114 protein-coding genes, 4 tRNA genes, 4 pseudogenes and 1 riboswitch (1 of these 123 cut by a window edge) are annotated in these 111552 nt (G+C 69.6%); of the genes and pseudogenes, 27 read left to right on the top strand and 95 right to left on the bottom strand.

The annotated features are described in order from the left end of the window. The 36 genes and pseudogenes from G3I77_RS24000 to G3I77_RS23825 form a co-directional block, all read right to left on the bottom strand. Nucleotides 1-256: pseudogene (locus G3I77_RS24000) on the bottom strand (DNA-directed RNA polymerase subunit alpha); the annotation flags it as partial. A gap of 164 nt (nucleotides 257-420) precedes the next feature. Then, the gene (gene rpsK / locus G3I77_RS23995) at nucleotides 421-825 is read right to left on the bottom strand and encodes a 30S ribosomal protein S11 (protein ID WP_003956432.1); all 405 of its coding nucleotides are present in this window, start codon (nucleotides 823-825) and stop codon (nucleotides 421-423) included. A 64-nt stretch (nucleotides 826-889) separates the two neighbouring features. Then, nucleotides 890-1270 (bottom strand): 30S ribosomal protein S13, encoded by a 381-nt coding sequence (gene rpsM / locus G3I77_RS23990; RefSeq protein WP_003974244.1) that lies wholly within the window; start codon nucleotides 1268-1270, stop codon nucleotides 890-892. 187 nt (nucleotides 1271-1457) lie between these two features. Further along, nucleotides 1458-1571 carry a 50S ribosomal protein L36 gene (gene rpmJ, locus G3I77_RS23985; protein WP_003974245.1) on the bottom strand — a complete coding sequence of 38 codons (114 nt, stop codon included), beginning with the start codon at nucleotides 1569-1571 and terminating at the stop codon, nucleotides 1458-1460. Nucleotides 1572-1627: 56 nt separating this feature from the next. Next, entirely contained in the window at nucleotides 1628-1849 is a 222-nt protein-coding gene (gene infA, locus G3I77_RS23980) for a translation initiation factor IF-1 (protein ID WP_003948620.1), read from the bottom strand. Nucleotides 1850-2084: 235 nt separating this feature from the next. Next, the gene (map, locus tag G3I77_RS23975) at nucleotides 2085-2921 is read right to left on the bottom strand and encodes a type I methionyl aminopeptidase (protein WP_248506994.1); all 837 of its coding nucleotides are present in this window, start codon (nucleotides 2919-2921) and stop codon (nucleotides 2085-2087) included. A gap of 132 nt (nucleotides 2922-3053) precedes the next feature. Continuing rightward, on the bottom strand, nucleotides 3054-3716 hold the full coding sequence (locus tag G3I77_RS23970; RefSeq protein ID WP_248506990.1) for an adenylate kinase: 663 nt from the start codon (nucleotides 3714-3716) through the stop codon (nucleotides 3054-3056). Further along, the gene (secY, locus tag G3I77_RS23965; protein ID WP_248506987.1) at nucleotides 3716-5029 is read right to left on the bottom strand and encodes a preprotein translocase subunit SecY; all 1314 of its coding nucleotides are present in this window, start codon (nucleotides 5027-5029) and stop codon (nucleotides 3716-3718) included. Before secY ends, G3I77_RS23970 begins: the two co-directional genes overlap by 1 nt. Nucleotides 5030-5264: 235 nt before the next feature. Further along, nucleotides 5265-5720 (bottom strand): 50S ribosomal protein L15, encoded by a 456-nt coding sequence (gene rplO, locus G3I77_RS23960; RefSeq protein ID WP_023547373.1) that lies wholly within the window; start codon nucleotides 5718-5720, stop codon nucleotides 5265-5267. Nucleotides 5721-5722: 2 nt separating this feature from the next. Further along, nucleotides 5723-5905 (bottom strand): 50S ribosomal protein L30, encoded by a 183-nt coding sequence (gene rpmD, locus G3I77_RS23955; RefSeq protein ID WP_005481207.1) that lies wholly within the window; start codon nucleotides 5903-5905, stop codon nucleotides 5723-5725. Further along, a complete protein-coding gene (rpsE, locus tag G3I77_RS23950; RefSeq protein ID WP_248506984.1) occupies nucleotides 5905-6513 on the bottom strand; it encodes a 30S ribosomal protein S5 in 609 nt (202 codons plus the stop codon). The genes rpmD and rpsE overlap by 1 nt, the downstream gene beginning before the upstream one ends. A 41-nt stretch (nucleotides 6514-6554) precedes the next feature. After that, nucleotides 6555-6938, bottom strand: a complete 384-nt coding sequence (rplR, locus tag G3I77_RS23945) for a 50S ribosomal protein L18 (RefSeq protein WP_007494754.1) — start codon at nucleotides 6936-6938, stop codon at nucleotides 6555-6557. Nucleotides 6939-6941: 3 nt separating this feature from the next. After that, on the bottom strand, nucleotides 6942-7481 hold the full coding sequence (rplF, locus tag G3I77_RS23940; RefSeq protein ID WP_003992368.1) for a 50S ribosomal protein L6: 540 nt from the start codon (nucleotides 7479-7481) through the stop codon (nucleotides 6942-6944). Nucleotides 7482-7505: 24 nt separating this feature from the next. Next, nucleotides 7506-7904, bottom strand: coding sequence for a 30S ribosomal protein S8 (rpsH, locus tag G3I77_RS23935; protein WP_030839654.1), 399 nt, complete (start codon nucleotides 7902-7904; stop codon nucleotides 7506-7508). A 213-nt stretch (nucleotides 7905-8117) separates the two neighbouring features. Then, nucleotides 8118-8303, bottom strand: coding sequence for a type Z 30S ribosomal protein S14 (locus G3I77_RS23930; RefSeq protein ID WP_003948630.1), 186 nt, complete (start codon nucleotides 8301-8303; stop codon nucleotides 8118-8120). 5 nt (nucleotides 8304-8308) lie between these two features. Beyond that, nucleotides 8309-8866: a 50S ribosomal protein L5 gene (rplE, locus tag G3I77_RS23925; RefSeq protein ID WP_003992366.1), complete on the bottom strand. Its 558-nt coding sequence runs from the start codon at nucleotides 8864-8866 to the stop codon at nucleotides 8309-8311. Next, nucleotides 8866-9189 carry a 50S ribosomal protein L24 gene (gene rplX, locus G3I77_RS23920; RefSeq protein WP_053674523.1) on the bottom strand — a complete coding sequence of 108 codons (324 nt, stop codon included), beginning with the start codon at nucleotides 9187-9189 and terminating at the stop codon, nucleotides 8866-8868. Before rplX ends, rplE begins: the two co-directional genes overlap by 1 nt. Before the next feature lie 2 nt (nucleotides 9190-9191). Beyond that, nucleotides 9192-9560, bottom strand: a complete 369-nt coding sequence (gene rplN, locus G3I77_RS23915) for a 50S ribosomal protein L14 (RefSeq protein ID WP_041985720.1) — start codon at nucleotides 9558-9560, stop codon at nucleotides 9192-9194. Nucleotides 9561-9664: 104 nt separating this feature from the next. Beyond that, on the bottom strand, nucleotides 9665-9952 hold the full coding sequence (gene rpsQ, locus G3I77_RS23910; RefSeq protein WP_030839660.1) for a 30S ribosomal protein S17: 288 nt from the start codon (nucleotides 9950-9952) through the stop codon (nucleotides 9665-9667). Further along, nucleotides 9952-10176 carry a 50S ribosomal protein L29 gene (rpmC, locus tag G3I77_RS23905; protein WP_003974259.1) on the bottom strand — a complete coding sequence of 75 codons (225 nt, stop codon included), beginning with the start codon at nucleotides 10174-10176 and terminating at the stop codon, nucleotides 9952-9954. The genes rpsQ and rpmC overlap by 1 nt, the downstream gene beginning before the upstream one ends. Then, nucleotides 10176-10595, bottom strand: a complete 420-nt coding sequence (rplP, locus tag G3I77_RS23900) for a 50S ribosomal protein L16 (RefSeq protein ID WP_003992362.1) — start codon at nucleotides 10593-10595, stop codon at nucleotides 10176-10178. The genes rpmC and rplP overlap by 1 nt, the downstream gene beginning before the upstream one ends. Nucleotides 10596-10600: 5 nt before the next feature. Further along, nucleotides 10601-11425, bottom strand: coding sequence for a 30S ribosomal protein S3 (gene rpsC, locus G3I77_RS23895; RefSeq protein WP_030233882.1), 825 nt, complete (start codon nucleotides 11423-11425; stop codon nucleotides 10601-10603). Continuing rightward, a complete protein-coding gene (gene rplV, locus G3I77_RS23890; RefSeq protein ID WP_248506981.1) occupies nucleotides 11425-11772 on the bottom strand; it encodes a 50S ribosomal protein L22 in 348 nt (115 codons plus the stop codon). Before rplV ends, rpsC begins: the two co-directional genes overlap by 1 nt. 42 nt (nucleotides 11773-11814) lie before the next feature. Then, nucleotides 11815-12096, bottom strand: coding sequence for a 30S ribosomal protein S19 (gene rpsS / locus G3I77_RS23885; RefSeq protein ID WP_003992359.1), 282 nt, complete (start codon nucleotides 12094-12096; stop codon nucleotides 11815-11817). 12 nt (nucleotides 12097-12108) lie between these two features. Then, entirely contained in the window at nucleotides 12109-12945 is an 837-nt protein-coding gene (rplB, locus tag G3I77_RS23880) for a 50S ribosomal protein L2 (protein WP_010036731.1), read from the bottom strand. 38 nt (nucleotides 12946-12983) lie between these two features. After that, complete coding sequence (gene rplW, locus G3I77_RS23875; RefSeq protein WP_031105224.1) at nucleotides 12984-13403, bottom strand: 50S ribosomal protein L23; 420 nt, start codon at nucleotides 13401-13403, stop codon at nucleotides 12984-12986. Then, the gene (rplD, locus tag G3I77_RS23870; RefSeq protein WP_248506977.1) at nucleotides 13403-14059 is read right to left on the bottom strand and encodes a 50S ribosomal protein L4; all 657 of its coding nucleotides are present in this window, start codon (nucleotides 14057-14059) and stop codon (nucleotides 13403-13405) included. The genes rplW and rplD overlap by 1 nt, the downstream gene beginning before the upstream one ends. An 8-nt stretch (nucleotides 14060-14067) precedes the next feature. Next, entirely contained in the window at nucleotides 14068-14712 is a 645-nt protein-coding gene (gene rplC, locus G3I77_RS23865) for a 50S ribosomal protein L3 (RefSeq protein WP_033308969.1), read from the bottom strand. Nucleotides 14713-14729: 17 nt separating this feature from the next. Beyond that, nucleotides 14730-15038, bottom strand: a complete 309-nt coding sequence (gene rpsJ / locus G3I77_RS23860) for a 30S ribosomal protein S10 (RefSeq protein WP_003948644.1) — start codon at nucleotides 15036-15038, stop codon at nucleotides 14730-14732. Nucleotides 15039-15444: 406 nt separating this feature from the next. Continuing rightward, nucleotides 15445-15903, bottom strand: a complete 459-nt coding sequence (locus G3I77_RS23855; protein WP_248506974.1) for a hypothetical protein — start codon at nucleotides 15901-15903, stop codon at nucleotides 15445-15447. 367 nt (nucleotides 15904-16270) lie between these two features. After that, nucleotides 16271-17236 carry a hypothetical protein gene (locus G3I77_RS23850; protein ID WP_248506972.1) on the bottom strand — a complete coding sequence of 322 codons (966 nt, stop codon included), beginning with the start codon at nucleotides 17234-17236 and terminating at the stop codon, nucleotides 16271-16273. A gap of 63 nt (nucleotides 17237-17299) precedes the next feature. Continuing rightward, nucleotides 17300-21430: a DUF6531 domain-containing protein gene (locus G3I77_RS23845; RefSeq protein WP_248506969.1), complete on the bottom strand. Its 4131-nt coding sequence runs from the start codon at nucleotides 21428-21430 to the stop codon at nucleotides 17300-17302. Between the two features lie 140 nt (nucleotides 21431-21570). After that, nucleotides 21571-22002, bottom strand: coding sequence for an SMI1/KNR4 family protein (locus tag G3I77_RS23840; RefSeq protein ID WP_248506967.1), 432 nt, complete (start codon nucleotides 22000-22002; stop codon nucleotides 21571-21573). A gap of 76 nt (nucleotides 22003-22078) precedes the next feature. Further along, on the bottom strand, nucleotides 22079-22546 hold the full coding sequence (locus G3I77_RS23835) for a hypothetical protein (protein WP_248506964.1): 468 nt from the start codon (nucleotides 22544-22546) through the stop codon (nucleotides 22079-22081). Between the two features lie 7 nt (nucleotides 22547-22553). Next, nucleotides 22554-23201 carry a hypothetical protein gene (locus G3I77_RS23830; RefSeq protein ID WP_248506961.1) on the bottom strand — a complete coding sequence of 216 codons (648 nt, stop codon included), beginning with the start codon at nucleotides 23199-23201 and terminating at the stop codon, nucleotides 22554-22556. 48 nt (nucleotides 23202-23249) lie between these two features. Next, a complete protein-coding gene (locus tag G3I77_RS23825) occupies nucleotides 23250-23759 on the bottom strand; it encodes a hypothetical protein (RefSeq protein WP_248506958.1) in 510 nt (169 codons plus the stop codon). A gap of 262 nt (nucleotides 23760-24021) precedes the next feature. Here G3I77_RS23825 and G3I77_RS23820 point away from each other — a divergent pair. Then, nucleotides 24022-24342 (top strand): annotated as a pseudogene (locus tag G3I77_RS23820) (S41 family peptidase); the annotation flags it as partial. Here the strand turns inward: G3I77_RS23820 and G3I77_RS23815 are convergent. Both G3I77_RS23815 and G3I77_RS23810 read right to left on the bottom strand, forming a co-directional pair. Continuing rightward, nucleotides 24339-24542: a DUF397 domain-containing protein gene (locus G3I77_RS23815; RefSeq protein WP_248506956.1), complete on the bottom strand. Its 204-nt coding sequence runs from the start codon at nucleotides 24540-24542 to the stop codon at nucleotides 24339-24341. The pseudogene G3I77_RS23820 and the gene G3I77_RS23815 sit on opposite strands and share 4 nt — an antisense overlap. After that, nucleotides 24539-25414, bottom strand: a complete 876-nt coding sequence (locus G3I77_RS23810; protein WP_248506954.1) for a helix-turn-helix transcriptional regulator — start codon at nucleotides 25412-25414, stop codon at nucleotides 24539-24541. Before G3I77_RS23810 ends, G3I77_RS23815 begins: the two co-directional genes overlap by 4 nt. A 155-nt stretch (nucleotides 25415-25569) precedes the next feature. On the opposite strand from G3I77_RS23810, the gene G3I77_RS23805 reads away from it, so the two are divergent. Continuing rightward, nucleotides 25570-25980 (top strand): ATP-binding protein, encoded by a 411-nt coding sequence (locus G3I77_RS23805; RefSeq protein ID WP_248506951.1) that lies wholly within the window; start codon nucleotides 25570-25572, stop codon nucleotides 25978-25980. Between the two features lie 40 nt (nucleotides 25981-26020). Here G3I77_RS23805 and G3I77_RS23800 read toward each other — a convergent pair whose 3' ends face one another. The 17 genes from G3I77_RS23800 to G3I77_RS23720 all read right to left on the bottom strand — a co-directional run bounded on the left by G3I77_RS23800 (nucleotide 26021) and on the right by G3I77_RS23720 (nucleotide 45917). Continuing rightward, nucleotides 26021-26725, bottom strand: coding sequence for a cation transporter (locus tag G3I77_RS23800; RefSeq protein ID WP_248506949.1), 705 nt, complete (start codon nucleotides 26723-26725; stop codon nucleotides 26021-26023). Beyond that, on the bottom strand, nucleotides 26725-27060 hold the full coding sequence (locus G3I77_RS23795; RefSeq protein WP_248506945.1) for a helix-turn-helix transcriptional regulator: 336 nt from the start codon (nucleotides 27058-27060) through the stop codon (nucleotides 26725-26727). Before G3I77_RS23795 ends, G3I77_RS23800 begins: the two co-directional genes overlap by 1 nt. 153 nt (nucleotides 27061-27213) lie before the next feature. Next, a complete protein-coding gene (tuf, locus tag G3I77_RS23790) occupies nucleotides 27214-28407 on the bottom strand; it encodes an elongation factor Tu (RefSeq protein WP_030839706.1) in 1194 nt (397 codons plus the stop codon). Nucleotides 28408-28563: 156 nt separating this feature from the next. Beyond that, nucleotides 28564-30690, bottom strand: coding sequence for an elongation factor G (gene fusA, locus G3I77_RS23785; protein WP_248506943.1), 2127 nt, complete (start codon nucleotides 30688-30690; stop codon nucleotides 28564-28566). 39 nt (nucleotides 30691-30729) lie between these two features. Further along, entirely contained in the window at nucleotides 30730-31200 is a 471-nt protein-coding gene (gene rpsG / locus G3I77_RS23780; protein WP_003992340.1) for a 30S ribosomal protein S7, read from the bottom strand. A 2-nt stretch (nucleotides 31201-31202) separates the two neighbouring features. Next, on the bottom strand, nucleotides 31203-31574 hold the full coding sequence (gene rpsL / locus G3I77_RS23775) for a 30S ribosomal protein S12 (RefSeq protein WP_003948652.1): 372 nt from the start codon (nucleotides 31572-31574) through the stop codon (nucleotides 31203-31205). A 321-nt stretch (nucleotides 31575-31895) separates the two neighbouring features. After that, the gene (locus tag G3I77_RS23770; protein WP_248506940.1) at nucleotides 31896-32360 is read right to left on the bottom strand and encodes a DUF1707 and DUF4190 domain-containing protein; all 465 of its coding nucleotides are present in this window, start codon (nucleotides 32358-32360) and stop codon (nucleotides 31896-31898) included. Between the two features lie 331 nt (nucleotides 32361-32691). Beyond that, nucleotides 32692-36591 carry a DNA-directed RNA polymerase subunit beta' gene (locus G3I77_RS23765; protein WP_248506937.1) on the bottom strand — a complete coding sequence of 1300 codons (3900 nt, stop codon included), beginning with the start codon at nucleotides 36589-36591 and terminating at the stop codon, nucleotides 32692-32694. A 94-nt stretch (nucleotides 36592-36685) separates the two neighbouring features. Then, nucleotides 36686-40171 carry a DNA-directed RNA polymerase subunit beta gene (gene rpoB / locus G3I77_RS23760; RefSeq protein WP_248506935.1) on the bottom strand — a complete coding sequence of 1162 codons (3486 nt, stop codon included), beginning with the start codon at nucleotides 40169-40171 and terminating at the stop codon, nucleotides 36686-36688. Between the two features lie 573 nt (nucleotides 40172-40744). Further along, nucleotides 40745-41134, bottom strand: coding sequence for a 50S ribosomal protein L7/L12 (gene rplL, locus G3I77_RS23755; protein WP_033308983.1), 390 nt, complete (start codon nucleotides 41132-41134; stop codon nucleotides 40745-40747). 114 nt (nucleotides 41135-41248) lie between these two features. After that, on the bottom strand, nucleotides 41249-41779 hold the full coding sequence (gene rplJ, locus G3I77_RS23750; RefSeq protein WP_248506934.1) for a 50S ribosomal protein L10: 531 nt from the start codon (nucleotides 41777-41779) through the stop codon (nucleotides 41249-41251). A gap of 378 nt (nucleotides 41780-42157) precedes the next feature. Next, nucleotides 42158-43015, bottom strand: a complete 858-nt coding sequence (locus G3I77_RS23745) for a hypothetical protein (RefSeq protein WP_248506933.1) — start codon at nucleotides 43013-43015, stop codon at nucleotides 42158-42160. A 127-nt stretch (nucleotides 43016-43142) separates the two neighbouring features. Continuing rightward, nucleotides 43143-43868, bottom strand: a complete 726-nt coding sequence (gene rplA / locus G3I77_RS23740) for a 50S ribosomal protein L1 (RefSeq protein WP_248506932.1) — start codon at nucleotides 43866-43868, stop codon at nucleotides 43143-43145. Nucleotides 43869-43945: 77 nt separating this feature from the next. Then, nucleotides 43946-44380, bottom strand: coding sequence for a 50S ribosomal protein L11 (gene rplK / locus G3I77_RS23735; protein ID WP_003992325.1), 435 nt, complete (start codon nucleotides 44378-44380; stop codon nucleotides 43946-43948). 166 nt (nucleotides 44381-44546) lie between these two features. Next, the gene (gene nusG / locus G3I77_RS23730; protein WP_248506931.1) at nucleotides 44547-45371 is read right to left on the bottom strand and encodes a transcription termination/antitermination protein NusG; all 825 of its coding nucleotides are present in this window, start codon (nucleotides 45369-45371) and stop codon (nucleotides 44547-44549) included. 80 nt (nucleotides 45372-45451) lie between these two features. Continuing rightward, nucleotides 45452-45736 (bottom strand): preprotein translocase subunit SecE, encoded by a 285-nt coding sequence (gene secE, locus G3I77_RS23725; RefSeq protein ID WP_104785540.1) that lies wholly within the window; start codon nucleotides 45734-45736, stop codon nucleotides 45452-45454. A 108-nt stretch (nucleotides 45737-45844) separates the two neighbouring features. Continuing rightward, nucleotides 45845-45917: transfer RNA gene (locus G3I77_RS23720), tRNA-Trp, on the bottom strand. Nucleotides 45918-46223: 306 nt separating this feature from the next. On the opposite strand from G3I77_RS23720, the gene G3I77_RS23715 reads away from it, so the two are divergent. Together G3I77_RS23715 and G3I77_RS23710 are read left to right on the top strand one after the other, a co-directional pair. Continuing rightward, nucleotides 46224-47450: a pyridoxal phosphate-dependent aminotransferase gene (locus tag G3I77_RS23715; protein ID WP_248506929.1), complete on the top strand. Its 1227-nt coding sequence runs from the start codon at nucleotides 46224-46226 to the stop codon at nucleotides 47448-47450. A gap of 134 nt (nucleotides 47451-47584) precedes the next feature. Beyond that, complete coding sequence (locus G3I77_RS23710) at nucleotides 47585-48616, top strand: adenosine deaminase (protein WP_248506927.1); 1032 nt, start codon at nucleotides 47585-47587, stop codon at nucleotides 48614-48616. Nucleotides 48617-48890: 274 nt separating this feature from the next. Here the strand turns inward: G3I77_RS23710 and G3I77_RS23705 are convergent, their stop codons facing one another. The 9 genes from G3I77_RS23705 to G3I77_RS23665 all read right to left on the bottom strand — a co-directional run bounded on the left by G3I77_RS23705 (nucleotide 48891) and on the right by G3I77_RS23665 (nucleotide 54097). Further along, nucleotides 48891-49946, bottom strand: a complete 1056-nt coding sequence (locus G3I77_RS23705) for a UDP-N-acetylmuramate dehydrogenase (protein ID WP_248506925.1) — start codon at nucleotides 49944-49946, stop codon at nucleotides 48891-48893. Nucleotides 49947-50040: 94 nt separating this feature from the next. Beyond that, complete coding sequence (locus G3I77_RS23700; RefSeq protein WP_248506922.1) at nucleotides 50041-50421, bottom strand: DUF3291 domain-containing protein; 381 nt, start codon at nucleotides 50419-50421, stop codon at nucleotides 50041-50043. 30 nt (nucleotides 50422-50451) lie between these two features. Continuing rightward, nucleotides 50452-51888, bottom strand: a complete 1437-nt coding sequence (locus tag G3I77_RS23695) for an MFS transporter (RefSeq protein ID WP_248506920.1) — start codon at nucleotides 51886-51888, stop codon at nucleotides 50452-50454. 92 nt (nucleotides 51889-51980) lie between these two features. After that, a complete protein-coding gene (locus G3I77_RS23690; protein ID WP_248506917.1) occupies nucleotides 51981-52550 on the bottom strand; it encodes a TetR/AcrR family transcriptional regulator in 570 nt (189 codons plus the stop codon). A 112-nt stretch (nucleotides 52551-52662) separates the two neighbouring features. Then, a complete protein-coding gene (locus G3I77_RS23685; RefSeq protein WP_248507014.1) occupies nucleotides 52663-53091 on the bottom strand; it encodes a MaoC family dehydratase in 429 nt (142 codons plus the stop codon). Between the two features lie 8 nt (nucleotides 53092-53099). Beyond that, on the bottom strand, nucleotides 53100-53552 hold the full coding sequence (locus G3I77_RS23680) for a MaoC family dehydratase N-terminal domain-containing protein (protein ID WP_248506915.1): 453 nt from the start codon (nucleotides 53550-53552) through the stop codon (nucleotides 53100-53102). Nucleotides 53553-53653: 101 nt separating this feature from the next. Then, the gene (gene rpmG, locus G3I77_RS23675; RefSeq protein ID WP_003948671.1) at nucleotides 53654-53818 is read right to left on the bottom strand and encodes a 50S ribosomal protein L33; all 165 of its coding nucleotides are present in this window, start codon (nucleotides 53816-53818) and stop codon (nucleotides 53654-53656) included. Nucleotides 53819-53906: 88 nt separating this feature from the next. Further along, a tRNA-Met gene (locus G3I77_RS23670) sits at nucleotides 53907-53979 on the bottom strand. A 45-nt stretch (nucleotides 53980-54024) separates the two neighbouring features. Continuing rightward, nucleotides 54025-54097 (bottom strand) — tRNA-Thr (locus G3I77_RS23665). Nucleotides 54098-54332: 235 nt separating this feature from the next. On the opposite strand from G3I77_RS23665, the gene G3I77_RS23660 reads away from it, so the two are divergent. After that, on the top strand, nucleotides 54333-55592 hold the full coding sequence (locus G3I77_RS23660; RefSeq protein ID WP_248506913.1) for an amidohydrolase family protein: 1260 nt from the start codon (nucleotides 54333-54335) through the stop codon (nucleotides 55590-55592). 66 nt (nucleotides 55593-55658) lie between these two features. Further along, a complete protein-coding gene (locus G3I77_RS23655; RefSeq protein ID WP_248506909.1) occupies nucleotides 55659-56315 on the top strand; it encodes an SDR family oxidoreductase in 657 nt (218 codons plus the stop codon). A gap of 40 nt (nucleotides 56316-56355) precedes the next feature. On the opposite strand, the gene G3I77_RS23650 is transcribed toward G3I77_RS23655, so the two are convergent. After that, the gene (locus G3I77_RS23650; protein WP_248506907.1) at nucleotides 56356-56568 is read right to left on the bottom strand and encodes a hypothetical protein; all 213 of its coding nucleotides are present in this window, start codon (nucleotides 56566-56568) and stop codon (nucleotides 56356-56358) included. A 432-nt stretch (nucleotides 56569-57000) separates the two neighbouring features. Here G3I77_RS23650 and G3I77_RS23640 point away from each other — a divergent pair. After that, a pseudogene (locus G3I77_RS23640) lies at nucleotides 57001-57414 on the top strand (collagen binding domain-containing protein); the annotation flags it as partial. Between the two features lie 88 nt (nucleotides 57415-57502). On the opposite strand, the gene rox reads toward G3I77_RS23640, so the two are convergent. The 3 genes from rox to G3I77_RS23625 all read right to left on the bottom strand — a co-directional run bounded on the left by rox (nucleotide 57503) and on the right by G3I77_RS23625 (nucleotide 60233). Then, on the bottom strand, nucleotides 57503-58933 hold the full coding sequence (gene rox, locus G3I77_RS23635; RefSeq protein ID WP_248506905.1) for a rifampin monooxygenase: 1431 nt from the start codon (nucleotides 58931-58933) through the stop codon (nucleotides 57503-57505). A 240-nt stretch (nucleotides 58934-59173) separates the two neighbouring features. After that, nucleotides 59174-59629, bottom strand: a complete 456-nt coding sequence (locus G3I77_RS23630; RefSeq protein WP_248506903.1) for a CAP domain-containing protein — start codon at nucleotides 59627-59629, stop codon at nucleotides 59174-59176. Between the two features lie 522 nt (nucleotides 59630-60151). Next, a tRNA-Tyr gene (locus tag G3I77_RS23625) sits at nucleotides 60152-60233 on the bottom strand. Nucleotides 60234-60453: 220 nt separating this feature from the next. On the opposite strand from G3I77_RS23625, the gene G3I77_RS23620 reads away from it, so the two are divergent. Next, entirely contained in the window at nucleotides 60454-60942 is a 489-nt protein-coding gene (locus G3I77_RS23620) for a YajQ family cyclic di-GMP-binding protein (protein WP_033309004.1), read from the top strand. 99 nt (nucleotides 60943-61041) lie between these two features. Here the strand turns inward: G3I77_RS23620 and G3I77_RS23615 are convergent, their stop codons facing one another. After that, entirely contained in the window at nucleotides 61042-61308 is a 267-nt protein-coding gene (locus tag G3I77_RS23615; protein WP_030839776.1) for a GlsB/YeaQ/YmgE family stress response membrane protein, read from the bottom strand. Nucleotides 61309-61502: 194 nt separating this feature from the next. Between G3I77_RS23615 and G3I77_RS23610 the strand changes: the two genes are divergently transcribed. Continuing rightward, complete coding sequence (locus tag G3I77_RS23610) at nucleotides 61503-62759, top strand: APC family permease (protein WP_248506901.1); 1257 nt, start codon at nucleotides 61503-61505, stop codon at nucleotides 62757-62759. 240 nt (nucleotides 62760-62999) lie between these two features. On the opposite strand, the gene G3I77_RS23605 is transcribed toward G3I77_RS23610, so the two are convergent. From G3I77_RS23605 to G3I77_RS23550, 12 genes are all read right to left on the bottom strand, one after another. Beyond that, on the bottom strand, nucleotides 63000-63392 hold the full coding sequence (locus G3I77_RS23605; protein ID WP_248506900.1) for a YccF domain-containing protein: 393 nt from the start codon (nucleotides 63390-63392) through the stop codon (nucleotides 63000-63002). Further along, the gene (gene htpX, locus G3I77_RS23600; protein WP_248506899.1) at nucleotides 63389-64252 is read right to left on the bottom strand and encodes a zinc metalloprotease HtpX; all 864 of its coding nucleotides are present in this window, start codon (nucleotides 64250-64252) and stop codon (nucleotides 63389-63391) included. Before htpX ends, G3I77_RS23605 begins: the two co-directional genes overlap by 4 nt. Before the next feature lie 252 nt (nucleotides 64253-64504). Next, the gene (locus G3I77_RS23595) at nucleotides 64505-66028 is read right to left on the bottom strand and encodes an NADH-quinone oxidoreductase subunit N (RefSeq protein ID WP_248506898.1); all 1524 of its coding nucleotides are present in this window, start codon (nucleotides 66026-66028) and stop codon (nucleotides 64505-64507) included. Next, nucleotides 66025-67599 carry an NADH-quinone oxidoreductase subunit M gene (locus G3I77_RS23590; RefSeq protein ID WP_248506897.1) on the bottom strand — a complete coding sequence of 525 codons (1575 nt, stop codon included), beginning with the start codon at nucleotides 67597-67599 and terminating at the stop codon, nucleotides 66025-66027. Before G3I77_RS23590 ends, G3I77_RS23595 begins: the two co-directional genes overlap by 4 nt. 6 nt (nucleotides 67600-67605) lie before the next feature. Then, on the bottom strand, nucleotides 67606-69600 hold the full coding sequence (locus G3I77_RS23585) for an NADH-quinone oxidoreductase subunit L (protein WP_248506894.1): 1995 nt from the start codon (nucleotides 69598-69600) through the stop codon (nucleotides 67606-67608). Continuing rightward, entirely contained in the window at nucleotides 69597-69995 is a 399-nt protein-coding gene (gene nuoK / locus G3I77_RS23580; protein WP_248506892.1) for an NADH-quinone oxidoreductase subunit NuoK, read from the bottom strand. Before nuoK ends, G3I77_RS23585 begins: the two co-directional genes overlap by 4 nt. Next, nucleotides 69995-70666 carry an NADH-quinone oxidoreductase subunit J gene (locus G3I77_RS23575; protein WP_248506890.1) on the bottom strand — a complete coding sequence of 224 codons (672 nt, stop codon included), beginning with the start codon at nucleotides 70664-70666 and terminating at the stop codon, nucleotides 69995-69997. The genes nuoK and G3I77_RS23575 overlap by 1 nt, the downstream gene beginning before the upstream one ends. Next, a complete protein-coding gene (locus tag G3I77_RS23570; RefSeq protein ID WP_248506888.1) occupies nucleotides 70663-71358 on the bottom strand; it encodes an NADH-quinone oxidoreductase subunit I in 696 nt (231 codons plus the stop codon). The genes G3I77_RS23575 and G3I77_RS23570 overlap by 4 nt, the downstream gene beginning before the upstream one ends. Nucleotides 71359-71360: 2 nt before the next feature. Further along, nucleotides 71361-72329, bottom strand: coding sequence for a complex I subunit 1 family protein (locus G3I77_RS23565; protein ID WP_248506885.1), 969 nt, complete (start codon nucleotides 72327-72329; stop codon nucleotides 71361-71363). After that, a complete protein-coding gene (locus G3I77_RS23560) occupies nucleotides 72326-73912 on the bottom strand; it encodes an NADH-quinone oxidoreductase subunit C (RefSeq protein WP_248506883.1) in 1587 nt (528 codons plus the stop codon). Before G3I77_RS23560 ends, G3I77_RS23565 begins: the two co-directional genes overlap by 4 nt. Then, entirely contained in the window at nucleotides 73909-74544 is a 636-nt protein-coding gene (locus G3I77_RS23555) for an NADH-quinone oxidoreductase subunit B (protein ID WP_248506881.1), read from the bottom strand. The genes G3I77_RS23560 and G3I77_RS23555 overlap by 4 nt, the downstream gene beginning before the upstream one ends. Then, entirely contained in the window at nucleotides 74535-74942 is a 408-nt protein-coding gene (locus G3I77_RS23550; protein ID WP_248506878.1) for an NADH-quinone oxidoreductase subunit A, read from the bottom strand. Before G3I77_RS23550 ends, G3I77_RS23555 begins: the two co-directional genes overlap by 10 nt. Before the next feature lie 223 nt (nucleotides 74943-75165). Between G3I77_RS23550 and G3I77_RS23545 the strand changes: the two genes are divergently transcribed. The 5 genes from G3I77_RS23545 to G3I77_RS23525 all read left to right on the top strand — a co-directional run bounded on the left by G3I77_RS23545 (nucleotide 75166) and on the right by G3I77_RS23525 (nucleotide 82034). Further along, entirely contained in the window at nucleotides 75166-76389 is a 1224-nt protein-coding gene (locus G3I77_RS23545; RefSeq protein ID WP_248506876.1) for a sensor histidine kinase, read from the top strand. Nucleotides 76390-76625: 236 nt separating this feature from the next. Next, nucleotides 76626-77987, top strand: a complete 1362-nt coding sequence (locus G3I77_RS23540; RefSeq protein ID WP_248506874.1) for a sensor histidine kinase — start codon at nucleotides 76626-76628, stop codon at nucleotides 77985-77987. A 225-nt stretch (nucleotides 77988-78212) separates the two neighbouring features. Continuing rightward, on the top strand, nucleotides 78213-78872 hold the full coding sequence (locus G3I77_RS23535; protein WP_308311412.1) for a response regulator transcription factor: 660 nt from the start codon (nucleotides 78213-78215) through the stop codon (nucleotides 78870-78872). A 161-nt stretch (nucleotides 78873-79033) separates the two neighbouring features. Next, nucleotides 79034-80962 carry a 2-oxoacid:acceptor oxidoreductase subunit alpha gene (locus G3I77_RS23530; protein ID WP_248506871.1) on the top strand — a complete coding sequence of 643 codons (1929 nt, stop codon included), beginning with the start codon at nucleotides 79034-79036 and terminating at the stop codon, nucleotides 80960-80962. After that, nucleotides 80955-82034 carry a 2-oxoacid:ferredoxin oxidoreductase subunit beta gene (locus G3I77_RS23525; protein WP_248506869.1) on the top strand — a complete coding sequence of 360 codons (1080 nt, stop codon included), beginning with the start codon at nucleotides 80955-80957 and terminating at the stop codon, nucleotides 82032-82034. The genes G3I77_RS23530 and G3I77_RS23525 overlap by 8 nt, the downstream gene beginning before the upstream one ends. 34 nt (nucleotides 82035-82068) lie before the next feature. Here the strand turns inward: G3I77_RS23525 and G3I77_RS23520 are convergent, their stop codons facing one another. After that, nucleotides 82069-82446 (bottom strand): helix-turn-helix domain-containing protein, encoded by a 378-nt coding sequence (locus G3I77_RS23520; RefSeq protein ID WP_248506868.1) that lies wholly within the window; start codon nucleotides 82444-82446, stop codon nucleotides 82069-82071. A gap of 91 nt (nucleotides 82447-82537) precedes the next feature. Here G3I77_RS23520 and G3I77_RS23515 point away from each other — a divergent pair, with 91 nt between their 5' ends. Then, on the top strand, nucleotides 82538-83392 hold the full coding sequence (locus G3I77_RS23515) for an SDR family oxidoreductase (RefSeq protein WP_248506867.1): 855 nt from the start codon (nucleotides 82538-82540) through the stop codon (nucleotides 83390-83392). 134 nt (nucleotides 83393-83526) lie between these two features. Beyond that, complete coding sequence (gene rarD / locus G3I77_RS23510) at nucleotides 83527-84540, top strand: EamA family transporter RarD (RefSeq protein ID WP_308311410.1); 1014 nt, start codon at nucleotides 83527-83529, stop codon at nucleotides 84538-84540. 80 nt (nucleotides 84541-84620) lie between these two features. Here the strand turns inward: rarD and G3I77_RS23505 are convergent. Together G3I77_RS23505 and G3I77_RS23500 are read right to left on the bottom strand one after the other, a co-directional pair. Further along, nucleotides 84621-85700: pseudogene (locus G3I77_RS23505) on the bottom strand (MFS transporter); the annotation flags it as partial. A gap of 263 nt (nucleotides 85701-85963) precedes the next feature. Further along, a complete protein-coding gene (locus tag G3I77_RS23500) occupies nucleotides 85964-86539 on the bottom strand; it encodes a CGNR zinc finger domain-containing protein (protein WP_282573832.1) in 576 nt (191 codons plus the stop codon). Nucleotides 86540-86608: 69 nt separating this feature from the next. On the opposite strand from G3I77_RS23500, the gene G3I77_RS23495 reads away from it, so the two are divergent. Both G3I77_RS23495 and G3I77_RS23490 read left to right on the top strand, forming a co-directional pair. Next, nucleotides 86609-87082, top strand: a complete 474-nt coding sequence (locus tag G3I77_RS23495; RefSeq protein WP_248506861.1) for a VOC family protein — start codon at nucleotides 86609-86611, stop codon at nucleotides 87080-87082. Nucleotides 87083-87233: 151 nt separating this feature from the next. Further along, on the top strand, nucleotides 87234-88184 hold the full coding sequence (locus tag G3I77_RS23490; RefSeq protein ID WP_248506859.1) for a M28 family metallopeptidase: 951 nt from the start codon (nucleotides 87234-87236) through the stop codon (nucleotides 88182-88184). A gap of 14 nt (nucleotides 88185-88198) precedes the next feature. On the opposite strand, the gene G3I77_RS23485 is transcribed toward G3I77_RS23490, so the two are convergent. Continuing rightward, a complete protein-coding gene (locus tag G3I77_RS23485) occupies nucleotides 88199-89578 on the bottom strand; it encodes a tetratricopeptide repeat protein (RefSeq protein WP_248506854.1) in 1380 nt (459 codons plus the stop codon). A 159-nt stretch (nucleotides 89579-89737) separates the two neighbouring features. Here G3I77_RS23485 and G3I77_RS23480 point away from each other — a divergent pair, with 159 nt between their 5' ends. The 3 genes from G3I77_RS23480 to G3I77_RS23470 all read left to right on the top strand — a co-directional run bounded on the left by G3I77_RS23480 (nucleotide 89738) and on the right by G3I77_RS23470 (nucleotide 92053). Next, nucleotides 89738-90241 (top strand): DUF6668 family protein, encoded by a 504-nt coding sequence (locus tag G3I77_RS23480; protein ID WP_248506852.1) that lies wholly within the window; start codon nucleotides 89738-89740, stop codon nucleotides 90239-90241. Nucleotides 90242-90246: 5 nt separating this feature from the next. After that, nucleotides 90247-91386: an amidase gene (locus tag G3I77_RS23475; RefSeq protein ID WP_248506850.1), complete on the top strand. Its 1140-nt coding sequence runs from the start codon at nucleotides 90247-90249 to the stop codon at nucleotides 91384-91386. An 85-nt stretch (nucleotides 91387-91471) separates the two neighbouring features. Beyond that, nucleotides 91472-92053 carry a flavodoxin family protein gene (locus tag G3I77_RS23470; RefSeq protein ID WP_248506848.1) on the top strand — a complete coding sequence of 194 codons (582 nt, stop codon included), beginning with the start codon at nucleotides 91472-91474 and terminating at the stop codon, nucleotides 92051-92053. Nucleotides 92054-92056: 3 nt separating this feature from the next. Here the strand turns inward: G3I77_RS23470 and G3I77_RS23465 are convergent, their stop codons facing one another. The 4 genes from G3I77_RS23465 to G3I77_RS23450 all read right to left on the bottom strand — a co-directional run bounded on the left by G3I77_RS23465 (nucleotide 92057) and on the right by G3I77_RS23450 (nucleotide 96430). Further along, the gene (locus G3I77_RS23465; protein WP_248506846.1) at nucleotides 92057-92935 is read right to left on the bottom strand and encodes an ABC transporter permease; all 879 of its coding nucleotides are present in this window, start codon (nucleotides 92933-92935) and stop codon (nucleotides 92057-92059) included. Next, nucleotides 92922-93908: an ABC transporter ATP-binding protein gene (locus G3I77_RS23460; RefSeq protein ID WP_248506844.1), complete on the bottom strand. Its 987-nt coding sequence runs from the start codon at nucleotides 93906-93908 to the stop codon at nucleotides 92922-92924. Before G3I77_RS23460 ends, G3I77_RS23465 begins: the two co-directional genes overlap by 14 nt. 41 nt (nucleotides 93909-93949) lie before the next feature. Further along, the gene (locus G3I77_RS23455) at nucleotides 93950-95188 is read right to left on the bottom strand and encodes a DUF2092 domain-containing protein (RefSeq protein WP_248506842.1); all 1239 of its coding nucleotides are present in this window, start codon (nucleotides 95186-95188) and stop codon (nucleotides 93950-93952) included. Between the two features lie 231 nt (nucleotides 95189-95419). After that, a complete protein-coding gene (locus G3I77_RS23450) occupies nucleotides 95420-96430 on the bottom strand; it encodes a polyprenyl synthetase family protein (RefSeq protein WP_248506840.1) in 1011 nt (336 codons plus the stop codon). A gap of 509 nt (nucleotides 96431-96939) precedes the next feature. Further along, a riboswitch (cyclic di-AMP (ydaO/yuaA leader) is annotated at nucleotides 96940-97109 on the top strand. 3 nt (nucleotides 97110-97112) lie between these two features. Between G3I77_RS23450 and G3I77_RS23445 the strand changes: the two genes are divergently transcribed. Continuing rightward, a complete protein-coding gene (locus G3I77_RS23445) occupies nucleotides 97113-97892 on the top strand; it encodes a LysM peptidoglycan-binding domain-containing protein (RefSeq protein WP_248506837.1) in 780 nt (259 codons plus the stop codon). Here the strand turns inward: G3I77_RS23445 and G3I77_RS23440 are convergent. Next, nucleotides 97856-98704 (bottom strand): HAD family hydrolase, encoded by an 849-nt coding sequence (locus tag G3I77_RS23440; RefSeq protein ID WP_248506832.1) that lies wholly within the window; start codon nucleotides 98702-98704, stop codon nucleotides 97856-97858. The genes G3I77_RS23445 and G3I77_RS23440 overlap by 37 nt on opposite strands. Nucleotides 98705-98875: 171 nt before the next feature. On the opposite strand from G3I77_RS23440, the gene G3I77_RS23435 reads away from it, so the two are divergent. The 3 genes from G3I77_RS23435 to G3I77_RS23425 all read left to right on the top strand — a co-directional run bounded on the left by G3I77_RS23435 (nucleotide 98876) and on the right by G3I77_RS23425 (nucleotide 102137). Continuing rightward, nucleotides 98876-99961, top strand: coding sequence for a GNAT family N-acetyltransferase (locus G3I77_RS23435; RefSeq protein WP_248506831.1), 1086 nt, complete (start codon nucleotides 98876-98878; stop codon nucleotides 99959-99961). A gap of 20 nt (nucleotides 99962-99981) precedes the next feature. Then, the gene (locus G3I77_RS23430; protein WP_248506829.1) at nucleotides 99982-101268 is read left to right on the top strand and encodes a glycosyltransferase family 2 protein; all 1287 of its coding nucleotides are present in this window, start codon (nucleotides 99982-99984) and stop codon (nucleotides 101266-101268) included. A 113-nt stretch (nucleotides 101269-101381) separates the two neighbouring features. After that, complete coding sequence (locus G3I77_RS23425) at nucleotides 101382-102137, top strand: polysaccharide deacetylase family protein (protein WP_248506827.1); 756 nt, start codon at nucleotides 101382-101384, stop codon at nucleotides 102135-102137. A 14-nt stretch (nucleotides 102138-102151) separates the two neighbouring features. On the opposite strand, the gene G3I77_RS23420 is transcribed toward G3I77_RS23425, so the two are convergent. The 5 genes from G3I77_RS23420 to G3I77_RS23400 all read right to left on the bottom strand — a co-directional run bounded on the left by G3I77_RS23420 (nucleotide 102152) and on the right by G3I77_RS23400 (nucleotide 109289). Continuing rightward, nucleotides 102152-103309: a glycosyl hydrolase gene (locus G3I77_RS23420; protein ID WP_248506824.1), complete on the bottom strand. Its 1158-nt coding sequence runs from the start codon at nucleotides 103307-103309 to the stop codon at nucleotides 102152-102154. Beyond that, a complete protein-coding gene (locus G3I77_RS23415) occupies nucleotides 103306-103743 on the bottom strand; it encodes a hypothetical protein (protein WP_248506822.1) in 438 nt (145 codons plus the stop codon). Before G3I77_RS23415 ends, G3I77_RS23420 begins: the two co-directional genes overlap by 4 nt. Then, a complete protein-coding gene (locus G3I77_RS23410; RefSeq protein ID WP_248506819.1) occupies nucleotides 103740-105557 on the bottom strand; it encodes a glycosyltransferase in 1818 nt (605 codons plus the stop codon). Before G3I77_RS23410 ends, G3I77_RS23415 begins: the two co-directional genes overlap by 4 nt. Before the next feature lie 224 nt (nucleotides 105558-105781). After that, nucleotides 105782-108037, bottom strand: coding sequence for a lipopolysaccharide biosynthesis protein (locus G3I77_RS23405; protein ID WP_374386346.1), 2256 nt, complete (start codon nucleotides 108035-108037; stop codon nucleotides 105782-105784). Then, a complete protein-coding gene (locus tag G3I77_RS23400; protein WP_282573786.1) occupies nucleotides 108030-109289 on the bottom strand; it encodes a DegT/DnrJ/EryC1/StrS family aminotransferase in 1260 nt (419 codons plus the stop codon). Before G3I77_RS23400 ends, G3I77_RS23405 begins: the two co-directional genes overlap by 8 nt. Nucleotides 109290-109599: 310 nt before the next feature. Between G3I77_RS23400 and fahA the strand changes: the two genes are divergently transcribed. Both fahA and G3I77_RS23390 read left to right on the top strand, forming a co-directional pair. Further along, nucleotides 109600-110811: a fumarylacetoacetase gene (fahA, locus tag G3I77_RS23395; RefSeq protein ID WP_248506813.1), complete on the top strand. Its 1212-nt coding sequence runs from the start codon at nucleotides 109600-109602 to the stop codon at nucleotides 110809-110811. 218 nt (nucleotides 110812-111029) lie between these two features. Then, on the top strand, nucleotides 111030-111552 hold the 5' portion of the coding sequence (locus G3I77_RS23390) for a M56 family metallopeptidase (protein ID WP_248507010.1). It continues 416 nt past the right edge of the window; only the first 523 of its 939 coding nucleotides appear in the window; its start codon is at nucleotides 111030-111032; its stop codon lies off the right edge, out of view.

Here is a 111552-nt window from a genome sequence, read left to right as displayed (position 1 = left end):
AGACGACCAGCTGCTTGATGTTGAGGATCAGGTCGGTGACGTCCTCCTTGACGCCCGGCACGGTGGTGAACTCGTGCAGCACGCCGTCGATGCGGATGGACGTGACCGCCGCACCCGGGATCGAGGAGAGGAGGGTCCGGCGCAGGGAGTTGCCGAGGGTGTAGCCGAAGCCCGGCTCCAGCGGCTCGATCACGAACCGGGAGCGGAATTCGTCGACGACCTCTTCGGTCAACGAGGGACGCTGAGCGATCAGCATGTGGTGAGTCCTTCAGTCAGGGGCACCCACTATTTGATGCCCTTGCCACCGGGCGGCAGCCCGATCTGTGTTGCAGTTACAAGGGTACGGGCGGTATGGCCCCGAAGAGCCATACCGCCCGAAATCCTCAGACCGACAAGCGGCCGTACACCCGCCCCGAGGGGTCAGACGCGGCGGCGCTTCGGCGGACGGCAGCCGTTGTGCGGGGTCGGCGTGACGTCCTGGATCGAGCCGACCTCGAGGCCGGTGGCCTGGAGGGAGCGGATCGCGGTCTCACGGCCGGAGCCGGGACCCTTGACGAACACGTCCACCTTGCGCATGCCGTGCTCCTGCGCGCGGCGGGCGGCCGACTCGGCGGCCATCTGCGCGGCGAAGGGGGTGGACTTGCGCGAGCCCTTGAAGCCGACGTGGCCGGCGGAGGCCCAGGAGATCACGTTGCCCGAGGGGTCCGTGATCGAGACGATCGTGTTGTTGAACGTGCTCTTGATGTGCGCGTGGCCGTGAGCGACGTTCTTCTTTTCCTTGCGGCGCACCTTCTTGGCAGCGCCCTGACGACCCTTGGGGGGCATCTATAACTCCTACGGGAGGTGGTCGGTCCTACAGCGAAGACCGCTGATAAGCGTCCGCTGAGGACTACTTCTTGCCCGGCTTCTTCTTACCGGCGATGGCGCGACGCGGGCCCTTGCGGGTACGAGCGTTCGTGCTGGTGCGCTGACCGCGGACGGGCAGGCCGCGACGGTGACGCAGACCCTGGTAGGTGCCGATCTCGACCTTGCGGCGGATGTCGGCCTGAACCTCGCGACGGAGGTCACCCTCGGTCTTGATGTTGTTGTCGACGTACTCGCGGATCGCGACGAGCTGCTCCTCGGAGAGGTCGCGAACGCGGGTGTTCGGGTCGACGCCGGTGGCGGCCAGCGTCTGCTGCGAGAGGGTCCGGCCGATGCCGAACACGTAGGTGAGGGCGATCTCCACGCGCTTTTCGCGCGGGATGTCAACACCGGAAACGCGTGCCATTCAATGGCTCCAGTTACTTGACGGAGGTCTTCCACAGAACCGACTCCCAGTCGCCGTACCAGGTACGAACTGGGTCCCCGGCCTCCGACCGGGGGTGTCAGACCCGGGGGTCTGGGTCCTGCGTATGAACATATTCAGCTTGCGTCGCGCGAATCCCTGCGAGGAATGCAGAGGGATCGGTCGTGCGTCAGCCCTGGCGCTGCTTGTGGCGCGGGTTGTCGCAGATGACCATGACCCGGCCGTGACGGCGGATCACCCTGCACTTGTCGCAGATCTTCTTGACGCTCGGCTTGACCTTCATGGGTGAGGTTCTCCGGGTCAGTGCCACCACCCCGGAAGCCGGGGCGCAGGCAAGATCTACTTGTAGCGGTAGACGATCCGGCCACGCGTCAGGTCGTACGGAGACAGCTCCACCACGACCCGGTCGTCAGGGAGGATGCGGATGTAGTGCATGCGCATCTTGCCGCTGATGTGTGCCAGGACCTGGTGGCCGTTCTGGAGCTCGACCTTGAACATGGCGTTCGGAAGAGACTCGACGACAGTGCCCTCGATCTCGATGGCACCTTGCTTCTTGGCCACGCTTCGCCCTTCGAATCGACTACCTTGATCGACCCTGCGCGAGCCGCATGCAGGCATGCGGGTACACAAGAGCCGACGAGTCAGTCTACGACAGGGCCCTCCGAAACACGAATCGGGGAAGTCTGCCCCGGCACGAAGGTCTTTAAGCGCCCCGAAAGGGGCGCGGGGAACTGCGCGACATGCCCCCACGCGCCCCGAGCCGCCGACCGGGAGGACCACTCACCCCGGAAGGCGCTCAGCCCAGCGGATCCGGCGCGGCGACGATCCCCAGCTCGGCGAGCTTCGCCTTGCCCCCGTCGGGAGACGTCAGCACCAGCGGGCCCTGCTCCGTCAGCGCGACCGAGTGCTCCCAGTGGGACGACCAGGTGCCGTCCGTCGTGATGACGGTCCAGTCGTCCTGGAGGACCTCCGTCTTCGGCGTCCCCAGGGAGACCATCGGCTCGATCGCGAGGCAGAAGCCGGGCACCAGCTTCGGGCCCTTGCCGCGCCGCCGGTCGACGTAGTTCAGCAGGTGCGGGTCCATGTGCATCTCGGTGCCGATGCCGTGGCCGCCGTAGTCCTCGATGATCCCGTACTTGCCGCCGCCGGGCTTGGGCTGGCGGCGGATGTACGTCTCGATGGCCCGGGACACGTCGACCAGGCGGTTGCCCTGCTTCATGGCGGCGATGCCGGCCCACATCGACTCCTCGGTCACCCGGGAGAGCTCGACCAGCTCCGGGGCGTGCCCGGAGCCCACGAAGGCCGTGTAGGCGGCGTCGCCGTGCCAGCCGTCGATGATCGCGCCGCAGTCGATGGAGATGACGTCCCCGTCCTTGAGGACGACGTCGTCGGACGGGATGCCGTGGACGACGACCTCGTTCACGGACGTGCAGATCGTCGCCGGGAAGCCGCCGTAGCCGAGGAAGTTCGGCTTGGCGTTGTGCTCGGCGAGCACCTTGCGGGCGACCTGGTCCAGATCCTTCGTCGTGGCCCCGGGTACGGCTGCCTCACGGGTCGCCGCGTGGATGGCTGCGACGACCAGCCCCGCCTCACGCATCTTGGCGATCTGCTCGGGGCTCTTGATCTGCACCATGGGAGCTACGGCCTTTCTGGACCTTCGGCGACTGCGAACGCCTTCAACGATACGGGGCCGCGCGCCGGGCCCCGCCCACACAGCAGCCGCGGCTCCCCGGGGGGAACCGCGGCCGTAGCTGCGTACGGACGACTACTTGCCGTCCTCGCCACGCTTCAGCGCCTCCATGGCGCGCGTCGTGACGTCCTCCACCTTGCCGAGCGCGGAGATCGTGACCACGAGGCCCTGGGCCTTGTAGTAGTCGATGATCGGCTCGGTCTGGGTGTGGTAGACCTCCAGGCGCGTGCGCACCGTCTCCTCGGAGTCGTCGTCGCGCTGGTACAGCTCGCCGCCGCAGACGTCGCAGACGCCTTCCTTGGCCGGCTGCTTGTACGTCACGTGGAAGACGTGCGAGGAGTCGTTGCGGCAGATGCGCCGGCCGGCGATCCGCTTGACGACCTCGTCCTCGGGGACCTCCAGGTCCAGCACCGCGTCGAGCTGCATGCTCTCGGTCTCGAGCAGCTCGTCGAGCGCCTCGGCCTGCGAGACATTGCGGGGGAAGCCGTCGAGCAGGAAACCGTTCTCGGCGTCCGGCTGCTCCATGCGGTCCTTCGCCATCGCGATGGTGACCTCGTCGGGCACGAGATTGCCCGCGTCCATGTAGGACTTCGCCAGTTTGCCGAGTTCCGTCTGCCTGCTGATGTTGGCCCGGAACAGGTCGCCCGTGGAGATGTGCGGGATCGACAGGTTCTTGGCCAGGAACGCGGCCTGCGTTCCCTTACCGGCGCCCGGCGGCCCGACGAGGACGATACGCATCAGCGGAGGAACCCTTCGTAATTGCGCTGCTGGAGCTGGCTCTCGATCTGCTTCACGGTCTCGAGACCGACACCCACGATGATCAGGATGCTGGTCCCGCCGAACGGGAAGTTCTGGTTTGCCCCGAAACCAGCCAACGCCATCGTCGGCACGAGAGCGATCAGTCCCAAGTACAGCGAACCCGGCCAGGTGATCCGGTTGAGTACGTAGCTCAGGTACTCAGCGGTCGGTCGGCCAGCCCGGATGCCCGGGATGAAGCCACCATACTTCTTCATGTTGTCCGCGACTTCCTCGGGGTTGAACGAGATGGCCACGTAGAAGAAGGCGAAGAAGATGATCAGGAAGAAGTAGAGAACCATGTGCATCGGGGCGTCCGGCAGCGCGAGGTTCTTCTCGATCCAGATCTTCCAGCCGGAGTTTCCGCCGGCGAACTGCGCGATCAGCGCCGGGATGTAGAGCAGCGACGAGGCGAAGATCACAGGGATGATGCCGGCCTGGTTGACCTTCAGCGGAATGTACGTCGAGGTACCGCCGTAGGAACGGCGGCCGATCATCCGCTTCGCGTACTGGACCGGAATGCGGCGCTGGGCCTGCTCGACGAAGACCACCAGGCCGATCACGACGAGACCGACCAGGATGACCGTGCCGAACTCGATCCAGCCGTCGGCCAGCGAGCCCTGCTCCTTGATGGCCCACAGGGCGGACGGGAAGGTGGCGGCGATCGAGATGAACATCAGGATCGACATGCCGTTGCCGATGCCACGGTCCGTGATGAGCTCACCGAGCCACATCACGGCCGCCGTACCGGCGGTCATCGTGATGACCATGGTGACGGTGACGAAGATCGACTGGTCCGGGACGATCTGGCTGGCCACCGGGCAGCCCGTGAACAGGGCGCCGCTGCGGGCGGTGGCGACGAGGCCGGTGCCCTGGAGAATGGCGAGGGCGATCGTCAGGTAACGGGTGTACTGCGTGATCTTCGCCGTACCGGCCTGGCCCTCCTTCTTCAGGGCTTCCAGGCGCGGGATCACCACGGTCAGCAGCTGCAGAATGATACTCGCCGTGATGTACGGCATGATGCCCAGCGCGAAGATCGTGATCTGCAGCAGCGCGCCGCCACTGAACATGTTCACCAGACCGAACAGGCCCTGGTTGGCCTCGGCGCTGTCGATACAGGTCTGGACGTTCCGATAGTCGACACCGGGAATCGGGATGTGCGTACCCACCCGGTAGACCACGATGATGCCGAGCGTGAAGAGCAGCTTCTTGCGCAGGTCGGGCGTCTTGAACGCCCGGGCGAACGCGGTGAGCACGGTGCCTCCTGCGACCCCCGCGCAACTGCGTCAAGGGTGACGGTCTTGAGGTTCGACGAATAGGTAACGGTCAACTGCCGCTCAGAGTGCCCGAAGTGAAGCACCCTGTGAAAAGAGGGCAGTGCAAGCCACCTTACCGGCGAGACTGCCGCCCTAGGAACGACCAACCGGGGATACCCCATTTGTGGGGTATCCCCGGTCGGGATCGCTCAGGTCATCGAGACGCCTGTGGTGTTCAGACGAGCTCGGTGACAGTACCGCCGGCGGCGGTGATCTTCTCCTTGGCGGAGCCGGAGACGGCGTCGACCGTCACCTGCAGCGCCACGGAGATCTCGCCCTGGCCGAGGACCTTGACGAGGCTGTTCTTGCGAACGGCACCCTTGGCCACCAGACCCTCGACGGTGACCTCGCCACCCTCGGGGTAGAGCGCGGCCAGCTTGTCGAGGTTCACGACCTGGAACTCGGTCTTGAACGGGTTCTTGAAGCCCTTCAGCTTCGGGAGGCGCATGTGGAGGGGCATCTGCCCACCCTCGAAGCGCTCCGGAACCTGGTAACGGGCCTTCGTGCCCTTGGTACCACGACCGGCCGTCTTACCCTTCGACGCCTCACCACGACCGACACGGGTCTTGGCGGTCTTGGCGCCCGGGGCGGGACGGAGGTTGTGGATCTTGAGCGGGTTCTGCTCCGCCATGATCAGTCGACCTCCTCGACCGTCACGAGGTGGCGGACGGTGTGCACCATGCCGCGGAACTCGGGACGATCCTCCTTGACGACCTGCGTGTTGATGCCCTTGAGACCAAGGGACCGCAGGGTGTCACGGTGGTTCTGCTTGCTGCCGATGTACGACTTCGTCTGCGTGATCTTGAGCTGAGCCATTACGCAGCACCAGCCCCGGCACGCGCACGCAGCAGAGCCGCGGGAGCGACGTCCTCGAGGGGCAGACCACGGCGGGCCGCGATCTCCTCGGGACGCTGCAGGCCCTTCAGGGCCTCCACGGTCGCGTGCACGATGTTGATCGCGTTCGACGAGCCGAGGGACTTCGACAGCACGTCGTGGATACCGGCGCACTCCAGGACGGCACGCACGGGACCACCGGCGATAACACCGGTACCCGGCGAAGCCGGCTTGAGGAGAACGACGCCGGCAGCCTTCTCACCCGTGATCGGGTGCGGGATGGTGCCCTGGATGCGGGGGACCTTGAAGAAGTGCTTCTTGGCCTCCTCAACACCCTTGGCGATGGCGGCCGGCACCTCCTTGGCCTTGCCGTATCCGACACCCACGGTGCCGTCACCGTCGCCCACCACGACCAGCGCGGTGAAGCTGAAGCGACGACCACCCTTCACAACCTTGGCGACGCGGTTGATCGCGACAACGCGCTCAACGTACGCGGTCTTCTCGGCGGCGGCGTTGCCACCGTCGCGACCCTTCCGGTCCCGCCGCTCGCCGCCACCGGCACCGCCACCGCGGCGCTGGGGTCCAGCCATTGGAATTACCTCTCTCTGTTTCCGCTAGCTACGGAACCGACTCAGAACTTGAGTCCGGCCTCGCGGGCGGCGTCCGCCAGGGCGGCGATGCGCCCCGCGTACTGGTTACCACCACGGTCGAACACGACGGCCTCGACACCGGCGGCCTTGGCGCGCTCGGCGACCAGGGCGCCGACCTGCTTGGCCTGCGCGGACTTGTCGCCCTCGCCACCGCGGATCGAGGTGTCCAGGGTGGACGCCGAGGCAAGGGTGTGACCCTTGATGTCGTCGATCACCTGGGCCACGATGTGGCGGTTCGAGCGGGTAACGACCAGACGCGGACGCTCCGCCGTACCGTTGATGTGCTTACGGATCCGGATGTGGCGGCGCTTGATCGCGGCGCGCTTGTAGGCGTCGCCCTTAAGGATCTTCTGTCCGTATGCCATGGCTTACTTACCCGCCTTTCCGACCTTGCGGCGGATGACTTCGCCCTCGTACTTGACGCCCTTGGCCTTGTACGGGTCGGGCTTGCGCAGCTTGCGGATGTTGGCCGCAACCTCGCCGACCTTCTGCTTGTCGATGCCCTCGACCGAGAAACGGGTCGGGGACTCCACCTTGAAGGTGATGCCCTCGGGGGCCTCGACCAGGATCGGGTGGCTGTAGCCCAGGGAGAACTCCAGGTTGGAGCCCTTGGCCACGACACGGTAACCGACACCGCTGATTTCGAGCTTCTTGACGTATCCCTGGGTCACACCGGTGATCATGTTCGCCACCAGCGTGCGGGACAGGCCGTGCAGGGCCTTGCTCTGCCGCTCGTCGTTCGGCCGGAGCACCTGAAGGGTGCCGTCCTCGGCCTTAGCGATGTCGATCGGCGCGATGACGGTGTGGGTCAGTTCGCCCTTGGGGCCCTTGACCGCGACCGTACGGCCGTCGATGGTGACGTCCACGCCGGCGGGAACCGGGATGGGGAGCTTGCCGATACGCGACATTGCTGTCTCTCCTCCGTTCCCGAATTACCAGACGTAGGCGAGGACTTCCCCACCCACGCCCTTCTTCTGCGCCTGCTTGTCGGTCAGGAGCCCGTGCGACGTGGAGATGATGGCCACGCCCAGGCCGCCCAGAACCTTCGGCAGGTTGGTGGACTTCGCGTACACCCGGAGACCGGGCTTGGAGATCCGCTTGATGCCCGCGATGGAGCGCTCACGGTTGGGGCCGAACTTCAGCTCCAGGACGAGGTTCTTGCCGACCTCGGCGTCCTCGACCTTCCAGCCCGTGATGAAGCCCTCCTGCTGGAGGATCTCCGCGATGTGCGACTTGATCTTCGATGCCGGCATCGTCACGGAGTCGTGGTATGCCGAGTTCGCGTTCCGCAGACGGGTCAGCATGTCTGCGATCGGATCAGTCATGGTCATGAATTGGCCTTCGGCCTCTCTCACCGGGGTTTCCTGGTGCGCCATCCCTCTCCCCGATCCGAGACGGGACGGGTGCGGCGCGGTGGACCTACGGCGTAGTAAGTCGTAAGGGCGGCGGCAGACGCCCAACCCCACAAGCCTAAGGCATGTGAGCTGGACGTCCTGCCGCCCCAGATGCTTACCGAGAGCCCTGCGAATCCCTTATTAGGGGGATTACCAGGAGCTCTTGGTCACGCCCGGCAGCTCGCCACGGTGAGCCATCTCACGAAGGCACACGCGGCAGAGGCCGAACTTGCGGTACACGGAGTGCGGGCGGCCGCAGCGCTGGCAGCGGGTGTAGCCACGCACACCGAACTTGGGCTTGCGAGCAGCCTTAGCGATCAGAGCCTTCTTCGCCATCTCGCTCACGCCTCCTTGAAGGGGAAGCCGAGGTGACGAAGGAGCGCGCGGCCCTCAGCGTCGTTGGTCGCCGTGGTCACCACGGTGATGTCCATACCCCGGGTGCGGTCGATCTTGTCCTGGTCGATCTCGTGGAACATGACCTGCTCCGTGAGACCGAAGGTGTAGTTGCCACGGCCGTCGAACTGCTTGGGGGACAGGCCGCGGAAGTCGCGGATGCGCGGCAGCGCGAGCGACAGGGTGCGGTCCAGGAACTCCCACATGCGGTCGCCACGGAGCGTGACGTGGGCACCGATCGGCTGGCCCTCACGCAGCTTGAACTGCGCGATGGACTTGCGGGCCTTGGTGACGGCCGGCTTCTGACCGGTGATCGTGGTGAGGTCCTTGATGGCACCCTCGATCAGCTTGGAGTCGCGGGCGGCGTCGCCCACACCCATGTTGACCACGATCTTGACGAGACCGGGGATCTGCATGACGTTCTCGTACTTGAACTCGTCACGCAGCTTGCCCGTGATCTCCTCACGGTACTTCTGCTTCAGACGCGGGCTGGTGGTGGTCGTCATCAGATGTCCTCACCCGTCCGCTTGGCAACGCGGATCTTGTTGCCTTCGTCGTCGAAGCGGTAACCGACGCGGGTCACGACCTTGTTGCCGTCCTTCTCCACGACCAGCTGGACGTTGGAGACGTGGATCGGCGCCTCGGTGGTGACGATGCCGCCGGCCTGCGAACCGCGAGCCGTCGGACCGGCCTTGGTGTGCTTCTTGACCCGGTTGACACCCTCGACCAGGACGCGCTCGTCGCGCGGGTAAGCGGCAATGACCTTGCCCTGCTTGCCCTTGTCCTTACCGGTGATGACCTGGACCAGGTCGCCCTTCTTGATCTTCATGCTCACAGCACCTCCGGCGCGAGGGAGATGATCTTCATGAACTTCTTCTCGCGCAGCTCACGGCCGACCGGGCCGAAGATACGGGTGCCACGAGGGTCGCCGTCGTTCTTGAGAATGACAGCGGCGTTCTCGTCGAAGCGGATGTACGAGCCGTCCGGACGGCGGCGCTCCTTGACGGTGCGAACGATGACCGCCTTGACGACGTCACCCTTCTTCACGTTGCCACCGGGGATCGCGTCCTTGACGGTGGCGACGATGACGTCACCGACACCCGCGTAGCGGCGACCAGAGCCACCGAGCACACGGATGCAAAGGATCTCCTTAGCACCAGTGTTGTCGGCGACACGCAGTCGCGACTCCTGCTGGATCACGTCTATCTCCTGATTGTCTGCCGGTTCCCGGGGAGAAGCGTGAATGACTCACGCTTCTCCCCGAGCCTGGCGGAACGATGCCTAGGGGGTCCCCCTAGGAGGGATTACTTGGCCTTCTCGAGGATCTCGACGACGCGCCAGCGCTTGGTCGCGGACAGCGGCCGGGTCTCCATGAGGAGGACACGGTCGCCGACACCCGCGGCGTTCTGCTCGTCGTGGGCCTTGAGCTTGCTCGTACGGCGGATGACCTTGCCGTACAGCGCGTGCTTGACGCGGTCCTCGACGGCGACGACGACGGTCTTGTCCATCTTGTCGCTGACGACCAGACCCTCGCGGGTCTTGCGGAAACCGCGGTCCGTCTTGGTCTCTTCAGTCACGTTGCTCTCGCTCATCAGGCGCTCTCCACCGTCTCGATGCCCAGCTCGCGCTCACGCATCAGGGTGTAGATCCGCGCGATGTCCTTGCGGACGGCCTTGAGCCGACCGTGGTTCTCGAGCTGGCCCGTCGCCGCCTGAAAGCGGAGGTTGAACAGCTCTTCCTTGGCCTCGCGGAGCTTCGCGAGAAGCTCCTCGTTGCCCAGCTCGCGCAGCTCCGACGCCTTGGTACCGGCCGACATCACGCTTCACCTGCCTCGCGCTTGACGATCTTGCACTTCATCGGCAGCTTGTGAGCCGCACGGGTCAGGGCCTCGCGCGCGATCTTCTCGTTGGGGTACGACAGCTCGAACATCACACGTCCGGGCTTGACGTTGGCGATCCACCACTCAGGAGAACCCTTACCGGAACCCATGCGGGTCTCGGCGGGCTTCTTGGTGAGGGGGCGGTCCGGGTAGATGTTGATCCAGACCTTGCCGCCACGCTTGATGTGGCGGGTCATGGCGATACGAGCGGCCTCGATCTGACGGTTCGTCACGTACGCCGGGGTCAGCGCCTGGATGCCGTACTCGCCGAACGCGACCTGCGTGCCACCCTTGGACATGCCGTTGCGCTTGGGGTGGTGCTGCTTGCGGTGCTTGACCCTACGGGGGATCAGCATGACGGTCAGGCCTCCGTTCCGGTGCTCTCAGCCGGAGCGGCGGACGCGGGAGCCTCGGCCTTGGGGGCCTCGGAACCAGCGGCCTGCTGCGGCTTGCGACCGCGCCGCTCGCCACCACGGCCACCACGGGCCGGGCGGTCGGCACCACCGCGGGCCGGGCGGTTACCCGCACGGGCCGCAGCGTTCTCGGCGCGGACCTCGGCGATGTTCTTGACGTCGCCCTTGTAGATCCAGACCTTCACGCCGATGCGGCCGAAGGTCGTCTTGGCCTCGAAGAAGCCGTAGTCCACGTTCGCGCGGAGCGTGTGCAGGGGCACACGGCCCTCGCGGTAGAACTCCGAGCGGGACATCTCGGCGCCACCGAGGCGGCCACCGCACTGGATCTTGATGCCCTTGGCGCCGGCCTTCATCGCCGACTGCATGCTCTTACGCATGGCGCGGCGGAAGGAGACGCGGGAGGAGAGCTGCTCGGCGACGGCCTGGGCAACCAGCTGCGCGTCGGTCTCGGGGTTCTTGACCTCGAGGATGTTCAGCTGGACCTGCTTGCCCGTGAGCTTCTCGAGGTCACCGCGGATGCGGTCGGCCTCGGCGCCACGGCGGCCGATGACGATGCCCGGACGAGCGGTGTGGATGTCCACACGCACGCGGTCACGGGTGCGCTCGATCTCGACCTTGGAGATGCCGGCGCGCTCCATGCCGGACGTCATCATCCGACGGATGGCGACGTCTTCCTTGACGTAGTCCTTGTACAGCTTGTCGGCGTACCAGCGCGACTTGAAGTCGGTCGTAACGCCGAGCCGGAACCCGTGCGGGTTTACCTTCTGGCCCATTACCGGGTTCCTTCCTTGCTGCTGACGACCACGGTGATGTGGCTGGTCCGCTTGCGGATCCGGTAGGCACGGCCCTGGGCGCGCGGCCGGAACCGCTTCAGGGTCGGGCCCTCGTCGACGTAGGCCTCGGAAATGAAGAGGCTGTCGACATCGGTGTGGTCGTAGTTGTGCGCGGCGTTGGCGATGGCGCTGTCCAGCACCTTGCCGACCGGCACGCTCGCGGCCTGCGGGGCGAAACGCAGGACCGCCTGAGCCTCCGTGGCGTTGAGGCCACGGATGAGGTCCACCACACGGCGGGCCTTCATGGGCGTGACGCGGATGTACCGCGCCTGGGCCCTGGCTTCCATGGTTGTCCTTCCAGTGTCTGTCATGGTCATTCCACCCCGCGCTTAGCGGCGCTTCGACTTCCGGTCGTCCTTGACGTGACCCCGGAAGGTGCGCGTCGGCGAGAACTCGCCGAGCTTGTGGCCGACCATCGACTCGGTGACGAACACCGGAATGTGGGTCTTGCCGTTGTGCACCGCGAGCGTGTGGCCGAGCATGGCCGGCACGATCATCGAGCGACGGGACCAGGTCTTGATGACGTTCTTGGTACCGGCTTCGTTCTGCGCGTCCACCTTCTTGATCAGGTGGTCGTCGACGAAGGGTCCCTTCTTCAAGCTACGAGGCATCTCAACCCGTCCTTAGCGCTTCTTGTTCGTCTTGCGGCGGCGGACGATGTACTTGTTCGACGCCTTCTTGGGCGAACGAGTACGGCCTTCCTTCTTGCCCCAAGGGGACACCGGGTGGCGACCACCCGAAGTACGGCCTTCGCCACCACCGTGCGGGTGGTCCACCGGGTTCATGACCACACCACGCACGGTCGGGCGAACGCCCAGCCAGCGCTTACGGCCCGCCTTACCCCAGTTGATGTTGCTCTGCTCGGCGTTGCCGACCTCGCCGACGGTGGCGCGGCAGCGCACGTCGACCAGGCGGATCTCACCGGACGGCATGCGGAGGTGGGCCATCGAGCCCTCCTTCGCGAGCAGCTGCACCGAGGCGCCGGCGGAACGGGCGAACTTCGCGCCGCCGCCCGGACGCAGCTCGATGGCGTGCAGCGTGGTACCGACCGGGATGTTGCGCAGGGCAAGGTTGTTGCCCGGCTTGATGTCGGCCCCGGGACCGTTCTCGACGCGGTCGCCCTGGCTCAGGCCACGCGGCGCGAGGATGTAGCGCTTCTCGCCGTCCGCGTAGTGCAGGAGCGCGATGCGCGCGGTGCGGTTGGGGTCGTACTCGATGTGCGCGACCTTCGCCGGCACGCCGTCCTTGTCGTGACGACGGAAGTCGATCACGCGGTAGGCGCGCTTGTGGCCACCACCCTGGTGGCGGACGGTCACACGACCGGAGTTGTTACGGCCACCCTTGCTGTGCAGGGGGCGGACCAACGACTTCTCCGGCGTGGACCGCGTGACCTCGACGAAGTCGGCGACGCTGGAGCCACGACGGCCCGGCGTAGTCGGCTTGTACTTGCGGATTCCCATTTCTCAGTCCTCGTCCGATATCGGACGATCCGACCCGCTTACGCGGTCGGACCGCCGAAGATGTCGATACGGTCGCCCTCAGCGAGGGTCACGATCGCGCGCTTGGTGGACGCGCGCTGGCCGAAGCCGGTGCGGGTCCGCTTGCGCTTGCCCTGGCGGTTGATCGTGTTGACCCCGGTGACCTTGACCGAGAAGACCGCCTGGACGGCCTGCTTGATCTGGGTCTTGTTGGCGCTCGGGTCCACGACGAACGTGTACTTACCCTCGTCGAGGAGCGCGTAGCTCTTCTCGGAGACGACCGGCTTGAGCAGCACGTCACGGGGGTCCGTGAAGGACTTGCTCAGCGGGGTCTCGACGGTGTTCTTGCCCTCGGCGGCGTGGCGGCGCGCCTTGGCGACGCGCGCGGCCTTGGCCTTCTTCGCCGCCTTGGAGGCGATAGCGGGGTGACGGATAGCCATCAGACCTCGCTCCCTTCGGTGTCATTGGCCTTCGGGCCGGACACGAAGGACTCGAAGGCGGCCTGGGTGAAGACCACGTCGTCCGAGACGAGAACGTCGTACGTGTTCAGCTGGCCCGGCTCCAGGATGTGGATCTGGGGCAGGTTGCGGGCGGACAGCCACGCGGCCTCGTCGGCGCGGTCGACGACCAGGAGCAGGTTCTTGCGCTCCGAGATCTTGCCGAACAGCGTCTTGGCGGCCTTCGTCGACGGGCTCTCACCCTCGACGACGCCGGAGACGACGTGGATGCGGTTGTGGCGGGCCCGGTCGGTGAGGGCGTGACGCAGCGCGGCAGCCTTCATCTTCTTGGGCGTCCGCTGCGAGTAGTCACGCGGCTGCGGGCCGTGGACGACGCCACCACCGGCGAACTGCGGCGCGCGGGTCGAACCCTGACGGGCGCGGCCGGTGCCCTTCTGGCGGTACGGCTTCTTGCCGCCACCACGGACTTCACCGCGACGCTTGGTCTTGTGCGTGCCCTGGCGGGCAGCGGCGTTCTGCGCGACGACGACCTGGTGGATCAGCGGAATGCTGATCTTCTCCACGCCGAAGATCTCCGCGGGGAGCTCGACGCTACCGGTCTTCTCGCCTGCAGGCGAAAGGATGTCAACAGTGCTCATCGGTTACCTCAGGCCCCCTTGGCCGCGGTGCGGACCAGGACGAGGCCGCCGTTCGGACCGGGAACCGCGCCCTTGATGAGCAGCAGACCCTTCTCCGCGTCAACGGCGTGGACGGTCAGGTTCTGGGTGGTGACACGCTCGTTGCCCATGCGACCCGCCATGCGGAGGCCCTTGAACACGCGGCCGGGGGTGGCACAGCCACCGATGGAACCGGGGGAGCGGTGCTTGCGCTGGGTGCCGTGTCCGGCGCCGAGGCCCTTGAAGTTGTGACGCTTCATGACACCGGCGAAGCCCTTGCCCTTGCTCTTGCCGGTCACGTCGACCTTGATGCCGGCCTCGAACACCTCAGCGGTGATCTCCTGGCCGAGGGTGTACTCGCTGGCGTCAGCGGTACGGATCTCGACGAGGTGGCGGCGGGGAGTGACGTCGGCCTTGGCGAAGTGGCCCTTGAGGGGCTTGTTCACCTTGCGCGGGTCGATCTCGCCGAACGCGATCTGGACGGACTCGTAGCCGTCGACGTCGTTCGTGCGGACCTGGGTGACGACATTGGGGCCGGCCTTGACGACGGTGACCGGAACAACACGGTTGTTCGCGTCCCACACCTGCGTCATGCCGAGCTTCTCGCCCAGGATGCCCTTGATCTGCTTAGCCATCGTTCAGATCACCGGCCTCAGAGCTTGATCTCGATGTCGACACCGGCCGGGAGGTCGAGTCGCATCAGAGAGTCAACGGTCTTGGGGGTCGGGTCGAGGATGTCGATCAGGCGCTTGTGCGTGCGCATCTCGAAGTGCTCGCGCGAGTCCTTGTACTTGTGCGGCGACTTGATGACGCAGTACACGTTCTTCTCAGTGGGCAGCGGCACCGGGCCTGCGACCGACGCACCAGTACGCGTCACCGTCTCGACGATCTTCTTCGCCGAGCTGTCGATGACCTCGTGGTCGTAGGCCTTGAGCCGGATGCGGATCTTCTGTCCCGCCATGGCTACTAGTAGTCCTGTCTCTCGTAACGCTCTGGAACCCGGTGTTCACTTGCTTCCCTCCGACCCACGCGGTCGGGCGTGTCGCTCTTCCGCTGACACAGATGTCCCTTGTTCGAACATCCCTGCAGGGAATGCGCACGGCCCTTCCGGAACCGCAGGCCGGGACCTAGAAGGCCACCGGGTGCCTGGCCGGTGCCGCACTGACACTTCCCGAAAGATTCCCGTACGTCCGCCCCAGCGCTGCCGTGGTGGCAGTTAGGACGACGAGTACTGTGGGACTCGCTTCCGGTCCTCCCGGCGGGAGGCGCGCAGCATCAACACTCGACCGAGCAACTCGGACAGTCTGCCATACGGGGCATGGCGGACGCCAATCGAGCCGAGGAGAATACCCCGGGGGTGACGTGGGTCAAACACAAGGCCGGACCGCCCCCGGCCCCTCCCCTCGAAGAACCCGCTCCAGCTCTGCGTCGTAGGCCCGGTAGCCGGCCTTCCCCCAGTCGGGTGCGTCGGACGCCGGGCGGAGGATGGCGGGGAGGTGGGCGACGGGCATGCGGTGGACTTCGGCGGGGGTGGTCCGAGCGCGGCCCGGTTCGACGAGGCCGCAGGCGAGGCGGAGGATCTCCGCCATCCCGGCGGCCCCCTCCCCCGGCTCGGTGCCGGCAGCGAGGGCGGCGGTGACGAGGGCCTGAAGCAGCCGGGTCAGCTGAAGATCGGCACCGATACCGCACATGCGCCGCACCAGCGCGGGCTCCTCCAGCCGCTCCACGGGGTCGGGGAGGCCGGCGATCCCTTCGGACCACAGCAGCAGGGAGGCTGCGTGCACCTCGTGGTCCCGGAAATACCCGAGCTCGTCGGCGATGGCCATGATCGCTTCACGGAACCGGCAGACCGAGCGGACAGATCCCATGAGGCACCGCAGGTCGTCCTGACGGGGGCAAGGAAGTCCCCCGCGGAGACGTCGGCGAGCACCCAGGTCCCAGCAGCCCGGACGGCGCCGATCTCCACGACGCCTCCGAGCGCGGCGAAGACCACCCGCGCCATGGGCTCGGCATGAGCTGACGTGACCACGGGTCGGACAGTGATGTCGGGCACTTCGCGCATCCCTCCCAGGAGGCCGCCGCGCTTGTCTGTCGGTACCGAAACGGCCGCGTCGCCAGCCCGTGCCTGACAGCATTTCTTCGGTCGTCAGGGCGGCCCCGCGTGGCCGTCACGGCCGGGACTCGGCGGAAGCGTCACTGCAGGACGACTCGCTGGGCATGCGACCAGTCCGCAGGGCAGACGAAGATCATCAGGCGGCCGTTACGACCCACCACGATCGAGGTGGGGGTGTTGGCCTCCGTGTCCGCAACGTCGCGATCCTCGATGGGGACCCAACTGCGGGTCCCCCTGTCCCATTCCCTGCTGTCGACGGTCAGGAGAAGGTTCATCGACTGTCCGCACTGACACACCACGTCCTGCGGGCCTGTGACGGGCCAAGCCGCGAACCCGCCCACCTTCCAGCCCGGGGGAATCGAGAGGTCGAACTGATAGCTGACCGCGTCCTCGTCGTCCCAGTCCTCCCACTCGTCCAGCCGGGCGCGGAGCGGGAACGGCAGCAAATGCCCCCACTGATGCTCGCGCACCTGTTCAGGATGCAGTACACAGGGATCCGGCACATAACCCGCACGTCCGACGACCACTGGTCCTGGCTGGTCCATCAAGAGTTCGGTGACCTCCGCGGCCCTGCGCCAGAACAGGTGGACCCCGACGTTGCGCTCCTGCCCGTGCGCGTTGAACGGGCACCAGAAGACTTGGAGCAGGTCCGCGTCATCGGGGAGGGCGAGGCCCGGTACGTCACGCGTGTAGAACTGAGCGACCGGCATGAGCGGGATGGGATCCGTGTCCGTCAGCCACGGCGCGTGCTTCCCCCGGCGGAAGGAACGGAGAAGTTCGTACTCCTCCTCCGTCGGTCCGGCAGCCAGAAGCTCCCGCGTCTGACGGACTTCGCTGAGGCGCTCACCGAACCTTTTCTTGTGCGACTCGGTGCACTGCGGCCAAGGCTCATCCGTCGGCCACAGAAACGGACCGCCCACCGAACTTTCCTCCGCGGTCGGTGTCCCTCGCCTCGGATGCAATCGCGTACTGACCTGACGGTATTCGGACAGCTCGGGAATCACTTGCTCGATGTCCACGGGGCGCTCGGGAGTGGTGCGCGTCATGGTGCTCCTCGTCGTAGACATACGGCGCATCGACAGGGAAGGCGTTGGGAGCCGTTACGGTCTTCATGCTGTTCTCACGCCTGCGGCTGGGTTGTCCAGCCAACCACTCAGCGAGAAGCCCTTGTTGCCGAACGCCTCGAATTCCAGCCGAATCGGAACCGGGTTCGTTCCCTCGTAGATGGGTGTCACGTCGTAATGCAGACCGGATTCCGGATCGAAGTACTGCCCCGGAAACCGCAATGGTGTATAGGCGGAGGCTCCCTGGTTCCAGGCCGTAGTTCCCCACAAGGTCGCGCGAGCCTTCCACACCAGTTCTCCGCCCTCGTCGAAGAGTTCAGTCGGTGTTCCGACGAGATCGGTGACGATGGCAAAGAAGCGCGAATCGACCTCTTCCCGGGAAATGGCATCCAGCCGTCGATCCGTCTGCGCCACCGGATGGAGTCCGTCGTACTCCCAAGTCGTCACGACAGGACGGGGCAGGTCCGGCCCGATGATCTCTTGCTCGGCCAGATAAGCCCCGTCCCAGGTGAACCGGACCTCTTCGACCACTGTCATGTGGTCGGCGTCGAGGCGCTCCTTGGCCGTCCGCCGGCCAAGAGGGTCGTATCGATAGCGCCACAACGTACCGTCCGGCGTGATGACGGAAGTCAGCCGGTCTTCTGCGTCCCAGGTGTAGTGCCACACGTCGGCCTTGCGGGAGAGCCTGCTCTTCCGGCGCGTTACGACCCGGCCGGCTGCGTCGTAGACGTATCTGACCGAACCTGCCTGTACGAGTCTGTTGCCCTGGTAATGGCGGTCTCCTCGCGCATCAGCACGGGGATGCCGGTCGGGCCATTCCGCGTACGTCTGGTTGCCGTTGGCGTCGTAGGCGTACCTCTCTCGCCACCCGCGTGCCTCAACACCGATGACTCGTCCAGCCGAATCCAGTTCGAACTGACGCAGGCCGCCCGCTCCTTCGTCGACGGCGACCAGGTGACCGTCCGTGCGGTAGCTGTACTTGCGTCGCAGCAGGGTGCCGGCCGTGCTGGTCACATCTTGTTCGGCTACACGGCCCGCGCCGTCCCATTTCCGAGACACCGACAGCCCCATGGGGGAGAGCGCCCTGGACAGCTCACGACCGGCTGCGTCGTACGAGAATCGCAGGATGCGACCCGCGCTGCTCATCTCGGACAGTTGGCCGACCTCGTCATATCCGTACGACGTGATCGCGCCGCCCGGCGTGACCCGCTGGGTGGGCCGGCCCAGTCGATCGTAGGTCCGCCGCAGCACCCGGCCGTCGACCATCTCGGAGACGGCACGGCCGGCGACGTCTCGCTCATACGAGATTTCACTGTACGGATTCGCCAGGCGCAGGACGCGGCTCATAACATCGCGTTCGTAGTGCGTTGTTGTGCCATCGACCGTCTTGGCCACAGTGCAGTCGAGCGCGTCGTATTGGTACTCGACCCGCTGTCCCTCCGCGTTCTGCCTGGCTAGGAGCCGTCCCGCCAGGTCGTAGGCATAGTCGACCCGGCGTCCGTCGAAGTCGGTCTCCGCTGTCAGCCGACCTGTCGGGTCATACTCGTAATGCCAGGTCAGGCCTTGTGGGTTGACAACCTTGGTCAGTTGCAGCGTCGCGCTGTGCTCGAATACGTACCGCCCGCCATCGGGGCGTATCTCGGCCGCGAGTGCGTCGAAATGCGTGTACTCGTAGCGAGTTGTGCGGCCCTCACTGTCCCGGTGACTCAGGCAGTTCCCCTCGCCGTCGTACGTCCACGACTCCTCGCTCCCCTGTGGCCCCCGTCGGCGCAACAGCTGCCCATCGACCGACCACCACAGGTGCGTCTGACCACCCGTGGGATCCACCACCGTGCGCAGCCGTCCGAACGCGTCGTACCGGTACCTCGTGGCCGCGCCCAGCGGGTCGACCACTTCCACGGGCAACCCTGCCTGGTTGTTCCGAACGCGCAGGGTGTTGCCCAGAACGTCCATCGCGAACACCAGGTGGCCCGTGCCGTCGTAGCCGAAGGTCATCGTGGCGCCCGACTCGTCCGTCACGGACGTGCGGTTACCGCACTCGTCATAGGTGTGACGGATCGTGGTCCCGTCCTCCTGCCGAATCAGGACGGGCAGATGGAGGGCGTTGTACTCGGCGACGGTTTCCAGGCCGTCCGGCCGGGTGACGCGAGTGGGCAGTCCGAATTCGTCGTTGACCATGTGGGTTCGGTTGCCGAGGGGGTCGACACGTGCCGTCACATGGCGGGAGTCGTCGTATTCCGTACGCGTCACAGCGCCGTTCGGGTCGATCTCCGCGATTATCAGACACGCGTCGTTGACGACGTACTTGGAAACGTGCCCTTCGCCCGTAACGGCTGTGGTGACATGCATCCCCGGGAAGGCCGGATCCGTCCCCTCATAGGCAAGTGACAGCGTGTAGTGGCCGGCCACACCGCCCTCGGCAACGCAGCGGTCCACCTCGTCGTACGTGTAGCTGTAACGACTGCCATTCGAGTCGGTCCAAGAGACGACACGCAGTCTGTCGTCGTACTCGAAGCGCAACTGCAGGCCCAGCGGACCATGCACCTCCGTGAGGTTTCCGTCCGTGTAGACGTACCGTCTGATCAGAGCGTCGTCACCGTTCTCGGCTCCACCCACGAGGTACATGGCCGTGACACGGTCGTCGTCGGTGGCAAACCGGAGGTGGTACCCGCCGGAAGAACGGATCGCCGACGGTGCGCCTACCTCGTCGTAGGAGAACTCGACGCGTCTCCTGTTGCGGTCGGTCAGCGCAACCAATGGGGCGGAGCCGTCGCTGCCCGGCCGTCCGAATCGCAGTTCCAGACCGGAGTACGGATCCGTCACCTGGTACCCACCGTCGTCGAGACGAGCGAGCGGCAGATGCGGTCCCACTTCCGGCAGCACCGGTTCGTCGCCGACAGGGTGCGGGTACGACAGCAGTTGACCATCGTCAGTGACGAGAATGACGCCTTGTGCGTCAAATTCAAGGCGTTGGTCGACGGTAGACGTCCATGACGGACCGAACCACCAGCCGGCTCGATAGTCGGACTGCACGCGACGCTGGAATACCAGAGGCAGCGCCCCAGGAAGTTCCACGTCCGTCTGGGGCAGGAACATCATGCCGGTAGCCATGTCGATCGGATCGCTCAGGCCCTTGCGAATCCTCGCCTGCGTTCGGGCGAACGCGTCCTTGGAGCGTCCAAGCATGCTGCGGGCGCTCTTGCCCAAGCCCCTTACACCCTGGGCCATCCCTTTGAGCCCCGTCTTGCCGAGGGCTTTCATCCCCTTGGCCAGTCCGCCGAGCGTCGTCAGCCCCTTCATGCCCGGTATGCAGTCCAGCGCGGCCAGCCCCACATCCCACAGGGATGCCTGCCCCTTGGAGTATTTGTAGAGCGTGTCGGCCAACACGACGGCGGCGGCGATCAGCACGATCACGCCCAGGATCGGACCGCCGATGATCATTGCGACGATGCCGACCACGGCAACGACGACCTTGCACACCGCGACGATGGTGTCCCAGTTGTCGGTGAACCAGTCGCCGACCTCCTCCCACCACGACCGGTTCCGGATACCGGCATCCGACGCCTCGTCGATCTTCGACTTGGCTTCCCGGGCGGCCTCGTCGCGCATCGAGCGGGCGTCCGCGGCCATCTTCTTCGCCGCGGCCAGCGCGTCCTGCGCGTCGGAGACGTCCGACTGGGCCTTGGACTGCGCCGACTTGGCGTGCTGGACGTCCCGGGTCGCCGCCCGCACCTTGGCCTCATCAGGCTTCTCGGCGCCTTTGCTGCCGGTCGGGTCGTCCTTGTACTTGTCCGCCTCCTTGCCGGCCCGTGTCACCCACGAGTCGGCCGAGGTGAGACGGGACTGGGCGGAGGAGAGGCTGTCGCGGGCCTCGCGGCCCTTGCGCAGGGCCTTGTCCGCCAGGGACTGCGCACGCTCCAGCTTCGGCCAGAAGTCCGCCAGCGCATCCCCGCACATCTCATAGGACTTCTTCAGCTTCTTGAGGTTCTTCGGCACATCCGCGAAGTCCTCCTTGAAGACGTCCGCGGACTTGCCCGCCCACTCCAGGAGCGTGCCCTCGCCCGCCATGCCCTTGACCAGACGCAGCGCGTCGGAGACGTCGTCGGCGAAGTCGTGCAGATGCTTCGCGAGTGTGCGCACCCGCTGCGGATCACCAGGCGTCGGATCCTTGTCCAAGTCCAGAACATGCCAGTCCGAAGGCCTGTGCCCCGCCATACCGCAACCCCCGTCACGCGTACACCACCGTCAACAACCGTATGCACACGTGAACTTACGAGGCACAGTCGTTCGACGGAAACCAATCCGCCCACCGCGGACTACCGGTACCAATCCTCGCCATCGCTGCCGAGTGCGTTGCGCAGGTAGGTCAAGAGGTTAGGCGCGACGAGGCTCCTGTCGTCCGTCTCGTGATCCCAGACGAACACCTCGTTGCGCTCCGGCAGCCGAACGAAGGCGAACTGGTCACCCCCGCCGTTGTCGCCGAAGAAGACGAGAGAATCGAAGGGCCTGTACAGCGAACGGAACTGCTCATTCGCACGAAATGAGAGGTTTTCGCTCAGAATGCGCTCCGCAGACCAAACGAGGTCGGTGCCGTGTTCGTCTGAGAGCCCGTCGCTCTCCAGCAGAAACGATCGAAGGTCTCCGGGGAACGACGCCCCAAGAGTTTCCTCGATCCGGAAGAGAGCACCGGTATCCGCAGAGGCGCGGAGTTCCGCGGATGGGAACGCTCCTACAACTTCACGCCACATCTTCCGAACCACTCCCTCAGTACGCGACTACCGGATTCACGGACTGAACCAATGTGCTGACCAGCGGAGACAGGCATCAGGACCTGCGTCCGCGCGCGGCCCTCCAAGCATCCTCTGCGGCGTACACGCATCGCAGCCACCAGGCCTCCAGCCTGTCCCGCGCCGCCACGTACACCCACCGCCGCTTGAACCACGGCGGCAGCTTCCGGAACGGTACGAAGGTCAAGGTGTCCCTGATGGCGTGCTCGGCGGCGCCGCCGTGCCCCTCCGCGCGCAGGGCCGCGTACAGCTCGGGCGTCAACTCCCCGTTCAGGCGGGCCACGTGACCCGCCGCCGTGAAGGCGAACCCCCACTGGGCAGCGTCCGGCAGCCGCATGGCCCGGGCGATCCGCGGAGATGCCTCCGCCGGCGAGCAGTGGTTCGCCAGGCCGATCACCGCCGTCCCGAGATGCGCCTCGCCACGCTCGAAGGCCGAGTCCCACTCCCCCGGGTCGTCCAGCCTCAGCAGGCCCTCACCGCTCTCCCAGTCCCACACACGAGACACCGGCACATCAGCCCGTGAACCGGAACGTCGACGTGATCGCGTCGAAGATGTCGAAGAAGGAGTCCGCGAGGTCGAGGACCTGGCTGCTGCCGGCGACCAGGGCCACCTTGCCCTCCTGGCCCGGCACGGGGATGTACGTCTGCATCAGCACGGCGCGGATCGTGCGGTTGAGCGCGTCGCCCGGCACGGCGATGTCCTCGATGCCGTACGTGCGCGGGGCCGGACCGACGCCCGGGAGGTCGACGGTCGTGACCTTCCGCCACGAGTCGCCCTCCCGCTTCGCCTCCTTGACCGCGAGCTGACTCGCGATGACGGCCGGGTCGTTCGACAGCGGCTCACCCCGCTCGTTGCGGCCGCCGACGAGAGAGACGGTCACCGAACCCGTGATCGGCGTGTCCCCGCCGAAGCTCTCCGCCATGCAGCCGCAGTACATCGCGCCCGACTTCCAGGCATCCGCGGCGGCCTTCTGGAGGAAGTCGACGTACGCGTCCCGGTACTGCTCCAGCTCCGGCCGCTGACGAACGCGCTCGCTCACCATCCGCCGGATCGAGTCGTCCCGCGACTCCGGCCGTACGTCGAACTCCCACCACGACTCCGGCACCTTGATCCGGAAACCGCCCCGCTCGACGGTCAGTGTCTCCATGTAGCGGGCCATGACGCCGGTCTCCCCGTTCGCTCGATCACGTGTGCGCACATCGTGCCACTACTCGTCCAGCGTCCAGTACGGCGAGTCCCGCGGCGGCGCAGGGCGGACGGGGAGCGTGCCGAAGTCGATGTCCGCGTCCACCTGCGGATCTCCAATCGGTAGGCGTTTTTGGTGACCCGGGCTGTAGTACGTCCCGTACGCCCAGTACTCCGGCAGTTCGTGGCCCATCAGCTCCACGCCCCAGGAGGCCGACTCCCGCGTTCCGTACATCGCGTTGATCCTGGCAACCGCCTCCGCGCGGGAGATACCGATCCGCTCCACCAGTACGTCCGTCATCTCGCGGAAGTACGCAAGCATCTCGTCGTCGAGCGGAAGCACGAACTCGGTGCCCGTGGTGCCGGCCGTGGGACATGCCCCGTACTCGACAAGCCACCGCAGGCGCCTGACCTCCGTCACGAGACGCGGCACCGCCTCTCTCGCCATGGCGACGAAGGCGGGGCCCGGCGCCGCGCACGCCTCCTCGATGGCATCCAAGTCGAGGTCTTCGCAAGCGGGTTCGGAAGTCATGCCCCAGTGTTGCAACCCCGTCGGCATACCCGTTTCCGGGGGTTGCCCCCACCCCGGCCCACCAGCCCACCGGATGGTCCGCTCCCCACTCCCCCAGGCACCGTAGGGCACACGACCGAACCACATGCCCGGGGGATTCATCATGCGCGCCGCCACCGCCACCGTCCTCGCCCTGGCCCTCGCCGCAACAGCCGCAGTGCCCGCCACAGCAGCCGCCACCGCCGGCAAACCGAACACCGACGGCCTGTGGCGCATGGACTGCCCGATCGCCGCACTCACCGGAGGCTCCACCGTCAGCGCGGGCGAGACCTTCGCCCAGGCCCTCATCGACCGCCCTGGCGGCACCATCCGCGTCGGTCAGCCCACCCAGGGCGTCTTCTCGGACGTCATGGCACGCAACCTGCCGGGCGGCATGACGGCCTGGCTTCCGAACGAGGAGTTCCTGAACCGCTCGGGCCGGACCTACGACGGCTCCGGCATCCCGCCCCACCTGAGCGAACCGGTCTTCACGAAGGAGGAGTTCGCGAAGAACCGGGACTCGGCGTTCGACCGCGCGGTGAGCGTCCTTCGGAACGAAGACTAGACAGAGGCCACGAACCCGACCCAGGCCTCCGGCGTGAGCGCGAGCCGGGGGCCCTGGGTGGCGTGCTTGGAGTCGCGGACGTGGATGGCGTGGGGCGCTATCGCGATCTCGACGCAGGAGTTGCCATCAGGGCCGTCGCTGTAGCTGCTTTTGAACCAGACCAGTTCAGAGACGTCCTCGGCAGAAGCCTTGCGGATCATGTTTCTCCCAGCACTTGCTCGATGAAGGCCAGCGACTCCCCCGGCGTAAGAGCCTGCGCCCGGATGGTGCCATACCGCAGTTCAAGGATCCGCAGGTGCTTCGGATCAGCTGTTGGCCGACCGCTGAACGCGCCGTCGGAGCGACCCACTGCAGTGCCGTCGGCGAACTTCAGCACCTCGATCCTGCCGTCCAGCCCAGGGTGAGCTCCCGAGCTCAGCCGCATCACCTGAAGCGTGACGTTACGCAAGCGGGCCACCCCCAGCAGGTGTTCGAGCTGCTGACGCCACACCATTGTGCCTCCAACCCGACGGCGCAGCGTCGCCTCTTCCAGGACGAAGCTGAGCGCCGGAGCAGGAGAACGCTCGAAGATGGCCTTCCTGGCCATGCGCGCGGCGACCAGGTGCTCCACCTCTTCCTCCGAGTACGGCGGCTGCCACGCCTCGAACAAGGCTCGGGCATGCTCCGGAGTCTGCAACAGCCCATGGATGCTCAGCCCGACGTACACCCCCAGCTCAACCGCCTTGGCCTCCAGCTGTGCGAGCGCCCGCACGCTCTTCGGGTACCGAACCCTCTTCACGTCCTCCCACGCCGCCGCAATCAGCCCACCCGCCCCCAGCACCTCATCAGCCCTGGCCAGATAGTCCTGCCGAGGGATCCGCTTCCCGCCCTCGATCTTGTAGACCATGTCCTCGCCGTACCCCACCGCCGTCCCGAACTCGCCGGCCCGCATCCCCACCGCCTCCCGCCGCAGCTTCAGCTGCCGCCCGACCGTGGCGATGACCGCGACGCCCCACTCGTCGTCCGGGTCCACCTCCCAACCCGGCTCGTCCGCCTCGCTCTTGAGCCGCCCCGAGTCCGCCTCGACCGCCATCCCGCACCCTTCCGCCGTCGTACGACCGTGCTCAGCGCCCTACCCGTACGCCCGGCCCCGACAGCCCGGACAGCGCCGGACAAGCTCCGGACAGTTACCGTACGCACCCGCTGAGTCACTGTTCACAGTAGGCACTGGCGGCCACGCTGAGTGACGTGAAGCAGAACTCCCCCGAACTCGCCTCCCCCATCCGCAACTTCAGCCTCCAGCTCTCCCCCACCCCACGCGGCGCCCGCCTGGCCCGCCTGCTGGCCACCGAGCAACTGCGTTCCTGGGGCCTGCCGCTGGACCCGGCACGGCAGGTCATCGCGGAGCTGGCGGCCAACGCGGCAGCCCACGGCCGCATCCCCGGCCGCGACTTCCGCCTGCTGCTCCACGTCGTCGCGGACACCCTCCGCATCGAGGTGACGGACACCCGCGGCGACCGCCTGCCGAGTCCGCGACTCCCCGACCCCGACACGGAGTCCGGCCGCGGCCTGCTCCTCGTCGACGCGCTCGCCGACCGCTGGGGCGTCACCCCGGGCCTGCCACCCCGCAAGACCGTCTGGGCCGAACTGGACCTCTGACCGGAGGCACCTGACCCGGCCCCCACACCGCGGACGAGGCTCAGCCGCATCCGTGGCGGCAGCCGCACGCGTCCGCGCCCGCCCCGGCAGGGGCCGTCACCGTCGGGGGCGTCGGTGCGCAGCACCCCTTCCCCTGCCAGGCGTCACGCCCCTCCTTGACGGCGATGGCCGCAATGACGAGCGCGGCGAACGGGTCGGCCCAGGACCAGCCGAGGGTGGCGTTGAGGAGCAGGCCGACCAGGAGCACGGCGGAGAGGTACGTGCACAGCAGGGTCTGCTTGGAGTCCGCCACGGCCGAGGCGGAACCGAGTTCGCGCCCGGCGCGGCGCTGCGCGGCGGACAGGAACGGCATGATCGCGAGCGACAGGGCGGCGAGCACGATGCCGGTGATGGAGCGGTCGGCATCGCCGGCGCCGGCCAGAGCACGGATCGCGTCGACGCTCACGTAGGCGGCGAGGACGAAGAAGGAGACCGCGATGATCCGCAGGGTGGCCTTCTCCCGAGCCTCACGGACCGCGTGGTCGGCCGCGGAGAACTGCCAGGCGACCGCGGCTGCGGAGGAGACCTCGATGACAGAGTCGAGACCGAAGCCGATCAGCGCGGTGGAGGAGGCGACCGTGCCGGCGATGAGGGCGACGATCGCCTCGACGACGTTGTAGGTGATCGTCGCGGCCACCAGCAGCCGTATCCGGCGGGTGAGCGTATCGCGGCGGGCCGGGGACGGCCCCAGGGACAGGGCCACCATCAGCAGCAGCCCTCCGTGGCGGCGTCCGGGCAGGTCTTGCCCTCCTCGACCGCGACCACTACGGCGAGCAGCTGGTCGAGCGCGTGGCCGAGACGTTCGTCGGCGAGCTCGTAGCGGGTGCGCCGCCCGTCCGGAACGGTCACCACGAGGCCGCAGTCCCGCAGACACGCCAGGTGGTTGGAGAGCCGGGTGCGGGAGACGCCGAGTGCGTCGGCGAGGTCGGCGGGGTAGGCCGGGGCTTGGCGCAGCGCAAGGAGGATCCGGCAGCGGATCGGATCGGCGAGCGCGCGGCCGAAGCGCGCCAGCACGTCGATGTCGGAAGCGACGGTCAGCATCCCACCACAGTACAGAGCATCCTGAATTCAGCAAATCCTGAACCGTGCGGGCGGGACCCGTCCTGATCAACAGCAAAGGGGCCCGCACGACCGAAGTCGTACGGGCCCCTTCGAGCCACTCAGGTCAGCAGACCCTCAAGCCAGTCCGAAGACTCACTTGTTGATCTTGGTGACCTGGCCGGCGCCCACGGTCCGGCCACCCTCACGGATGGCGAACTTCAGGCCCTCCTCCATGGCGACGGGCTGGATGAGCTCCACCTTCATCTCGGTGTTGTCACCCGGCATGACCATCTCGGTGCCCTCGGGGAGGGTCACCACGCCGGTCACGTCCGTCGTACGGAAGTAGAACTGCGGGCGGTAGTTGTTGAAGAACGGCGTGTGGCGGCCACCCTCGTCCTTGGACAGGATGTAGGCCTGCGCCTCGAACTCGGTGTGCGGGGTGACCGAGCCCGGCTTGATGATGACCTGGCCGCGCTCGACGTCCTCGCGCTTGATGCCACGAAGCAGCAGACCGACGTTCTCACCGGCCTGGCCCTCGTCGAGCAGCTTGCGGAACATCTCGATGCCGGTGACCGTGGTGGTGGTCTTCTCCTGCTTGATGCCCACGATGTCAACGGTCTCGTTGACCTTGAGGACACCACGCTCGATACGACCGGTGACGACGGTGCCACGACCGGTGATCGTGAAGACGTCCTCGATCGGCATCAGGAACGGCTTGTCGACGTCACGCTCGGGCTGCGGGATGTTCTCGTCCACGGCCTTCATGAGCTCGAGGACGGAGTTGCCCCACTCCTTGTCGCCCTCGAGAGCCTTGAGCGCCGAGACCTTGACGACCGGCAGGTCGTCGCCCGGGAACTCGTACTCGGAGAGGAGCTCACGGACCTCGAGCTCGACGAGCTCCAGGATCTCCTCGTCGTCCACCATGTCGGCCTTGTTCAGCGCGACGACGATGTACGGAACGCCGACCTGGCGGGCCAGGAGCACGTGCTCCTTGGTCTGCGGCATCGGGCCGTCGGTGGCGGCGACCACGAGGATGGCGCCGTCCATCTGCGCCGCACCCGTGATCATGTTCTTGATGTAGTCCGCGTGACCGGGGCAGTCGACGTGGGCGTAGTGACGCGTCTCGGTCTGGTACTCGACGTGCGCGATGGAGATGGTGATACCGCGCTGGCGCTCTTCAGGAGCCTTGTCGATCTGGTCGAAGGCCGAGGCCTCGTTCAGGTCCGGGTACGCGTCGTGCAGCACCTTGGTAATGGCGGCCGTGAGGGTCGTCTTACCGTGGTCAATGTGACCGATGGTGCCGATGTTGACGTGCGGCTTAGTCCGCTCGAACTTCGCCTTCGCCACTGGGGTCCTCCTGGGGAGTGGTTCTGGTACGCCTTACTCATCGGCGCCAGGTGATCTTTGCTGGAAAGCCCGGGCCCCGGGGCACTCTCACCACGATTGCGGCGGAATGCCCCTCAAGGCTCCGGAGTCAAGCCTACGGCGTGCAGACGCTCTGCGTTACTCGCCCTTGGCCTTCGCGATGATCTCCTCGGCGACGTTCCGGGGAACCTCGGCGTAGGAGTCGAACTGCATCGAGTAGCTTGCGCGACCCGACGTCTTGCTGCGGAGGTCTCCGACGTAGCCGAACATCTCCGAGAGGGGCACCAGGCCCTTCACGACGCGGGCACCGGCCCGCTCCTCCATGGCCTGAATCTGACCACGGCGGGAGTTGATGTCGCCGATGACCTCACCCATGTAGTCCTCGGGCGTGGTGACCTCGACGGCCATCATCGGCTCGAGCAGCACGGGGCTGGCCTTGCGCGCGGCCTCCTTGAAGGCCTGCGAACCGGCGATCTTGAACGCCAGCTCGGAGGAGTCGACCTCGTGGTAGCCACCGTCGATCAGGGTGACGCGCACGCCGGTCATCTCGTAGCCGGCGAGGATGCCGAACTGCATGGCCTCCTGCGCACCGGCGTCGACCGAAGGGATGTACTCCTTCGGGATGCGACCACCGGTCACCTTGTTCACGAACTCGTACGAGGCGTCGCCGCCCTCGATCGGCTCGATCGCGATCTGCACCTTGGCGAACTGACCGGTACCACCGGTCTGCTTCTTGTGGGTGTAGTCCACGCGCTCGACGGCCTTGCGGATCGTCTCACGGTAGGCGACCTGCGGCTTACCGACGTTGGCCTCGACCTTGAACTCACGGCGCATACGGTCGACCAGCACCTCGAGGTGCAGCTCGCCCATACCACCGATGATGGTCTGGCCCGTCTCCTCGTCCGAGTGGACCTGGAACGACGGGTCCTCCTCGGCCAGGCGCTGGATCGCGACGCCCAGCTTCTCCTGGTCGCCCTTCGACTTGGGCTCGATGGCGACCTGGATGACCGGCGCCGGGAAGTCCATGGACTCCAGGATGACCGGGTTCTTGTCGTCGGACAGCGTCTCACCCGTGGTGGTCTGCTTGAGACCCATCACGGCGACGATGTCGCCGGCGCCCACCGACTCGATCTCCTCACGCTTGTTCGCGTGCATGCGGTAGATCTTGCCGATGCGCTCCTTCTTGCCCTTCACCGAGTTCAGCACCGCGGTGCCGGAAACAAGGCGGCCGGAGTACACGCGGACGAAGGTGAGCTTGCCGAGGTGCGGGTCGCTCATGATCTTGAACGCCAGCGCGGCGAGGGGCTCGTCCTCCGACGGCTTGCGCGCGACGACCAGCTCCGGGTCCTTGACGTCGTGGCCCTCGATGGCCTCGACGTCGAGCGGGGTGGGCAGGTAGCGCACGACCGCGTCGAGCAGGGGCTGAACGCCCTTGTTCTTGAACGCGGTGCCGCAGAACACGGGAGTGACGGTGGTGCCGCCGCTCTTGCCGGACGCGATGGTGATACGACGGATCGCGGCGTACAGCTGCTCCACGGTGGGCTCGGTGCCCTCCAGGTACAGCTCCATCAGCTCTTCGTCGTTCTCGGCGACGGCCTCGAGCAGCTTGCCGCGGTACTCCTCGGCAGCCTCGGCGTGGGTGTCCGGGATGTCGACGGTGTCGTACATCTCGCCCTTGGTCGCCTCGGCCGACCAGACCAGGGCCTTCATCGTCACGAGGTCGATGACGCCCTTGAAGTCCGCCTCTGCACCGATCGGCAGCTGCATGACCAGCGGCTGCGCGCCCAGGCGGTCCGAGATCATGTCCACGCAGCGGTGGAACTCGGCGCCGGTACGGTCCAGCTTGTTGACGAAGCAGATACGCGGCACGCCGTAACGGTCGGCCTGACGCCACACCGTCTCGGACTGCGGCTCGACACCGGCGACACCGTCGAACACCGTCACGGCACCGTCGAGCACGCGCAGGGAGCGCTCCACCTCGACGGTGAAGTCGACGTGACCCGGGGTGTCGATGATGTTGATGGTGTAGTCGTCGTCCTCGAGCGGCCAGTGACAGGTGGTCGCAGCAGACGTGATCGTGATGCCACGCTCCTGCTCCTGCTCCATCCAGTCCATGGTGGCAGCGCCGTCGTGGACCTCACCGATCTTGTACGACACGCCGGTGTAGAACAGGATCCGCTCGGTGGTGGTCGTCTTGCCCGCGTCGATGTGGGCCATGATCCCGATGTTGCGGACCTTGGCCAGGTCAAGTGAAGTGGTAGCCATAAGGCTTCAGTCTTCTCTCGGTCTCGATGTGGGTAGCGACTACCAGCGGTAGTGCGCGAAGGCCTTGTTGGACTCGGCCATCTTGTGGGTGTCCTCGCGCTTCTTCACAGCGGCACCGAGGCCGTTGGAGGCGTCGAGAAGTTCGTTGAGCAGACGCTCGGTCATGGTCTTCTCGCGACGGGCGCGGGAGTAACCGACCAGCCAGCGCAGCGCGAGCGTGTTGGCGCGACCGGGCTTGACCTCGATCGGAACCTGGTACGTCGCACCACCGACACGGCGGGACTTGACCTCGAGGGTCGGCTTGATGTTCTCCAGCGCGCGCTTCAGCGTGATGATCGGGTCGTTGCCCGTCTTCTCACGCAGACCCTCCATGGCACCGTAGACGATGCGCTCGGCGGTGGAGCGCTTGCCGTTCAGCAGCACCTTGTTGATGAGCGACGTCACCAGAGGAGAACCGTAGACCGGGTCGATGATGACCGGGCGCTTCGGGGCGGGGCCCTTACGAGGCATTCTTACTTCTCCTTCTTGGCGCCGTAGCGGGAACGGGCCTGCTTGCGGTTCTTGACACCCTGGGTGTCGAGGGAGCCACGGATGATCTTGTAGCGAACACCCGGCAGGTCCTTCACACGGCCGCCGCGCACGAGCACGATGGAGTGCTCCTGCAGGTTGTGTCCCTCACCCGGAATGTAAGCGGTGACCTCGATCCCGCTGGTCAGACGCACACGCGCGACCTTACGCAGGGCCGAGTTCGGCTTCTTCGGGGTGGTCGTGAACACACGCGTGCAGACGCCGCGACGCTGGGGCGAACCCTCGAGTGCGGGCGTCTTGTTCTTCTCGACCTTGTCCTGCCGGCCCTTGCGGACCAGCTGCTGGATCGTAGGCACTACTTCTCCGGTTTCTGTGTGCCGAATGGTAAAGCTAACCTGGAACGTCGCCGACCCACGCGGTCGGGTGTGTCGAATCCCGCGGACTCCCGCCGCCAGGCAGAAATAAGCGCAGATTGCGGTGGCCGGTGTCAGCTCGGCGTGCGGTTCATGGCACACACGCGAGCCAGGGCACACCCCAGGCACAAGGTCTGAGCGTACCTACCGCATTCGCTGCGGTCAAAACAAATGGGCCCCGCCCGCATCACCATGCGGGACATGTCAAGCCCCCGAGCCGTTGTCGATCTTCAATTCGGCGGCCAGTGTCCGATATGCACACCTTCACGATGCTACGACGGACACCACCGTGAGCAACACCAGAACGAGTGCCCAGCTTGCCGTGGACAACCACCCGAGCACGAGACCGGTCAGCGCGAGCCCGTCCCCCAGCTCACCACGGCTGCGGATCTCGGCCCGGGCCACATGCCCCAGCACGATGGCCGGGATCCCGGTCAGCCCCATGGTCGGCAGGCACAGCAGTCCGCACACCCCGGCCGCGACGGCCTTCCCGTTGGTCCGCGGCCGCGGCACGGGCATGAACGTCGCCGGCACGGGCACCACCGACGCCGACTGCGGCAGCGGCCCCTGCGGCAGATCCGCGACGAGCAGCGCCAGCTCCCCCACGGTCCGCGCCGCATACGCCCGCCCGACCCGCTGCTCGAACTCGCCCTGCTCCATCCGCCCCTCGCCGTACCCGGCTCTGAGCACATCCACGGCCCGCTCCCGATCGGCATGCGACGCGAGCATCGAAGGGGCACCAGAGCCCTGCCAGGGCTGCCAGGACGGATAAGGCGGCTGCGACACGGAGCACCTCCCCGGGGGCCGGAGTCCTTCCATGATGCGCCGAAGCGGCGCTTCCGGCACCGGTGCGTCGACGGCAAGGCGCCGCATGTCGGCCAGGCGGCCCACAGACGCGCTCCCGCGCGGGGACACACCTCGACCTCGCCGCACTCCCCGGACGCGCCGCGGGCCCGCAGGAGCGGCGTCCTGGCCCGTCCCACCCGGGACGCCGGCTCCCGGGAACGCCGAAGGGCGGCCACCCCGCAGGGTGACCGCCCTTCAGACTCAAGCGACCCGCTTACTGGTTGTACGGACCGTAGTCGTAGTCCTCCAGCGGAACGGCCTGGCCGGAGCCCGTGCCGAACGGCGAGTAGTCGATGTCGTCGTAGCCGACGGCCGAGTACATCGCGGCCTTGGCCTCCTCGGTCGGCTCGACCCGGATGTTGCGGTAGCGGGACAGACCCGTACCGGCCGGGATGAGCTTACCGATGATGACGTTCTCCTTGAGGCCGATGAGGCTGTCGGACTTGGCGTTGATCGCCGCGTCCGTCAGAACTCGGGTCGTCTCCTGGAAGGAGGCGGCCGACAGCCAGGATTCCGTCGCCAGCGAGGCCTTGGTGATACCCATGAGCTGCGGACGACCGGAGGCCGGGTGACCGCCCTCCTGGACCACACGACGGTTCTCGTGCTCGAACTTCGAGCGCTCGACCAGCTCGCCGGGCAGCAGCTCGGCGTCGCCGGACTCGATGATCGTCACGCGGCGCAGCATCTGCCGGATGATGATCTCGATGTGCTTGTCGTGGATCGACACACCCTGCGAGTTGTAGACCTTCTGGACCTCGCCGACCAGGTGGACCTGGACGGCACGCTGACCCAGGATGCGCAGCACGTCGTGCGGGTTGGTGGCACCCACGGTGAGCTTCTGGCCCACCTCGACGTGCTCGCCCTCGCTGACCAGGAGACGGGCACGCTTCGAGATCGGGAACGCCGTCTCGTCGCTGCCGTCGTCCGGGGTGACGACGATCTTCTTGGTCTTCTCGGTCTCCTCGATCCGCACGCGGCCCTGGGCCTCGGAGATCGGGGCGACACCCTTCGGGGTACGGGCCTCGAAGAGCTCGACGACACGCGGCAGACCCTGGGTGATGTCGTCACCGGCCACACCACCGGTGTGGAAGGTACGCATCGTCAGCTGGGTACCGGGCTCACCGATGGACTGGGCGGCGATGATGCCGACCGCCTCACCGATGTCGACCAGCTTGCCGGTGGCCAGCGAACGGCCGTAGCACATCGCGCAGGTGCCGACGGCGGACTCGCAGGTCAGGACCGAGCGGGTCTTGACCTCCTCGACGCCGCGCTTGACGAGCTCCTCGATGAGGACGTCGCCCAGGTCGGTACCGGCCGGGGCCAGCACCTGCCCCTCGACCACGATGTCCTCGGCGAGGCAGCGCGCGTACACGGACGTCTCGACGTCCTCCGTCTTGATCAGCGCGCCCTCGGCGTTGCGGTCGGCGATCTTCAGACGCAGACCGCGCTCGGTGCCGCAGTCCTCCTCGCGAATGATGACGTCCTGGGAGACGTCGACCAGACGACGCGTGAGGTAACCCGAGTCGGCGGTACGCAGAGCGGTGTCCGCCAGACCCTTACGGGCACCGTGCGTGGAGATGAAGTACTCCAGCACGGACAGGCCCTCACGGAAGGAGGCCTTGATGGGACGCGGGATCGTCTCGTTCTTCGCGTTCGACACCAGACCACGCATACCGGCGATCTGACGCATCTGCATCATGTTGCCTCGTGCACCCGAGTTCACCATCATGAAGATCGGGTTGGTCTTCGGGAAGTTGTCGTTCATCGCCTCGGCGACCTCGTTGGTCGCCTTGGTCCAGATCGCGATGAGCTCCTGCGTGCGCTCGTCCTTGGTGATCAGACCGCGCTCGTACTGCTTCTGGACCTTCTCGTCCTGCGCCTCGTAACCCTTGACGATCTCCTTCTTCGCCTCGGGAACGACGACGTCGGAGATGGCCACGGTGACGCCGGAGCGGGTCGCCCAGAAGAAGCCGGCCGCCTTCAGGTTGTCGAGCGTCGCCGCCACGATGACCTTCGGGTAGCGCTCGGCGAGGTCGTTGACGATCTCGGAGAGCTGCTTCTTGCCGACCTCGTAGTCGACGAACGGGTAGTCCTCGGGCAGCAGCTCGTTGAAGAGCGCGCGGCCCAGGGTGGTGTTCAGCCGGAAGGTGTCACCCTGCTGCCACTCGGGCTCGCCCTCCTCACGCGCCGGCGGGGTCCAGCCACGCGGCGGGATGGTGCCGACCGGGAAGCGGACGTCGATCTTCGACTGGAGCGAGAGCTCGCCCGCGTCGAAGGCCATGATCGCCTCGGCGACCGAGGCGAAGGAACGGCCCTCGCCCTTGAGGTCGCGCATCTCGCCGTCGGTGGTGAGGAAGAACAGACCGAGGACCATGTCCTGGGTCGGCATCGTCACCGGGCGGCCGTCGGCCGGCTTGAGGATGTTGTTCGAGGACAGCATCAGGATGCGGGCCTCGGCCTGCGCCTCCGCGGACAGCGGCAGGTGCACGGCCATCTGGTCACCGTCGAAGTCCGCGTTGAACGCGGTGCAGACGAGCGGGTGGATCTGGATGGCCTTGCCCTCGACCAGCTGCGGCTCGAAGGCCTGGATGCCGAGGCGGTGCAGCGTGGGCGCACGGTTCAGCAGAACCGGGTGCTCCGCGATGACCTCTTCCAGCACGTCGTACACGACCGTGCGGCCGCGCTCGACCATGCGCTTGGCGCTCTTGATGTTCTGCGCGTGGTTCAGGTCGACCAGGCGCTTCATCACGAACGGCTTGAAGAGCTCCAGCGCCATCGCCTTCGGCAGACCGCACTGGTGCAGCTTCAGCTGCGGACCGACGACGATCACGGAACGCGCGGAGTAGTCCACACGCTTACCGAGCAGGTTCTGACGGAAGCGGCCCTGCTTGCCCTTCAGCATGTCGCTGAGGGACTTCAGCGGGCGGTTACCGGGACCGGTGACCGGGCGACCACGACGACCGTTGTCGAACAGCGCGTCGACGGCCTCCTGGAGCATGCGCTTCTCGTTGTTCACGATGATCTCGGGCGCACCGAGGTCGAGAAGGCGCTTCAGGCGGTTGTTCCGGTTGATCACACGGCGGTACAGGTCGTTCAGGTCGGAGGTCGCGAAGCGGCCACCGTCCAGCTGCACCATCGGACGCAGGTCCGGCGGGATGACCGGCACGCAGTCGAGCACCATGCCCTTGGGGCTGTTGCTGGTCTGCAGGAACGCGGAGACGACCTTCAGGCGCTTGAGCGCACGGGTCTTCTTCTGGCCCTTGCCGGTACGGATGATCTCGCGGAGGCGCTCGGCCTCCTCGTCGAGGTCGAAGGACTCCAGGCGCTTCTGCAGCGCCGCGGCACCCATCGAGCCGTCGAAGTACGTGCCGAAGCGGTCACGCAGCTCGCGGTAGAGCAGCTCGTCGCCCTCCAGGTCCTGGACCTTGAGGTTCTTGAACCGGTTCCACACCTCGTCGAGACGGTCGATCTCGCGCTGCGCACGGTCCCGCAGCTGCTTCATCTCGCGCTCGGCACCCTCGCGCACCTTGCGGCGCACGTCGGCCTTGGCGCCCTCGGCCTCCAGCTCGGCCAGGTCGGTCTCGAGCTTCTTGGCGCGGGCCTCCAGGTCGGCGTCGCGGCGCTGCTCGATCTGCTGGCGCTCGACGGAGACGTGGGCCTCCAGCGAGGGCAGGTCGCGCGTACGGCGCTCCTCGTCGACGTACGTGATCATGTACGCCGCGAAGTAGATGACCTTCTCGAGGTCCTTGGGAGCCAGGTCGAGCAGGTAGCCCAGCCGGCTCGGGACACCCTTGAAGTACCAGATGTGCGTGACGGGCGCGGCGAGCTCGATGTGGCCCATCCGCTCACGGCGCACCTTGGCGCGGGTGACCTCGACGCCACACCGCTCACAGATGATGCCCTTGAACCGGACACGCTTGTACTTGCCGCAGTAGCACTCCCAGTCCCGGGTCGGACCGAAGATCTTCTCGCAGAAGAGTCCGTCCTTTTCGGGCTTGAGCGTGCGGTAGTTGATCGTCTCGGGCTTCTTGACCTCGCCGTGGCTCCACTGACGGATGTCGTCAGCGGTGGCCAGACCGATCCGGAGCTCGTCGAAGAAGTTGACGTCGAGCACTATGCGTCAATCCCTCTCAGGGTTGTAAGTCATGGGGTCTGATACGGGGGTCCTGGGGCCGGAGGCCTTCATCACGAAGGCCTCCGAACTCCCGTCAGACCTCTTCGACGCTGCTCGGCTCACGCCGGGACAGGTCGATGCCAAGCTCCTCCGCAGCGCGGAAGACGTCCTCGTCGGTGTCGCGCATCTCGATGGACATGCCGTCCGAGGACAGCACCTCCACGTTGAGGCACAGGGACTGCATCTCCTTGATGAGCACCTTGAAGGACTCGGGGATGCCGGGCTCGGGAATGTTCTCGCCCTTGACGATGGCCTCGTAGACCTTCACGCGGCCGGTGACGTCGTCGGACTTGATGGTCAGCAGCTCCTGGAGGGCGTACGCGGCGCCGTAAGCCTCCAGCGCCCACACCTCCATCTCACCGAAGCGCTGGCCACCGAACTGGGCCTTACCACCCAGCGGCTGCTGGGTGATCATCGAGTACGGACCGGTCGACCGGGCGTGCAGCTTGTCGTCGACCAGGTGGTGCAGCTTGAGGATGTACATGTAGCCGACCGAGATCGGCTCCGGGAACGGCTCGCCGGAGCGGCCGTCGAACAGCGGCGCCTTACCGGTCGGGAGCACCATGCGCTCGCCGTCGCGGTTCGGGATGGTGTGGTTCAGCAGACCGGCCAGCTCGTCCTCACGCGCACCGTCGAAGACGGGGGTGGCGACGTTGGTGCCCGGCGCGACCTGGTCGGCCTCGATGGCCTGCAGGCGCTGCGCCCAGTCGTCCGCGAGGCCGGAGACGTCCCAGCCGCGGCTGGCGAGCCAGCCGAGGTGGATCTCCAGGACCTGTCCCGGGTTCATTCGGGACGGGACACCCAGCGGGTTGAGGATGATGTCGACCGGGGTGCCGTCCTCCAGGAACGGCATGTCCTCGATCGGCAGGATCTTCGAGATGACGCCCTTGTTGCCGTGACGGCCGGCGAGCTTGTCACCGTCGGTGATCTTGCGCTTCTGCGCCACGTACACGCGCACCAGCTGGTTCACACCGGGGGGAAGCTCGTCGCCCTCCTCGCGGTCGAAGACGCGGACGCCGATGACCTTGCCGATCTCGCCGTGCGGCACCTTCAGCGAGGTGTCGCGCACCTCGCGCGCCTTCTCACCGAAGATCGCGCGGAGCAGGCGCTCCTCGGGGGTCAGCTCGGTCTCACCCTTGGGCGTGACCTTGCCGACGAGGATGTCGCCGGCGACGACCTCGGCACCGATACGGATGATGCCGCGCTCGTCGAGGTCGGCGAGGACCTCCTCGGAGACGTTCGGGATGTCCCGGGTGATCTCCTCCGGGCCGAGCTTGGTGTCACGGGCGTCGACCTCGTGCTCCTCGATGTGGATCGAGGAGAGGACGTCGTCCTGCACGAGGCGCTGCGACAGGATGATCGCGTCCTCGTAGTTGTGACCCTCCCACGGCATGAACGCGACCAGCAGGTTCTTGCCGAGCGCCATCTCGCCGTTCTGGGTGGCCGGACCGTCGGCGAGGACCTGGCCCTCGATGATCCGGTCGCCCTCGTTGACGATGACCTTCTGGTTGACCGAGGTGCCCTGGTTGGAGCGGGCGAACTTGGCCAGGCGGTACGTGATGTACGTGCCGTCGTCGTTGGCGGTGGTGATGTAGTCCGCGGAGACCTCCTGGACCACACCGGGCTTCTCGGCCTTGACCACGTCGCCGGCGTCGACCGCGGAGCGGTACTCCATGCCGGTGCCGACGAGCGGGGCCTCGGACTTAATCAGCGGCACGGCCTGACGCATCATGTTCGCGCCCATGAGGGCACGGTTGGCGTCGTCGTGCTCGAGGAAGGGGATCATGGCCGTCGCGACCGACACCATCTGGCGCGGCGAGACGTCCATGTAGTCCACGTCCTCGCCGGTGACGTAGTCGACCTCGCCGCCCTTACGGCGGACCAGCACGCGGGCCTCGGCGAAGCGGAGGTCGTCCGTCAGCGGCGCGTTGGCCTGCGCGATGACGAAGCGGTCCTCCTCGTCGGCGGTCAGGTAGTCGACCTCGTCGGTGACCTGGCCCTCGAACACCTTGCGGTACGGGGTCTCGACGAAACCGAACGCGTTGACCCGGCCGTAGGAGGCGAGCGAGCCGATCAGACCGATGTTCGGGCCTTCGGGCGTCTCGATCGGGCACATGCGGCCGTAGTGCGAGGGGTGCACGTCACGGACCTCGAAGCCGGCCCGCTCACGGGAGAGACCACCCGGGCCAAGGGCCGACAGACGGCGCTTGTGGGTGAGACCCGACAGCGGGTTGTTCTGGTCCATGAACTGCGACAGCTGGCTGGTGCCGAAGAACTCCTTGATGGAGGCGACGACCGGCCGGATGTTGATCAGGGTCTGCGGCGTGATCGCCTCGACGTCCTGGGTCGTCATCCGCTCGCGGACGACACGCTCCATACGCGCCAGACCCGTACGGACCTGGTTCTGGATGAGCTCGCCCACGCTGCGCAGGCGGCGGTTGCCGAAGTGGTCGATGTCGTCGGTCTCGACGACGATGTTCGTACCGCTGTCGCCGACCGTCTCGATCTCGCCCGCGTGCAGCTTCACCAGGTACTTGATCGTCGAGATGATGTCCTCGACGGTCAGGATGCCCGCGTCCAGCGGAGCGTCCGCACCCAGCTTCTTGTTGACCTTGTAGCGGCCGACCTTGGCCAGGTCGTAGCGCTTGGGGTTGAAGTAGAGGTTCTCGAGCAGCGTCTGCGCGGCCTCACGCGTGGGGGGCTCGCCCGGACGCAGCTTGCGGTAGATGTCGAGCAGCGCGTCGTCCTGGCCCTGGGTGTGGTCCTTCTCCAGGGTGGCGCGCATGGACTCGTACTCGCCGAACTCCTCGAGGATCTGCTCGGTGGTCCAGCCGAGCGCCTTGAGCAGGACGGTGACGGACTGCTTGCGCTTGCGGTCGATGCGGACACCGACCATGTCGCGCTTGTCGATCTCCATCTCCAGCCAGGCACCCCGGGACGGGATGATCTTGGCGGAGAAGATGTCCTTGTCGGACGTCTTGTCGATGGAGGAGTCGAAGTAGACACCGGGCGAACGGACGAGCTGCGACACCACGACACGCTCGGTGCCGTTGATGACGAAGGTGCCCTTGTTCGTCATGAGCGGGAAGTCGCCCATGAAGACCGTCTGGGACTTGATCTCGCCGGTCTCGTTGTTGGTGAACTCGGCGGTGACGAAGAGCGGGGCCGCGTACGTGAAGTCGCGCTCCTTGCACTCGTCGATGGAGTTCTTCGGCGGCTCGAAGCGGTGGTCGCGGAAGGTCAGCGACATCGACCCGCTGAAGTCCTCGATCGGGGAGATCTCCTCGAAGATCTCCTCGAGCCCGGACTTGGTGGGGACATCCTGACCGTTCTCGAGAGCCTCCTCGACCCGACTCTGCCAGGCCGTGTTGCCGAGCAGCCAGTCGAAGCTCTCGGTCTGCAGCGCGAGCAGGTTCGGAACCTCGAGAGGCTCCTTGATCTTTGCACAAGAGATGCGCAGCGGGGCAGTGCTGGCGGCGTTGTTCGTATTCGCGGTCGAGGCGTTGCGCGAGGCGGCCAAGAGGGGGTCCTTCCGAGGGCTCGGACTCACTACGCGCGTACCGGCCCCTCTCCCGTACACAGAGACAAGCTGTGTCGGTCCAGCCGTATGGCCAGGTCAGACATGTCTTGTCGTCGATGCTCGGGCGAGGGCAGACCCCTGGTGACGGGCAGGGGACAGCTAACAGGCAGCGCAAAGGGTCAGTGTAGCCACTTGGCACACTGATGTCCAGTGCGGGTCGTGAAACCCGTGTTCACCCTCGTTGTTCCACTCCTGCGACAAGGCGCTGCCCTCAACGCACGTTAGTACTGCCCTCTTCGTCGTCGATCCATGCCTCGGATTCGGATCCTTGTGACGACGCGTCCTGAGAATTGCGCGCTGCGTGCGGTTCGTCAAGGCCCCCCTGCCCGATCCGGGGCCGCCCGGAGACACGACGAAGATCACCATACCCCCCGCCACTGAGGGTTCAAGGCAACCGTGGCCGACCCCCGAGAACGCCGAAGAGCGACCACCCGGATGGATGATCGCTCTTCGGCGCTTACGCGTTACACGTCCAGTCGGACGTGTCGTGGATCCTGGCGGATCCGAGAGGTGTTACTTGACCTCGACGGAGGCGCCGGCGCCCTTGAGGGACTCGGCGGCCTTCTCGGCGGCGTCCTTGGCGACCTTCTCGAGAACGGGCTTCGGGGCGCCGTCCACGAGGTCCTTGGCCTCCTTCAGACCCAGGGAGGTCAGCTCACGCACGACCTTGATGACCTGGATCTTCTTGTCTCCGGCACCCGTGAGGATGACGTCGAACTCGTCCTGCTCCTCAGCGGCCTCGGCAGCGGCGCCACCAGCGGCACCACCGGCGACGACGACCGGCGCGGCAGCGGCGGCGGTGACGTCGAACTTCTCCTCGAACGCCTTCACGAACTCGGAGAGCTCGATGAGGGTCATCTCCTCGAACTGCGCGAGCAGGTCTTCCTGGCTGAGCTTCGCCATGATGGCGGTCCTTCCACTAATTCGGCAGGTGCCGGATGTACATGTGAGGCGGGCGTACGTGTGGCCCGCTACGGTCGCCGCATTCAGGCAGCGGCGGCCGGGATGCGAGCCGAGTTACTCGGCACCGCCCTGCTCGTCCTGCTTGGCACGGAGCGCGTCCACGGTGCGGACGAGCTTCGACGGCAGCGCCTGGAAGACAGAGGCAGCCTGGGACTGCTTGCCCTTCATGGCACCGGCCAGCTTGGAGAGCAGAACCTCGCGGGACTCGAGGTCCGCAAGCTTCTTGATCTCATCGGCGGACATCGCCTTGCCGTCAAGGACGCCGCCCTTGATGACGAGACTGGGGTTGTCCTTGGCGAAGTCACGGAGACCCTTCGCCGCCTCGACCGGGTCACCGGTCACGAAGGCGACGGCCGACGAACCCGCAAAGAGGTCGTCCAGCGTCGTGATCCCGGCCTCGTTGGCCGCAATCTTGGTCAGCGTGTTCTTCGCCACACGGTACTGAGCGTTCTCACCGAGTGAACGACGCAGCTTCTGGAGCTGCGCGACGGTGAGACCGGTGTACGCGGTAACGACGGCAGCGTTGGAGTTGCGGAACTTGTCCCGCATCTCCTCGACGGCATCGACCTTGTCTGGCCTCGCCATGAGCCTCGGCCTCCTTCCGGGTGATTCGGACCGCGCGGACCCGAAGGAGGACTGGGGAAAACGAAACGCCCCGGCGCAGGCGCACGGGGCGTAGCTCGACCGGTTTCACGCACGCGCGAGGCGGCGGGTTGCGGGAGCTTCTCCAGTGTCACCTGCGCGGGTCGTCCGCCGTTCAGCGGATCCTTCGGCCACCACGCCCTCTGATGAGCGCGCGGTAACGACCAGCGGTCTTTGGCTTCTGTAGGAGAGTACGGGAACGGATCGCCGTCAAGCAAATCCGCCCCGTACGGCGGAACAGCGCAGGGCCGTTCAGCCCTGCTCCAGCTCCTTGAACATCTCGCGACGGCCGCCGCGGGCGTCATCTCCGGCGACGGGCCCTCAGGGCGTACCGGTCTTCTTCCGCATCAGGTCCTCGAAGTCACCGGTGTCGGACCGCGGGGGCCGCTCGGCCCGGACCGCCACGCCGTAGTCGGCGTAGTGCGCGGTCTGGGTCATCAGGCCCGTGGTCATCCGCGCCTTCTCGACTTTCTTGACCAGCAGGTTCCGCTTGTCGACCCAGATGTCGACGGTCTCGGTGGTGACCCCGGCCGCGGTGAGCTGCTTCCTCAGGCCGGCATCGGCGACGCCGGCCGCCGTCACGGTGCCGGACCAGTGCGTGGTGGGCCGGCCGCGGACGGTCTCCTCGCCGACCTTCCTGACGTCGCCGGAGGACAGCAGGAGTTTCACGGACTGGTTGGGCGTGGTGCTGCGCATCTGGTCGCCGAGGTGAGCACCGGAGCCGCCGGTGAGGGCTTCGAGGTCCTCGTACGCGTACCGGATCCAGTGCCTACCGCCGGCCTGTTCGGCGAACTTCTCGCCCATGCGCGCGTAGTACGCCTCGGGCAGGTAGCGGGCCTCCATCGAGGTGGTGCCGAGCCGGCGCATGGTGTCGGCCACGGTGCCGCCGGTGTACCTGATGGTGAGGGTGCCGGTGATGCCGTCGCTCCAGCCGAGGGTGCCGTCGGCGGTCATGGACATCAGCGAGCCCATGGTCGTCGTGGACTCGACCCGGACGGACTCGGCGTGCTCGGTGGCGCGCTCGGCGGAGCGCAGGGCGGCGAGGGTCCGGCCGCGCGCGGCGCGGTCGTCCTGGCCGGGGCCGTCGGAGGAGTCCTGAGAAGTGCAGGCGGCCACCCCTGTCAGCGCGGTCGCCACCGCGAGCCCCAGGCCCACACGGCGCACGGTCGTGCCCTGCATACGTTCCCCCGATCGCATCCGGTTCCCGCACGTTAACCCAGGCCACCGGCGTACGTACCGGAAAAGGGAACGGGCCCCGCACCTGTAAGAGGTGCGGGGCCCGTGACCGGTTGGGTGAGCCTCAGGCTCAGACCGCAGCCGGGTCCTCCTCGACGAGGAGGTTGCGGGTGCGGTTCGAGTCGACCGGAATGCCGGGGCCCATCGTGGTGCTGATGGCGGCCTTCTTGATGTAGCGACCCTTGGCGGCGGACGGCTTCAGACGGAGGATCTCCTCCAGGGCCGCGCCGTAGTTCTCCACCAGCTTGGTGTCGTCGAACGACGTCTTGCCGATGATGAAGTGCAGGTTCGCGTGCTTGTCGACACGGAACTCGATCTTGCCGCCCTTGATCTCGGTGACGGCCTTGGTCACGTCGGGGGTGACGGTGCCGGTCTTCGGGTTCGGCATCAGACCACGCGGACCGAGCACGCGGCCGAGGCGGCCGACCTTGCCCATGAGGTCCGGGGTGGCGACGACGGCGTCGAAGTCCAGACGGCCCTTCGACACCTCGTCGATCAGCTCGTCGGCGCCGACGATGTCGGCGCCCGCGGCACGCGCGGCCTCGGCACGGTCACCGGTCGCGAAGACCAGGACCCGGGCGGTCTTGCCGGTGCCGTGCGGAAGGTTCACGGTGCCACGGACCATCTGGTCGGCCTTGCGCGGGTCGACACCCAGGCGGAAGGCGACCTCGACGGTGCCGTCGAACTTGGTCGTGGAGGTGTCCTTGGCGAGACGGACGGCCTCGAGCGGGGCGTAGAGCTTCTCCCGGTCGACCTTGGCGTCCGCAGCGCGAAGGGACTTGCTGCGCTTGCTCACTACTGCTCCTGTGGATTCTTAGGAGTCGTGGTCCGGGCCGAGCAGGCCCCGCCACTTCTGCTGATGGAGGTTGGGGCTCAGCCCTCGACCGTGACGCCCATGGAACGGGCGGTGCCGGCGATGATCTTCTCGGCGGCGTCCAGGTCGTTGGCGTTGAGGTCGGGCATCTTCGTGGTGGCGATCTCGCGGACCTGGTCACGCGTGATCTTCGCGACCTTGGTCTTGTGCGGCTCGCCGGAGCCCTTCTCGATGCCCGCGGCCTTCAGGATCATCTTCGCGGCCGGCGGCGTCTTGGTGATGAAGGTGAAGGAACGGTCCTCGTAGACCGTGATCTCCACCGGGATCACCCAGCCACGCTGCGACTCGGTCGCGGCGTTGTAGGCCTTGCAGAACTCCATGATGTTCACGCCGTGCTGACCCAGCGCGGGGCCGACGGGCGGGGCCGGGTTGGCGGCACCGGCCTGGATCTGGAGCTTGATGAGCCCCGTGACCTTCTTCTTCTTGGGAGGCATAGCTCTCCGGGTCCTTTCGATTCGGGTCCTGCCTGCACACGGGGACCACCCGGACGCAGGCATACCGCACAACGATAACGGGTATAGATGCGCGGCCAAAAACCGAGCAGGTCAGACGGACGCCGGAGCGATCGCCTGACCTGCGCGGAAGCAGTGAGTCCGGAAGTTAGTTCTTCTGGATCTGGTCGAAGGAGAGCTCGACCGGCGTCTCGCGGCCGAAGATCTCGACGAGGCCCTTGACCTTCTTCGAGTCCGGGTTGATCTCGTTGATGGTCGCCTGCAGCGTGGCGAACGGGCCGTCGGTGACGGTGACCGAGTCGCCGACCTCGAAGTCCAGCACCTGGACCTCGACCTTGCGCTGCGGAGCCGGCTTGCCCTCGGCCTCGGCGGCCTCGCGGGCGGCCTTCTCCTCGGCCTCGGGGGCGAGCATCTTGACGATCTCGTCCAGGGTCAGCGGGTACGGGTCGTAGGCGTTGCCCACGAAGCCGGTGACGCCGGGGGTGTTGCGGACGACGCCCCAGGACTCGTTCGTCAGGTCCATGCGGACGAGGACGTAGCCCGGAAGCTTGTTCTGCTTGATCGTCTTGCGGTCGCCGTTCTTGATCTGGACGACCTCTTCCTGCGGCACCTCGGCCTGGAAGATGTAGTCCTCGACGTTCAGCGAGACGGCGCGCTGCTCCAGGTTGGTCTTCACGCGGTTCTCGTAGCCGGCGTAGGTGTGGATGACGTACCACTCGCCGGGCAGGACCCGCAGTTCCTCGCGGAGCTTCTCGATCGGGTCGCGGTCGTCCTCGGGCTCTTCCTCGAGTTCTTCCGCGGCCTCTTCGCCGTCCTCGGTCTCCGCCTCGGCGGCGTCGTCCGCGACGGCGTCGGCAGCCTCGACCTCGGCGGAGGCCTCGGTGTCCTCGCTGTCCGCGCCCTCGACGATGTCGAGCTCGTCCTCGACGGACTCGACCGGCTCGATGGCGTCGTTCACGTTCGGGTCAGACACGGTGGCTGCTTCTTCCTGGATACATAGGGGTGGAACATGCGAAAGGAGCGCCGGGTACCTCGGCGCTCTTCGCGGACTGCTCAGCCGAACACGTACTTGGCGGCGTTGCTGAGCCCATAGTCAATCACGGTGACCAGGCCGATCATGATGACGACGAAGATGATCACCACGGTCGTGTAGGTCGTCAGCTGGTTGCGGGTCGGCCAGACGACCTTGCGCAGTTCCGCGACGATCTGGCGGTAGAAGAGGGCAAGCCGCTTCAGCGGGCCCTTCTTGCCGCGCTTGCCGCCCTTGCGGGCCTTCTTGGACTCCGGCGCCTCGTCCTGGGCATCAGGCATGTCGATGGAGCCCACGGCGTCCGTCACTCGTCCTCACCTGATTCCGGGTCGTGGCCGTGCCGCGCCCGGTCTGAGCCGCACGGCGGTGCATTGCTGTACGTACATGCGCACACATCCTGGCGAAGGTGTGTGTAGCAGGGCCGGAGGGACTTGAACCCCCAACCGCTGGTTTTGGAGACCAGTGCTCTACCAATTGAGCTACGACCCTTTGTGTGTCCCCCAACGTACCGCATCCATCCGGATGCGTGGTGTGCACCGAACGGGCGCGGCCTGCTGAAGGCCAACGAGGTGAGAGTGTACGTGCTCTGCGGCCGGTCGTCGAACAGAAAGGGCCCGCGGGAGGGCTCGTTGGCGGAAGATCGCCTCCGGAACGGGGAGCGGACTGACGTGAATCCGCTGAAGATCGCCCAGGCCGGGCGGGCGATCCGCACGGTTGTTCAGGGATTTGCCCGACGTTGTTCAGTCTGTGAAACCCCCGTGCCGCGCGCGTTTCCAGTCTGAAACGATGGGGCCCATGAGCGCTGCAACCCCTCCCACCGAGCGCCGGGTCTCCGCCCGAGTCGGCGCGATCTCCGAGTCCGCCACCCTCGCCGTGGACGCCAAGGCCAAGGCCCTCAAGGCCGCAGGGCGGCCGGTGATCGGCTTCGGCGCCGGTGAGCCCGACTTCCCGACCCCCGACTACATCGTCGAGGCCGCGATCGAGGCCTGCAAGAACCCGAAGTACCACCGCTACACGCCGGCCGGTGGTCTGCCCGAGCTGAAGGCCGCGATCGCCGCGAAGACGCTGCGGGACTCCGGCTACGAGCCCGACGTCTCGGAGATCCTGGTCACCAACGGTGGCAAGCAGGCCATCTACGAGGCCTTCGCCGCGATCCTCGACCCGGGTGACGAGGTCATCGTGCCCGCGCCGTACTGGACGACGTACCCGGAGTCGATCCGGCTGGCCGGGGGTGTCCCGGTGGAGGTCGTCGCCGACGAGACGACCGGCTACCGGGTGAGCGTCGAGCAGCTGGAGGCGGCCCGTACGGAGAAGACGAAGGTCGTCCTCTTCGTCTCGCCGTCGAACCCGACCGGCGCGGTCTACAGCGAGCAGGAGACCGAGGCGATCGGCCGCTGGGCCGTCGAGCACGGCCTGTGGGTGCTGACCGACGAGATCTACGAGCACTTGGTCTACGGCGACGCCTCCGCGGTGTCGCTGCCGGCGGTGCTGCCCGAGCTGCGCGACAAGTGCATCGTGGTCAACGGTGTCGCGAAGACGTACGCGATGACCGGCTGGCGTGTCGGGTGGGTCATCGGCCCGAAGGACGTCGTCAAGGCCGCGACGAACCTGCAGTCGCACGCCACGTCGAACGTGTCCAACGTCGCCCAGGCCGCCGCGCTGGCCGCCGTCTCCGGTGACCTCGACGCCGTGGCGACGATGCGTGAGGCCTTCGACCGGCGCCGCAAGACCATCGTGCGGATGCTGAACGAGATCGACGGCGTGGTGTGCCCGGAGCCGGAAGGGGCGTTCTACGCGTACCCCTCCGTGAAGGCGCTGATCGACAAGGAGATCCGGGGCAAGCGGCCCAAGGACTCGGTCGAGCTGGCCGCGCTGATCCTGGAGGAGTCCGAGGTCGCGGTGGTGCCGGGTGAGGCGTTCGGTACGCCCGGGTACCTGCGGCTGTCGTACGCGCTGGGCGACGAGGATCTGGTCGAGGGTGTGAGCCGGATCCAGAAGCTGCTGGCGGAGGCCAGGGACTGACGCTTCCCACTGAGTGGGGCACATACCGGATTCGGTATGTGCCCCCTTTGTTTGTGCCGGTTTCTTTGTGCGAGCAAGACCACGAAAGGGGAAACAGCTACCGGGACGGCTGGGACGTACGGCAGGATCCTGGGATGGAGCGTGTACGTGATGTCTCTGAGCTGCCGAAAGCCCATCTGCACCTGCACTTCACCGGGTCGATGCGGCCCACGACCGTGCTGGAACTGGCCGACAAGCACGGGGTGCGGTTGCCCGACGCGCTGACCGAGGCGCTGGTCGGCGGGGAACCGCCGAGACTGCGGGCGACGGACGAACGGGGCTGGTTCCGCTTTCAGCGGCTGTACGACGCGGCGCGTTCGTGTCTGCGGGAGCCGGAGGACATCCAGCGGCTGGTGCGGGAGGCCGCGGAGGAGGATCTGCGGGACGGGTCGGGGTGGCTGGAGATCCAGGTCGACCCGACGTCGTACGCGCCGCGGCTGGGCGGGCTGATTCCGGCGCTGGAGATCATCCTGGACGCGGTGGAGACGACGTCGCGCGAGACCGGGCTCGGGATGCGGGTGCTGGTCGCGGCGAACCGGATGAAGCACCCGCTGGACGCGCGGACGCTGGCGCGGCTGGCGGCGCGGTACGCGGACCGGGGCGTGGTCGGCTTCGGGCTGTCGAACGACGAGCGGCGGGGGATGGCGCGGGACTTCGACCGGGCGTTCGGGATCGCGCGTGAGGCCGGGCTGCTGTCGGCGCCGCACGGGGGCGAGCTGTCGGGGCCGTCGTCGGTACGGGACTGTCTGGACGACCTGGGGGCGACCCGGGTGGGGCACGGGGTGCGGGCGGCGGAGGATCCGCGGCTGATGAAGCGGCTGGCGGACCGGCAGGTGACGTGCGAGGTGTGCCCGGCGTCGAACGTGGCGCTGGGGGTGTACGAGAAGCCGGGGGACGTGCCGCTGCGGACGTTGTTCGAGGCGGGGGTTCCGCTGGCGCTGGGCGCGGACGACCCGTTGCTGTTCGGGTCGCGCCTCGCCGCGCAGTACGAGATCGCGCGGCGGCACCACGGGTTCACCGACGCGGAGCTGGCGGAGGTGGCGCGGCAGTCGATCCGGGGGTCTGCGGCGCCGGAGGGCGTGAAGACGAAGCTGCTGGCGGGGGTGGACGACTGGCTGGTGTCTTAGCGCCCTGTCGCCGTGGTGGGTCGGGCCGCGTCGGGGGGTCCGTCCTCGGAACGGCACGAGGGGGTCTCACGCCGACTGACTCTCCGCTGACGCGCCAACCGCTGCGGGCGGACACCCCCCGACACGGCCCCTTCTCGCCGTACGCGGGTGCGGACGCGTCGTGGTCCCGCTCAGCTGCGGGCATGCGTGCCGCTGAGGGCGGCACGGGTGGGCGCGGCGGCACCCGTGCCGCCGGGTTGCGGACCCAGCCGGCCCCAGCACCGGGGCCCGGTGCCTACAGGCTGACCCCGACCGTCACCGGCTCGTTGACCAGGGTGATCCCGAAGGCCTCGCGGACTCCGGCCACGACCTCACGGGCCAGCGCGAGGAGGTCCTCGGTTGTCGCGCTCCCCCGGTTCGTGAGCGCCAGCGTGTGCTTCGTGGAGATGCGGGCCGGACCCTCGCCGTAGCCCTTCGTGAAGCCCGCCTTGTCGATCAGCCAGGCCGCGGAGGTCTTGGTGCGGCCCTCTCCGGCCGGGAACGCGGGGGGCTCCACCCCGTCGCCGAGCCGGTCACGCACGCGTGCGCGGAACGTCGCGAAGTCCGTGTCCGTGAGGATCGGGTTGGTGAAGAAGGAGCCGGCCGACCAGGTGTCGTGGTCCTCGGGGTCCAGAACCATGCCCTTGCCCGCGCGCAGCTTGAGCACCGTCTCGCGGGCCTGCGCGAGCGGGACGCGATCGCCCGGTTCCACACCGAGGGCGCGGGCCGTCTCCGCGTACCGGAGGGGGGCGGAGAGGCCGTCGGCGTCCTCCAGACGGAAGCGGACGCGCAGGACCACGTAACGCTCGGGGGCGGACTTGAAGCGGCTGTGGCGGTAGGAGAAGGCGCAGTCCTCGTTGGCCAGGGTGACCGATTCGCCGGTGGTCCGGTCGTAGGCGACGACCTCGGTGATCGTGGAGGAGACCTCCTGGCCGTACGCCCCGACGTTCTGGATGGGGGTCGCGCCCGCCGAGCCGGGGATGCCGGCCAGGCACTCGACGCCGGCCAGGCCCGCCTCGACCGTGCGGGCGACGGCGTCGGTCCAGACCTCGCCGGCGGCCAGCTCCAGCGTCGTGCCGTCGAGGGAGAAGCCCTTGGTGGCGATGACGAGAGCGGTGCCCTCGAAGCCCTTGTCGCCGATGACCAGGTTCGAGCCGCCGCCGATGAGCAGCAGCGGGGTGCCCGCCTCGTCGGCTTCGCGGACGGCGGCGATCACCTCGTCGTCCGTCGTCGCGGTGACCATCCGGGTCGCGGGGCCGCCCAGCCGGAAGGTCGTCAGCGGGGCGAGGGGGGCGTCGTGGAGTTCCTGCACGGGCTCAAGAGTACGAGACGGTACCGACAGGGTCGGGCACGCGTGCGTGCGGCCCCGTTCGCGGGAACGGGGCCGCACGCGCGCGTGGTGTCCGTCAGGGCAGCCGGCGGAGCGCCTCGGACCAGGAGAGCGGGAGGTCCTCGCTGCTCACCTGCCATGTGGTGAAGGTCGCGTCCTTCATCTGCGGAGCGAGGCCCCGGGAGGCGGGGCCGTGGGCACCCGCGCGGACGAAGGCGTGGAGCGCGTCCTTGGACTCCCAGGCGGACAGGGTCCAGAAGGTCCTTTTCAGAGGCTTCGCCTTCAGGGTCGCTCCGTAGGCGCCGGGGCTCCGGCGGACCTGCCGCCACACGGCGGGCGTCCCGGCGAGGAACTTCAGGGCTCCCCACAGGGTGCGGGTCTCGAAGCGGGAGGCGAAGACGTGCACCTCGGTGTCGCGGGGCGGGGTGTTCGGGACGGTCCAGGGAAGGGTGGGCATGCCGCTTCTCCTTGTCGAGGGCCTTCGGGGTCAGTGGGCGGCCGTCTCCAGTACCGGTGCCGGTTCGGCCGGGGCCGCCTCCGGCTCGGTGCGCCGCCGGGTCGGTATCAGCAGGGCCGCGATGCCCGCGAGGGCGACCACCGCGGAGCCCGTCACCAGGGCGGGCCGCATGCCGTCGACGAAGGTCTGGCCGGTCTCGTAGCCGCCCTGGGCCGCGAAGATCGACGCCATGACGGCGATGCCGAGCGCCCCGCCCACCTCGCGCAGGGCGTTGTTGGCGCCGGAGGCGATGCCCTGCTCCGACGGCCGCACGCTGGACATCACCAGGTGCGCGGCGGGAGCGAAGAACAGCGCCATGCCGATGCCGCTGACGATCAGGGCGGGCAGCTGGGCCGTGTAGGAGGCGTCGGCCGTGGCCACCACCGCCATGTAGCCGAGGCCCAGGGCCTGGAGGAAAAGGCCCGCGGCGACGACCGGGCGGCCGCCGATGCGGTCGGCCAGGATGCCGGCGATCGGGGCCACCAGCATCGGCATTCCGGTCCAGGGCAGCATCCGCAGGCCCGCCTCCGTGGGCGAGTAGCCGAGGACGCCCTGCATGTACTGGCTGAGCAGGAAGATCGAGCCGAACATGCCGAGGAACATCAGCAGGCTCGCCGCGTTGATGCCGGCGAACGCCCGGGAGCGGAACAGCCGCATCGGGAGCATGGGGTTCTTGGCGCGTGTGCTGTAGAGGACGAAGCCGGCGAGCAGCGCGGAGCCCGCGAACAGGCCCGTCAGGACGAGGGAACCGGTCCAGCTGTCGGCGGGGCCGCGGACCAGGCCGTAGACGATGCCGAAGAGGCCGCCGCTGGCGAGCAGGGTGCCGGGGAGGTCGAGCGGGGCTCCGGTGCCGTGGGACTCGGCGAGGCGCAGCCGGGCGAGCGGCAGTAGGGCCAGGCCGAGCGGGACGTTCAGCCAGAAGATCCACTGCCAGGAGATGTGTTCGGTGAGGGTGCCGCCGACCAGCGGCCCGGAGGCGACGGCGAGTCCGTTGACGGCGCCCCAGATGCCGTACGCCATGCCGCGCTTGGCGGCGGGTACGGCGGCGGTCAGCAGGGTGAGCGTCAGCGGCATCATGACCGCCGCCCCCGCGCCCTGGACCGCTCGGGCGGCGATGAGGGAGTCGATGCCGGGCGCCATGGCCGCCGCGGCGGAGGCACCGGTGAAGACGGTGAGTCCCGCGATGAAGAGCCGGCGGCGGCCGAAGCGGTCGCCGAGGGCCGCGCCGAACATCAGCAGGACGGCGAAGGTGAGCGTGTAGGCGCTCACGGTCCATTCCAGGTCGTGCAGTCCTCCCCCGAGGTCCTCGCGGATGGAGGGCAGGGCGGTGGTGACGACGAGGTTGTCGAGAGCCGCCATGAATCCGGCGACGCTGGTGATGACGAGGGCCCAGGCGGCTCCCCCGCGACGTGCGGTCTGCTGTGACATCGCTCCCCCATGGAGTGTCTGCCGTGATCGATTAGTTATTGATTACTAACTTTCGCGGGCATGAGAAGGCGCACTCGTGCGCTCTTCCCCGCTCATCTCCCCAGCCGGCCCTTGAGCCTCGCCGACGGGTACATCCCCTCCCAGACGCGGTGCTCGGGCGGGAAACCCATGGCCGTCAGGCAGTTGATGAGCATCCCGTACGCCATGAAGGTCGTCGTCTCGCCGGCGTCGGCCCCGAGCGGCAGATGGACGGTGTCCCACAACCGCATCCAGCCGGTGCGCACCGACTCGCCGAACTCGTGGTCGCCCTCCTCCTCGGCGGCCTTCACAGCGACGTACATCTGCATCTGCATCATGAGCCGCTCGGGCCGCTCTTCGATGACCTTGGTGTACGCGTTGCCCATGGCATGCAGGGCCTCTTCGCCGTGGAGCCCCTCGGAGGCCTCCGCGAACGTGCGGATGGTGTCCTCCACGCAACGCTCGGCCGCCGCCAGGAAGATCGCTTTCTTGCTCGGGAAGAGCCGGAACAGGTACGGCTGCGAGACGCCGACCCGGCGGGCGATCGCCTCGGTAGAGGTGCCGTGGTAGCCGCCCCGGGCGAACTCGGTCGTCGCCGCCCGGATGACGCTCTCGCGCCGTTCTTCCGCACTCATCCTGACCATGCAAGTGAAGTTAGTGCTTAATCACTAACTCTGTCAAGCGGTGGTCTGCCCGCGCCATACGTAAGGGGCGCCCCGCAATGGAGAGCGCCCCTTACGTCATGTCGCGGCCGCCTCAGGCCAGGCGCACAACTGCCCGGGACATGCCCAGCACCTTCTGCCCGGCGCTGGTCGCCGTCAGATCCACGCGGACGGTGTTGTCGTCGAGCTTGGCGGCGACCTTGCCGGCCACCTCGATCACAGCACCCCGGTCGTCGTTCGGGACGACGACCGGCTTGGTGAAGCGGACGCCGTACTCGACGACCGCGCCCGGATCGCCGGCCCAGTCGGTGACCACGCGGATCGCTTCGGCCATGGTGAACATGCCGTGCGCGATGACGTCCGGCAGGCCGACCTCCTTGGCGAACTTCTCGTTCCAGTGGATCGGGTTGAAGTCGCCGGAGGCACCCGCGTACCGGACGAGGGTGTCACGGGTCACGGGGAAGGTCTGCGCGGGCAGTTCGGTGCCGACCTCGACGTCGGAGTAGGAGATCTTCGCGGTCATGGGGTCGCTCACGCCTCCTCGGCCGCGCGGGCCACGAGCTTGGTCCAGGCGGTCACGACGTGCTCGCCGGCCTCGTCGTGGACCTCGCCACGGATGTCCACGATGTCGTTGCCCGCGAGGGACTTGACGGCCTCGATGGTCGAGGTGACCGTGAGCCGGTCACCGGCGCGGACCGGGCGGCGGTAGGCGAACTTCTGGTCGCCGTGCACCACGCGGCTGTAGTCCAGGCCGAGCTGGGGGTCCTGGACGACCTGGCCGGCGGCCTTGAAGGTGATCGCGAAGACGAAGGTCGGCGGGGCGATCACATCGGGGTGACCGAGTGCCTTGGCGGCCTCCGCGTCCGTGTACACCGGGTTGGCGTCCCCGACCGCCTCGGCGAACTCACGGATCTTCTCCCGGCCCACCTCGTAGGGCGCGGTGGGCGGGTACGTCCGCCCCACGAAGGACTGGTCGAGCGCCATGGCTCGGTACCTCCTGGTAGCTCTACTGACCGGTACGGGTCCCTCAACGACGCGAGGCCGCCCCCGATCACTCGGGAACGGCCTCGTGTACGAGCCTGTTTTTATCGCGTTTCGCGGTGCGCGGTGTGCGCATTGCAACGCGGGCAGTGCTTCTTCATCTCAAGACGATCCGGGTTGTTACGCCGGTTCTTCTTGGTGATGTAGTTCCGCTCCTTGCACTCCACGCAGGCCAGCGTGATCTTCGGGCGGACGTCGGTGGCAGCCACGTGAGTGCTCCTAAGACGAACGGATGGACCATTTAACGCAAGAAGAGTAGCCGATCGAAGGACCGACCCCGCAATCGGCTACTGAGAGTAGCGGTGACCGGACTTGAACCGGTGACACAGCGATTATGAGCCGCTTGCTCTACCGACTGAGCTACACCGCTTTGATGTGGTCCGGCCCCGCCTCGCGACGGAACCAGTCACACCAGAGCCCCAAAACGGAATCGAACCGTTGACCTTCTCCTTACCATGGAGACGCTCTGCCGACTGAGCTATTGGGGCGAGCGATGAAGACATTACACGCTCCGCCGCCGTTCACCCAAATCCGTTTCGAGGCACCCACCACGGGCGCCCGGACCGTCCTCCCGGCCGCCTCGTGAGTGCCTCCCGTGCCATGGCGGACCACGCCGGTACGACTATTGCGCTCCTCCCCGCCACGGGCGGTAGGCCGTCCTAGGCTCGTCTCACTCTGCGTGATCATGCGTCCTCCGCGCGCAGCCCGAGCCCCTGGAGTGCGATGCCCGACAGCCGGCCGCAGCCACCACCGCCCCCGTCGTCCTCGCCGGGTCCGGCCGACCCGTCGTCGCTGCTGCTCTGCGGGGCGCGGCTCACCGACGGCCGGACCGTGGACGTACGGCTGGGCGGCGGGCGCATCGAGGCGGTCGGCACGGCCGGCAGCCTGGGGGCGGGCGGCACGCGCGCGTGCGGGCCTCGCGTGGACCTCACCGGCTATCTGCTGCTGCCGGCCCCGGCCGAGCCGCACGCCCACGCCGACACGGCCCTGTCGGCCGACACCGAAGGGCCGGTCTCGCACGAGCCGCAGGACGTGCTGCGGCGGGCGACGGAGGCCGCGCTGCTCCAGCTCGGGCACGGGGCGACGGCGATGCGGGCGCACGTGCGCGTGGGGGACGTCCAGGGGCTGAGCGCGCTGGCGGCCGTGCTGCAGGCTCGGCGGGCGCTGCGCGGGTTGGCGGAGCTGACGACGGTGGCGATGCCCCGGGTGCTGACCGGGGTGGCCGGCGCGGACGGCCTGGCGATGCTGCGGGACGCCGTGAAGATGGGCGCCTCGGTGGTGGGCGGCCGGCCGGACCTCGACCCGGATCCGGCGGGGTACGTGGAGGCGGTCCTGGAGATGGCCTCCGAACACGGCTGCCCCGTCGACCTGCACACGGACGCCGGCGACCCGGCCCGCCTGGCCCGGCTCGCGGCGATGGCCGGCGGACTGCGCCCCGGGGTGACCCTCAGCCCGTGCGGCGACCTCGCCCGGCTGCCCTCCGAGGTGGCCTCGCGGACGGCCGACCAACTCGCGGCGGCCGGGGTGGCGGTGGTGTGCCTGCCGCAGGGCGGCTGTTGCGGCGTCGACCGGCGCGGTGCGGCTCCGGTACGGCTGCTGCGCACGGCCGGGGTGCGGGTGGCCGCCGGGAGCGGGGCGGTGCGGGACGTGTCGAACCCTGTGGGGCGCGGCGATCCGCTGGAGGCGGCCTTCCTGCTGGCCTCGCGCTACGGGCTGCCGCCCGAGGAGGCGTACGACGCCGTCAGCTCCTCGGCACGAGCGGTGCTGGGGCTGCCTGAGGTGCGGGTGGAGGCGGGCTTCCCGGCCGAGCTGCTCGCGGTGCGCGGGGACCGGCTCGCGAGGGTGCTGTCCCTGGCGTACAGCCGGATCGTCGTGCATCAGGGGCGAGTGGTGGCGCGGACCAGCGCGGTGCGGGAGTACTGCGGTTCGGCGGCCTCGGTGGAGCTGGGGCTGCCGCGGCAGGGGCGCGGCGAAGTGCCGTAGGGCCCGCGGCGGGGTGTGGCCGAAGTCGTGCGGCGGACGGTGCCGTCCAGGCGTACGGTCGAAGACATGCGCATTGTCATCGCTGGTGGTCATGGTCAGATCGCGTTGCGGCTGGAGCGGCTGCTCGCCGCGCGCGGGGATGAGGCAGCCGGGCTCATCCGCAAGCCCGAGCAGGCCGACGATCTGCGGCAGGCCGGTGCCGAACCGGTCGTGCTCGACCTGGAGTCGGCGTCCGTGGACGAGGTCGCGGAGCGGCTCAGGGGTGCCGACGCCGCGGTCTTCGCGGCGGGTGCGGGCCCGGGCAGCGGCGCGGCCCGCAAGGACACGGTCGACAAGGCCGCAGCGGTCCTCTTCGCGGACGCGGCGGTGAAGGCGGGCGTACGGCGCTTCGTGATCGTGTCGTCCATGGGCGCCGACCCGCGCCACCAGGGCGACGAGATCTTCGACGTGTACCTGCGCGCCAAGGGCGAGGCGGACGCGTACGTGCGCGGGCTGGACGGCCTGGACTGGACGATCCTGCGCCCTGGCCGGCTCACCAACGACGCCAGTACCGGTCTGGTACGCCTGGAGGCGCACACGGGCCGCGGCCCGATCCCGCGCGACGACGTGGCCGCCGTGCTGGCGGAGCTGGTGGACACCCCCGCAACGGCCGGGCTCACCCTGGAGCTGATCAGCGGGCCGACACCGGTGTCGGTGGCGGTGAGGTCGGTGGCGGGGAACTGAGGTTCGCGGCCGGCCTCGGCGCGGACAGCCGTCGGGGCGCCTAGAACAAGGGCAGTTGGCCCGGGAAGTCCGGAACCATGTAGCCGTCCAGGGACGGTTGCTCCGGGCCGGGGCGGGCCTGGCGGCGGGAGCCCGGGCACGAGGTGAGTTCGCCGTGCTCGCGGGCGCCGGGCGGGTCGTGGCGCGCGTACCGCCCGGCGACGACGGCGATCTCGCGGCGGCACTCGGGGCAGACTCTGCGGCGGGAGGACATGGGGTCAGTGTGCCGCGCAGGCGGGTCGGCCATGCGACGCCCTTGGGCGCGTCTCTCTCCCCCGGGGCGCTCTTCCCCCCTGGCGCTCCGGCACCTCCCCGCGTACGTCCGTCACGACGACCACGGCCTCGGCGACGGGCGTCCCGCCGTCCGCGGAGCGCACCACACCGGCGAGGCAGCCGGTGCCGCTCAGCAGACGTCGTACGCCACCGGCTCACCGGCCACGACGATCGTGGAGGCCTGCGGCTGGTAGCCCTCGGACGCGGCGATCAGGACGTACGGTCCGGCGCTCGGAGCGTCCACGCCGTACGTCCCGTCACCCCGGGAGACCGACCGCCCGAGCTGCTTCCCGCCGAACGAGATCAACGCCCTGGATGCCGTCGCGGATGCCCGGGGGCATCGGCGCACCCGGGGAGGAGCGCCACGGGGGAGGCCACCGGACGGACGGACGTACTGGGCGAGTTCACGGTCACCGACCTGGTGCCGGGGCCGGTGCCCCTCGCGGTCGACTCCCCCAAGCACCGGCCGCTGGCCCAGGCCGTCGAGATCGGCGGGGCCGGGACCACCCGGGTCGAACTCGAACTGCGCCCCGGCGCTCAGGTGCGCGGCACGGTGTGCGGCGGGGGCGCACCGCTGGGCGACGCGCGGGTGACGCTGGTGGACGCGGCAGGCAACGTGGTCACCACGACGCGGACCGGCCTCGACGGGGCGTACGCCTTCTCCGACCTGGACACCGGCACGTACACGGTCATCGCGACCGGCTACCCGCCCCGGGCGACGCCGCTGACGGTCCCGGGCACCGGCGTGGACGACCACGGCATCGAACTCGCCCACGCCGGCGAATAGGGCGGGGCCGGTCAGTCCAGAGCGGGTCGGGCGGGGTCGGGGCATGCAGGGCGCGCTCCAGCCCACCCCCACCGGGCATCCAGCCCTCTCAGCCGGCTGCCGCTCCGAACCACCTCGGCAGCCGGTCGAGCAGTTCCTGCTGGTCCTCGCCGGTCCAGGCCACGTGGCCGTCCGGTCGCAGCAGCACCGCGGGCACGTCGAGTTCCTCGCTGACGTCGACGACGTGGTCGACCCGGTCCGACCAGCCCGCCACCGACAGCCGACCGCCGGTCTGGTCGAGCAGCAGTCCGCGGCCGCCGCGCATCTGCTCGTAGAGGCGGCCCCGCTTCAACTGCACGTCTCGCAGCCGCCGTCCGAGCAGTTCGTGGCCCTCGCCGAAGTCGTAGCGGACGGCGATCGCGGTGATCTTCTCGATCAGGTACCGGTTCACCTCCTCGAAGTCCATCAGCTCCGCCAACAGCCGGCGCACGGCCTGCGGCCCCGGCTCGGGAGCCAGCAGCTGCATCTGCGCACGGGTGTTGTCCAACACGGCTGCCGCTGCCGGGTGGCGTTCGGTGTGGTAGCTGTCCAGCAGCCCCTCCGGCGCCCAGCCGCGCAGTTCGGCGGCCAGCTTCCAGCCGAGGTTGAACGCGTCCTGGATGCCGAGATTGAGTCCCTGACCGCCGGTCGGCGGGTGGATGTGCGCGGCGTCGCCGGCCAGCAGGACCCGGTCGACGCGGTAGCGCTCGGCCTGCCGGGTGGCGTCGCCGAAGCGGGAGAGCCAGCGCGGCGCGTGCACGCCGAAGTCGGTGCCGGCGACCTCCCGCAGCTGTTGCTTGAACTCCTCGAACGTCGGCGGAACCGTGCGGTCCTCGGCCACTCCCCCGGCGGGCACGATGACGCGGTGCACCCCGTGTTCCAGCGGCATGGCGCCGAACCGGAAGTGGGTCTTGCGGACTTCGGCCATCACGGCCGCCAACTCCTCCGGCGGCGCGGCCACCTCCATCTCGCCCAGCAGCGTCTCGACCCTGGAGGGCTCGCCGGGGAAACCGACGCCGAGTAGCTTGCGCACCGTGCTGCGGCCGCCGTCGCACCCGACAAGGTAGCGGGAGCGCAGCCGCGTGCCGTCGGCCAGCTCGGCGGTCACGCCGTCGCCGTCCTGGCTCAGCCCGGCCAGTTCGCAGCCGCGCCGGATCTCGGTGCCGAGCTCGGCGGCGTGCCCGGTCAGCAGGCGGTCGGTGATGGGCTGCGGGATGCCGAGGACGTACCCATGTGCGGTGTCCAGCCGTGCAGGTGACGACTTGGTGATGCCGGCGAAGAAGCCGCCGACCGGGTGCGTCCTGCCCTCCGCGAGGAAACGCTCCAGCAGACCGCGCTGGTCGAGCACCTCGATACTGCGCACGTGGAGGCCGAGCGCGCGAACATACGGGGTCGGCTCCGCCTCCTTCTCCAGCACGAGCACCTGCACGCCGTGCAGCCGCAACTCGCCGGCCAGCATCATTCCGGTCGGGCCACCGCCGGCAATGATCACATCAATCAAGGCAGACCCCAATTTTCGCCTGTTTCTGGCTCCAGGACGAAGATTCTGCGGCACCACGGGGGTCTTGCCGCAAGGCCCCCCATGCGCTATATGTTGAAAGTGGCAAGGAGCGGGTGACTCCTTGCCTTTCCTTTTGCCGCTTCCGCCTCTCCCTCTTCCTTGGGGAATGGATCGACTTCTTTGCGGAATGAATCGACGGCAGCGGCACGCGGTGTGCCGAGGAAAAGGGGCAGCACCGGCTCAGTAGCCCGTGGCCAGGTCCAGCGTCCACCAAGGTCCTCCGTCGCCCTTCGCGACGCCGACCCCCGCGTGGATGTAACGGCAGGTCAGGATGATGGCCCGGTGCTCGGGGCTGTCGATCCAGGTACGGACGGCGGACTCGGGCGTGCCGGGGCCGGCGGCGATGTTCTCGGCGATGTGACCGGGGTGGTAGCCGCCGTCCCGCATCCGGGCGGCCGGGCTGCTGCCGTCGGTGCCGGTGTGGGTGAGGCGCTGCCCGCGGGCCATGTCGGCGCCGTGCCTCTGGGCGGCACGGTTGAGGGAGGCCTTCAGCCGCACGGGCTTGCAATCGGCCCGGGCGCGCTGCCGGTTGACGGCGTCGACGGCCTCGGCCGCCACATCGTCGTGGACCTGGCCCGGGCGGGTGTGGGTGCCGCTGTCCCGGGGTTGGACCGGCCAGGGAGCCCCAGGGGCCACGAGTGCGCCTCCTCATACGGCGGCGGCATCGGCACGGGCGGCCCGACCCAGGCGAAAGAGTGGCTCCCAGGGCGAGCGCGGCCTGCGCATCCCGGTCACCTTCTCCCTCTTCTTTTCTCCGCGTTCTGCGTTCCGCGTTCTGCGTTCTGCGTTCTGCGATCCGTGCATCGCACTGAACACCGTAGCGATATCCACGTCCGCTGTTGCGCCCAGCCGTGCGTTCGGGGGAACGACGTATTTCACGGGAGGTTCGGAAGATCTACTTCTCCTCCCGTGGGGATTCCAGGTCGCTCAGGGTTGCCGGCCGATGAGGTGCCCCGGCATGCACTGAGGCGACGCGACCCCGCCTGCACCCCGGCCATAGCGGGGGCCTCCGGCCGGCTGGTGCGCTGGCGTACGTCGGAGGCCGCGTCGGTGAGTGAGACACCTCACTCCGCCTGCCGCAGGGTCCAGCAGGGTTCGAGAAACGAGAAACCCCCTCTCAACTGCGTTTCCGCAGTTGAGAGGGGGTCTTCCCCAGTGTGGCGGCGCCAGGATTCGAACCTGGGAAGGCTGAGCCGGCAGATTTACAGTCTGCTCCCTTTGGCCGCTCGGGCACACCGCCGGGGTTGCTGCCCGTCGAGCCGCTCTTCCGCGGCGCTCCGTGGCAACGACGTAAACAATACCCGATGGGGAGGGGTGCTTCGCCACCCGATTGATCGGCGCTCGGCGGGCCGGGGGTGGCTAGGCTTGTCCGGATGCGGCCCGGGACCTGAACGGGCCCTGCGACCGCCCGCATACGCCGGTACGCACGATACGCACCCCGATACAAGGAGCCACAGGACATGGCCGACTCCAGTTTCGACATCGTCTCGAAGGTCGAGCGGCAGGAGGTCGACAACGCACTCAACCAGGCCGCCAAGGAGATCTCGCAGCGCTACGACTTCAAGGGCGTGGGTGCCTCGATCTCGTGGTCCGGTGAGCAGATCCTCATGGAAGCGAACTCCGAGGACCGGGTGAAGGCCATCCTCGACGTCTTCCAGTCCAAGCTGATCAAGCGGGGCATCTCGCTGAAGGCTCTGGACGCGGGCGAGCCCCAGCTCTCCGGCAAGGAGTACAAGATCTTCTCGTCGATCAAGGAGGGCATCTCCCAGGAGAACGCCAAGAAGGTGGCGAAGACCATCCGCGACGAGGGCCCCAAGGGCGTGAAGGCGCAGGTGCAGGGCGAGGAGCTGCGGGTCAGCTCCAAGAGCCGTGACGATCTGCAGGCCGTCATCACCCTGCTGAAGGGCAAGGACTTCGACTTCGCGATGCAGTTCGTGAACTACCGGTAGGTCCGGTCCCCCGGGCTCCCGCCCGCACGGATACGAGGAAGGGTGGGCACCACGGGTGCCCACCCTTCGCGTCTGCCGGCTGTCATCGCTGGGGCGCGGTCAGTCGCGCGAGTTGCCGAACAGGAGGCGGTAGGCGATCAGCAGCACGAGCGATCCACCGATCGCCGCTGCCCAGGTCGCACCGTCGTAGAAGCCCTTGGTGATCGGGTGGTCCATCCAGCGGGCCGATATCCAGCCGCCGATGAACGCGCCCGCGATGCCGATCAGGGTCGTGCCGATGAGGCCGCCCGGGTCACGCCCCGGCAGCAGGAACTTCGCGATGGCTCCGGCCAACAGTCCCAGGATGATCCAGCTGATGATGGTCATGCCGTGAACCTGCCCTTTCACATTGTGCCCGCACTGTCCCGGCCATGTGATCTTGCTTTCGGCCAGACCGGGCCCGTGCGTCGTACGTCGGGCGTCCGGCGCGCGGCCTCCTTGCCGCGCACGTTCACGCCGTCTTGGTGGGGAGGACGTCCTGGCCGCACCCGCTGGTTGCACTGATCAGTAGGGTGCGAGGCATGACAGCCCCCGCTCCCGGACTGCGCCGCACCCTCGGCCTGGGTGACGCCGTCGTCATCGGACTCGGCTCGATGGTGGGAGCCGGGATCTTCGCCGCCCTCGGGCCGGCCGCGCACGCGGCCGGATCCGGACTGCTCCTCGGGCTCGCCGTCGCCGCTGTGGTCGCGTACTGCAACGCCATGTCGTCGGCCCGCCTCGCCGCCCTGTATCCGGCCTCGGGCGGCACGTATGTGTACGGGCGGGAGCGGCTCGGGGAGTTCTGGGGGTATCTCGCGGGCTGGTCGTTCGTGGTTGGGAAGACGGCCTCTTGTGCGGCGATGGCGCTCACCGTGGGCACGTACGTCTGGCCGGAGCAGGCGCACGCGGTGGCGGTCGCGGCCGTGGTGGCGCTGACCGCGGTGAACTACGGCGGTGTTCAGAAGTCCGCGTGGCTGACGCGGGTCATCGTGGCTCTGGTCCTGGCTGTCCTCGCTTTCGTGGTGGTTGTGTGCCTTGCGTCCGGTGAGGCCGATGCCGGGCGGCTGGACATCGGGGCCTCGGGCGGGGCGGACGGGGTGCTGCAGGCGTCCGGTCTGCTGTTCTTCGCCTTCGCCGGGTACGCCCGGATCGCGACCCTCGGCGAGGAGGTGCGGGATCCGGCGCGCACCATTCCGCGGGCGATCCCGCTGGCGCTGGGCATCACGCTGGTGGTGTACGCCGGTGTGGCGGTGGCTGTCCTTTCGGTCCTCGGGCCGGGCGGTCTCGGGGACGCCACGGCGCCGCTGGCCGACGCGGTGCGGGCGGCCGGGGCGCCCTGGCTCGTGCCGGTCGTGCGGATCGGTGCGGCCGTGGCCGCGATGGGCTCGCTGCTCGCGCTGATCCTGGGGGTGTCGCGGACGACGCTGGCCATGGCCCGGGACCGGCATCTGCCGGGGGCGCTGGCCGCCGTGCATCCGCGGTTCCAGGTGCCGCACCGGGCGGAGCTGGCCGTGGGTGCGGTGGTCGTGGTCCTGGCCGCCACGGTGGACGTCCGGGGCGCTATCGGGTTCTCCTCCTTCGGTGTGCTGGCGTATTACGCCGTGGCCAACGCCTCGGCCTGGACGCTGTCTTCGGCGCCGGCGGCGCGGGTGGTGCCGGTGGTGGGGCTGGCCGGGTGCGTGGTGCTGGCGTTCTCGCTGCCCGGGGTGTCGGTGGCCGTGGGCGCGGGGGTGCTGGTGGTGGGGGTGGTTGCGTACGCGGTGCGGCGGTGGAGGAAGGCCGGGGCAGGGAGGGGGTAGGGCGGCGGACCTCCGCTACAGCCCGGGCCTTCAGGAGCCTCTCGGCCCGGGTCTTTCGGGGCCCCTGGGCTCGGGGCGCGAAGGAACGGCCCTCACGCGGGTGTTGTGGGTCTCGGTCATCACTCGGGTCGGCAACTGCTCGATCGCGGTCATGGGTTCATCATGCGGGCCGCCACTGACAGCAGGGCGGGCCTGTGGACAACCCCTGGCCTGTGGAAAACGGAGGAGCCGGCCCCTCCGTCAGCGCACCGCGAACGGCTCGTCCGTCCGCACGATGTCACGGCCGAGCGGGAGCAACGAGACCGGGATGAGCTTGAAGTTGGCGATGCCCAGCGGGATGCCGATGATCGTGACGCACAGAGCGATGCCGGTGGCGATATGGCCGAGGGCGAGCCACCAGCCCGCGAGCACCAGCCACAGCACGTTGCCCACACAGGACGGCGCGCCCGCGTCATGGCGCTCGATCGTCGTGTACCCGAAGGGCCACAGGGCGTAGACGCCGATACGGAAGGCCGCGACGCCGAACGGGATGCCGATGATCGTGATGCAGAGGAGCAGGCCCGCGAGCATGTAGGCGAGGAACAGCCAGAAGCCGCTCAGGACGAGCCATATGACGTTGAGAATGGTCCTCACTGGTTCCCACCTGCCATCTTCTCGAGCCGGGCAATGCGTTCCGCCATCGGCGGGTGTGTGGAGAACATCTTCGAGAGGCCCTGGCCGGGCCGGAACGGGTTCGCGATCATCATGTGGCTGGCGGTCTCGATGCGCGGCTCGGGCGGCAGCGGGAGCTGCTTCGTGCCGAGTTCGAGCTTGCGCAGGGCGCTGGCCAGGGCGAGCGGGTCGCCGGTGAGCTGGGCACCGGAGGCGTCCGCCTGGTACTCCCGGGATCGGCTGATGGCCAGTTGGATGACCGAGGCGGCGAGCGGGCCCAGGATCATGATCAGCAGCATGCCGAGCAGACCGGGGCCGTCGTCGTCGTCCGACCGTCCGATGGGGATCAGCCAGGCGAAGTTGACCAGGAACATGATGACGGAGGCGAGGGCGCCGGCGACCGACGAGATGAGGATGTCGCGGTTGTAGACGTGGCTGAGTTCGTGGCCGATGACGCCGCGCAGCTCGCGCTCGTCCAGCAGCCGAAGGATGCCGTCGGTGCAGCACACTGCGGCGTTGCGTGGGTTGCGGCCCGTGGCGAAGGCGTTGGGTGCCTCCGTCGGGGAGATGTACAGGCGCGGCATGGGCTGGCGGGCCTGGGTGGAGAGCTCGCGGACCATGCGGTAGAGCGCCGGGGCCTCGAACTCGCTCACCGGTCGGGCGCGCATCGCACGCAGTGCCAGTTTGTCGCTGTTCCAGTACGCGTACGCGTTGGTGGCCAGCGCTACCAGGACGGCGATGACGAGCCCCATGCGGCCGAAGAAGCTGCCGATGACGATGATGAGTGCGGACAGTCCCCCTAGGAGGATCGCTGTCCTGAGCCCGTTGTGCCGGCGGTGCACGGTGCGCCCTCCAAGTGGTGCGGCAGGGGGACCCTTGCTTGCTGAATGCAGTGCCACTGGTGCCGCGTTCTCACGTCCAGTGGACCCTCCCGTACTGGTCAACGCCAGGCGGGAGGCTCTAGTTCCCTTGTGCGTGCGGCGGCGGGTGTGGACTGTCCGGGTGACGGCACCGGGAAGCGGCACGCGCGCGTGGGAGCGGGTGCCCCACGCGCGCGCGGTGTGAGCGGCCGTTTCCCGGCGCGCCCGGTTCGTTCAGAAGAGCCCGGTGTCGGTGAAGCGCAGGACCATCTGGGGTGCGCCGGACAGGACGATGCCGAGGACACCGGTCAGGGCGATCGCGGCGGTGACCGGGCCGGGGACGCGGTGCTTCTCGGGCTCGCCTTCGGGGGCGCGGAAGAGCAGGGCCGTCCACTGGAGGTAGTAGAACAGCGCGATGACGACGTTGACGGCCATGACCACCGCCAGCCAGCCGAGGCCGGCGTCGACGGCCGCCGAGAAGACGGTGACCTTGGCGAAGAGCCCGATGATGCCCGGCGGCAGCCCGGCGAGACACAGCAGGAAGAACGCCAGGAGGAGCGCGGACAGGGGGCTGGAGGCGTACAGGCCGCGGTAGTCGGCGACGCGGTTCAGGGTCTTCGTCCGGCCGACGAGCGCGGCCACGGCGAAGGCGCCGAGGTTCACGGCGCCGTACATCAGGGCGTAGGCCACGGTGGAGCCGATCGACTTCTCGGCGTCCCCGGAGTACGCGGCGGCGGCGATCGGCACCAAGAGGTAGCCGGCCTGGCCGACGGAGGACCAGGCGAGCAGGCGTACCGCGCTGTACGCGCGCGTGGCCTGCTGACGCAGGGCTCCGACGTTGCCCACGGTCATGGTGAGCGCGGCCAGGGCCGCCAGGGCGGGACCCCAGACGTCGGCGTACGACGGGAGGGCCACGACCGTGACGAGGATCAGTCCGCTGAAGCCGACCGCCTTGCCGATGACCGACAGGTAGGCCGCGATCGGCAGAGGCGCCCCCACGTAGGTGTCGGGCACCCAGAAGTGGAAGGGCACGGCGGCCGTCTTGAAGGCGAAGCCGACGAGGGTGAGGACGACGCCGGTCTGGGCGAGCGTGTGGAACTGCCCGTCCACGTTCTGGATACGGTCGGCGACCTGGGTGAGGTACAGGGTGCCCGTGGTGGCGTACAGGAAGCTGATGCCCATGAGGCTGACCGCGGTCGCGGTGACCGAGGACAGGAAGAACTTGAGGGCCGCTTCGGAGGACTTCCGGTCGCCGTACCGCAGGCCGACCAGTGCGAAGGCGGGCAGGGAGGCGACCTCCAGGGCGACGATCAGGGTCGCGAGGTCGCGGGAGGCGGGCAGGAGGGCGGCGCCGGCCGCGGAGGACAGCAGCAGGAACCAGTACTCGCCTTCGGGGAGTTCCTTGCGGGCGTCCTTCAGGGCGGTGACCGAAAGGAGGGCGGCGAGGAGGGCGCCGCCGAGGACCAGGAACTGGATGACCAGGGTGAAGCGGTCGGCCGTGTAGCTGCACACGGTGGCGTCGCCGGTCAGGCAGAAGGTGCTGCGGTCGCCGTCCAGCAGGGGCAGCAGCAGCACCGTGGCGGCGGCCAGGCCCGCCACCGACGTCCAGCCGAGCAGAGCCTTGCGGTGCTCGGCGACGAACAGGTCGGCGACCAGGACGACGAGTCCGACGACCGCCGCGATGGTGGGCGGCGCGATCGCGAGCCAGTCGACGGACTGGACCAGCGACTCCGCCAGGGGCTGGGCCGGGGAGCTCATCGGGTGCCTCCTGCGAGGAGCTGCTGGACGGCCGGGTCGCTCAGGCCGAGGAGAGCCCTGGGCCACAGGCCCGCGACGACGGTGAGGACGACGAGCGGGGTCCAGGCCGCGAACTCGTAGGAGCGCACGTCAGTGAATTTCGGGGCGTCCTGAGGCAGCGCGCCCATGCAGACGCGGCGGACCACGATCAGCAGGTACGCGGCCGTCAGCAGCGTGCCGAACGCGCCGATCGCCATGAAGGTGAGGAAGGCGGGACGGCTGAGGCCCGCTGCCGGCTGGAACGCGCCGAACAGGGCCAGCATCTCGCCCCAGAAGCCGGCCAGGCCCGGCAGGCCGAGCGAGGCGACGGCGGCGAAGGCGAGCAGGCCGCCCAGGCGCGGGGCCTTGCCGTAGAGGGCGGCACCGGTCTCCTCGGCGAGGGTGTCGAGGTCGGTGGTGCCGGTGCGGTCCTTCAGGGCGCCGACCAGGAAGAAGAGCAGGCCGGTGATGAGGCCGTGGGCGATGTTGGCGAACAGGGCGCCGTTCACGCCGGTCGGGGTCATCGTGGCGATGCCGAGCAGGACGAAGCCCATGTGGCCGACGGAGGAGTAGGCGATGAGGCGCTTGAGGTCGCCCTTCGCGCCCTGCTTGGCGAGGGCCAGACAGGCCAGCGATCCGTAGATGATGCCGACGACGGCGAGGGCGGCGAGGTAGGGCGCGAAGACGCGGAACCCGTCCGGTGCGACGGGCAGCAGGATCCGGACGAATCCGTACGTTCCCATCTTCAGCAGGACGCCCGCCAGGAGGACCGAGCCGACGGTCGGCGCGGCGGTGTGGGCGTCGGGCAGCCAGCTGTGCAGCGGCCACATCGGCGTCTTGACCGCGAGTCCGATCCCGATCGCCAGAACCGCGATGACCTGCACGGATGTGGTCAGCGACCGGCCGTTGTCAGTGGCGAGTGCCATCATGTCGAACGTGCCCGCCTTGATCCCGATCAGGAGCAGGCCGAGCAGCATGACCACGGAGCCGAGCAGCGTGTAGAGGATGAATCGCCAGGCGGCCTGGCTCCGGCCTTCACCGCCCCAGCGGGCGATGAGGAAGTGCATCGGGATGAGGACCATCTCGAAGGCGAGGAAGAACAGCACCAGGTCGAGGACGGCGAAGGTCGCGAGCGTGCCGGACTCGAGGACGAGCAGCAGGGCGACGAAGGCCTTCGGGGTCGGCCCCGCGGGCATCTTGAAGTACGAGTAGAGCGCGCAGAGGAAGGTCAGCAGCGCGGTCAGGACCAGGAGGGGGAGGGAGATGCCGTCGATGCCGAGGTGGATGCGTACGTCAAGTGCGGGGATCCAGCTGATGTCCGTGCTGGCCTGCATCTTCGACGGCTGGTCGTGGTCGAAGCCGACCGCGAGGACGATCGCCGCGACGAGGACCGCGCCGGTGACGGTCATGCCGTGCCGGAGCACGGCCTGCTCGGGTGACTTCCCCTTCAGCCCGGGCGGGGCCGGCAGGAGAGCCGCGGCGGCGCCGAGGAGCGGGCCGACGACGACGAACGCCAGAAGGAACTGCATCACGGACTCGTTGATATCGATCACGCCTGCTCACGCTCCCGTGGCGACGAGGACGGCGGCGACCGCGAGGACGACGGTGCCGGCGAGCAGCGCGCTCACATAGGTCTGGACGTTGCCGGTCTGGGCGCGTCGTACGGCGGCGCCGAGCCAGCGTGGCAGCGCACCCGCACCGCGGACGTAGGTCTCGACGACCTCGCGGTCGAGGAACCGGACGAGGCTCGCTCCGGCCTGGACGGGCCGGACGAAGAGGGCCGTGTACACGGCGTCCAGGTGGAAGCCGGCGGCCGCGTGCCGGTGCAGGGGGCCGAGCAGCAGGCGTCCCGGGTCCGCGGGGTCCGGCGCGTAGGCGATGTCCCCGTAGGCCGGCTTGTGCGTGGCGATCGCCTCCGCCTCGACCTGGGCGGCGTCGCCCTCCGGGTGGGCCGCGACCGCGCCGAGCGGGACGCGGGCGGTGAGCGCGGTGGTGTGCCGCCAGGCCGCGTAGGTGACGATGCCGCCGACCAGGGCCACGCCCGTGCCGAGCACGGAGGTGGTCAGGGTCGGGCTGAGGTCGCGTCCGTCGAACCAGTCGGGCAGCAGGCGGAACGCGAACCCGCCGAGGGCCAGGGACGGGGCGGCGAGCACCCACAGCACGACGGTCATCGTCAGCGGCTGCCTGCCGTGGTCGGGGGCTTCGATCCCCCGGCCCCGGAAGGCCAGCAGCCACAGGCGCATCGCGTAGGCGGCGGTGAGCACGGCCGTGAGCAGGCCGGCGACGAGGACGATCCAGCCCGCTGCGGCGGGGGCGTGCTCGGTGTGGCCGGTGACGACGTGCTCGGCGACTCCGAGGACGGCCTCCTTGGAGAAGAAGCCGCTGAACGGGGGGATCGCAGCGAGCGCGAGCAGCGCCACGGTCATCGTCCAGTAGGCGTCGGGGACGCGGCCGCTCAGGTTGCGCATGCGGGACATGGCGGCGAGCGAGTTGGTGCCGGCGGCGTGGATGATCACGCCCGCGGCGAGGAACAGCAGCGCCTTGAAGGCACCGTGGGACAGGAGGTGGAAGACGGCGGCGCCGCGGTCGCCGACCGCGAGGGCGCCGGTCATGTAGCCGAGCTGGCCGATCGTCGAGTAGGCGAGGACGCGCTTGATGTCGTCCTGGGCGAGCGCGGCGAGCGCCGAGCCGGCCATCGTGACGGCGGCCATGACGGCGAGGACGACCATCGCGGCCTGGGAGGCCTCGAAGACCGGAAGGAGACGGGCGATGAAGTAGACACCGGCGGCGACCATCGTCGCGGCGTGGATCAGCGCGGAGACGGGGGTCGGGCCCGCCATCGCGTCGGGGAGCCAGGTGTGCAGCGGGAACTGCGCCGACTTGCCCGCCACGCCCGCCAGGAGCAGCAGGGCGATCAGTGTCGGGTGGTCGAGCCCGCCGCTCGCGACGGTGCCGAGGATCCGGGTGATGCGGAACGAGCCGGCGTCGGTGGCCAGGGCGAAGAGGCCGATGAGGAAGGGGACGTCGCCGAGCTTGGTGACCAGGAAGGCCTTGAGGGAGGCGGCGCGGGCCTCCGGGGTCTCCCAGTAGTGGCCGACCAGGAAGTAGGAGCAGATGCCCATGACTTCCCAGCCGACCAGCAGCACGATCAGGTCGCCGGAGTAGACGACGAGGAACATCGCGGCGGTGAACAGCGAGACGAGAGCGGCGTAGGAGGGGTAACGCGGGTCGTCGCGCAGGTAGCCCGTCGAGTAGATCTGCACGCAGGAGGCGACCAGGCCGACCAGGACCGCGACGAGGGCGGCGAAGCCGTCGATGTGCAGGGCGAGCTCGATCGGGACCGAGCCGGTGGGGGTGAGTTCCGTGGCCGAGTCGACGGCCGCGCCGCCGCCCTGGCGTACGGCGACCAGCGCGGCGAGCACCAGAGAGGTGAGCGTCGGCAGGACGGCGAGCGGACGGACGAAGCCGGGCGCCGTGCGGCCGAGGAGCAGGCCGGCGGCGGCGCCGAGGAACGGAAGGAGGGGAACAAGAACGGCGAGGGTGGTCGTGGTCACGCGGTGGCCTCAGCCTTCTGGGCCTCGTCGGACTGCTCGGCCGCGCGGGCGTCGTGGTCGGGGTCGTCGGGGTCGTGCCGTTCGGCGGTGTCGCGGAGCTTGTCGATGTCCGCGGTGCCGCGGTTGCGGTGGACGGCGAGGACGATCGCCAGGCCGATGCCGATCTCGGCGGCGGCGATGGCGATGGTGAACAGGGTCAGGGCCTGGCCGGAGTGCAGGGTCTCCTCGGCGGTCCTGCTGAGCCAGACGTCGAAGGCGACCAGGTTGAGGTTGACGGCGTTGAGCATCAACTCGACCGACATCAGGACCAGGATCGCGTTGCGGCGGGCGAGGACGCCGTACAGGCCCGTGCAGAAGAGGAGGGCGGAGAGCACGGCGGGATAGGCGAGGTGCATCAGCGGGCACCTTCCTGATCGGAACTCTCTGTGACCGTTCGGGAACTCTTGGTGGCACTCCGTGAGTTCACAGGGGGAGAGCTCGACTCCGCCTTCGCCTTGCGGGACAGGACGATCGCGCCGACCAGTGCGGCGAGGAGGAGGACGGAGAGGGCCTCGAAGGGGAGGACCCAGTTCTGGAAGAGGCTCGCGCCGGTGGCCTCGGTGGAGCCGGCGGCGGCACCGTCCAGGTCGATCCAGGTGGTGCGGAACGCGTCGACGACGACCCAGACCAGGGCGGCGGCAGCGGCGACGGCCACGGTGAGGGCGGCCCAGCGGTTGCCGGAGTCGGCGTCCGGGGAGCGACCGATGGGGGCCCTGGTGAGCATCAGTCCGAACAGGAGGAGGACGACGACGGAACCGACGTAGATGAGGACCTGCACCCAGGCGATGAACTCGGCGGTGAGCAGGAGGTACTCGACGGCGAGGCCACCGAGGGTGACCACCAGCCACAGGGCGGCGTGCACCAGTTGCCGGGTGGTGACGGTGACGAGCGCGGCGCCGAAGGTGACCAGGCCGACGAGGAGGAAGGCGATCTCGACGCCGGTCGGGGAGAGGAAGCCGTGGGTTTCGGCGGCGGCCCCGGTGGTCGGGCCCGTCGCGAGGAGAGCGGCGGTCGCGGCGAGGGTCATTCCGAGCCCTCCTGCCCCGGCTGGGGGTGATCCGGCGTCGAGTGACCCGGCTTCGGGAGATCCGGCTTCGGCTGGTCGGTCTGCTGCTTGGAGTCGCCCTGCGGCCGGGTGGGCTGCTCGGCGGCGCGGGCCTGCTCGTCGGCGTGGGGTTCGGTGGCCGGCGGGGCCTGCTGGGCGGCGAGTTTGTCGGCGGTCTTGCGGGCGGTGGCGAGTTCCTTCGGCTCCTCCGCGCCGGGGTCGAGGGCCGGCGGGGCCGGGACGGTCCACATCCACTCGCGGAGCTTGTCGCGCTCATGGGTGAGCTCGCGGATGTCCGTCTCGGCGTACTCGAACTCAGGGGACCAGAAAAGGGCGTCGAAAGGACAGACCTCGATGCAGATGCCGCAGTACATGCACAGGGAGAAGTCGATGGCGAAGCGGTCGAGGACGTTGCGGCTGCGCTCGCGGCCGCCCGGGGTCGCCGCCGGGACCGTCTCCTTGTGGGAGTCGATGTAGATGCACCAGTCGGGGCACTCGCGGGCGCACAGCATGCAGACCGTGCAGTTCTCCTCGAACAGGCCGATCACACCGCGGGTGCGGGGCGGGAGGTCGGGCTGGGCGTCCGGGTACTGCGCGGTGACGGACTTCTTCGTCATCGTGCGGAGGGTGACGGCCAGGCCCTTGGCGAGGCCACTGCCAGGAATGGGGGCCATGGTTACTGGATCACCACCTTGACGATGCCGGTGAGGGCGATCTGGGCGAGGGAGAGGGGGACGAGGAGGGTCCAGGAGAGCTTCTGGAGCTGGTCCTCGCGCAGGCGGGGATAGGTGACGCGCAGCCAGATCACGAGGAAGGCGAGGACGGCTGCCTTCAGCAGGGTCCAGACCCAGCCGAGGCCGTCGGCGCCCCAGGGGCCGTGCCAGCCGCCCAGGAAGAGGACGGTGGTCAGTCCGCACAGGACGACGATTCCGGCGTACTCGGCGAGGAGGAAGAGAGCGAAACGGAGGCCGGTGTACTCGGTGTACGCGCCGAAGATGATCTCCGAGTCGGCAACGGGCATGTCGAAGGGCGGGCGCTGGAGTTCGGCGAGGCCGGCCACGAAGAAGACGATCGCGCCGACGATCTGCCAGGGCAGCCACCACCACTCGAAGGCGTCGAGGATGCCGGTGAGGGAGACGGTGCCGGCCGCCATCGCCACCGAGGCGGCGGTCAGGAGCATCGGCAGTTCGTAGGCGAGGAGCTGGGCGGCGGTGCGCAGACCTCCGAGCAGGGAGAACTTGTTCGCGGACGCCCAGCCGGCCATGAGCGAGCCGAGGACGCCGACGCCCATGACGGCCAGGACGAAGAAGACGCCCGCGTCGATGACCTGGCCGACGGCTCCCTCGCCGGGGCCGATGGGAATGGCGAGCAGGACGAGGAGGTACGGCAGGAGGGCGACGGCGGGGGCCAGCTGGAAGATGCGGCGGTCGGCGCCCGCGGGGACGATGTCCTCCTTCTGCGCGAACTTCACGCCGTCGGCGATCAGCTGGGCCCAGCCGTGGAAGCCGCCGGCGTACATGGGGCCGAGGCGGCCCTGCATGTGGGCCATCACCTTGTGTTCGGTCTGGCCGATGACCAGAGGGAAGGTGAGGAAGACGACGAAGACGACCAGAAGTCGCAGGGCGACGTCGAGCACGTCGTTCACTGCGGGCCTCCTGTGGGGTCCTCGGGGTTGTCGGGCTTGTCGGTGGGCTTCGCGTTGTCGCCCGTGGGCTTCGGACTGTTCGCCGACTTCGGAGTGCCGGGGGTGCCCGGGGTGTCCGGGGTGTCCGAGCTCTCGGGGCTGTCCGAGGACTCCGGGTTGTCCGAGGACTCCGGGTTGTCCGCGGGCTCGGAGGGTTGCGACCCACCCGACGGCTCTGAAACCGGCACCTGCGCTGCCTCCGGCGACGGTTCGGGGGCCGGTTCGTCGAAGGCCGGACGGGCGTGATGCCAGGGGGCATCCGAGCTGCGTGGGGTGCTCGCCGTCCTGCCTGGCCGGCTGTCGCCGCGGTCGGACCCTGTCCTCTGGCTCGCGCTGCCCTCCGATGCGCTGCGCGCCCGGCGCGGTCCCGCCGACAGGGTCGGGGCTCCGGCCTCAGCGGCCGACGGCTCGGAACCGGTCGACGGCTCCGAACCAGTCGTCGGCGTCGCGGAATCGGTGGCTGCTGCTCCGGAATCGGGCGTCGCGGCCTCGGGGCCGGAGGTCGGGGACGCGGAACCGGACGTCACGGACTCCGGGCCCGTCGCCGGGGTCCCGGAACCAGTCGCCCCTGCTCCCGAACCGGACGTCGCGGCCTCGGGGCCGGAGGTCGGGGACGCGGAACCGGACGTCACGGACTCCGGGCCCGTCGTCGGGGGCCCGGAATCGGGCGTCGGGGCTGCCGGGGCGCTGGGCTGCTGGCTCGCCGAACCCTGCGACGCCGAGCGGTTACGCCGCGGTCCCGCCGAGGCCGGAGCGGTCGGCTCGCCGGGCGTGGACTGGCTCGCCGAGCCTTCAGCAGCCGTACGCGCACGCCGCCCCGCAGCCGGAGCCTCCGCACCCGCAGCGGGCTGGCTCGTCGAGCCCTCCGATGCCGAGCGGGTGCGCCGTACCGGGCGTTCTCCCGCGGGGCGTGCTGCGCCTCGGGTGGGGCGTTCGCCCGCTGCGCGGCCCGCGCCTCGGGCGGGGGCCGGAGGGAGTTGGCCCTTGAGGGGGCCCCATTCGTTGGGGTCGGGGACGCCGGGCGGGAGCATCTGGCGGCGCTTGGGGCCGCCGTGTTCCGACTCGCCCGGTTCCTTCGCGCCGGGCCAGGCCTTTGCGACGCGGGCGGCGAGGACGAAGTCCTTGCGCAGGGGGTGGCCTTCGAAGTTCTCGGGCAGGAGCAGGTGGTCCAGCGCGGGGTGGCCTTCGAAGGTGACGCCGAACATCTCGTGCGTCTCGCGTTCGTGCCACGCGGCACCCGCGTAGACACCGACGGCGGAGGGCAGGGCGGGAGCCTCGTGCGGGACCGTCGTACGGAGGAGGAGGCGTCGCAGCGGGGACAGGGCCGCGACGTGTGCCGTGACGCGGAAGCCCGTGCCCGGTTCGTCGACCGCGCTCAGCCAGTCGAAGTAGGTGCAGCCGAGCCGGTCGCGGGCGGTCTCCAGGGCGGAGATCCAGGCGGCCGCGGGTACGTCGACCGTCAGGACCTCGTACGACTCCTCGGCCGTGGCGTCCGTGCCGAAGAGCTCCTCGGCGCCGGCGGGCAGCCAGCCGACCGCGCTCATCGTCCCTCCCCCGGCGTCGAGTCGGAGCCCGGGGCGGGCGGGGCGGGGGCCGGAGGCTGCATCAGTCCGCTCTGCAGCGCCGCCGCCGAAGGACGCCCCGCGCCGCTGCCGTACCGCTCCCCCAGCGACTCGCGGGCGATCTTCTCCTGGAGCTTGAGGATGCCCTGGAGCAGCGCCTCGGGCCGCGGCGGGCAGCCGGGGACGTAGACGTCGACGGGGATGATCTGGTCGACGCCCTTGGTGACGGAGTACGAGTCCCAGTAGGGGCCTCCGCAGTTGCTGCACGCGCCGAAGGAGATGACGTACTTCGGCTCCGGCATCTGCTCGTAGAGGCGCTTCACGGCCGGGGCCATCTTGTCCGTGACCGTGCCGGAGACCACCATCAGGTCGGCCTGGCGCGGGCCCGGGGCGAACGGGATCACGCCGAGGCGGATGAAGTCGTGGCGGGCCATCGACGCGGCGATGAACTCGATCGCGCAGCAGGCGAGGCCGAAGTTGAAGACCCAGAGCGAGTAGCGGCGGCCCCAGTTGAGGACGACCTTCATCGGCTCGGGGGCGAGGCGGGCCAGGGCGCCGAGCCGCTTGGGCTCGGGCAGCAGAACAGGCTCGGACACCGAGGGGTTCACGTCCATGACAGGACGCCCTTCTTGTATGCGTAGAGCAGGCCGACGGCCAGGAAGCCGAGGAAGATGAACATCTCGACCAGGGTCGTCGCGCCGTAGCCGGGGGCGGCGAAGACGGTCGCCCAGGGGAACAGGAAGATCGAGTCGACGGCGAAGATCACGTAGAGGAAGGCGTACACGTAGTAGCGGACCTGGGTGTGGGCCCAGCCCTCTCCGACGGGGTCGACGCCGCACTCGTACGTCAGGAGCTTCTCGGGGGTGGGGACCACGGGCCGCAGCAGGCGGCCGGCCCCGAAGGCGACGGCGACGAACAGCACGCCGACGACGGCGAGCAGCCCGACGACCGAATAGGACTGGAAGTAGTCCGCCGCGACGACGGTCGTGGTGACGACGGTCGGTTCCGGCACGTCCGTCCCTCGCTCCCTGAAACTCGGACCTGGATCCTGCGACGATGCTGCGGCTCACTGGGGCGCCGCCGTACGACGATCTGTACGCACGGGAGTCTAGGCCCTGATAAGGGCAGGGTAAGCAGCCCGTCACGGCCCGGCATGCGGGGGTGGGGTTTTCCTCAGTTGATCCTGGCGGTCCACCTCATGGCGCCGTCGCCCGCCGCCGGGCACGCTAACGCGTATGACCCAACGCATCCCGTCCTCGGGCACGACGGCGGCCCTGGTGGCCGCGGGGCCGGACGACCGTCCGCCGCCGGCCCGGTTCGCCTATGACCGGCACACGTGGAAAGAGATCGCGCACCTGCTGGCGAACCTTCCGGTCGCGCTGCTCGGTTTCACCTATGTCGTGACGGTGCTGTCCACCGGTTTCGGGCTGACCGTCACGGTGATCGGGTTCCCGCTCCTCGCGGCCGGACTCGTGGGCGCGCGGCAGTTGGGGAGGTTGGAGCGGGCGCGGGCCCGGGCGCTGCTCGGGGTGCGGATCGAGGAGCCGAGCCGGCTGCGGCTGCGCGGCGGGGGCGGCTTCTTCCAGCGGTTGTGGATGCAGCTGAAGGACCCTGTGGGCTGGCGCACGGTCCTGTACGAGTTCATCCGGCTGCCGTGGGGTGTCCTCACCTTCACCGTCACGCTGGCCTCGCTGTTCGTGCTGTGGCCGGTGCTGCCGTTCATCGCGCGGGGGCTGACCAATGCCGACCGGGCCATGGTGCGGGCGCTGCTGTCGCCCTCCGACGAGCTGGAGCGGCGGATCGCCGAGCTGGAGTCGGACCGGGGGGTCGTGGTCGACACGGCCGCGGCCGACCTGCGGCGCATCGAGCGGGATCTGCACGACGGGGCGCAGGCCCGGCTGGTCCATCTGGCCATGGGTCTCGGCCTGGCCAAGGAGAAGGTGCTGGAGGATCCCGACGCGGCGGCGGCGATGGTCGAGGAGGCGCACGGCGAGGTGAAGCTGGCGCTCCAGGAACTGCGGGACCTGGCGCGCGGCATCCACCCGGCGGTCCTGACCGACCGCGGGCTGGACGCGGCCCTTTCCTCGGTCGCCTCGCGCTGCACGGTCCCGGTGAAGGTGACGGTCGATCTGCCGGAGCGGCCGGCCGCGGCCATCGAGGGCATCGCCTACTTCACCGTCTCGGAGCTGCTGCAGAACGTCAGCAAGCACAGCGGGGCGAGGTCGGCCTCGGTGGATCTGTGGCGGACGAACACCCGGCTGCTCATTCAGGTGTGGGACGACGGGGGCGGGGGCGCGAGCCTCGACGGCGGTACGGGGATGAAGGGCCTGGCGGACCGGCTCGACGCCGTCGACGGGCTGTTCGTCCTGGAGTCGCCGGTGGGCGGCCCGACGACGGTCACGGCGGAACTGCCATGGCGCAACCGCACGGACACCGCCGACGCGGGCACCGCCCGCTAGCCCTCTCCACGGCGGACACCGCCGACACGGCCACCGCCCGCAAGCGACCCCGCGAACACCACCGACACGGCCACCGCCCGTCGGCGCCCCCGCGGACACCGCCCTCGGCGCAAGGTCCGGAGGTAGGGAAAACCCCCCGTCCAAGACGCCGACGGACTCCATGGTCCGCCGACCTGCGGCGGAGCAGGGTGGAGGTACGGGAGCACAGCCGCGGGACGAGGAGAAGGACGGCGCCGATGGCCACGGAGTACGGACAGGGATACGGGCTCGACAGCGGGCCCGGGTTCCCCGGGAGCACCGAACGGCGGCACCGGCTGCCGGCCGCGCTGCGGGCGCCGGTCGAGGGCCGCACCTGGCTCGAGCTCACCCATGTGCTGCTCAGCCTGCCGATCAGCATCCTGCTGTTCACCTACGCGGTCACGATGGTGTCGCTGGGGGCGGGACTGCTGGTCACGTTCCTCGGTGTACCGGTGCTGGCGGCGGCGCTCGCCGGGTGCCGCGGCTTCGGGGCGCTGGAGCGGATGCGGGCGCGGGCGCTGCTGGGCCTGGAGGTGGCCGAGCCGGACCCGCTGCGGATGACCAAGCCGGGCGCGATGGCGTGGATGGGGGCCGTTCTCAAGAGCGGCGCCTCGTGGCGGGCCCTGCTGTACGCGGTGCTGCATCTGCCCTGGGCGGTGTTCTCGTTCGTCGTCGCCGTGAACGTGTGGGCGCTGGGCTGGGCGCTGCTGACGTACCCGCTGTGGTGCTGGGTGTTCCCGATGTACGCCGGCCAGGAGGGGATCCAGCTGTACGGCGACGAGACGCACCGAATCTACCTCGACAACCCCTTCGAGATCACGGTGACCGCGCTGGTGGGTCTGCTGTTCACGATCGCCACGCCGTGGATCGTGCGGGCGCTGACGATGGTGGACCGGCTGATGGTGCACGGGCTGCTCGGGCCGTCGCGGCTGGCCTCGCGGGTGGTGGAGCTGGAGTCGGACCGTGGGGTCGTGGTGGACACCGCCGCCGCCGACCTGCGGCGCATCGAGCGGGATCTGCACGACGGGGCGCAGGCCCGGCTGGTGGCGCTGGCGATGGACCTGGGGCTGGCGAAGGAGAAGCTCCAGGAGGATCCGCGGGCTGCCGCGCGGATGGTGGACGAGGCGCACGGTGAGGTGAAGACGGCCCTTCAGGAGCTGCGGGACCTGGCCCGGGGGATCCATCCGGCGGTGCTGACCGACCGGGGGCTGGACGCGGCGCTGTCGGCGGTCGCGTCGCGGTGCACGGTGCCGGTGCGGGTCGAGGTCGACCTGGCGGAGCGGCCGGCGCCGGCCATCGAGGGGATCGCGTACTTCACGGTGTCGGAGCTGCTCCAGAACGTCAGCAAGCACGCGCGGGCCACCTGGGCGGGCGTCGAGGTGTGGCGGACGGAGAACCGGCTGATGCTGCAGGTCGTGGACAACGGCGTGGGCGGGGCCGAGGTGTCCGAGGGATCCGGACTGGCCGGGCTGGCGGAACGGCTCGACGCGGTGGACGGGATCCTGGTGGTGGACTCCCCGGCGGGCGGGCCGACCCGGGTGACCGCGGAGTTGCCGTGGCGGGGGGAGCACGTGCGGTGACCCCGGCGGGGGCCCGGCCCCCGCGAGCCGTGACGGGGCCGGGGGCGATCGCCTCCGGCCTCGAAGCTTCCCCCACCACCCGATCGGCCAGTCAAGAAGCCGGTCCCGTCCCGACACACCCCCCGACCCTGAAATGCTGGACCCGTCGCACGGGTGGGCGCGGAGCCGTTGTGGGCTGCGGACGGGCGGCGTCGGGGTGGGGGGCCGAACATCGTGGAGGACAGGGTGCGGGTGGTCATCGCCGAGGATTCAGTGCTGCTCAGGGAGGGCCTGACCCGGTTGCTGACCGACCGCGGACATGACGTCGTCGCCGGTGTGGGTGACGGCGAGGCACTGATCAAGACCATCACGGAGCTGGACGCGCAGGGCGAGCTGCCCGACGTGGTCGTGGCGGACGTGCGGATGCCGCCGACGCACACGGACGAGGGCGTGCGGGCGGCGGTGCAGCTGCGCAAGGCGCACCCGGGGCTCGGGGTGCTGGTGCTGTCGCAGTACGTGGAGGAGCGCTACGCCACGGAGCTGCTCGCGGGCTCCAGCCGGGGTGTCGGCTATCTGCTGAAGGACCGGGTGGCCGAGGTGCGGGAGTTCGTGGACGCGGTGGTGCGGGTGGCCGGGGGCGGTACGGCGCTCGATCCGGAGGTGGTCGCTCAGCTGCTGGGCCGCAGCCGTAAGCAGGACGTGCTGGCGGGGCTCACCCCGCGGGAGCGGGAGGTGCTGGGGCTGATGGCCGAGGGGCGTACGAACTCGGCGATCGCGCGGCAGCTCGTGGTCAGCGACGGGGCGGTCGAGAAGCATGTCAGCAACATCTTCCTGAAGCTGGGGCTGTCCCCGAGCGAGGGGGACCACCGCAGGGTGCTCGCCGTGCTGACGTACCTCAACTCCTGACCTCCTCAAACCCGGACAAGTCCGGGCGCATGATCATCCCAAAGTCGTGTCCAAGATGCGAATGACACAAAGAAGGCGACCCTTGCGGTCGTAGGGTTGATCCTGGGAGGGCCTGCGGGAAGGCCTGTCCCGGACAGCCGCCTCGAGGGAGGTCCAGTTCAGTGACCAGCCAGGTCAGTAGCCCAGCGGAGCAGGCCGACGAAGCAGTCCTAGGAGAGCAGCGCAAAGCGGCGGGCGCGAAGGATGTCCGTCGCCTCGACCGAGTGATCATCAGGTTCGCGGGGGACTCGGGTGACGGTATGCAGCTCACCGGTGACCGTTTCACCTCGGAGACCGCGTCGTTCGGCAACGACCTGTCGACACTGCCGAACTTCCCGGCCGAGATCAGGGCGCCCGCCGGAACCCTGCCGGGGGTGTCGTCCTTCCAGCTGCACTTCGCCGACCACGACATCCTCACCCCCGGTGACGCGCCGAACGTGCTGGTCGCGATGAACCCGGCGGCCCTGAAGGCGAACATCGGCGACCTGCCGCGCGGCGCCGAGGTGATCGTCAACACGGACGAGTTCACCAAGCGGGCGATGCAGAAGGTCGGCTACGAGACGTCTCCGCTGGAGGACGGGTCGCTGGACGGCTACCACCTGCACCCGGTGCCGTTGACCACGCTCACGGTCGAGGCGCTGAAGGAGTTCGACCTCAGCCGCAAGGAGGCCGAGCGCAGCAAGAACATGTTCGCGCTGGGCCTGCTGAGCTGGATGTACCACCGGCCCACCGAGGGCACGGAGAAGTTCCTGAAGTCGAAGTTCGCGAAGAAGCCCGACATCGCGGCGGCCAACATCGCCGCGTTCCGGGCCGGCTGGAACTTCGGCGAGACCACCGAGGACTTCGCCGTCTCCTACGAGGTCGCCCCGGCGGCCACGGCGTTCCCGCCGGGTGTCTACCGCAACATCTCCGGCAACCTCGCCCTGTCGTACGGGCTGGTCGCGGCGAGCCGGCAGGCGGATCTGCCGCTGTACCTGGGGTCGTACCCGATCACTCCGGCGTCGGACATCCTGCACGAGCTGAGCAAGCACAAGAACTTCGGGGTGCGGACCTTCCAGGCGGAGGACGAGATCGCCGGGATCGGGGCGGCGCTGGGCGCGGCCTTCGGTGGTTCGCTGGCCGTGACCACGACGAGCGGCCCGGGTGTGGCGCTGAAGTCCGAGACGATCGGCCTCGCGGTCTCCCTGGAGCTGCCGCTGCTGATCGTGGACATCCAGCGCGGCGGTCCGTCGACGGGTCTGCCCACCAAGACCGAGCAGGCGGACCTGCTGCAGGCGATGTACGGGCGCAACGGCGAGGCTCCGGTGCCGGTGGTCGCGCCGCGCACGCCGGCGGACTGCTTCGACGCCGCGCTGGAGGCGGCGCGGATCGCGCTGACGTACCGCACGCCGGTGTTCCTGCTGTCCGACGGTTACCTGGCCAACGGCTCCGAGCCCTGGCGGATCCCGGACATCGAGGAGCTGCCCGACCTGCGGGTGCAGTTCGCGCAGGGCCCGAACCACACGCTCGACGACGGCTCCGAGGTGTTCTGGCCGTACAAGCGGGACCCGCAGACGCTGGCCCGCCCGTGGGCGATCCCGGGCACGCCGGGTCTGGAGCACCGGATCGGCGGCATCGAGAAGCAGGACGGCTCGGGCAACATCTCCTACGACCCGGCCAACCACGACTTCATGGTGCGCACCCGGCAGGCCAAGATCGACGGTATTCAGGTGCCCGATCTCGACGTGGACGACCCAGACGGCGCAGGCGCCTTGGTGCTGGGCTGGGGCTCGACGTACGGGCCGATCACGGCGGCGGTGCGGCGGCTGCGCAGAGCCGGGGAATCGGTCGCGCAGGCGCACCTGCGCCATATCAACCCCTTCCCGCGGAATCTGGGCTCTGTGCTGGAGCGTTACGACAAGGTGGTGATCCCCGAGATGAACCTCGGGCAGCTCGCCACCCTCATCCGGGCGAAGTACCTGGTCGACGCCCACTCGTACAACCAGGTCAACGGCATGCCGTTCAAGGCGGAGCAGCTCGCCGCGGCTCTGAAGGAGGCCATCGATGGCTGAGACGTCCTCGCACGGCACGGGCACCATCGAGGCGCTTTCCCTCGTCCCCAAGGCCGAGGGCAGGCAGTCGATGAAGGACTTCAAGTCCGACCAGGAAGTGCGCTGGTGCCCCGGCTGTGGTGACTACGCCATCCTCGCGGCGGTGCAGGGCTTCATGCCCGAGCTGGGGCTGGCGAAGGAGAACATCGTCTTCGTCTCGGGCATCGGCTGCTCCTCCCGCTTCCCGTATTACATGAACACGTACGGGATGCACTCCATCCACGGCCGTGCCCCCGCCATCGCCACGGGTCTGGCGAGCTCCCGCCGCGACCTGTCGGTGTGGGTCGTCACCGGTGACGGCGACGCGCTGTCCATCGGCGGCAACCACCTGATCCACGCGCTGCGCCGCAACGTCAACCTCAAGATCCTGCTGTTCAACAACCGGATCTACGGTCTGACCAAGGGCCAGTACTCGCCGACCTCCGAGGTCGGGAAGATCACGAAGTCGACGCCGATGGGCTCGCTGGACGCGCCGTTCAACCCGGTGTCGCTGGCGATCGGCGCGGAGGCGTCGTTCGTGGCGCGGACGGTGGACTCGGACCGCAAGCACCTGACGGAGGTGCTGCGCCAGGCCGCCGCCCACCAGGGCACGGCACTGATCGAGATCTACCAGAACTGCAACATCTTCAACGACGGTGCCTTCGACGCCCTGAAGGACAAGCAGCAGGCCGAGGAGGCCGTGATCCGGCTGGAGCACGGCAAGCCGATCCGGTTCGGCGCCGACCAGGCCAAGGGTGTCGTGCGGGACCCGCTGACCGGTGACCTGAAGGTGGTCGCGGTGACGCCGGACAACGAGGACCAGGTGCTCGTCCACGACGCGCACTCCGCGTCCCCGACCACGGCGTTCGCACTGTCCCGCCTCGCCGACCCGGACACCCTGCACCACACCCCGATCGGCGTCCTGCGCTCGGTCGAGCGGCCCGTCTACGACACGCAGATGGCCGACCAGCTGGACACCGCGATCGAGCAGCACGGCAAGGGCGACCTGGGCGCGCTGCTGGCGGGCGGCGACACCTGGACGGTCGTGGGCTGACCCGATCGAAGGGAACCCCCGGGGCCCGGGCCGCTTACGACGCGGCCCGGGCCTCGTCGTACGCCCGGCGGGCCTGTTCCACCGCGTCCATGCGCTGGTGCGTCCATGCCGCCAGGCCCCGGACCTGCTCGGCGGCCTCGCGGCCCAGGCCGGTGAGGGAGTAGTCGACGCGCGGCGGGATGACGGGCTTGGCGTCGCGGTGGACGAGCCCGTCGCGCTCCAGGGTCTGGAGGGTCTGCGTGAGCATCTTCTCGCTGACTCCACGGCCCGATCCGCTGATCGCCCGGCGCAGCTCACTGAACCGGTACGGGCGCTCCAGGAGCTCGATCAGGACGAGCACGCCCCAGCGGCTGGTGACGTGCTCCAGGACCAGCCGGTGCGGGCACATGGCCTCGTTCTCACTTACTGCCATGCCAGTACCTTACTTCAAAGTGGGTACTTTCCAAGAGTTAGCGCATACCCTAGAGTTAGTGCCAACGCACCCCACAAGGAGAGTCCCCACCATGAGCATCGTCGTCACCGGAGCCACCGGACACCTCGGCCGTCACGTCGTGGAGCAGCTGCTGGAGAAGGTTCCCGCCGAGCAGATCACCGCGGTCGTGCGCAGCGCGGAGAAGGCCGCCGACTTCGCGGACCGCGGTGTGCAGATCGCCCTCGCCGACTACAACGCCCCCGCCTCCTTCGACGGCCTCTTCTCCGCCGGTGACAAGGTGCTGCTGATCTCCGGCAACGAGTTCGACAAGGGCCGGGTGCAGCAGCACAAGGCCGTCATCGACGCCGCCAAGGCGGCCGGTGTCGCCCTGCTCGCCTACACCAGCGCCCCGGGCACCCTGACCGCCGCGCTCGCCGACGACCACCGCGGCACCGAGGAGATCCTGCTGGACTCCGGCGTGCCCTACGCGCTGCTGCGCAACGGCTGGTACCACGAGAACTACACCGAGAACCTCGCCCCGGTGCTGGAGCACAACGCGGTCGTCGCCGCGGCCGGCGAGGGCAGGGTCTCCTCCGCCTCCCGCGCCGACTACGCCGCTGCCGCCGTCGCCGTGCTGACCGGCGAGGGGCACGAGAACAAGACGTACGAGCTGGGCGGCGACACCCCCTGGAGCTTCGCCGAGTACGCGGCCGAGCTGAGCCGGCAGACCGGCAAGGAGATCACCTACAACGCCGTCTCCCCCGAAACCCTGGTCGGCATCCTGACCGGAGCGGGCCTGCCGGAGCCGTTCGCCCAGACCCTCGCGGGCGTCGACGTCTCCATCGAGAAGGGCGAGCTGGTCGTCTCCACCGGCGACCTGGCCCGTCTGACCGGCCGCCCGACCACTCCGTTCACCGAGGCCATCGCCACCGCGCTCAAGGGCTGAACTCCCCCGCCGGGCCCTTGAGTGCCCACACCCCCGGACTGTCATGACCGTATGCCGATACGGGCATGACAGCCGGGGGCGCTCGGCGTTACCGTCGTGGACGCGGACACACGCCAGGCGCGAAGGAGGGGCCCGTGACCGGCAAGCCGAGGGGTGAGCGGCACATAGGACTGCTGAACGGCTTCGCGGCCTACGGGATGTGGGGGCTCGTCCCCCTGTTCTGGCCCCTGCTGAAGCCGGCCGGCGCGGTGGAGATCCTGGCCCACCGGATGGTGTGGTCGCTGGTCTTCGTGGGCGCCGCCCTGCTCGTGCTGCGCCGCTGGGCCTGGGCCGGTGAGCTGCTGCGGCAGCCCCGCAAGCTGGCGCTGATCACGGTCGCCGCGGCGGTCATCACCGTCAACTGGGGCCTGTACATCTGGTCCGTGAACTCCGGGCACGTGGTCGAGGCCTCGCTCGGGTACTTCATCAACCCGCTGGTCACCATCGCGATGGGCGTGCTGCTCCTCAAGGAGCGGCTGCGGCCGGTGCAGTGGGCGGCGGTCGGGACCGGCTGCGTCGCGGTCGTCGTGCTGACCATCGGCTACGGCCAGCCGCCGTGGATCTCCCTCTGTCTCGCGTTGTCCTTCGCCACCTACGGGCTGGTGAAGAAGAAGGTGGGCCTCGGCGGCATCGAGTCGCTGGCCGCCGAGACCGCGATCCAGTTCCTGCCCGCGCTCGGCTTCCTGGCGTGGCTTTCCGCGCAGGGCGACTCCACCTTCGCCGGCGAGGGCGCGGGGCACGCGGCGCTGCTCGCCTCGGCCGGCATCGTCACCGCGCTCCCCCTGGTCTGCTTCGGCGCGGCCGCCATCCGCGTGCCCCTGTCCACCATCGGCCTGCTGCAGTACTCGACGCCGGTCATCCAGTTCCTCCTCGGCGTCCTCTACTTCCACGAGGAGATGCCGCCGGAGCGCTGGGCCGGATTCGCGCTGGTGTGGCTGGCGTTGACGCTGCTCACCTGGGACGCGTTGCGCACCGCCCGGCGGTCCTCCCGGACGCTCACCAACGAGATCAGCGTGCCCAGCACCACCAGGGCGACCGGCACGAACAGCGCCGCGCGGAACGCCGAGAGTGTGGCCTCCGGGCCGGACCCGGTGGACGCCAGGCCGTAGACCGCGGTCACCGCCGAGATGCCGATCGCCGAGCCGAACTGGGTGGCCGTGGTCAGCAGCCCGCCGGCCAGGCCCTGCTCCGCCCCGGCCACCCCGTCCGTCGCCGCGATCGTCAGCGGCCCGTAGGCCAGCGCGAACGCGAAGCCGGACAGGATCAGGGTCGGGAACATCATGGCGTAGGACCAGTCCATGCCGACCGGCAGGAACAGCGCGTACGCGGCCACGGCCAGCAGGAAGCCGCCGACGATCACCCGGGCGTTGCCGAAGCGGGTGACCAGTCGGGGCGTGAGCGTCGGCGCGAGGAAGGCGTCGATGCCCATGACGACCAGGGCCACCGCCGTCTGCAGGGACGACCAGCCGCGCAGTTCCTGAAGGTAGAGCGTGACGACGAACTGGAAGCCGAAGAAGGCGCCGAGGAAGAGCAGCGCCCCCAGGTCGGCGCGTACGACCGGGCCCCGGCGCAGCAGGCCGAGCCGGACGAGCGGATCGGGGCAGCGGCGTTCGACCGCCACGAAGACCCCGGCCACGAGCACGGCCGCGAGGCCCGAGGCCAGGGTGAGCGGCCAGTGGTGCAGTCCGTGTTCCAGGCGTACGACGGTGTAGGCGGCCAGCAGCATGGCGCAGGCGGCGGTGATCGCGCCGGGCAGGTCGAAGGTGCGGCGGCGGTCCGGCGGGGCGTCACGCCGGGGGATCAGGCGTACGGCCGCGACGAGCAGTGCGGCGGCCAGCAGCACGGGCGCGAAGAACACCCAGCGCCAGCCGATCGCGGTGAGCAGACCGCCGATCACCAGACCGAGGGAGAAGCCGGCCGCGCCCGTCCCGGCGAAGACCAGCAGGGCCTTGTTGCGCTTCGGGCCCTCCTCGTAGGACGTGGTGATCAGGGAGAGCGCGGCCGGGGTCATGAACGCGGCGGCGACGCCGGTGACGAACCGGGCGACGATCAGCATCCAGCCGTCCGTCGCGAAGCCGCCGAGCCCCGAGAAGGCGAGGAAGACGGTCAGCCACAGCAGGAACATCCGCCGCCGTCCGAGCAGGTCGGCGGCCCGTCCGCCCAGCAGCGTGAAGCCGGCGTAGCCGAGCACATAGGCGCTCATCACCCAGGCCGCGGTGGCGGTGGCAAGACCCAGATCGGCGCGGACGGCCGGGATCGCCACCGCCATCATCGCGACGTCGATGCCTTCGAGGAAGATCGTTCCGCACAGAACGAGCAGCAGCGCCCAGGCACGGGTGCCCATGAGTCAACACTCCTCCGGCAAGGGACGGCTACGCAACTGAGGGCCGGTTCCCTCTTGTACCCGAGGCCGCCGGCGGATGCTGACGGTGACCTGCGCTCACTGGAGTGGGGCCTGGACGGAGGAGCACCAGGAGGAGGTCGCGCAGGCCCGGACCGCGTACGACACCCGCGCGGCGGAGGGCTCGGAGGCTACGGCTTCGTAGGGGTGTGGCGGGCCCGGTGCACCCGGGCCTTCTCCCTGTTTCCGCAGTGCTCCATCGCGCACCAGCGGCGGCGGCCCGGGCGGGAGGTGTCGACGAAGAGCAGGTGGCAGTTGTGGGCGCCGCACTCGCGGACGCGGTCGGCGTAGGGCCCGGTGAACAGGTCGATCGCGTCGCGGGCGACGGTCGCGAGCAGGTGCGTGCCGGTGGCGCCCGGGGCCCAGGCACGGGTGCCGTCGGGCTCGATGCGGGAGACCAGCGGGGACTCGGCCGCGGCGGCGTTGACCGCGTCCAGGTGGGCGGCCTGCAGGGGGCGGCCGTGAGCGCGGTCGGCCGCGAGCAGGAACACGGCGTCGCGCAGGGTGCGTGCCCGCTCCAGTTCCCCGGCGGAGACGGTGAGGTCCAGCCCGTCCGGCAGCCGGCTGCGCCCGGCCCAGGTGACCAGGTCAGAGGGCTCGTGCAGCACTTCCCAGCGGGCGAAGGCCCCGGGGCCGCCCGTCGTCGTCAGCTCCAGGCACAGGGTGCCGGGGTCGAAGCGGTAAGCCTTGCCCTGGCCCGAGACCAGCGTCAGGCCGGGTGTTCGATCCGGCGTTTCCCCTGTGCGTCCACTCACCTAACCAGTATAAGTGGTTACATGACGCAGACGCCCTCATCACCCACTCCCGTGCACTGGAAACTCGTCATCGACGCGAACGACCCGCACACGCAGGCCGACTTCTGGGCCGCCGCCCTCCGGTACGAGGTCGAGGACAACAGCGCCCTCATCGGCAAGCTGCTCGGCTTCGGCGCCCTGCCGGAGGAGGCCACGGTCGAGTTCCACGGCCGCCGCGCCTTCCGGGACCTGATCGCCGTACGGCACCCCGAGGACCCGTTCGATGAGGAGAGCGGGACCGGACTGGGGCGGCGGCTGCTGTTCCAGCGGGTACCGGAGGCGAAGACGGTCAAGAACCGGCTGCACCTCGATCTGCACCCGGGCGAGGGACGGCGCGAGGAGGAGGTCGCACGGCTGGAGGGGCTCGGGGCGAGTGCGCTGCGGCGGGTGAAGGAGCAGGGCGGCGAGTGGGTCGTGATGGCGGACCCGGAGGGGAACGAGTTCTGCGTCCAATGAGATGCGCGCCGGAGGGTGCGCTCCATAACGCCCTGTCCGAATAAGAACCTTGACGGAGAGTCAGTAGCAGCTTCACCATCCAGGCACCCCATTCACTGTGGGCGGCCCGTGGACACCCCACGGGCCGCCCGACGGAATCCGGAGCCCCCACATGAAGCTCTCCGTTTCCGCGCGCGCCGTCGCCGCGGGCGGCATGGCAACAGCCATGCTCCTGACCGGCGGTGCCGTGGCCGACGCCGCGTCATCCGCTCCCTCCAGATCCGCCGCCGCGCCGGACATACCCGTGGCGAACGTCAAGACCCACCTGTCGCAGCTGCAGTCCATAGCCACCGCCAACGGCGGCAACCGGGCGCACGGCCGGGCCGGTTACAAGGCCTCGCTCGACTACGTGAAGGCCAAGCTGGACGCCGCCGGATACACCACCACGATCCAGCAGTTCACCGCCTCCGGCCGCACCGGCTACAACCTGATCGCCGACTGGCCGGGCGGCGACGCGAACCAGGTCGTGATGGCCGGCTCGCACCTCGACAGCGTCTCCTCCGGGCCCGGCATCAACGACAACGGCTCCGGCTCGGCCGCCGTCCTGGAGACCGCCCTCGCCGTGTCCCGGGCGCAGTACAAACCCACCAAGCACCTGCGGTTCGCCTGGTGGGGCGCGGAGGAACTCGGCCTGGTCGGCTCCCGCTACTACGTCAACCGGCTGGCCACCGGCGACCGTTCGAGGATCAGCGCCTACCTGAACTTCGACATGATCGGCTCCCCGAACCCCGGCTACTTCGTCTACGACGACGACCCGGCGATCGAGAAGACCTTCAAGGACTACTTCGGCGGCATCGGCGTCCCGACCGAGATCGAGACCGAGGGCGACGGCCGCTCCGACCACGCGCCCTTCAAGAGCGCGGGCGTTCCGGTGGGCGGCCTGTTCACCGGGGCCAGCCGGACGAAGACGGCGGCGCAGGCGGCCAAGTGGGGCGGTACGGCCGGGCGGTCCTTCGACCGCTGCTACCACTCCTCCTGCGACACCACCGCCAACATCAACGACACCGCCCTGAACCGCAACAGCGACGCCCTCGCGCACGCGGTGTGGGAGCTGTCGGAGTAGCCCCCGGGCAGCGCCTACCCGTTACGGGCGCGTTCGGTCAGGCGGCCCATGCGGGCGCGGGCCGACTCCAGTTGCTCGACCTCCTCGGCGGCCGGGCCGTCCTCGGCGGCGAGCTCCGTCCACAGGCCGATCAGGTCGCGCCCCAGCTCCAGCCCCAGCGCCGGGTCGCGCACCGCGCGCCAGGCGGTGGCCGCGCTCTCCACGTTGCCGTAGGCGGCCTCCGCGTCGCCGGCCCGGCGGCGGGCACCGGCCAGGTCGAGCGACAGCCGGCAGGCGCGGATCGGGTCGCCTGCCAAGTAGGCGATGTAAGCGGTGAGTTCGCACAGCCGGAGCACCTCGGGGTGCTCCGGCCCCAGCGTTCCCGACGCCTGGGTGACGGTCTGCTCCGCCAGCCCGGCCGCGGCCTCGATCCTGCCCTCCCTCACCGCCTCGTTGATCCGCGCGACCGGCTCCGCGAGGAGCGCGGGCGCGGCGGGATCGCCCGGGGCGGTGAGGGGTTCGTCCCCGAGCACGGCCTCCGCGACGGCGTCGAAGCCGCGGGCGGGGGTGGGCTTGGGGTCGGGGTCGGCGGCGATCAGGGCGTCTTCGGGGACCGGTTCGGGTCGCGGAGCCGGGCGGGCCTCGGGGACGGGGAGCGGCCGCGCGTCCATGGGCGGGGGCGGGCCGAACTCGCCGGTGGGCGGTGCGACGGTGCCGGGCGGCCTCGCCGCACCCGGGGCCGGTGGCGCGTCCTCCGGCGCAGGCTCCGCCGACTCCGGTACGGCACGCAGCCCGAACGTCGGTACGGGTTCATCGGCCGGCTGCGGCTCGGGCACGGCCCGCAGCGGGAACGTCGGGGCCGAGCCGCGGCCGGCCTCCGGCACGGCACGCAGCACGTGCGTGGCGCTGTCGCTCCGCGGGTGCTGCGGCTCGGGCGCCGTCGTGGCGTCACTCCGGGTGGGCCGCGACTGCGGCTGCGACTGCGGCGGGGCCGGGGCTCCGCCGCTCCGGGCGTGCTGCGGCTCGGGGGGCTTCACGGCGTCGGTGCCTCGGGCGTGCTGCGGCTCCGGCGGGTTCGTGGCGACCGGCTCGGCCGTGAAGTGGCTGGAGCCGTCCGGGTCGACCTGGAGCGGGACGACGTAGCCGATGCGCTCGTCGCGGATCGTCGCGAGGACGGGATGGCCGGCGGCGAGGGCGATGTGGTGGAGGCGGTTCAGGACGGCCCGCTGGATCTCCTCGCCGGGGGCCGCGAAGACCGGGACGCCGCCGACGGAGGCGCCGTCGGACACCCCGCCGGTTCCCCCTCCCACGTCCGTTCCGGCCCCGGGGACATGGACGTCGATCGGCGCCGCCGGGGTCACCGCGCGTGCGGCCTGCTCCTGTTCCCGCTTCTTCTCGCGGCTGAGTCGCGACATCGTCCCCTCACTCGGCGTCGTACACCTACCTGCGAGTGTGTCCGCTCGCCCCGGTTTCTCACGTCACCACGGTGTCACAGGCTCGTCCCAAGGCCCGCCGGCCTCGGCACGGTCGTTCCCGAGGGCATGAAGAGCGGGTGCACGAGGGAGGAGAGGGGCATGCACACAGGCATGCGACAGGGGCCGGAGATCTGGCTGCGCGGCCCGGTGACCGCCCCGGAGCCGGGACCGCCGGAGCCCGCGCACGACCGTGCCGTGGCACGGCGCTTCTCCTGGGTCGGCACGCACGGCGGCGCGGGCGTCTCCACGCTCGCCGCGGTCTACGGCGGCCACGACAGCGGCCGGTCCTGGCCCGGCCCCGGCGACCCCGCGTCGGTGCTGCTGGTCGCGCGGACGCACGCGGCCGGACTGGACACGGTCGCCGGAGCGGTGGAGATCTTCCGGCGCGGCCGGGCTCCGCAGGGGCTCGACCTGGACGCCGTCGTCCTGGTGGCGGACGCCCCGGGCCGGCTGCCGCGTCCGCTCGCCCAGCGGGTCAGGTCGCTGGAGTCGGTCATCGACGTGTACCGCGTGCCGTGGGTGGCGTCCTGGCGGCTCGGCGAACTGGGCCGTCCGCCGCGCGAGACGGAGGCCCTGGCCCGGCTGACGGGAGCGGCACGCTGACGGCCGTGCCCCTGTCGGCCGGGGAGATCGCGGCGGGTGTACGGGCCCGGGAACTGCGCGCGGCGGACGTGGTCGCGGCGGCCCTGGACCGGATCGAGCGGGCCGATCCGCGGCTGTGCGCGTTCGTCGAGGTGTGGGGCGAGGAGGCGTTGCGGCGGGCCGGTGAGCTGGACACACGACTCGACCGGCGGGGCGCCGCCCCGTCCCTGCCGCTGGCCGGGGTGCCGGTGGCCGTGAAGGGTCGGCGCGGGCTGCACGCGGCGGGCCCACTGCTCGCGGCCGGTGGTGTGGCCGTGGGCGCGACGTCCGTGCCCCGGCCGGGAACGCCCTGGCAGACGTGGGGGCTCGGGGCCCGCGGCCGGACCGTCAATCCGTGGCGGGCCGACCGGACGCCGGGCGGCTCGTCGGCCGGGGCCGCGGCGGCCGTGGCGGCCGGGCTGGTGCCGCTGGCGACGGGCGGCGACGGGGCCGGTTCGGTGCGGATCCCGGCGGCGTGGTGCGGGGTGGCCGGCCTGAAGACGACGCGCGGACGGCTGCCGTCGGGCGACCGTACGGGGCTTGCCGTTCCGGGGGTGCTCGCCCGCTCGGCGGCGGACGCCGAGCTGTGGTGGCGCGTGGTGTCCGAGGAGCCGGTGCCGGCCGAGGCGGCCCTCCCCGTCACCGCCGTCTGGTCCCCCGACCTCGGTTTCGCCGGACCCGATCCGGAGCCCGTCGCGCTGGCCCGGGCGGCCGTGGAGCGGCTCGCGGCGGCAGGGGTCGTACGGCTCGTGCGGCCGCGGATGCCGTTGCGGCTGACGGACCCCGGGCCGGCCTGGCTCGCCCTGCGCACCCCCGGCGCCGATCCGGCCGGGGCCGAGCGCGTCCGGGCGGAGAACGACCGGCGGCTCGCCGGGCTGTTCGCCGATGCCGAGCTGCTGCTGACCCCGACGGCGCCCACCGCCCCGCACGGCCACGAGGGACCCGGGAACCGCTACTCCACCTCTCTCACCTGGGCGTTCAACCTCAGCGGACATCCTGCGCTGAGCCTGCCCGCGGGGTTCGGCGGCGACGGCTGCCCGGCCGGGCTCCAGCTGGTGGCGCCGCACGGGCGGGAGGCGCTGCTGCTGGCCGTGGCACGCGAGGCGGAGGCGTGCACCGGGGGCTGACCGGCACCCCTGGCAGATTTACTTGCGTACGCATATGATGCACACGCACGTAATTGACGTACGCCGAGTTTCCAGAGGGGCACCCATGACCCGCCGTTTCCTTTTCGTCCTGGGCAGCGCTCGCGCCGAGGGCAACTCCGAGCTGCTGGCCCGCCGGGCCGCCGAGCAACTGCCCCCGGACGTCGAGCAGGAGTGGATCGACCTCACCGGGCAGCCGGTGCCGGACTTCGAGGACCTGCGGCACGACACCGACCACGTCCGCCCGACCGAGGGCAACGTGGCCCGGCTGCTCGACGCCACGCTCGCGGCGACGGACATCGTGATCGTCTCGCCCCTGTACTGGTACTCGGTCTCCGCGCAGACCAAGCGCTACCTGGACTACTGGTCGGGCTGGCTGCGCACGCCGGACCTCGACTTCAAGGCGACCCTGGCGGGCCGCACCCTGTGGGGTGTCACCGCCCTCGCGCACACGCAGGAGGTGGTCGCCGACCCGCTCGTCGGGACGCTCCACAACTCCGCCGCGTACATGGGGATGCGCTTCGGCGGGGTGCTGCTCGGCAACGGCAGCAAGCCCGGTGACGTGCTGAACGACGAGGCGGCACTGACCCGGGCGAAGACCTTCTTCGCGCAGGAGGCACCCCTGGCCAGGTTCCCGTACGAGGACTGAGCGCTACGCGGTGATGTCCTTCGTCGTGAAGCGCGCCCACGCCGCCGACCCGAACACCACCGCGTACAGGGCCTGGAGACCGAGGTTCTTCGCCAGCTCGTCCCAGTAGACCGGCTCGCGCATGAGGTCGGCGAAGGACAGCCAGTAGTGGGAGAAGAAGTACGGCTGGAGGGCGTGCAGTTGCGGGATCTGGTCGAGGATCTGGACCGTGATCAGCAGGCCGACCGTCGTCGCCATCGCCGCGATGCCACTGCCCGTCAGGGTCGACACGAACAGGCCGAGCGCGGCGACACCGATCAGTGACGCGGCGACTGCCAGGGCGATCAGCAGCGCTCTGCCCAGGCCCTCGGCGAAGCTGATCCGCGTACCGGAGATGGTCGTCAGGTCCCCGAGCGGGAAGAGCAGCGCGCCGACCGTCAGCGCCGAGACGGCGACCACGAGCGTGGCGGCCAGGCAGAAGATGACGACCGTCGCGTACTTGGTGAGCAGCAGGCGGCTGCGGCCGGCCGGGGCGACCAGCAGATAGCGGAGCGTGCCGGAGTTGGCCTCGCCGGCGATCGCGTCGCCCGCGACGACACCGACCGCCATCGGCAGGAAGAACGGGAGCGTGGCGGCCAGGGCGGTGAAGACCAGGAACAGGCCGTTGTTGGTGATCTGCGAGATGAAGGCCGGCCCTCCGCCGCCTCCGCCCCCGGGCGACGATCCGTCCCCCGTCTCGATCTTGACGGCGATGCCGACGAGGATCGGTACGCCCGCCAGAACGGCCAGCAGCGCGAGCGTGCGCCAGCGCCGGAAGGTGGTGACGAGCTCGTTGCGCAGCAGCCCGAAGGTCCACAGCGGGCTCACCGGCCTTACGGATTCCACGACTTCAGCCCGCGACATCGAAGCCCTCCCCCGTCAGCGCCACGAACGCGTCCTCCAGCGAGGCCCGTTCGACCGTGAAGCCGCGCACGCGGACCCCGGCCGTCACCAGCGCGGCGTTCACCTCGGCGAGGTCGCGGTCCGGTGGTTCGCCGGTCACCCGGTCGTCGGTGACCACGACGTCGCCGACGCCCTGCTCCTTCAGGACCCGGGCCGCCTCCGCCGGGTCCGGTGTGGTCACGGCCAGCCGGCCGCGCGCCCCGGCGGACAGCTCGGCGACCGGGCCCTGCGTGATCAGCCGGCCCTGCGCCATCACGGCCGCGTGCGTGCAGACCTGCTCGATCTCGTCGAGGAGGTGGGAGGAGAGGAAGACGGTCGTGCCGTCCGAGGCCAGTTCCCGGATCAGGGTGCGGATCTCGCGCATGCCCTGCGGGTCGAGGCCGTTGGTCGGCTCGTCGAGGACGAGCAGCCGGCGCGGCCGGAGCAGCGCGGCCGCGAGACCCAGGCGCTGTTTCATGCCCAGGGAGTACGCCTTGGCCTTCTTGCCCGCGGCGGCCGTGAGGCCCACCCGGTCCAGGGCGGAGGTCACCCGGGCCCGCCGGGTGCGCGGATCGGCGGCCGGGTCGGCGCTGTCGTAGCGGATCAGGTTGTCGCGGCCGGAGAGGAAGCCGTAGAGGGCCGGGCCCTCGATGAGGGCGCCGACGTGCGGCAGCACGGCGCGGGTGGCCCGGGGCATGGGCCGGCCCAGGACCCGGGCCGTGCCGGAGGTGGGCTCGATGAGGCCCATCAGCATGCGGATGGTGGTGGTCTTGCCGGAGCCGTTGGGGCCGAGGAAGCCGAAGACGCTGCCCGCCGGGACGGTCAGGTCGAGACCGTCCACGGCGAGCTGTCCGCCGCGGTAGCGCTTGGTGAGCGCGCGGGTGGCGATGACCGGTTCCCCGGTCTCGGCCCGCGCGTCCCGCTGCTCCGGTTCCGTGGCGGACGGTTCGCCCATCGGCTTCCTCGTTCTCTCGACGCCCCGTACGCGTACGGGACTTACTTCCCGGCGTCGGCCGCCTTGACGAGCGCGTCCTTGGTGACCAGGCCCGCGTAGACCTTGCCGTCGTCGGTGATGAGGGCGTTGACCAGGCGGGTCGAGAAGACCGTGCCGGAGCCGAACTTTCCGTGGACCTTGTCGCCGAGCGAGTCCATGAAGCCGCCGAGGTCGCCGCCGGCCCCGCCGGAGGGCACGCCCTCGCCGCCGGTGTCGAAGGTGGCGATGGCGTTCCAGCCCTCGCCGATGGTCTTCATTCCGTCGAGGCCGCCGAGTCCCTTGCCGAAGTCCTCGCCGGCCTTCGGGGCGTGTTCCCTCGCCCCGCCCTTGTCGAAGGGCTTGCCGGAGGCCTTGCCCAGGTCCTTCTCCTCGGTGACCTTCGCGCCCTTGGGCGGGGTGAAGTCGAAGGTGGAGGCGGCCGGTTCGGCGAAGCTCACCTTCGTGAAGCCCGCGTCGACGACGGCCGCGCCGCCGCTCGCCGGGGTCAGCGTGAACTTCAGCGGCATGCCGGTCTCGGCGTCCACGGCCACGGTGATCGCACCGACCGTCGAGCCGGACTGCTTCGGCTTGATGAGCAGCTTGTAGGCGTCCCGGCCGGCGACCTGGGCGGTGCCGTCGACGGTCACGGAGGTCGTGTCGTCGACCGCCTTCAGGGCCTCCTCGGCGAAGTCCTTCGGCGTGGCCGGCGGCTGCCGGTCCTTGCCGCGCTCCGGGCTCTCGGAGGAGGTGCCGTGGTAGACCTCGTTGGACTTGCTGTCGTAGCCCCAGACGTCCTTGCCGTTGTGGATGACGCTGTACTCGGCGGCGTTCTCCAGCAGCGACAGCTTCTGCTTGTCCGGGCCGTCGGCGGCGACGCGCAGGGTGTGGGTGCCGGAGGCCAGTTCGGTGAGCTTGGCCGTCGGTTCGGCGGAGGAGCCGCCCTCGTCCTGGCCCGCGGCACCGGACAGCAGGCCGGACTCCAGGCCGCCGAGGTTCGGCAGGCCGAGGTCCGTGCTGACCTTCACGGTGCCGGACAGCTGCTGGACGTCCGACTTCGCGATCTTCTCGATGAGCTGCTGGGCGGTGATCTTCGGGAGGTCGGGGTCGCCGGAGTCGGCGAGTGCGGGGACCAGGCCGATCGTCGCGGCCGCCACCCCCACCACCGTGACCGGGACGATGTACCGCGCGGCTTTGCGCCGCCCGGAGCGCTGCTCGTCGGCGTCCCCGCCGGTCGTGCTGTCGTCGGATGCGTACGGTGCCATGTGTGCCCTACCTCCGTGGTCGGCGGCGGCTGTCCGTGTCGTCCACGCACTCGTCCCTGAGCCGCCATTCTCACCCGAACAGGTGAGGAGTGGTGTTTTCCGTGGTCTCCATCTGACCAAATCGGCCAGGGAGATACGTCAGACCCCGGACTCAACTCCGTGTACTGCTGGGGTATGACACGGGAGGGCGGCTTCTCCCCCGACCCGTAGGGGTCGTACGGGAAAGGCGTGCTAGCCGGCCCGGTGCACCACCGCGTCGCACAGCTCCAGGAGCGCCGTCTTCGCGGTGCACTCCGGCAGGGGTGCCAGCGCCGAGCGGGCGTCCTGGGCGTAGCGGACGGTGTCCTTCCGGGCCTGTTCCAGCGCCGGGTGGGCCCGCAGCAGGCGCAGGGCCTCGGCGTGCCGTGCGTCGTCGGTGAGGTCGGAGTCGAGCAGCTCGCACAGGGCGATGTCGTCGGCGAGCCCGAGCCGGGCCGCCCGCTCACGCAGCCGCAGCACCGGCAGCGTGGGGATGCCCTCGCGCAGGTCGGTGCCGGGGGTCTTGCCGGACTCGTGGGAGTCGGAGGCGATGTCCAGGACGTCGTCCGCGAGCTGGAAGGCGACGCCGAGCCGCTCGCCGTACTGGGTCAGCACGTCCACGGTCGTCTCGTCGGCGCCGGACATCATCGCGCCGAACCGGCACGACACGGCGACCAGCGAGCCGGTCTTGCCGCCCAGCACGTCCAGGTAGTGCTCGACGGGGTCCCGGCCGTCCTGCGGTCCGGCCGTCTCCAGGATCTGGCCGGTCACGAGGCGCTCGAACGCCTCGGCCTGCACCCGCACGGCCTCCGGGCCGAGGTCGGCCAGGATGTGCGAGGCGCGGGCGAAGAGGAAGTCGCCGGTGAGGACCGCGACGGAGTTGCCCCAGCGGGTGTTCGCGCTCGCGACGCCGCGGCGCACGGCGGCCTCGTCCATGACGTCGTCGTGGTACAGCGTGGCGAGGTGGGTCAGCTCCACGACGACGGCCGAGGGCACGATCCCGGGCGCGTACCGGTCACCGAACCGGGCGGAGAGCATCACGAGCAGCGGGCGGAACCGCTTGCCGCCGGCCCGCACCAGATGCTGGGCGGCCTCCGTGATGAAGGGCACCTCACTCTTGGTGGCCTCGAGCAAGCCTTCCTCGACAGCCGTCAATCCGGCCTGGACATCGGCTTCCAGAGCCTGGTCCCGCACGCTCAGCCCGAACGGCCCGACGTCGGTCACGAGGGGTCTCCTGTCTGCTGTGTCTGCCGGTGGTTACGCGGATTGTCGATAGGTCGCTGCCCTCACTCGAGTCAGCGTATCCGGTCACGTTTCGATCACCGCCAGCGCCCATGGTTACAGGCCGGGTGGTATCCGATCACGACCGTTATGTTTTCGATCAACCCATAAGAACAGATATTTATCGACTTACCTACAGGTAGCGAACTATGCACGATTTGCCGAGATGAGTAGGCGAATTCCTGTTGGCGGAAATTGCCCCACGGGCTCGTGATCAGTGAGTTGAATCACTTCCTCCCCTTTTCCGTCCCCCCTCGACACCGGCCCGTACCGCCTTCCCCTGAACGCCACTTGGGTCTTGGCTCCCGCAAAGGATCAAGCGGCGCAAACACCCCTGACCAAGGTCAACCGCGCGATATGTGATTGAGGTGCTTGTTCCCGACAAGTGCTCTCGCATACGTTCCCGGCCTGTCCGGCGGACGCCTAATCCTGCCGCCGCCCGGACTCCCCACTGAACCGACTCACTCACGCAGGGCAGGAGCGGGGGACCCAGGTAAGTCGCCGGTCCGCACAGCGGCACGGCTCGGGGTGAAGCCGCGCACGGCACACAGCGCCGTACGCGGCCGGGCACCTCCCGGCCCGAACCCGACAGCTCACCTCGCAGGCGCCGGAGAGGAACATCACCATGGCCGGACGAGGCAAGCACCGTCGCCCCAGAACCAACCCGCTGACCCGAGGCTTCATCGCCGCCGGTACCGGCGGAGCCGCACTCACCCTTCCGCTCCTCGGCGCCACCCACGCGAGCGCCGCAGAGCCCCAGAGCGCACCCGCCGCCGCACAGTCCGTGCCACAGGCGGCCCAGCCCGCCAAGTCCCTCACGCACACCGTGGCCAAGGGCGACACGCTCTACCGCATCGCGGACGAGTACGACGTCCCGGGCGGCTGGAAGCAGCTCTACAAGGACAACCGCGCCGCCGTCGGCGACGACCCGAAGCTGATCCACCCGGGTCTGAAGCTGACCGTGAAGACCACCAAGACGGACGCGGCGAAGAAGACGGCGACCAAGTCGTCCGCCCCCGCCAAGCCGGCCGCGAAGCCCGCCGGCGGCGTCGCCAAGGCCACCCAGGCCTCCGCGAAGACCTACACGAACAACCTGGACGGCTGGATCCGCGAGGCGTTGGACATCATGGCGCAGAAGGGGATCCCGGGCTCCTACGACGGCATCCACCGCAACATCATGCGCGAGTCGTCCGGCAACCCCCTGGCGATCAACAACTGGGACTCCAACGCCGCCAAGGGCACCCCGTCGAAGGGCCTGCTCCAGACCATCGACCCGACCTTCCAGGCCTACCACGTGGACGGCACGTCGTGGGACCCGTACGACCCCGTCGCCAACATCACCGCGGCCTGCAACTACGCGGCCGACCGCTACGGCTCGATCGACAACGTCAACGGCCCGTACTGAGCCCTCCCGCCCAGCAGTCGTTCGAGGACGACGGCGATGCCGTCGTCCTCGTTCGACAGGGTGACCTCGTCGGCCACGGCCTTGAGTTCGGGATGGGCGTTGGCCATCGCGACGCCGCGGCCGGCCCAGTCGAACATCGGAATGTCGTTGGGCATGTCGCCGAAGGCGATGGTGTCCGCGGGCCGCAGCCCCAAATGCTCGGCGGCCAGCGCCAGGCCCGTCGCCTTGGTGATCCCGCACGGCTGGAGCTCGACCGTGCCGGGCCCCGACATCGTCACCGTCGCCAGTGAGCCGACCACCGAGCGGGCCGTCGCCGCCAACTCGTCGTCCGACAGATGGGGATGGCGCAGCAGCACCTTGCTGATGGGCTCGCCCCACAGCTCGTCGCGCCGGTCGACCCGTACGGCGGGCAGGGTCGGGTGCGGCATCAGATAGCCCGGCTCGATCAGCGTGAGCCCGTCGACCCCGTCCTGGTCGACCGCCGCGTACACCTGACCCACCTCGGCCTCGATCTTGCCGAGGGCGGTCTCGGCCAGTTCCCGGTCCAGGGTGATGGACCACAGCAGCCGGTCCGCGCCGGCGTCGTACACCTGCGCGCCCTGCCCGCACACCGCGAGCCCCGTGCATCCGAGGTCGTCCAGGAGCGGCCGCACTCTCGGCGCCGGCCGGCCCGTCACCACGAGGTGCTGGGCACCGGCGTCCGCCACCCGCGCGAGGACGGCGAGAGACCGGTCGGAGAGGGTGTCGTCGCCGCGCAGCAGCGTCCCGTCCAGATCGGTGGCGATGAGTGAATATGCGATGGGTGCGGCCATGATCAGAGAATACGGACAGCGCGCCCCTTCGTTTCATCGGACGGCAGACGCCGATTGCCCGGTTGAAGGCCTCTGTACCAGTTGGCAACAACATGCTCCGCTACCTACCCGTGGGGCCGTCTCGGGCGGTACCTTCCAAGTGTCCAGGGGGGACTTGATCGGGGGGTCAGGTTGAGCAGTGGGCGCATACGCGTGGCCGGGCCCGGGGAGCTCGGCGAAGGGGAGAGGGAGCGCTGGCGTGCGCTGCGCGCCGCCTCGGAGGCACCGCGCAGCCCTTTCATGGAGCCGGAGTTCACCGAAGCCGTCGGCCGGGTCAGGCCGGGAGCCCGCGTCGCCGTGGTGTACGAGGGGTGGGAGCCGGCCGGCTTCCTGCCCTATGAGCGGGGCCCGTTGGGGCAGGGCCGGGCGATCGGGCTCGGCGTCTCGGACGCGCAGGGCGCGGTCCTGCGGCCGGGCCTGGACCTGGAGACGGGCGAACTGCTGAAGGCCTGCTCGGTGTCGAGCTTCGCCTTCGACAATCTGGAGGCCGAGCAGCGGCTGTTCGTCCGGTACGCGGCCGAGGAGCACGCCACCTACGTCATCGACGTGGAGAAGGGCTACGAGACGTACGAGTCGGTGCTGCGCGCGCAGTCGCCGAAGTTCCTGAAGACGACGCTGGCCAAGGAGCGCAAGCTGGGCCGGCAGGCCGGCGAGCTGCGCTTCGTGTTCGACGAACGCGAACCGGCCGCGCTGCGCACACTCATGGAGTGGAAGTCCGCGCAGTACCGCAGGACCGGCCGCCGGGACCGGTTCGCCCAGGAATGGATCACCCGGCTCGTCGGGCAGCTGGCCCGGACCCGGGCGGCGGAGTGCAGCGGCACGCTGTCCGTGCTGTACGCCGGTGAGCGGCCCGTCGCCGCGCACTTCGGCCTGCGTTCGGCCTCGGTGCTGGCCTGCTGGTTCCCGGCCTACGACCCGGAGTTCGCGAGGTTCTCGCCGGGGCTGGTGCTGCACCTGCGCATGGCCGAGGCGGCGGCCGCCGCCGGCATCGGCATGCTCGACCTGGGGCGGGGCGCGGCCGAGTACAAGGACGCGCTGAAGACGGGCGAACTGCCCGTGTACGAGGGTGCGGTGACCCGTCCGGGGGCGGGCGCGGCGCTGCACTGGCTGAGCCGCGAACCGGCGCGCCGCGCGCACAGCTTCGTCCGCAGCAGGCCGCGGCTCGCGTCGCTGGCCGCGCGGACGCTGAAGGGCGCGGCTCGGCTGCGCCGTACCTGACACACAAGGGGGGTGGGCGCATGGCCCGTTCGGCGGGTGCGCAGGAGGAGATACGGCGGTTCCTGGACATCGGGGCGGTGCAGGTCGCCGAGCTGGACCTCGACGGTGACGAGGCGGTGCTCAGACCCGGTCCGGGGAGTCCGCCCGTGACGCACGGCGAGGTGTTCGTGCTGGTCAGGAGGGGTGGCCGGCCCGTGGGCACGCTGCTCGGGCGGGTGCCGGAGGGGGTGGATCCCAGGGCCGTGCTGGCGGAGCGGGCCCGGGCGGAGTGCGGGCCGGCGGTCTTCGGCGAACCCGGGGAGCCGCCGTACGCGAGTGTCGTCGTCGCAACCCGGGAGCGGGCCGGGCAGCTGGCCCGGGCGCTGGACTCGCTGCTGGCGCAGGACCATTCGCGGTTCGAGATCGTCGTGGTCGACAACGCGCCCGTCACGAGCGAGACGCGGGAGCTGATCGAGCGGAAGTACGCCGAGCGCGTGCGGTACGTCTGCGAGCCTGTTCCGGGGCTCGCAGCCGCCCACAACGCGGGGCTGGACGCCGTGCGCGGCGAAGTGGTCGCCTTCACCGACGACGACGTGGTCGCCGACCCGCGGTGGCTGACCGAGCTGACCGCGCCCTTCGCCGCCGACACCGGACTCGGGTGCAGCACCGGGCTGATCCTGCCGGCGCGGCTGACCACCCCGGCCCAGGTGCTGCTGGAGAGTCACGGCGGTTTCGCGAAAGGCTTCACTCCAAGGACGTACGACCCGGCGCACCCGCCGGGCGACGAGCCGCTGTTCCCGTTCACGGCCGGGCGGTTCGGCTCGGGCGCGAACATGGCGTTCCGGACGGCGGTGCTGCGTTCCGTCGGCGGTTTCGACCCGGCCACCGGTGCCGGGACGGCCGCCCGGGGCGGCGACGACCTCTACGGCTTCGTGCGCGTCCTGGCCCAGGGGCACCGGCTGCGGTACACGCCGTACGCCCTGGTGTGGCACCACCACCGGGAGACCTGGCGGGACCTGGAGACCCAGGCGTACGGCTACGGCGCCGGGCTCACCGCCTATCTCACCGCGGTGCTCGTGAACCGTCCCGCGCTGCTGCCGGCGTTCCTCGCCAGGCTGCCGCGGGGTCTGGCCCACGCCCGCGCGCTGACCGCGGTGCGCGCGTCGGAGGGGGCCGCGGGCGGCGGGACGCCGGGGGATCACGACGTACGGACGCATCCGTGGCCGCGACGGCTGTCGCGGTTGCAGCGCAGGGGGATGCTGTACGGGCCGGTCGGCTATCTGAAGGCGCGGCGGGCGCTGCGCGCGACTGCTCGGGGGGCGAGATGAGGACGGACGGCAGAGGCGGCGCGGAGCGCGGTGCACAGGGCGGCGAAGGGCCGATAGCCCCCGCGGGTGCTGTCGGCACCCCCGCGATCCCCGTCTTCCTGTACCACTCCGTGATGGACGATCCCCCGGACTGGATCGCCGAGTTCACGGTCACGCCGAAGCAGTTCGCCGCGCATCTCGACGCCGTGGTCCGCAGCGGCCGTACGCCCGTCACGATCAGCGCGATCGCCGATCGTCTGGCCGGGCGGGCGCCGCTGCCGGACCGGCCCGTGCTGCTCACCTTCGACGACGGGTTCGCCGATCTGCCCGGCCCCACCGCCGAGGCCCTGGCCGAACGCGCGCTGCCCGCCACCGCCTACCTCACCACCGGCGCCCTCGCCCCCGGCGGCCGCAGTCTGCTGCCGCCCGCCCCGATGATGACCCTGGCCCGGGCGGCGGAGCTGGAACGTTCCGGCATGGAGATCGGCAGCCACACCGTCACGCACGCGCAGCTCGACACCCTGTCCGCGAAGACCCTGGCGTACGAACTGCGCACCTCCAAGGCCGTGCTGGAGGACGCCCTCGGGCACGAGATCCGGCACCTCGCCTACCCGCACGGCTACAACAGCCCCCGGGTACGGGCCATGTCGGCCCGGGCCGGCTACGAGACGGCGACCGCCGTACGGCACGCGCTCAGCTCCGACCGCGACGAGCGGTACCGCATCGCCCGGCTCATCGTCCGGCGCACCCACACCGTCGCCGACGTCGAGGGCTGGCTGGCGGGGGCGGGCGCGCGGGTCGCGCCGTACCGGGACGGGCCGAAGACCATCGCGTGGCGGTGGTACCGGCGGGCCCGTGCGGTGGTGCACGGGCCCGAGTTCGCGGGCTGACCCCGGCAAGGGGGTCAGCGCAGGGGCTGGTTGAGGTAGGGGTCGGCGACCGCCTTGCGCAGGCTGTCCCAGGCCGCGTCGTTCGCCAGCGCCAGGTTGCAGTGCGGTCCGGGGTCGCGGTAGTTCCACTGGAGGGCGGCCTTGACGCCGTCCAGGTCCTTCAGCACCCCGGGCACCTGCGCGTACCACTCCGCCTGCCGCTGCGGGCGGCCCGAGTCCGCGGCGGTGCCGAACTCGGAGAGCATCAGCGGCTTGTCGTCGGAGATGTTCGCGCGGATCCAGTCGTGCGTGGCGTTCTGCGTCTGCGCGAAGGTCAGCCAGCCCGCGTCGTGACAGCGGTAGTAGTTGTACTGGTTGTAGCCGACCCAGTCGACGTAGTCGTCACCCGGGTACATCTTCTTGATCTCGTCGGCGTGGTCGAGGTACCCGGTGGTGATCCACGTCCACACCACGTTGTCCACGCCCAGTTCGCGGAACCGGTCGTGGAGGTGCCGGTAGGCCTTCACGTAGTCGGCGGGCGTGCCGCTCGCCGGGGTGCGGGTGTCCATCTCCAGGTCGAAGGAGAGGAACACCTTCTTGCCGTAGTCCTTGATGCGCCGGGCCTGGACGTCGATGACCTTGTCGTCCAGCTCGCCCGCCGCGATCTGTTTCCAGGTCGGCTGCTGCTGTTTCGTGCCGCCCCACCACTTGCTCTCCCAGGAGAGCAGCAGCAGGTGGTCCTCGCCGACGCGCTGCTCCTCCGGGGTGAGCAGCTGGCCCTCCCGCCGGGTGCCCGAGGCCAGGGACATGTCGTGGTACGTGTACACGATGTCGAGCTCGCGGCCCACACGCTTCTCGTAGGCACGCACCTTCTCCGGCAGATCGTCCCGCTCGTGCGGCACGAACGCCCCGAACCAGGCGCCGCAGGGCGGTTCCAGGAGGGCCGTGGGGCGGCAGTCCTCGGAGCCGGTGGCTCCCGAGTCCGGCCCCGATGCGTCCCGCAGGGCGAGTCCGGCGACCAGGACCGCGCCGACGACCGTGACGGACGTGATCAGCAGTCGGCGCCGGCTCGATGCCGACGGCCCGGCGGCCTGTTCCTGGTGCGGATTCCCCTCGTGCGGATTCCTGCGGGGCTGTCCTCCGGTCGTGCTGGGCTTGCGGCGAAAGGGACGGTGGGGACGGTTGAACCTCACTGAGCGGAACCCTTCGGTGTCCTCGGTGTCCTCGGCGGCGGGGAGGCGCGCAGCGGCGGACAGAACGCGGCGAGTGTGGTCAGCAGGGTCAGCGTCAGCAGCACTCGCTGCGCGCTGAAGGTGTGCGTGGCGATCAGCACGGTCGCGACGAGCATCACCGCCCCGATGCTCAGGAACAGCGTCAGCATCAGCCGCTCCAGCAGGTCGGAACGGCGGGCGAAGTCCGGGTCCCGGCGCTCCACGGGCCCTTCGGCGGGCCGCGCCCCCAGGGCGGGGGCGCAGACTCTGACCACGGCCGCGCCCGGGCCCGCCGCCAGGAAGAGCACGACCGCGGCGCCCCGCAGCGGCGACCCTCCGGGCAGGGCGAGCGCGGCCAGCGCCAGCCAGCCGCCGAACGGGGGCAGCATCCGGACCACGAGTTCCTGCGGTGTCATCGCTCCGCTCCCTCTGACTGCCTCAGCACGTAGAGCCATCCGGCGTTGTTCTCCGCCACGAGCCGGAAGCGCGGCGATGCGGCGACGGACTTGCGGATGCGGTCGAGTTGCGCCTTGTCGAGCTGCCCGTTCATCTCGGAGTTGGCCAGCTGCCCCTGGGTGAGCAGGAAGTAGGCCCGGGCCGGCCGCTCCACCCCGGCCATGTCACTGGCGAGAGTCGCGGCCGGGTTCCGGACGATCCGGTCGACGTGGCTGCGGGCGTCGTCGAGGAACCAGTAGTGGTCGACGCTCCAGTAGGAGGCGTACGCGTCCGGGTAGTTGCGGTTGGCGGCCACGACCAGCGAGCCGTCGGGCGCCTGGTCGAAGAGCTGCCGTACGAGGGCCACTTCCTGCGGTGGGAAGTAGTTGATCCGGTCCTTGCCGGAGTAGGCCGGGACGAACGCCAGGGTTCCGCCGAGCAGCGCGGCCAGCGGCACCCAGGTGCCGGCCCACCGTCGGCGGGCCTTGGCGGGGCCGGTGGCCTGCCGGTTGCCGTCCTCCCGCTCGGCGGCGTCGGCGGCCAGGGTGCGGACCTTGGGCAGCAGCGCCGCGGCGGCGAAGAAGGCGGCGCCGGGCAGCATGAACAGCAGCACCCGGAAGATCATCTCGCTGCCGTAGCTGCTCGCCGCGAACATCGGCAGCGGGGCCGCCGCGACCAGCAGCAGGGGCCACGCGCGGTGGCGCAGCACCCGCTGGCGCAGCACGCCGACGGCCGCGAGCAGCAGGACGGAACCGGACAGCAGCCGGGCCGCCCAGGAGGTCGCGATCGCTCCGGTGCCGGTCGGGGTGGCGCCGTAGCCCGTCTCGACGTTGGCGCCGACGTCGCCGATGGAGCGGATCATGTCCGGCATCGCCGCGGACAGGAAGGGCAGCGCGGCCGTGAGGCACCAGGCCAGGAAGATGACGACGGTCGTGGCCACCGGGACCCAGTCGCGGTAGCGGCGGCTCAGGCACAGGGCGAGCAGGCAGACGGCCAGCATGCCCGGGGTGAGCTGGTGGGAGATGACGATCGCCACGATCATGACGGTGATCACCACCGTCCACACCGCCTGCCGCGGCCGGCCGCTGTGCCCGGCGGACCGGCCGAAGCGGCGCAGGACGACGGCGAGGACACCCACATGCAGCGCGTACGCCACGGACTGGGGGGAGAAGTAGTCCTGCCCGACCCAGTTGGCGACGCAGAAGAGCCAGACCGAGGTCCAGATCAGCCGCCGGTCCTCGGTGAAGGTGCGGTAGATCAGCAGGAGCGGGAGCAGCAGCATCAGGCTGGTGACCAGGGGCCACCAGGCCATGAACATCGCCGCCGAGTCCACGCCCAGCAGCCGCTGCAGTGCGGCCTGGGCGGCGAAGAAGCCCGGCCACTGGTCGTACACCGCCATGTCGCCGACCTGTTCGGCCGACTGCAGGCCGCCGGCCGTCAGCAGATGGTCGATGACCGCCTCGTGCTTCCACGCCCAGGCGTACAGCGGGGTCGGGTAGAGCACGGCCTGCGTGGCCCGCTCCATCACCAGCAGACCGAGCACGTACGCCGCCGGCCAGGCACCCGGCCGGCGCGCGTCGCGGACCGTGAACCAAAAGCCGGTGGTGAGCACCGCGAGCCCGGCCCAGAAGGCCGGGTGCAACGCGCTGACCAGCCCGTAGTCGTCGAGCCGCGAGACGTCGGTGTGCCGCACGGCGTACGCCCAGAGGGCGAGCGCGACGAGCAGCGGAACGCCGGGCCAGGTGAGCGCGCGGCGCCCGGACCAGGCGGGGGGCAGGTCGGACAGATCCGTCACGGGCTCATGGGCGGGGCTCGACGATTCCGAGGAGGAGGGGCTGGAGGACTGGCTGGCCGTCTCGGGGCCGCCGGGGGTGTTCGCGCCGTCCCGTGCGGGTGTGGGTTCCGGCGTGGATCTCTCCCTCGGTGTGACTGGCGGACGCACGGTGGTTCCCCCCTGGCGGTTGCTCTCTTCGGCTCTGTTCGGCCCTGAGCCCGGATCGGTCCCGGCTCCGGGTTTGATCAGTCGCGGGGTCGGCCGCTCGGTGGTCCGTCGGCCGTTCGGTCGGCTATGGAGGCGGTGGAGCGGGAGTGCGTCCACGCCGACGCGGCGCGGTGGAGCAGCAGGAGCAGCGTGACGGCGACGAGCAGGGGCGGCGCGACCGGTGCGAGCGCGTCGCGCCACACCCAGCCGCCGACCGCGACGAGATACAGAACCCCCCAGCGCCCCGGCCACGTCAGCCGACCCCCCGCGCTCGCGAGCAGCAGCCCCAGCGGTACGAGACACAGCAACTGGCAGACCGGTGGCGCCCAGCGCAGCAGCGGCTCGGGCCCGTCGAGCCCCACCGCGTCCGCCAGGAAGCCGGCCGTCTTCTCATACAACGCCCCGTCCACCGGCCGCGGTTCCCGTCCGAGGGCGACCGGTGCGGCGTACAGGGCGAGCAGGGCGGCGCCCAGCGCTGTGCCGGGGAGCCACGGGTCGCGCCGGGTGCTCAGCGTGACGGCGGCGACGAACACCACGAGCAGCAGGCCGCCCGCGGTGAGCGACGGCAGGGGCAGCCCCTCCAGCAGCTGACGCCCGGTCAGAGCCGTTTCCCGGGCGCCGTCGAGCCACGGCAGGTCCCGCAGTGGCGCCCAGAAGAACACGACGGCGACACCGAGCAGGCTCCAGAGGGCGCCCCGCAGCCGCCGCTCCTGCGGCTCCTGGTCCGGTTCCGGCTCGTGGGGCGGTGGTTCCCGGGTCGGTCCGTCGGGCCGCACGATCAGCGCGAGCGTGTCCGCCTGCAGCGCCTCCCGTTCGTATCCGGGGCGCCCGATGAACAGCGTGACCGTGTCCTGGTCGCCGTCCCTGGGCTGGTAGGCGGCGCGGCGGGCCCAGGTCGTGCCGTACCCGGCGGTGGCGTTGAGTTTCGCCCAGCGCGTGCCGTACGAGGGGTCGGCGGGTGTACGGACGGCGGGTGCGCCGGCGTCGTGGCGCAGGGCCGCGCGCAGCCCGGCCGTGGCGACGACGGCGATCAGCGTCATGCTCAGCAGCACCGCCCAGCCGGCGCCCGCGATCCCGGACGGGGTGAACAGCATGGCCGCGCTGCCCAGCACCAGGGCGCACATGCCCCCTTGGAGAGCGGCCAGCACACCGGTGCGCCCCTGGACGCGCAGCACGCCGATGTACAGCTCCACCACGATCCGTGGCAGGGCACCGAGGGCGAGCAGCCGCAGCACGGTCGAGCCGTGCTCGGCGTAGTCCGGGCTGAAGGGCGTGAGGATCTGCGGGGCGAACACGACCAGCACCAGCACGACCGGGACCAGCAGCAGCGTCATGCGCCGCAGGGCGCCCCGGACGCCGTCGGCGAGCTGGCGCGGGTCGTGCGAGGCGTGCGCGGTGAGCGACGAGGCCATGTTGATGGCCATGAACTCCATCGTGCCGCCGACGGTGTAGGCCACGTAGAAGTAGCCGTTCTCGGCGGCGCTGAAGCGGACCGCGACCATCACCGGCAGCAGGTTGATCATCGCCAGGCTGAACAGCGCGCCCAGCGAGTCCCCGGCCAGGAAGCGGCCCATGTCCCTGATTTTCGGGGGTTCTTTGTCACCCTCGGCCTCCGCCTGGCGCGGGATGAGGCGACGGAAGATCAGCCAGCCCAGCGGCAGGGTGGAGAAGGCGATCGCCACCGCCCAGGAGACGAAGATGCCGAGGACGGGCAGCGTGCCGGCGAAGACGGCCAGAAGGGCCAGCTTCCCGACCGAGAAGACCGCGTTCCCGGCGGGCACCCACTCCGCCTTGCGCAGTCCGGTGAGCACCCCGTCCTGGAGGGTGAGCAGCGCCCAGGCCACGCAGGCCGCGACGAACACCGCACCCGCCACGGGTGTGCCCAGGGGGGCGTAGGACGCTCCCCACGCGTCGAGCGTGAGCAGGAAGACGGCGGCGGCGAGCGCCACGACCAGCGAACTGGCCACGTACGTGCCCCACACCAGACGCCCGGTCTCCCGTCCCGCGCGCGGGACGAAGCGGACGACGGCGCCGATCATCGTCGTCGCCGTGATGCTGGCGAGCAGCCGCATCGCGGCGATCGCGGCCGAACCCTGGCCGACGGCCTCCTCCGTGTAGTAGCGGGCGGCCACCAGCCAGAATCCCAGGCCCAGTACGGCGGAGACGCCGGTGCTGAGCATGAGGAAGTAGGCGTTCTTGAACAACGAGTCGTGGGTGTGGTCGCTGCCGGCAGCCTTCGGTCCGCCGCCGTCGGTGCGCGCGGCGGCGGGCTCGTGCACCTGGATCTCAGCCACGGGACTGTCCCAGCCCTCCCGGTGTCGGCCTGCTCCCGGGCAGTTCTCCCGGCGCCTGGACCGGTCGCGCCCCGGACCGCTCCAGCACCTCGACGACCGTCCGCGCCCGCAGGGGGTCCACGGGCAGCGCGTGCCGCGCGAACCAGCGGGCCGCCTCGGGAGCCGGTGAGGGGTCGGTGAACCGCGCACCGGCGTAGTCGTCCAGGGGCGGGTCGTAGAGGTAGCCGACGACGATGCCCTGTCGCGCCAGCGCCGCGATCGCCGCGTCCCGGTCGGCCACGAACAGCGGGACACGGAACAACGGCTGCGTCCCGTGGCCGTCACGCGGCTTGGCCCAGGGCGTGGACAGCAGCAGCTCCGTGCCCGCCCGGCAGGCGTCCAGCACGTCGTCCAGCCGGTCGAGCCCCCGCCCGATGCGCCGCAGCCGCAGCCGGCCGGACTCCAGGCGGTAGTCGTGCATGTCGACGCGCACCCACGGGTGGTGGGCGTCGAGCCCGGGCGTCTCGCGGGCGGCGAGGGCGAGTTCGTCCGGGCGCAGCGGCATCCGGATCTCCTCGCGGTCCGCCAGCCCCAGCAGCCGGATCGCGGACCAGGCGGCACGCCGCAACCGCAGCCCGCGCACCGCCGCCTCCGCGTACGGCCGGACCAGGTAGGCGAGTTCGGCGCTCGCCCGGCGCGGCGCGAGCAGCCCCGCGCAGGTCTTCACCACCGCTTCCCGTAACCCCGGGTCGGCGAGCGAGAGCACGCCTCCGGCATGGGCCCCGACGTGCTTGGACAGGCTGAACGCGGAGGCCTCGCCCCACGCCCCGACCGGCCGGTCCCCCACCCGGCTGCCGATCGCGTGCGCCGCGTCCTCGAACAGCGGGATCCCCAGCGCGTCGCACTTCTGCCTCAGGCGCGGCGCCGGGTCCGGGTTGCCGTACAGGTTCGTCGTGAGCACGGCCGACACCGAGCCCCACACCTCGTCCGGCACGGCATCGATGTCGATGGACGCGTCGAGCGGGTTCAACGGCGCCTGCACCGGGCGCAGTCCGGCCGCGAGCACGACGAAGAAGATCACGTCGTCGTTGACCGGCGACATCAGCACCCGTCCGCCGGGCGGGCACCAGTGGCGCAGCGCCACGTACAGCCCGAAACGGCACGACGGTACGTACACACATTCCCGGCCGAGCCGGACGCGCATGGTCTCTTCCAGCCGCTTCGGCTGTGCACCACGCCGCACCGAACCCGGACCGGCCTCCCCTATGGCCATCCGCCCCCCAGATGTGCCGTGGGAAAGCCCCCTCCCCGAGGCCTTCCGGCACCCGCCCAGAGTCGCCCCGTTCGCACCGCTCCGTCAAGATTGCGTCGCGTCCTGTGGATAACTTCCGGCTCGTACGAATGTGCCGTCCCGTCCGGACCGCCGGAGTCGCCCCGTCCGGTCCCACCGGGGCCCACCTGCCCCGTTCGTCCGTCTCCGGCTCCTCGGACTCTGCCCAGGACCGGCGTGTCACCCGTAACGTGTGGCACGACCACGAATACGTGGCGACGACATGGCACACCCGAAAGCGAGGCAGCACCCGATGCCCCCCTTCGATGTCCCCGAGGGCGACCCCTTCGGCCCGCACAACCTGCCGTACGGCGTGTTCTCCCTGCCCGGCTCGTCCCATCGGAGGGTGGGCGTCCGGCTCGGCGACCATGTGCTGGACGCGGGCGCTGCGGCCCACGCGCTCGGCTCGCCGTACGCCTCCCTGCTCGCGCAGCCGACCCTCAACCCGCTGCTGGCCGCCGGTCGCACGGCCTGGTCGGACGTGCGCCGGGCGCTGACCGCCTGGGTGACCGTGCCGTCCCACCGCGAGACCGTCGCACCCCTGTTCCACCCCCTGGCGTCGGTGACCCTGCACCTGCCGTTCGAGGTCGCGGACTACGTCGACTTCTACGCCTCCGAGAACCACGCCCGGAACGTCGGGCGGATCTTCCGCCCCGACGCCGAGGACTCCCTCACCCTCAACTGGAAGCACCTGCCCATCGGCTACCACGGCCGCTCCGGCACGGTCGTCGTCTCCGGCACGGAGGTCGCACGGCCGTCCGGCCAGCGCAAGGCCCCCACGGACGCCGCTCCCGTCTTCGGCCCGTCCGTCCGCCTGGACATCGAGGCCGAGGTCGGCTTCGTCGTCGGTGTGCCCTCCCGGATGGGCGCGCCGGTGGCCCTCGGCGACTTCCGCGAGCACGTGTTCGGGCTGTGCCTCCTCAACGACTGGTCCGCTCGGGACATCCAGGCCTGGGAGTACGTGCCCCTCGGCCCGTTCCTCGGCAAGTCCTTCGCCACGTCGGTGTCGGCGTGGATCACCCCGCTGGACGCCCTGGAGGAGGCCCTCGTGGCGCCCCCGGCCCGGACGCACGGGCTGCTGCCGTACCTGGACGACAGCGACGAGGAACCCGGCGGCTACGACCTGCGGATCAGCGTCGCCGTCAACGGCCACGTCGTCTCCGAACCGCCCTTCTCCACCATGTACTGGACGGCCGCCCAGCAGCTGGCCCACATGACCGTCAACGGCGCCTCCCTGCGCACCGGCGACCTGTACGGCTCCGGCACGGTCAGCGGCCCGGCGGAGCGGGAGCGCGGCTCCCTGCTGGAGCTGACCTGGAACGGCAGCGAGCCGCTCGAACTCCCCGACGGCAAGCGGACGTTCCTGGAGGACGGCGACGAGGTGACCCTCTCGGCGTGGGCCCCGGGGCCGAACGGCGTGCGAGTGGGTCTTGGCGAGGTGACGGGACGGGTGGTCCAGGGCTGACGACGGTCGCCCAGGGGCCGGCCGACGGTCGCCCCTCCGGTCCCTTCTGTTGCCGTTCGGCCCCTGACGCACACCGCCCGGCCCGTCATACTGGGCGTGGGGCGGTGTGCCCGCACGTCCGCCGCGCTCGTCGTGGTCACCGGTGCGCACGGCGGCCGCCCTCCCCCCGCACGACCCGTAGCCGCCCCTCTTCCGACGAGGAACCGGAGCCCGTGGCCATGACCGTCTGCCTGCTCTTGCTGAGTGCCGTCGCCGTGACGGCCGCCGTCCCCGTTCCCCGTGCGCTGACCCGGGCCGCGTGGCCCGAGCGGGAACCGGTGGTCGCGCTGTGGGTCTGGCAGTGTCTGGTCGCCACCGTCCTGCTGGCGTGCGTGACGGCGCTGTCCCTGGGCGCCGCCGCCGTCTTCGGCACCGTCCGCGCCCAGCTCTTCGCCCCGGCCCCGCCGGCGGTGACCGCGGCGTACGACCTGTCCGCCGCCCCGCCGTGGGCCGTCGCCCTCACCCTGCTGCTGGCCTGTGGCGCCGCCTGGACGACCGCGATGCTCGCGCGGGAGCTCGTCGAGGCCCGTCGGCGCCGCGCCCAGGCCCGCGCCCACCTGCGTGAGCGCGCCCCCGACCTGCCGGCCGGCCTGCCCGCGGCGCGGGGTCCGCTGCTGGTCCTGGAGGACGAGTACCCGGACGCCTGGTGGATGCCCGGCAGCCCGCCCCAGTTGATCGTCACCACGGGCGCCCTGCACCGCC

The sequence above is a fragment of the Streptomyces sp. D2-8 genome (assembly GCF_023184515.1).
GTDB lineage: Bacteria > Actinomycetota > Actinomycetes > Streptomycetales > Streptomycetaceae > Streptomyces.
This window is presented reverse-complemented; position numbering and strand designations above follow the sequence as displayed.

Coding starts and splice junctions, on each gene's coding strand:
- rpsS (WP_003992359.1), bottom strand. CDS start 12,096: ATGCCTCGTAGCTTGAAGAAGGGACCCTTCGTCGACGACCACCTGATC.
- G3I77_RS23815 (WP_248506956.1), bottom strand. CDS start 24,542: ATGATCCGCAAGGCTTCTGCCGAGGACGTCTCTGAACTGGTCTGGTTC.
- G3I77_RS23840 (WP_248506967.1), bottom strand. CDS start 22,002: ATGTGGCGTGAAGTTGTAGGAGCGTTCCCATCCGCGGAACTCCGCGCC.
- G3I77_RS23930 (WP_003948630.1), bottom strand. CDS start 8,303: ATGGCGAAGAAGGCTCTGATCGCTAAGGCTGCTCGCAAGCCCAAGTTC.
- rpsC (WP_030233882.1), bottom strand. CDS start 11,425: ATGGGCCAGAAGGTAAACCCGCACGGGTTCCGGCTCGGCGTTACGACC.
- G3I77_RS23560 (WP_248506883.1), bottom strand. CDS start 73,912: ATGAGCGCGGTCGGCTGGCTGCCCGCCGGCGCCGAGGAGCTCTTCGGC.
- G3I77_RS23650 (WP_248506907.1), bottom strand. CDS start 56,568: ATGTCCTCCCGCCGCAGAGTCTGCCCCGAGTGCCGCCGCGAGATCGCC.
- G3I77_RS23430 (WP_248506829.1), top strand. CDS start 99,982: ATGGCCCGTTCGGCGGGTGCGCAGGAGGAGATACGGCGGTTCCTGGAC.
- rplX (WP_053674523.1), bottom strand. CDS start 9,189: ATGAAGATCAAGAAGGGCGACCTGGTCCAGGTCATCACCGGTAAGGAC.
- G3I77_RS23460 (WP_248506844.1), bottom strand. CDS start 93,908: ATGGGCGAACCGTCCGCCACGGAACCGGAGCAGCGGGACGCGCGGGCC.
- G3I77_RS23485 (WP_248506854.1), bottom strand. CDS start 89,578: ATGTCGCGACTCAGCCGCGAGAAGAAGCGGGAACAGGAGCAGGCCGCA.
- G3I77_RS23440 (WP_248506832.1), bottom strand. CDS start 98,704: ATGGCCGCACCCATCGCATATTCACTCATCGCCACCGATCTGGACGGG.
- G3I77_RS23445 (WP_248506837.1), top strand. CDS start 97,113: ATGGCCGGACGAGGCAAGCACCGTCGCCCCAGAACCAACCCGCTGACC.
- G3I77_RS23825 (WP_248506958.1), bottom strand. CDS start 23,759: ATGACTTCCGAACCCGCTTGCGAAGACCTCGACTTGGATGCCATCGAG.
- fusA (WP_248506943.1), bottom strand. CDS start 30,690: ATGGCTACCACTTCACTTGACCTGGCCAAGGTCCGCAACATCGGGATC.
- G3I77_RS23610 (WP_248506901.1), top strand. CDS start 61,503: ATGACAGCCCCCGCTCCCGGACTGCGCCGCACCCTCGGCCTGGGTGAC.
- G3I77_RS23470 (WP_248506848.1), top strand. CDS start 91,472: ATGACCCGCCGTTTCCTTTTCGTCCTGGGCAGCGCTCGCGCCGAGGGC.
- G3I77_RS23595 (WP_248506898.1), bottom strand. CDS start 66,028: ATGAGCTCCCCGGCCCAGCCCCTGGCGGAGTCGCTGGTCCAGTCCGTC.
- rplC (WP_033308969.1), bottom strand. CDS start 14,712: ATGGCTAAGCAGATCAAGGGCATCCTGGGCGAGAAGCTCGGCATGACG.
- G3I77_RS23695 (WP_248506920.1), bottom strand. CDS start 51,888: ATGTCACAGCAGACCGCACGTCGCGGGGGAGCCGCCTGGGCCCTCGTC.
- rpsJ (WP_003948644.1), bottom strand. CDS start 15,038: ATGGCGGGACAGAAGATCCGCATCCGGCTCAAGGCCTACGACCACGAG.
- G3I77_RS23655 (WP_248506909.1), top strand. CDS start 55,659: ATGCGCATTGTCATCGCTGGTGGTCATGGTCAGATCGCGTTGCGGCTG.
- G3I77_RS23685 (WP_248507014.1), bottom strand. CDS start 53,091: ATGACCGCGAAGATCTCCTACTCCGACGTCGAGGTCGGCACCGAACTG.
- rplW (WP_031105224.1), bottom strand. CDS start 13,403: ATGGCTATCCGTCACCCCGCTATCGCCTCCAAGGCGGCGAAGAAGGCC.
- rpmC (WP_003974259.1), bottom strand. CDS start 10,176: ATGTCGGCCGGTACCAAGGCGTCGGAGCTGCGCGAGCTGGGCAACGAG.
- rplO (WP_023547373.1), bottom strand. CDS start 5,720: ATGGCGGAGCAGAACCCGCTCAAGATCCACAACCTCCGTCCCGCCCCG.
- G3I77_RS23480 (WP_248506852.1), top strand. CDS start 89,738: ATGCACACAGGCATGCGACAGGGGCCGGAGATCTGGCTGCGCGGCCCG.
- rplD (WP_248506977.1), bottom strand. CDS start 14,059: ATGAGCACTGTTGACATCCTTTCGCCTGCAGGCGAGAAGACCGGTAGC.
- G3I77_RS23715 (WP_248506929.1), top strand. CDS start 46,224: ATGAGCGCTGCAACCCCTCCCACCGAGCGCCGGGTCTCCGCCCGAGTC.
- map (WP_248506994.1), bottom strand. CDS start 2,921: ATGGTGCAGATCAAGAGCCCCGAGCAGATCGCCAAGATGCGTGAGGCG.
- G3I77_RS23800 (WP_248506949.1), bottom strand. CDS start 26,725: ATGGTGGCCCTGTCCCTGGGGCCGTCCCCGGCCCGCCGCGATACGCTC.
- rplK (WP_003992325.1), bottom strand. CDS start 44,380: ATGCCTCCCAAGAAGAAGAAGGTCACGGGGCTCATCAAGCTCCAGATC.
- G3I77_RS23495 (WP_248506861.1), top strand. CDS start 86,609: ATGACGCAGACGCCCTCATCACCCACTCCCGTGCACTGGAAACTCGTC.
- G3I77_RS23745 (WP_248506933.1), bottom strand. CDS start 43,015: ATGCAGGGCACGACCGTGCGCCGTGTGGGCCTGGGGCTCGCGGTGGCG.
- rpmD (WP_005481207.1), bottom strand. CDS start 5,905: ATGGCTCAGCTCAAGATCACGCAGACGAAGTCGTACATCGGCAGCAAG.
- G3I77_RS23425 (WP_248506827.1), top strand. CDS start 101,382: ATGGACGATCCCCCGGACTGGATCGCCGAGTTCACGGTCACGCCGAAG.
- G3I77_RS23400 (WP_282573786.1), bottom strand. CDS start 109,289: ATGGCCATAGGGGAGGCCGGTCCGGGTTCGGTGCGGCGTGGTGCACAG.
- G3I77_RS23660 (WP_248506913.1), top strand. CDS start 54,333: ATGCCCGACAGCCGGCCGCAGCCACCACCGCCCCCGTCGTCCTCGCCG.
- G3I77_RS23970 (WP_248506990.1), bottom strand. CDS start 3,716: ATGCGTATCGTCCTCGTCGGGCCGCCGGGCGCCGGTAAGGGAACGCAG.
- G3I77_RS23555 (WP_248506881.1), bottom strand. CDS start 74,544: ATGGACGTGAACCCCTCGGTGTCCGAGCCTGTTCTGCTGCCCGAGCCC.
- rpsE (WP_248506984.1), bottom strand. CDS start 6,513: ATGGCTGGACCCCAGCGCCGCGGTGGCGGTGCCGGTGGCGGCGAGCGG.
- rpsM (WP_003974244.1), bottom strand. CDS start 1,270: ATGGCACGCGTTTCCGGTGTTGACATCCCGCGCGAAAAGCGCGTGGAG.
- G3I77_RS23455 (WP_248506842.1), bottom strand. CDS start 95,188: ATGGCACCGTACGCATCCGACGACAGCACGACCGGCGGGGACGCCGAC.
- nuoK (WP_248506892.1), bottom strand. CDS start 69,995: ATGCACCTCGCCTATCCCGCCGTGCTCTCCGCCCTCCTCTTCTGCACG.
- rpsQ (WP_030839660.1), bottom strand. CDS start 9,952: ATGAGCGAGAGCAACGTGACTGAAGAGACCAAGACGGACCGCGGTTTC.
- rplR (WP_007494754.1), bottom strand. CDS start 6,938: ATGGCATACGGACAGAAGATCCTTAAGGGCGACGCCTACAAGCGCGCC.
- G3I77_RS23570 (WP_248506888.1), bottom strand. CDS start 71,358: ATGGCCCCCATTCCTGGCAGTGGCCTCGCCAAGGGCCTGGCCGTCACC.
- G3I77_RS23615 (WP_030839776.1), bottom strand. CDS start 61,308: ATGACCATCATCAGCTGGATCATCCTGGGACTGTTGGCCGGAGCCATC.
- rpsH (WP_030839654.1), bottom strand. CDS start 7,904: ATGACCATGACTGATCCGATCGCAGACATGCTGACCCGTCTGCGGAAC.
- G3I77_RS23830 (WP_248506961.1), bottom strand. CDS start 23,201: ATGGCCCGCTACATGGAGACACTGACCGTCGAGCGGGGCGGTTTCCGG.
- rpsK (WP_003956432.1), bottom strand. CDS start 825: ATGCCCCCCAAGGGTCGTCAGGGCGCTGCCAAGAAGGTGCGCCGCAAG.
- G3I77_RS23575 (WP_248506890.1), bottom strand. CDS start 70,666: ATGACCCTCGCCGCGACCGCCGCTCTCCTCGCGACGGGCCCGACCACC.
- G3I77_RS23855 (WP_248506974.1), bottom strand. CDS start 15,903: ATGGCCATCGCCGACGAGCTCGGGTATTTCCGGGACCACGAGGTGCAC.
- rplF (WP_003992368.1), bottom strand. CDS start 7,481: ATGTCGCGTATCGGCAAGCTCCCCATCCCGGTTCCCGCCGGCGTGGAC.
- G3I77_RS23540 (WP_248506874.1), top strand. CDS start 76,626: ATGGCCACGGAGTACGGACAGGGATACGGGCTCGACAGCGGGCCCGGG.
- G3I77_RS23415 (WP_248506822.1), bottom strand. CDS start 103,743: ATGACACCGCAGGAACTCGTGGTCCGGATGCTGCCCCCGTTCGGCGGC.
- G3I77_RS23545 (WP_248506876.1), top strand. CDS start 75,166: ATGACCCAACGCATCCCGTCCTCGGGCACGACGGCGGCCCTGGTGGCC.
- G3I77_RS23690 (WP_248506917.1), bottom strand. CDS start 52,550: ATGGTCAGGATGAGTGCGGAAGAACGGCGCGAGAGCGTCATCCGGGCG.
- G3I77_RS23710 (WP_248506927.1), top strand. CDS start 47,585: ATGGAGCGTGTACGTGATGTCTCTGAGCTGCCGAAAGCCCATCTGCAC.
- rpsG (WP_003992340.1), bottom strand. CDS start 31,200: ATGCCTCGTAAGGGCCCCGCCCCGAAGCGCCCGGTCATCATCGACCCG.
- rplB (WP_010036731.1), bottom strand. CDS start 12,945: ATGGGAATCCGCAAGTACAAGCCGACTACGCCGGGCCGTCGTGGCTCC.
- G3I77_RS23515 (WP_248506867.1), top strand. CDS start 82,538: ATGAGCATCGTCGTCACCGGAGCCACCGGACACCTCGGCCGTCACGTC.
- rplL (WP_033308983.1), bottom strand. CDS start 41,134: ATGGCGAAGCTCAGCCAGGAAGACCTGCTCGCGCAGTTCGAGGAGATG.
- fahA (WP_248506813.1), top strand. CDS start 109,600: ATGCCCCCCTTCGATGTCCCCGAGGGCGACCCCTTCGGCCCGCACAAC.
- G3I77_RS23795 (WP_248506945.1), bottom strand. CDS start 27,060: ATGCTGACCGTCGCTTCCGACATCGACGTGCTGGCGCGCTTCGGCCGC.
- G3I77_RS23810 (WP_248506954.1), bottom strand. CDS start 25,414: ATGGCGGTCGAGGCGGACTCGGGGCGGCTCAAGAGCGAGGCGGACGAG.
- G3I77_RS23850 (WP_248506972.1), bottom strand. CDS start 17,236: ATGACGCGCACCACTCCCGAGCGCCCCGTGGACATCGAGCAAGTGATT.
- rplE (WP_003992366.1), bottom strand. CDS start 8,866: ATGACGACCACCACCAGCCCGCGTCTGAAGCAGAAGTACCGTGAGGAG.
- G3I77_RS23700 (WP_248506922.1), bottom strand. CDS start 50,421: ATGCCCACCCTTCCCTGGACCGTCCCGAACACCCCGCCCCGCGACACC.
- rpmJ (WP_003974245.1), bottom strand. CDS start 1,571: ATGAAGGTCAAGCCGAGCGTCAAGAAGATCTGCGACAAGTGCAGGGTG.
- rplJ (WP_248506934.1), bottom strand. CDS start 41,779: ATGGCGAGGCCAGACAAGGTCGATGCCGTCGAGGAGATGCGGGACAAG.
- G3I77_RS23620 (WP_033309004.1), top strand. CDS start 60,454: ATGGCCGACTCCAGTTTCGACATCGTCTCGAAGGTCGAGCGGCAGGAG.
- rplP (WP_003992362.1), bottom strand. CDS start 10,595: ATGCTGATCCCCCGTAGGGTCAAGCACCGCAAGCAGCACCACCCCAAG.
- G3I77_RS23680 (WP_248506915.1), bottom strand. CDS start 53,552: ATGGCGCTCGACCAGTCCTTCGTGGGGCGGACGTACCCGCCCACCGCG.
- G3I77_RS23520 (WP_248506868.1), bottom strand. CDS start 82,446: ATGGCAGTAAGTGAGAACGAGGCCATGTGCCCGCACCGGCTGGTCCTG.
- G3I77_RS23525 (WP_248506869.1), top strand. CDS start 80,955: ATGGCTGAGACGTCCTCGCACGGCACGGGCACCATCGAGGCGCTTTCC.
- G3I77_RS23770 (WP_248506940.1), bottom strand. CDS start 32,360: ATGCTCGCGTCGCATGCCGATCGGGAGCGGGCCGTGGATGTGCTCAGA.
- G3I77_RS23465 (WP_248506846.1), bottom strand. CDS start 92,935: ATGTCGCGGGCTGAAGTCGTGGAATCCGTAAGGCCGGTGAGCCCGCTG.
- rplV (WP_248506981.1), bottom strand. CDS start 11,772: ATGGAAGCCAGGGCCCAGGCGCGGTACATCCGCGTCACGCCCATGAAG.
- G3I77_RS23490 (WP_248506859.1), top strand. CDS start 87,234: ATGAAGCTCTCCGTTTCCGCGCGCGCCGTCGCCGCGGGCGGCATGGCA.